This is a genomic window from Zooshikella ganghwensis, assembly GCF_018263875.1.
Classification (GTDB): domain Bacteria; phylum Pseudomonadota; class Gammaproteobacteria; order Pseudomonadales; family Zooshikellaceae; genus Zooshikella; species Zooshikella ganghwensis.
Map to the genome: position 1 here is coordinate 1 of NZ_JAEVHG010000006.1, position 115,343 is coordinate 115,343.

94 protein-coding genes (1 of these 94 running past the window's edge) are annotated in these 115,343 nt (G+C 39.6%); 49 read left to right on the plus strand and 45 right to left on the minus strand.

Annotated features, from left to right (window positions below):
• From KHS79_RS10500 to KHS79_RS10515, 4 genes are all read right to left on the minus strand, one after another.
• Positions 1-597: GNAT family N-acetyltransferase (locus KHS79_RS10500; protein WP_212718736.1), on the minus strand; the 597-nt coding region annotated here is incomplete at its 3' end.
• A 109-nt stretch (positions 598-706) separates the two neighbouring features.
• Positions 707-1,291, minus strand: a complete 585-nt coding sequence (locus KHS79_RS10505) for a hypothetical protein (protein ID WP_212718737.1) — start codon at positions 1,289-1,291, stop codon at positions 707-709.
• Between the two features lie 293 nt (positions 1,292-1,584).
• Positions 1,585-2,418 (minus strand): PEP-CTERM sorting domain-containing protein, encoded by an 834-nt coding sequence (locus KHS79_RS10510; RefSeq protein WP_212718740.1) that lies wholly within the window; start codon positions 2,416-2,418, stop codon positions 1,585-1,587.
• A gap of 702 nt (positions 2,419-3,120) precedes the next feature.
• Positions 3,121-3,348: a hypothetical protein gene (locus KHS79_RS10515; RefSeq protein WP_212718742.1), complete on the minus strand. Its 228-nt coding sequence runs from the start codon at positions 3,346-3,348 to the stop codon at positions 3,121-3,123.
• 355 nt (positions 3,349-3,703) lie between these two features.
• Here KHS79_RS10515 and KHS79_RS10520 point away from each other — a divergent pair, with 355 nt between their 5' ends.
• Positions 3,704-4,306, plus strand: a complete 603-nt coding sequence (locus KHS79_RS10520; RefSeq protein WP_212718745.1) for a DUF4291 domain-containing protein — start codon at positions 3,704-3,706, stop codon at positions 4,304-4,306.
• 89 nt (positions 4,307-4,395) lie between these two features.
• On the opposite strand, the gene KHS79_RS10525 is transcribed toward KHS79_RS10520, so the two are convergent.
• Positions 4,396-4,956 carry a TetR/AcrR family transcriptional regulator gene (locus tag KHS79_RS10525; protein ID WP_233468373.1) on the minus strand — a complete coding sequence of 187 codons (561 nt, stop codon included), beginning with the start codon at positions 4,954-4,956 and terminating at the stop codon, positions 4,396-4,398.
• A gap of 182 nt (positions 4,957-5,138) precedes the next feature.
• Between KHS79_RS10525 and KHS79_RS10530 the strand changes: the two genes are divergently transcribed.
• From KHS79_RS10530 to vioE, 6 genes are all read left to right on the plus strand, one after another.
• Positions 5,139-5,780, plus strand: a complete 642-nt coding sequence (locus KHS79_RS10530) for a glutathione S-transferase family protein (RefSeq protein ID WP_094786066.1) — start codon at positions 5,139-5,141, stop codon at positions 5,778-5,780.
• A 565-nt stretch (positions 5,781-6,345) separates the two neighbouring features.
• Positions 6,346-7,629, plus strand: a complete 1,284-nt coding sequence (locus tag KHS79_RS10535; RefSeq protein ID WP_212718747.1) for a flavin monoamine oxidase family protein — start codon at positions 6,346-6,348, stop codon at positions 7,627-7,629.
• A gap of 47 nt (positions 7,630-7,676) precedes the next feature.
• Positions 7,677-10,709: an iminophenyl-pyruvate dimer synthase VioB gene (gene vioB / locus KHS79_RS10540; RefSeq protein ID WP_212718750.1), complete on the plus strand. Its 3,033-nt coding sequence runs from the start codon at positions 7,677-7,679 to the stop codon at positions 10,707-10,709.
• Position 10,710: 1 nt separating this feature from the next.
• Positions 10,711-12,000: an FAD-dependent oxidoreductase gene (locus KHS79_RS10545; protein ID WP_212718751.1), complete on the plus strand. Its 1,290-nt coding sequence runs from the start codon at positions 10,711-10,713 to the stop codon at positions 11,998-12,000.
• Positions 12,000-13,121 (plus strand): NAD(P)-binding protein, encoded by a 1,122-nt coding sequence (locus KHS79_RS10550; protein WP_212718752.1) that lies wholly within the window; start codon positions 12,000-12,002, stop codon positions 13,119-13,121. Before KHS79_RS10545 ends, KHS79_RS10550 begins: the two co-directional genes overlap by 1 nt.
• Before the next feature lie 14 nt (positions 13,122-13,135).
• Complete coding sequence (gene vioE / locus KHS79_RS10555) at positions 13,136-13,762, plus strand: violacein biosynthesis enzyme VioE (protein ID WP_212718753.1); 627 nt, start codon at positions 13,136-13,138, stop codon at positions 13,760-13,762.
• Positions 13,763-13,977: 215 nt separating this feature from the next.
• Here vioE and KHS79_RS10560 read toward each other — a convergent pair whose 3' ends face one another.
• From KHS79_RS10560 to KHS79_RS10570, 3 genes are read right to left on the minus strand one after another with little or no spacing between them, the layout of a single operon-like run.
• Entirely contained in the window at positions 13,978-14,799 is an 822-nt protein-coding gene (locus KHS79_RS10560; RefSeq protein WP_212718754.1) for a DUF2861 family protein, read from the minus strand.
• Complete coding sequence (locus KHS79_RS10565; protein ID WP_212718755.1) at positions 14,790-15,434, minus strand: response regulator transcription factor; 645 nt, start codon at positions 15,432-15,434, stop codon at positions 14,790-14,792. Before KHS79_RS10565 ends, KHS79_RS10560 begins: the two co-directional genes overlap by 10 nt.
• Positions 15,409-16,887 carry an ATP-binding protein gene (locus KHS79_RS10570; RefSeq protein ID WP_212718757.1) on the minus strand — a complete coding sequence of 493 codons (1,479 nt, stop codon included), beginning with the start codon at positions 16,885-16,887 and terminating at the stop codon, positions 15,409-15,411. The genes KHS79_RS10565 and KHS79_RS10570 overlap by 26 nt, the downstream gene beginning before the upstream one ends.
• Before the next feature lie 104 nt (positions 16,888-16,991).
• Between KHS79_RS10570 and KHS79_RS10575 the strand changes: the two genes are divergently transcribed.
• The 10 genes from KHS79_RS10575 to upp all read left to right on the plus strand — a co-directional run bounded on the left by KHS79_RS10575 (position 16,992) and on the right by upp (position 30,078).
• Positions 16,992-19,229 (plus strand): glycoside hydrolase, encoded by a 2,238-nt coding sequence (locus tag KHS79_RS10575; RefSeq protein WP_212718758.1) that lies wholly within the window; start codon positions 16,992-16,994, stop codon positions 19,227-19,229.
• A gap of 364 nt (positions 19,230-19,593) precedes the next feature.
• Positions 19,594-20,076, plus strand: a complete 483-nt coding sequence (locus KHS79_RS10580; RefSeq protein ID WP_212718759.1) for a LabA-like NYN domain-containing protein — start codon at positions 19,594-19,596, stop codon at positions 20,074-20,076.
• Between the two features lie 1,209 nt (positions 20,077-21,285).
• The gene (locus KHS79_RS10585; protein ID WP_212718760.1) at positions 21,286-25,281 is read left to right on the plus strand and encodes an amino acid adenylation domain-containing protein; all 3,996 of its coding nucleotides are present in this window, start codon (positions 21,286-21,288) and stop codon (positions 25,279-25,281) included.
• Positions 25,282-25,299: 18 nt separating this feature from the next.
• The gene (locus tag KHS79_RS10590; protein ID WP_027708906.1) at positions 25,300-25,524 is read left to right on the plus strand and encodes a tautomerase family protein; all 225 of its coding nucleotides are present in this window, start codon (positions 25,300-25,302) and stop codon (positions 25,522-25,524) included.
• Positions 25,525-25,545: 21 nt separating this feature from the next.
• Positions 25,546-26,499, plus strand: coding sequence for a pseudouridine-5'-phosphate glycosidase (locus KHS79_RS10595; protein WP_212718761.1), 954 nt, complete (start codon positions 25,546-25,548; stop codon positions 26,497-26,499).
• A gap of 59 nt (positions 26,500-26,558) precedes the next feature.
• Positions 26,559-27,257, plus strand: a complete 699-nt coding sequence (locus tag KHS79_RS10600) for an HAD family hydrolase (protein WP_212718763.1) — start codon at positions 26,559-26,561, stop codon at positions 27,255-27,257.
• Positions 27,254-27,724 carry a DMT family transporter gene (locus tag KHS79_RS10605; RefSeq protein ID WP_094786051.1) on the plus strand — a complete coding sequence of 157 codons (471 nt, stop codon included), beginning with the start codon at positions 27,254-27,256 and terminating at the stop codon, positions 27,722-27,724. The genes KHS79_RS10600 and KHS79_RS10605 overlap by 4 nt, the downstream gene beginning before the upstream one ends.
• Before the next feature lie 6 nt (positions 27,725-27,730).
• Positions 27,731-28,183 carry a DMT family transporter gene (locus KHS79_RS10610; RefSeq protein WP_094786050.1) on the plus strand — a complete coding sequence of 151 codons (453 nt, stop codon included), beginning with the start codon at positions 27,731-27,733 and terminating at the stop codon, positions 28,181-28,183.
• Positions 28,176-29,378 (plus strand): questin oxidase family protein, encoded by a 1,203-nt coding sequence (locus KHS79_RS10615; protein ID WP_212718764.1) that lies wholly within the window; start codon positions 28,176-28,178, stop codon positions 29,376-29,378. The genes KHS79_RS10610 and KHS79_RS10615 overlap by 8 nt, the downstream gene beginning before the upstream one ends.
• 19 nt (positions 29,379-29,397) lie before the next feature.
• The gene (gene upp, locus KHS79_RS10620; RefSeq protein WP_212718765.1) at positions 29,398-30,078 is read left to right on the plus strand and encodes a uracil phosphoribosyltransferase; all 681 of its coding nucleotides are present in this window, start codon (positions 29,398-29,400) and stop codon (positions 30,076-30,078) included.
• Positions 30,079-30,145: 67 nt separating this feature from the next.
• Here upp and KHS79_RS10625 read toward each other — a convergent pair whose 3' ends face one another.
• Positions 30,146-30,538 carry a hypothetical protein gene (locus KHS79_RS10625; protein ID WP_212718768.1) on the minus strand — a complete coding sequence of 131 codons (393 nt, stop codon included), beginning with the start codon at positions 30,536-30,538 and terminating at the stop codon, positions 30,146-30,148.
• 364 nt (positions 30,539-30,902) lie between these two features.
• On the opposite strand from KHS79_RS10625, the gene KHS79_RS10630 reads away from it, so the two are divergent.
• Complete coding sequence (locus KHS79_RS10630) at positions 30,903-31,421, plus strand: P-loop NTPase family protein (protein WP_212718772.1); 519 nt, start codon at positions 30,903-30,905, stop codon at positions 31,419-31,421.
• Positions 31,422-31,560: 139 nt separating this feature from the next.
• Here KHS79_RS10630 and KHS79_RS10635 read toward each other — a convergent pair whose 3' ends face one another.
• Positions 31,561-33,888, minus strand: coding sequence for a methyl-accepting chemotaxis protein (locus KHS79_RS10635; RefSeq protein ID WP_212718774.1), 2,328 nt, complete (start codon positions 33,886-33,888; stop codon positions 31,561-31,563).
• A gap of 443 nt (positions 33,889-34,331) precedes the next feature.
• Here KHS79_RS10635 and ovoA point away from each other — a divergent pair, with 443 nt between their 5' ends.
• The 3 genes from ovoA to KHS79_RS10650 are packed head-to-tail and all read left to right on the plus strand — an operon-like array spanning position 34,332 to position 38,338.
• The gene (ovoA, locus tag KHS79_RS10640) at positions 34,332-36,485 is read left to right on the plus strand and encodes a 5-histidylcysteine sulfoxide synthase (RefSeq protein ID WP_212718775.1); all 2,154 of its coding nucleotides are present in this window, start codon (positions 34,332-34,334) and stop codon (positions 36,483-36,485) included.
• Positions 36,467-37,216, plus strand: a complete 750-nt coding sequence (locus KHS79_RS10645; RefSeq protein WP_212718778.1) for a substrate-binding periplasmic protein — start codon at positions 36,467-36,469, stop codon at positions 37,214-37,216. The genes ovoA and KHS79_RS10645 overlap by 19 nt, the downstream gene beginning before the upstream one ends.
• A 48-nt stretch (positions 37,217-37,264) precedes the next feature.
• Positions 37,265-38,338: an aromatic ring-hydroxylating oxygenase subunit alpha gene (locus tag KHS79_RS10650; RefSeq protein ID WP_212718782.1), complete on the plus strand. Its 1,074-nt coding sequence runs from the start codon at positions 37,265-37,267 to the stop codon at positions 38,336-38,338.
• 11 nt (positions 38,339-38,349) lie between these two features.
• Here the strand turns inward: KHS79_RS10650 and KHS79_RS10655 are convergent, their stop codons facing one another.
• Positions 38,350-39,300, minus strand: coding sequence for an ABC transporter substrate-binding protein (locus tag KHS79_RS10655; RefSeq protein ID WP_212718786.1), 951 nt, complete (start codon positions 39,298-39,300; stop codon positions 38,350-38,352).
• Positions 39,290-40,243 carry an ABC transporter substrate-binding protein gene (locus KHS79_RS10660; RefSeq protein WP_212718788.1) on the minus strand — a complete coding sequence of 318 codons (954 nt, stop codon included), beginning with the start codon at positions 40,241-40,243 and terminating at the stop codon, positions 39,290-39,292. The genes KHS79_RS10655 and KHS79_RS10660 overlap by 11 nt, the downstream gene beginning before the upstream one ends.
• A 369-nt stretch (positions 40,244-40,612) precedes the next feature.
• Here KHS79_RS10660 and KHS79_RS10665 point away from each other — a divergent pair, with 369 nt between their 5' ends.
• Positions 40,613-41,470 (plus strand): ABC transporter substrate-binding protein, encoded by an 858-nt coding sequence (locus KHS79_RS10665; RefSeq protein WP_212718789.1) that lies wholly within the window; start codon positions 40,613-40,615, stop codon positions 41,468-41,470.
• Here KHS79_RS10665 and KHS79_RS10670 read toward each other — a convergent pair.
• Positions 41,467-42,285 (minus strand): substrate-binding periplasmic protein, encoded by an 819-nt coding sequence (locus tag KHS79_RS10670; RefSeq protein WP_212718790.1) that lies wholly within the window; start codon positions 42,283-42,285, stop codon positions 41,467-41,469. The genes KHS79_RS10665 and KHS79_RS10670 overlap by 4 nt on opposite strands.
• 248 nt (positions 42,286-42,533) lie before the next feature.
• On the opposite strand from KHS79_RS10670, the gene KHS79_RS10675 reads away from it, so the two are divergent.
• From KHS79_RS10675 to pbpC, 4 genes are all read left to right on the plus strand, one after another.
• Positions 42,534-42,992 carry an Hsp20 family protein gene (locus tag KHS79_RS10675; RefSeq protein WP_212718791.1) on the plus strand — a complete coding sequence of 153 codons (459 nt, stop codon included), beginning with the start codon at positions 42,534-42,536 and terminating at the stop codon, positions 42,990-42,992.
• Between the two features lie 283 nt (positions 42,993-43,275).
• Complete coding sequence (gene ppa, locus KHS79_RS10680; RefSeq protein WP_027709997.1) at positions 43,276-43,806, plus strand: inorganic diphosphatase; 531 nt, start codon at positions 43,276-43,278, stop codon at positions 43,804-43,806.
• A 286-nt stretch (positions 43,807-44,092) separates the two neighbouring features.
• A complete protein-coding gene (locus KHS79_RS10685; protein ID WP_212718793.1) occupies positions 44,093-48,997 on the plus strand; it encodes an alpha-2-macroglobulin family protein in 4,905 nt (1,634 codons plus the stop codon).
• Positions 48,998-49,099: 102 nt separating this feature from the next.
• A complete protein-coding gene (gene pbpC, locus KHS79_RS10690; RefSeq protein ID WP_212718796.1) occupies positions 49,100-51,565 on the plus strand; it encodes a penicillin-binding protein 1C in 2,466 nt (821 codons plus the stop codon).
• Between the two features lie 100 nt (positions 51,566-51,665).
• Here pbpC and KHS79_RS10695 read toward each other — a convergent pair whose 3' ends face one another.
• The 3 genes from KHS79_RS10695 to KHS79_RS10705 all read right to left on the minus strand — a co-directional run bounded on the left by KHS79_RS10695 (position 51,666) and on the right by KHS79_RS10705 (position 53,705).
• Entirely contained in the window at positions 51,666-52,394 is a 729-nt protein-coding gene (locus KHS79_RS10695) for a substrate-binding periplasmic protein (protein ID WP_212718799.1), read from the minus strand.
• A gap of 89 nt (positions 52,395-52,483) precedes the next feature.
• Entirely contained in the window at positions 52,484-53,182 is a 699-nt protein-coding gene (locus KHS79_RS10700; protein WP_212718801.1) for a substrate-binding periplasmic protein, read from the minus strand.
• Positions 53,183-53,504: 322 nt separating this feature from the next.
• Positions 53,505-53,705 carry a hypothetical protein gene (locus tag KHS79_RS10705; protein ID WP_212718803.1) on the minus strand — a complete coding sequence of 67 codons (201 nt, stop codon included), beginning with the start codon at positions 53,703-53,705 and terminating at the stop codon, positions 53,505-53,507.
• A 105-nt stretch (positions 53,706-53,810) separates the two neighbouring features.
• Between KHS79_RS10705 and KHS79_RS10710 the strand changes: the two genes are divergently transcribed.
• Positions 53,811-54,722 (plus strand): LysR family transcriptional regulator, encoded by a 912-nt coding sequence (locus tag KHS79_RS10710; protein WP_212718805.1) that lies wholly within the window; start codon positions 53,811-53,813, stop codon positions 54,720-54,722.
• Between the two features lie 263 nt (positions 54,723-54,985).
• Here KHS79_RS10710 and KHS79_RS10715 read toward each other — a convergent pair whose 3' ends face one another.
• The gene (locus tag KHS79_RS10715; protein ID WP_212718807.1) at positions 54,986-55,354 is read right to left on the minus strand and encodes a translation initiation factor; all 369 of its coding nucleotides are present in this window, start codon (positions 55,352-55,354) and stop codon (positions 54,986-54,988) included.
• Positions 55,355-55,397: 43 nt separating this feature from the next.
• Between KHS79_RS10715 and KHS79_RS10720 the strand changes: the two genes are divergently transcribed.
• Positions 55,398-56,945 (plus strand): FMN-binding glutamate synthase family protein, encoded by a 1,548-nt coding sequence (locus KHS79_RS10720; RefSeq protein WP_212718809.1) that lies wholly within the window; start codon positions 55,398-55,400, stop codon positions 56,943-56,945.
• 81 nt (positions 56,946-57,026) lie between these two features.
• Here the strand turns inward: KHS79_RS10720 and KHS79_RS10725 are convergent, their stop codons facing one another.
• Positions 57,027-58,028, minus strand: coding sequence for an amidase domain-containing protein (locus KHS79_RS10725; RefSeq protein WP_212718811.1), 1,002 nt, complete (start codon positions 58,026-58,028; stop codon positions 57,027-57,029).
• 585 nt (positions 58,029-58,613) lie between these two features.
• Between KHS79_RS10725 and KHS79_RS10730 the strand changes: the two genes are divergently transcribed.
• Together KHS79_RS10730 and KHS79_RS10735 are read left to right on the plus strand one after the other, a co-directional pair.
• Positions 58,614-59,228 carry an SGNH/GDSL hydrolase family protein gene (locus tag KHS79_RS10730; RefSeq protein ID WP_212718813.1) on the plus strand — a complete coding sequence of 205 codons (615 nt, stop codon included), beginning with the start codon at positions 58,614-58,616 and terminating at the stop codon, positions 59,226-59,228.
• A gap of 30 nt (positions 59,229-59,258) precedes the next feature.
• Positions 59,259-60,014: an alpha/beta hydrolase gene (locus KHS79_RS10735; RefSeq protein WP_212718815.1), complete on the plus strand. Its 756-nt coding sequence runs from the start codon at positions 59,259-59,261 to the stop codon at positions 60,012-60,014.
• An 88-nt stretch (positions 60,015-60,102) separates the two neighbouring features.
• Here the strand turns inward: KHS79_RS10735 and KHS79_RS10740 are convergent, their stop codons facing one another.
• Positions 60,103-60,981 (minus strand): type 2 periplasmic-binding domain-containing protein, encoded by an 879-nt coding sequence (locus KHS79_RS10740; protein ID WP_212718817.1) that lies wholly within the window; start codon positions 60,979-60,981, stop codon positions 60,103-60,105.
• 1,123 nt (positions 60,982-62,104) lie between these two features.
• Between KHS79_RS10740 and KHS79_RS10745 the strand changes: the two genes are divergently transcribed.
• From KHS79_RS10745 to KHS79_RS10755, 3 genes are all read left to right on the plus strand, one after another.
• Entirely contained in the window at positions 62,105-62,950 is an 846-nt protein-coding gene (locus tag KHS79_RS10745) for a hypothetical protein (RefSeq protein WP_212718819.1), read from the plus strand.
• Positions 62,951-62,961: 11 nt separating this feature from the next.
• Positions 62,962-64,719: an asparagine synthetase B family protein gene (locus KHS79_RS10750; protein WP_212718821.1), complete on the plus strand. Its 1,758-nt coding sequence runs from the start codon at positions 62,962-62,964 to the stop codon at positions 64,717-64,719.
• 62 nt (positions 64,720-64,781) lie between these two features.
• Positions 64,782-65,486 (plus strand): cupin domain-containing protein, encoded by a 705-nt coding sequence (locus KHS79_RS10755; protein ID WP_212718823.1) that lies wholly within the window; start codon positions 64,782-64,784, stop codon positions 65,484-65,486.
• A 666-nt stretch (positions 65,487-66,152) separates the two neighbouring features.
• Here the strand turns inward: KHS79_RS10755 and KHS79_RS10760 are convergent.
• From KHS79_RS10760 to KHS79_RS10770, 3 genes are all read right to left on the minus strand, one after another.
• Positions 66,153-66,740, minus strand: a complete 588-nt coding sequence (locus KHS79_RS10760; RefSeq protein WP_212718825.1) for a PhnA domain-containing protein — start codon at positions 66,738-66,740, stop codon at positions 66,153-66,155.
• Positions 66,741-68,043: 1,303 nt separating this feature from the next.
• Complete coding sequence (locus tag KHS79_RS10765; protein WP_212718827.1) at positions 68,044-69,348, minus strand: aerolysin family beta-barrel pore-forming toxin; 1,305 nt, start codon at positions 69,346-69,348, stop codon at positions 68,044-68,046.
• 201 nt (positions 69,349-69,549) lie between these two features.
• A complete protein-coding gene (locus tag KHS79_RS10770; protein ID WP_212718829.1) occupies positions 69,550-70,428 on the minus strand; it encodes a LysR family transcriptional regulator in 879 nt (292 codons plus the stop codon).
• Between the two features lie 723 nt (positions 70,429-71,151).
• Here KHS79_RS10770 and KHS79_RS10775 point away from each other — a divergent pair.
• The 3 genes from KHS79_RS10775 to KHS79_RS10785 all read left to right on the plus strand — a co-directional run bounded on the left by KHS79_RS10775 (position 71,152) and on the right by KHS79_RS10785 (position 75,040).
• The gene (locus tag KHS79_RS10775) at positions 71,152-71,886 is read left to right on the plus strand and encodes a substrate-binding periplasmic protein (RefSeq protein ID WP_094786029.1); all 735 of its coding nucleotides are present in this window, start codon (positions 71,152-71,154) and stop codon (positions 71,884-71,886) included.
• A 561-nt stretch (positions 71,887-72,447) separates the two neighbouring features.
• A complete protein-coding gene (locus tag KHS79_RS10780; RefSeq protein ID WP_094786028.1) occupies positions 72,448-74,052 on the plus strand; it encodes a hypothetical protein in 1,605 nt (534 codons plus the stop codon).
• 16 nt (positions 74,053-74,068) lie between these two features.
• Positions 74,069-75,040, plus strand: coding sequence for a hypothetical protein (locus KHS79_RS10785; protein ID WP_094786027.1), 972 nt, complete (start codon positions 74,069-74,071; stop codon positions 75,038-75,040).
• A 249-nt stretch (positions 75,041-75,289) separates the two neighbouring features.
• Here KHS79_RS10785 and KHS79_RS10790 read toward each other — a convergent pair whose 3' ends face one another.
• From KHS79_RS10790 to KHS79_RS10805, 4 genes are all read right to left on the minus strand, one after another.
• Positions 75,290-75,721 carry a carbon storage regulator gene (locus tag KHS79_RS10790; protein ID WP_094786026.1) on the minus strand — a complete coding sequence of 144 codons (432 nt, stop codon included), beginning with the start codon at positions 75,719-75,721 and terminating at the stop codon, positions 75,290-75,292.
• Between the two features lie 858 nt (positions 75,722-76,579).
• Complete coding sequence (locus tag KHS79_RS10795; RefSeq protein WP_094786025.1) at positions 76,580-77,314, minus strand: hypothetical protein; 735 nt, start codon at positions 77,312-77,314, stop codon at positions 76,580-76,582.
• A 332-nt stretch (positions 77,315-77,646) separates the two neighbouring features.
• Positions 77,647-78,696, minus strand: a complete 1,050-nt coding sequence (locus KHS79_RS10800; protein ID WP_212718831.1) for a DUF2333 family protein — start codon at positions 78,694-78,696, stop codon at positions 77,647-77,649.
• A 55-nt stretch (positions 78,697-78,751) separates the two neighbouring features.
• Positions 78,752-79,471 (minus strand): hypothetical protein, encoded by a 720-nt coding sequence (locus KHS79_RS10805; protein ID WP_212718833.1) that lies wholly within the window; start codon positions 79,469-79,471, stop codon positions 78,752-78,754.
• Between the two features lie 201 nt (positions 79,472-79,672).
• Here KHS79_RS10805 and KHS79_RS10810 point away from each other — a divergent pair, with 201 nt between their 5' ends.
• The 7 genes from KHS79_RS10810 to KHS79_RS10840 all read left to right on the plus strand — a co-directional run bounded on the left by KHS79_RS10810 (position 79,673) and on the right by KHS79_RS10840 (position 89,118).
• Positions 79,673-81,346: a diguanylate cyclase gene (locus tag KHS79_RS10810; protein WP_051310806.1), complete on the plus strand. Its 1,674-nt coding sequence runs from the start codon at positions 79,673-79,675 to the stop codon at positions 81,344-81,346.
• A 209-nt stretch (positions 81,347-81,555) separates the two neighbouring features.
• Positions 81,556-83,466 carry a protein-disulfide reductase DsbD gene (gene dsbD / locus KHS79_RS10815; protein ID WP_212718835.1) on the plus strand — a complete coding sequence of 637 codons (1,911 nt, stop codon included), beginning with the start codon at positions 81,556-81,558 and terminating at the stop codon, positions 83,464-83,466.
• Between the two features lie 398 nt (positions 83,467-83,864).
• Positions 83,865-84,317, plus strand: coding sequence for a type II 3-dehydroquinate dehydratase (aroQ, locus tag KHS79_RS10820; protein ID WP_027706922.1), 453 nt, complete (start codon positions 83,865-83,867; stop codon positions 84,315-84,317).
• 27 nt (positions 84,318-84,344) lie between these two features.
• A complete protein-coding gene (gene accB / locus KHS79_RS10825) occupies positions 84,345-84,824 on the plus strand; it encodes an acetyl-CoA carboxylase biotin carboxyl carrier protein (RefSeq protein WP_027706921.1) in 480 nt (159 codons plus the stop codon).
• 44 nt (positions 84,825-84,868) lie between these two features.
• A complete protein-coding gene (accC, locus tag KHS79_RS10830; RefSeq protein WP_212718837.1) occupies positions 84,869-86,209 on the plus strand; it encodes an acetyl-CoA carboxylase biotin carboxylase subunit in 1,341 nt (446 codons plus the stop codon).
• 142 nt (positions 86,210-86,351) lie between these two features.
• A complete protein-coding gene (prmA, locus tag KHS79_RS10835) occupies positions 86,352-87,242 on the plus strand; it encodes a 50S ribosomal protein L11 methyltransferase (protein ID WP_212718839.1) in 891 nt (296 codons plus the stop codon).
• Positions 87,243-87,399: 157 nt separating this feature from the next.
• Positions 87,400-89,118, plus strand: coding sequence for a DUF3426 domain-containing protein (locus tag KHS79_RS10840; RefSeq protein WP_212718840.1), 1,719 nt, complete (start codon positions 87,400-87,402; stop codon positions 89,116-89,118).
• A gap of 14 nt (positions 89,119-89,132) precedes the next feature.
• Here KHS79_RS10840 and KHS79_RS10845 read toward each other — a convergent pair whose 3' ends face one another.
• On the minus strand, positions 89,133-89,333 hold the full coding sequence (locus tag KHS79_RS10845) for a hypothetical protein (protein ID WP_157365369.1): 201 nt from the start codon (positions 89,331-89,333) through the stop codon (positions 89,133-89,135).
• 33 nt (positions 89,334-89,366) lie between these two features.
• On the opposite strand from KHS79_RS10845, the gene dusB reads away from it, so the two are divergent.
• From dusB to KHS79_RS10870, 5 genes are all read left to right on the plus strand, one after another.
• On the plus strand, positions 89,367-90,356 hold the full coding sequence (gene dusB / locus KHS79_RS10850; protein ID WP_230413336.1) for a tRNA dihydrouridine synthase DusB: 990 nt from the start codon (positions 89,367-89,369) through the stop codon (positions 90,354-90,356).
• On the plus strand, positions 90,353-90,673 hold the full coding sequence (gene fis / locus KHS79_RS10855; RefSeq protein ID WP_027706916.1) for a DNA-binding transcriptional regulator Fis: 321 nt from the start codon (positions 90,353-90,355) through the stop codon (positions 90,671-90,673). Before dusB ends, fis begins: the two co-directional genes overlap by 4 nt.
• Positions 90,674-90,872: 199 nt before the next feature.
• Complete coding sequence (gene purH / locus KHS79_RS10860) at positions 90,873-92,480, plus strand: bifunctional phosphoribosylaminoimidazolecarboxamide formyltransferase/IMP cyclohydrolase (RefSeq protein WP_212718841.1); 1,608 nt, start codon at positions 90,873-90,875, stop codon at positions 92,478-92,480.
• A 47-nt stretch (positions 92,481-92,527) separates the two neighbouring features.
• A complete protein-coding gene (gene purD / locus KHS79_RS10865; protein ID WP_212718842.1) occupies positions 92,528-93,835 on the plus strand; it encodes a phosphoribosylamine--glycine ligase in 1,308 nt (435 codons plus the stop codon).
• A 314-nt stretch (positions 93,836-94,149) separates the two neighbouring features.
• The gene (locus tag KHS79_RS10870; RefSeq protein ID WP_212718843.1) at positions 94,150-96,969 is read left to right on the plus strand and encodes a hybrid sensor histidine kinase/response regulator; all 2,820 of its coding nucleotides are present in this window, start codon (positions 94,150-94,152) and stop codon (positions 96,967-96,969) included.
• A gap of 25 nt (positions 96,970-96,994) precedes the next feature.
• Here KHS79_RS10870 and KHS79_RS10875 read toward each other — a convergent pair whose 3' ends face one another.
• From KHS79_RS10875 to rpsF, 6 genes are all read right to left on the minus strand, one after another.
• A complete protein-coding gene (locus KHS79_RS10875; protein ID WP_212718844.1) occupies positions 96,995-97,798 on the minus strand; it encodes a hypothetical protein in 804 nt (267 codons plus the stop codon).
• A 175-nt stretch (positions 97,799-97,973) separates the two neighbouring features.
• A complete protein-coding gene (dnaB, locus tag KHS79_RS10880) occupies positions 97,974-99,371 on the minus strand; it encodes a replicative DNA helicase (protein WP_038289842.1) in 1,398 nt (465 codons plus the stop codon).
• Between the two features lie 164 nt (positions 99,372-99,535).
• Positions 99,536-99,982, minus strand: a complete 447-nt coding sequence (gene rplI, locus KHS79_RS10885; protein WP_027706911.1) for a 50S ribosomal protein L9 — start codon at positions 99,980-99,982, stop codon at positions 99,536-99,538.
• A 49-nt stretch (positions 99,983-100,031) separates the two neighbouring features.
• Entirely contained in the window at positions 100,032-100,907 is an 876-nt protein-coding gene (locus tag KHS79_RS10890; protein WP_212718845.1) for a DUF2232 domain-containing protein, read from the minus strand.
• A gap of 30 nt (positions 100,908-100,937) precedes the next feature.
• A complete protein-coding gene (rpsR, locus tag KHS79_RS10895; RefSeq protein ID WP_027706909.1) occupies positions 100,938-101,162 on the minus strand; it encodes a 30S ribosomal protein S18 in 225 nt (74 codons plus the stop codon).
• A 26-nt stretch (positions 101,163-101,188) separates the two neighbouring features.
• Positions 101,189-101,599, minus strand: coding sequence for a 30S ribosomal protein S6 (gene rpsF / locus KHS79_RS10900; protein ID WP_027706908.1), 411 nt, complete (start codon positions 101,597-101,599; stop codon positions 101,189-101,191).
• A 478-nt stretch (positions 101,600-102,077) separates the two neighbouring features.
• On the opposite strand from rpsF, the gene KHS79_RS10905 reads away from it, so the two are divergent.
• Entirely contained in the window at positions 102,078-102,491 is a 414-nt protein-coding gene (locus KHS79_RS10905) for a hypothetical protein (RefSeq protein ID WP_212718846.1), read from the plus strand.
• Between the two features lie 26 nt (positions 102,492-102,517).
• Here KHS79_RS10905 and KHS79_RS10910 read toward each other — a convergent pair whose 3' ends face one another.
• The 12 genes from KHS79_RS10910 to mutL all read right to left on the minus strand — a co-directional run.
• Positions 102,518-103,480 (minus strand): D-2-hydroxyacid dehydrogenase, encoded by a 963-nt coding sequence (locus KHS79_RS10910; RefSeq protein ID WP_212718847.1) that lies wholly within the window; start codon positions 103,478-103,480, stop codon positions 102,518-102,520.
• Between the two features lies 1 nt (position 103,481).
• Complete coding sequence (rlmB, locus tag KHS79_RS10915; protein ID WP_212718848.1) at positions 103,482-104,228, minus strand: 23S rRNA (guanosine(2251)-2'-O)-methyltransferase RlmB; 747 nt, start codon at positions 104,226-104,228, stop codon at positions 103,482-103,484.
• Between the two features lie 10 nt (positions 104,229-104,238).
• On the minus strand, positions 104,239-106,752 hold the full coding sequence (rnr, locus tag KHS79_RS10920; RefSeq protein WP_212718849.1) for a ribonuclease R: 2,514 nt from the start codon (positions 106,750-106,752) through the stop codon (positions 104,239-104,241).
• 348 nt (positions 106,753-107,100) lie between these two features.
• Entirely contained in the window at positions 107,101-108,393 is a 1,293-nt protein-coding gene (locus tag KHS79_RS10925) for an adenylosuccinate synthase (RefSeq protein ID WP_027706903.1), read from the minus strand.
• Positions 108,394-108,448: 55 nt separating this feature from the next.
• Positions 108,449-109,624: an ATP phosphoribosyltransferase regulatory subunit gene (locus tag KHS79_RS10930; protein ID WP_212718850.1), complete on the minus strand. Its 1,176-nt coding sequence runs from the start codon at positions 109,622-109,624 to the stop codon at positions 108,449-108,451.
• A 30-nt stretch (positions 109,625-109,654) separates the two neighbouring features.
• Entirely contained in the window at positions 109,655-109,846 is a 192-nt protein-coding gene (locus KHS79_RS10935; RefSeq protein WP_027706901.1) for a DUF2065 domain-containing protein, read from the minus strand.
• A gap of 132 nt (positions 109,847-109,978) precedes the next feature.
• Positions 109,979-110,878, minus strand: coding sequence for a protease modulator HflC (gene hflC, locus KHS79_RS10940; RefSeq protein ID WP_212718851.1), 900 nt, complete (start codon positions 110,876-110,878; stop codon positions 109,979-109,981).
• A complete protein-coding gene (gene hflK, locus KHS79_RS10945; protein WP_212718852.1) occupies positions 110,875-112,050 on the minus strand; it encodes an FtsH protease activity modulator HflK in 1,176 nt (391 codons plus the stop codon). The genes hflC and hflK overlap by 4 nt, the downstream gene beginning before the upstream one ends.
• Positions 112,051-112,206: 156 nt before the next feature.
• The gene (gene hflX / locus KHS79_RS10950; protein WP_212718854.1) at positions 112,207-113,484 is read right to left on the minus strand and encodes a ribosome rescue GTPase HflX; all 1,278 of its coding nucleotides are present in this window, start codon (positions 113,482-113,484) and stop codon (positions 112,207-112,209) included.
• A gap of 21 nt (positions 113,485-113,505) precedes the next feature.
• Entirely contained in the window at positions 113,506-113,754 is a 249-nt protein-coding gene (gene hfq, locus KHS79_RS10955; RefSeq protein WP_027706897.1) for an RNA chaperone Hfq, read from the minus strand.
• A gap of 214 nt (positions 113,755-113,968) precedes the next feature.
• Positions 113,969-114,916 (minus strand): tRNA (adenosine(37)-N6)-dimethylallyltransferase MiaA, encoded by a 948-nt coding sequence (gene miaA, locus KHS79_RS10960; protein ID WP_212718856.1) that lies wholly within the window; start codon positions 114,914-114,916, stop codon positions 113,969-113,971.
• On the minus strand, positions 114,916-115,343 hold the 3' portion of the coding sequence (gene mutL, locus KHS79_RS10965; protein WP_212718857.1) for a DNA mismatch repair endonuclease MutL. The gene runs 1,528 nt beyond the window's last position; only the last 428 of its 1,956 coding nucleotides appear in the window; its start codon lies beyond the right edge, outside the window; the stop codon is at positions 114,916-114,918. Before mutL ends, miaA begins: the two co-directional genes overlap by 1 nt.

Consider the following 115,343-nt stretch of genomic DNA (forward strand, 5'->3'; position numbering starts at 1 on the left):
AGATAATATTCCATTATATTGAAATGTTTTATAATCCAATACGGCGTCACACACACAATGACAGGTGCTCACCAGCAAACGCTGAAGCAGCGTATTTTCAAAACCTAGAAACTGTCTAGAAAAGTCAGGCCGTACCACTATTACATCTAGTCTCACAGAATCATATCCATTTTTACCTGCATGAGAAACAATACTATCCAGAAGCATAGACCCAATACCTTTTCCTCTAAACTTACTGTCTACCACAATACCATCCATGATAAGTTCTTGTGCTTTTGGTTTTCGCTCAAATAAACTGAGTACAGTTGCAGCCCAAATACCGCTTGCAACACCAAGCTCATCGATTAAAACACTTAAACTCATCCCACCTGTAAACGAACCATAGTGTGCCTGAAAACCAGCCAATCCTACAATTTCGTGGTCAACAAACGCTACATAGGAAAAATCGGGAATAAAGCTTTTTGACAAAATACGAACACGGACTTCTTTATTTGCAATGGCGCCAGAAAATTTAAAGCCAAACGCCTCATCATAAAGCGTTGCAATTCTTGTTGATTGACCAATATCCCAACCTCGCTTGATGACAATATCAGTCACGTTCTTCTCCAATTATTAAAAAATACTTCAAGTAAATCACTATTTCATGAAGAAAAGATTGAGCTATGAGGAACACAGAACATATAGGAAAGGAATATTAAACCACTAATCAAGGTTTACCAATTAACTGTATGTCTGATACAGTAACTTCTTCAATTTCACTACAGTTTTCCAACATTTCTTTTATTCTTTTAAGTATTGATATCGCATTTGGATCTTCAGCATCAATTTTTACAGAACCTAATATCTTGCGTTCCTTTGGCCAACAAGCAAAGCCTCCCATCGTATCTTCTGCCGTGCCTTCACTGATAATATAAAGGCCCAGCGACTCCAAATCTACATTATGATGAGCAATAATCTCAAACCTCATTTCAAAGACTGGTTCTTGAGCAAAATTTAATACAGCCTGTTTTTTTAGAAAGGCATTACTCAACTTCTTGTAACGCCTAAATCGACTCACACAATAGGGCTCAATATAAATAGAGTCGCTACTAATTTTGGGGTACATATCAAGGTGTAAACAGCCTATCTCATCAAACTCCTCTATCTGGAACGTATGCCCAACCGCGTTGGAAAATGCTTCAAGTGACTCTTCAGGCATCCCACGAATTGAAAGAGGCGCAGCAATCACTCTAACCCAGTCCCCAACTTGCAAATCTCGCCCTTCTGAATCAATTGGTGCATGAGCTTGCATATAAAAAAATGCCCTATCTATGTAAGAATTAATTTCTACTACGTTATCAGACTATTTATTCACACTCTAGTTTCGTTATATTAAATACAGTGAATATTCATGGGCACAAAACTGATCGTCTGGTAAAGAACATGGCCACTCGAACTTTTTGTAAGAGAAAAGAAACACTGCACGAAGAACCGTAGTGTATAAGGAATAAGTGAGGGCTAAGCAACTACTGTAGGCTTAGCGATAGCAACCCTAGATATTTAATATATACTGGCTGGGGCAAGAATACAGCGCTGACACAGCTATCACGAAAAAAGTGCATTTTCAGTGACGCCCTTTAGTTTTTTACGTACACTAACCAAACACAATCCTACCAAACAAAATAATGCTAAAGATGAAGGCTCAGGAACCACTGCTGCTAATGCTGTTAAAGGACCGCCTGCATAGGGTACAACATTAAATACAGCTCCTGTATTTGGATCCAAAGTATATAGAAAGTTTGTAGAAAGTTCTGATACATACAAAAATGTGCCATCATAAGCCATACCTGATATATCAACATTATTTGGCAGTGGAAGTGTATTTAATACAGCACCCGTTACAGGGTTAAACTCATTTATAAAGTTACCACCCACTATGGTATTTCGTCCTTGGGCAAAATGTCTGCCGAAGTCATCCCCTCCCAGACCACCAGGAAAGTTTGGCCCAATTACCGGTATAAACCCTAAATTCACTGCCCCACCCAAACCTGTTTGTTGAGCAATAGGTCCGCCATTATTGACTGAAAATAACGAATTACTGGGTGTATCAAAACTTAACCCTCCACGATCCGCTACACCAGGAAGAGCATAGCTCATTATTAACCCTGCATTACTCGGATTAAGCATATGTACACCAGGTAAAGCATTACCATCAGTATAAAGTAATGTACCATTTGCCATTCCCGTTAAACCTTGTACGGGATCAAGAACATTGGCACCTGCAGGTAATAAGCCTACATTACTAATAAGACCTGTCATGGTATCAATCAGTACTAGATTTGGGTTATTTTGTTGAACACCATAGATTAAGCCCGCTTGGCTTTGCGACGTGATTATTGCACATAAAGTTAAAAGCATTACTCTAAATATTTTATTCATTATTAATCTCCAGCGTATTTAAGTTGTAATCCAGTTGAAACAAAAAACCATAATCCCTGAACTAATAAACACACTGAAGAACGCAAAAAAAAAGCCAAATCATTAGAAGCCTGAAATGAAGACTCTTTTTTCAACAAATCTACATAATAGAGTAAGGTTAAAACTCTTGATGGAAAATATTTTGACGTTTGTTACAAATTTAAAAATCTTTTACGCATTAGATAAGAAGCATCACATGTGGTTGTTATCTTTACAAAATCTATTTTTTAAATATGCAGCCATTGTACTTCAATGTATGATTTACTCACCACAAATTATTTCTAAATTCAATTATTGCTACTCTTAACCATCAAAGATGATGTGCATACAGTTTATCCATAACTCCTTATAGGTTCGTTGAGATTCATTACTCATAGCTTCTCCTGGAAATCAAAGCAATCGCATATAATTTTCCTTTAAAGCACCTGTACCCAAAGGCTACATAATATCCTTCGAACACGCCGTGAATCCATCCATGGCGGCTTGATTGCCGCTTCCTTGTGGCAAACAGTTCAGCGGCCATTATTCAGCCATTGTAGTACCCTTAATATATTGAGCTATTACTGCGACTGACTAAAGCGAGATTGGAGTATAATCTCTGATCATCACAGACTCTTTTAATATACCATTGCCCTGGCCTAGAAATCCTTCGGTATAGGTATATTATTCCAACAGGGTCAATGCCTGATAGCAAAGTTTACATACCTGTTTTGCTTCAACAATCTCAGTCCCTATACCACCCGGATCATCAGTTTTTTTTATTTTATTGGCTTGCCGATGCTTATTCGCTGAGACTCTGGAAGGATAAAGCTTTTCTCGGGTTTTTGAAGTTAATCGAAAGGACTTTTCTTTGAAAGGAGATTGTGCATTACAATGTTGACATATAAACATTAGAAACGGCCAGATAAGATAACCTTCAGGGGCCGATGTCCAGAAGCACTGTTTAATGGATTTGAGCGTAGACTCTATTGTAGTTTTTTTAAAATGTCAATACCATACCCAATACGAATGGTTTTTAGGTGCGGCCATCGAGTGACGAAATCCCATGAGCCTATATTAATAGGTGATTGGGGTGAGGAATGAAGATAACAAAACCTAGAATTCATTCGTGAAGGGTATAATGTTACAACTAACTAATAGTAGGCCCCCATTATTTATAATAGCTAAAATTATTTTTAACGAGTATTTTTGACTACTTTAAAGTAAGATCTATAAATAATATTAGTAACGAGACCTCGGAGAGGAAGTGACAGAAGTTCCAACTAAACAAATTCGCGCATTGTATGATGATAAAACAATTCGAGTGTATCAAGCTTATAACCATGCTATTGCTAATACTGCACTTGAGCATGGTACATTCGTATCGCCTCCTTTTAAGCTAGAACGAATGACGTGGATAAAACTTTCATTCCTATGGATGATGTATCGATCAGGATGGGGTAAAAAAGATAGTGGTCAAAATCGGATTCTCGCCATTGATATTTCACGAGAAGGCTTTGAATGGGCACTTACTCATAGCTTGTTAAGCGATCAAACCATAAATCATAAAGACAGAAGTGAATGGTTACACCTTAAAGAAGTAACCCCTGTTCGAATCCAGTGGGACCCGGAACGAGACCTGCACCTACAACCCCTCGAATATAGAGCCATTCAAATTGGCCTAAGCAAAAAAGCAGTTCAATTATATGTAAATGAATGGATTCAATCCATAACAGATGTCACTGATCTTGCCTCAGAAATACATCAATTAGTAAATAAAAATCACCTTCTAGAAGCCCAGCAAAAACTCCCTACAGAGCACAGCTATCCAGTTTCTAAAACCCTAGAACAACACTTACATATAAGTTAACCCTCTTTCAGACAATGGTAAGGCAGATATATTGCTCATTACAGTGTATAGGCCCTACCAGTAAAGCATACCTACAAAGAAAAGGTTACCTATAGATCAATTGCTTGCTGACAAGCCACTAATAACTGTTCTGCCAGACTATCATCGTTGAGTGCTCGAGCAATCGCCATTCCACCAATCATTAAAACAGCTGATTGTAGCGCTTGCTGATTGGAAATATTTTCTTGGGTCGACTCACTCAACCTAGTAACAAAGCCTTTAAATACTTTAGTATATACATCTCTGACAGTATCATTTTGCTGACTTACATCAGACACTAAAAATGCCAGAGGGCATGCCATTTCTTCTCCTTTTCTATGGGCTACACTTAAATAATTTTCTACTCTTTCACAAATAGGTGGTGCCTTCTCCTGGGCATGAATACTTTTTAAGGCTCCATCCCGAATTGCTTCAGCATAAAGCTCAGATTTAGACTTAAAGTGAGCATAGAATGCACCTCGGGTTAATCCTGCATTTTGCATCACTTCATCAATGCTGACATTATCAAATCCGCGACGCATAAATAGTCGAGCCGCACTTTCTAAAATTTGATTTCTAACCTGCCCTTTATGCTCTTTACTCCAGCCCACTAGCTTCAACCTCTTAGTCATGACCTTTCGTGAATGCAACAGTAAATATGGAGTGTCAAAAACTACTATGTACTCCAAACTTCAGTATTGATTACATCCACAAAACGCAAATTAACAAAATATGTTCTTGATCATATTTTGATTCGCATAGATTATCTAGTCAATAACCTATTACTTAAAACACAACTAAAGGCACCGCTTCAATGAATAATGAATCACTGCATATTTATGGCCCAATCCTTAGTCCATTTGTTAAAACGGTTATATTATTGTGTGAAGAAAAAAGTTTAAACTACACTGTAGGACTTACTATTAATGGGGAGGATGTAGATTTTAAAAGTGAACAACACTTAAAATTACACCCAGCAGGTAAAGTCCCCATTTTATTTCATAATGACTTTGTGCTGTGTGAAACCGTAGCAATCTGTCGATATCTTGACCAAGCATATCCTCAACCTTCAATGCAGCCAGAAGATATTTATGAGCGTGCATTACATGATCAATGGTGTAGCATATTAGCAGGGGAGTTTAACTTACCTATCATTAAAAATTATTTATTGGAGTTCGCATTCCCTAAAGGCGAAAATGGCCAGGTAAAAATGGATAAAATCAAAGAAGCAGAACCTTTATTATTAAATGTATTATCTAAGCTGAACAAAGAGCTCCAAACAGGTAAAACACTTGGGCAGAACCGCTTGACAATAGCTGACACGCTTATCATTCCAATTCTGGCCTATATTCATGGAATCCCACATGGATCAGAACAGTTAAAGCGGTTTGAGTATTTACAAGACTACATCGCAAAAATGCTTAATAGGCCCTCATGTATGAAGCTACTAAAATAGCCTATATCTTGACTGCCTCTTTTATAAATGAGGCAGTTTTTTGATTATTTTCAACTCCAAGCCCTTGTACAAAAAACCATCACTCCCGAACTATTTACCGTAAAACTGTTTAGGGCCATGCTATATCGATTGATGTAATTAAATTTTACCAAGCTATATCTTCATTAATTTTCAATAAATTAACATATTATTTATTAACAATTAAGAACCACCGACACCACCTAAATTACTCCTACCTAAATTAGCTTAACTCAAATAATCTAAGGCCATTTTGATTCATACTGGTTACTCAGTGCAATTAGTTGAAAACAAAAGTGGTTTATTCTAATAATCTTGTTTTCGTCAAAAATTTTCATATTTTATGGGCTACCTGTTAGCATATTTTATCATTATAAAAGTGACTAATAAATCAATAAAACCGTCTATTCTGCACAATCCAAACTTTCTAAAAGCGTAAACTAACAACAACTATTAATTACAGGCCATCAATCAAAAGCTAGTTATTTCAAAGACTATAATCCATTCATTTCTCTTAAAGTATACTATTTATATAGTGGAGTAAAAGATGAAACACCTGGATGTTATAATTATTGGTGCAGGTATCAGTGGACTATCCTGTGCGGCCTCTCTTATAAAAAACCCTTTATGTAATAATTTAAAAATTGGTATCTTTGAAAAACAGAATAGGCTTGGAGGAAGAGCACATACCATAAAGTACAATAACACTAACTTTGAACTGGGTGCAGGTAGATACTCCCCTGAACTTCATCCAAATGTTCATCAACTAACCATAGATTTTCATAAAGAAGTTGAAGAGTTTCCTTTTATTGATCTAAAGCATAAAGGTAAACATATTACTTTTGTTAAGAATACATTAGAACGGCTTCGACGAATTAAACCACCAAATACTGAGACCTCATTTTATAATTTTTTATGCTTAAATGTTGGCATCAAAAAAGCAAACTTAATCATTGGGGTCCTTGGTTATGACTCGCTTTACCTACCTTATATATCTGTCTCCACAGGCTATGATATTATAGAAAAGCATCCTGAAACCCAAAGCTTAGTTGGTCACGATAAGCGTCAGTGGTTCAATCTCAAAGAAGGATTTAGCTCTGTTATAAATTCACTTAAAGACCTTATTGAACAACGTAATGTTTCAATTTATCAAGAACATCTACTGCATAATATTGTATACAACCCTGATAGCTCAACACTTTCATTCCAAACACCTAACAATCAAATAATTCACTATAATTGTAAATATGCTATTCTTGCTATACCTCCATCATTTTTAGATAAAATCGACCCACAATTCCCTAAAGCTTGGAGTCAGTTCAACTATGAATCTATTCCACTTTTTAAAAGTGTTCTTTATTATAAGCAGCCTTGGTGGAAAAAATACAAGCTAGAAGATAGCATTTACATCTTAAACAACCCTATTCGTAGATTATACTTTAAATCAGATAAATACTTATTTTTTTATAACGACGGCAAGCAAGCCGACTACTGGAATAAAATAGTTTCAACCAAGCCTGATGAATATATTGACCAAATTCACTATTTAATAAGTAAAGAATTAAATATTAACGAGGCTATACCTGAACCAATTGTACATATTGAGAAGTATTGGTCAAAAGGTGTGGAGTTTTCAACAAACTATTCAGATGATCACCCTTTAGTTTTAGAAAACACACAACAAAATATAATAGCTTGCTCTGATGCTTACACTAGTCACTGTGGATGGATGGAAGGTGGTATAATCAGCGGTAAGAAAGCGGCAAGTGTATTACTAGAAAAAATAAATAAGGCACATACTAAACAATCAAATTTAGCTTTAGCCTTATAACTAACAATGTAAGCAAAATCAAAAAACGTAGCAAAGATCGGTAAGAAATGAGTAATTTATATTTCCCAAGGATTCATTTCAGAGGATTTGCCCGTGTCAATGTTCCGACTGGCAATAGAAACATTGTGAATACAATTGACAATACCACAAATAGCGTTTACATGGATGACAAACCCTTTGATATCAACCAAAACCCAAAAATATTTCATGACTATCTTCAACAAATTCCACCTAAATTTAATGCTGATGGCAAAGCTGACCCAGACGGTGATTTTAACCTTGCTGCAGGTTATAACTTTTATGGAAACAACCACTTTTCATGGGAAAATACTAAAATAGTATCTTTTCAGTGCCAGCCTGGCATTCATTCTCGAAGCGATCCAATAATTGGAAGTAAAATTGAACTCTGGGGACACTATAACGAATATTTACGCACTACATTTAATCGTGCCAGGTGGGTTGACATTGATCCAACCATGCCAGATACAGCCCAAATATTCGCTGGACAACTCACAATTAAAGAAAAAAACTCGTCTCCAAGCACACATCACTTTTTTTCTGCTGACATCAACTGTGTACATTCAGTAAGATGGTTTGGTGAAAATCATATTATAAACCAGTCTCAACACTTTTTATCTGGAGAATTTTCTCAAACACGATTATTTCAGTTCTCAATACCAAAAAACGATAAGCACTTTTTACTATCTGATAATACTATTAATTCACCATGTTTAACATTTCTTAGTAATGCTCTCAAAAGAAAAGAAATTAAAGGGCTCATAGTTCAATATGTCGTTTTTAACATGTCATCCCCTAAGCATCCAAATACTCATGTCTTTTATGATTTAATAGGAACGATTTCTTTATGGGATGACAATCAAATGAGTACTACACCATGTGGGCGTATTTTGTATCCCCAGAAAAATTCTAGGTTTGGTCCAATCTCAGTGCAGGCAAATCAAAAGTGGGTTTCATGCTATATGCCAACAGCATTGCCTTTTTCAACTAGAGAACCTAATCCCATTTCTGATAATCATCCAACACATAGACTTGGCCAGCTTCAAGCTCAAGGTGATTTGGAACTCCGAACAAATAAAGGAACTTTAGTTGCTGTAATACCTGAAGAATCCTATAAAAATTTTTGGGATAATCAGGGCTTCATTGATGTACCATTACTGAATAAAATTGATGGTGTACTGTCATTATCAAGTCAAAGCAATATATGGAATGAATCAACTTGGGAAGTTCATACAGATACGAGCAACTTTTCTTTAGAGGCTCCTGATATAAAGCATGATCGGCAGTTTTCTCAAACGATTGATATTTTCAGTTATTTTCAAGGTCAACGAAAGTCAAATCAGCATATTCCAATTTATATTTCAGACAATTCTGTAGTCGCCACTAGGCCAAAAGAAAGTTTATCTACAGACGTTAGTGGCAAAGCTAAATTAACTGTTTACAGCAAAAAACCAGGTACAGCTATTCTTTATCTAGGTAATGCTAACAATAAAATCATAGTAAAAGTGCTAGCTGATGACTGGCACCTTGAAGAGATACCTATCGAAAAAGTTGATTATCATACGCTATATAAGAATGTAATGGCATATTATGAGCTTGTTTACCCTTTTATGTCTGATAAAGTTTTTAGTATGGCTGACCAGTGTAAATGTGAAACATACGCACGCTTGATGTGGCAAATGTGTGACCCTAAAAATAAAAATAAAAGTTACTACATGCCTAGTACACGCGAGATGAGTCAACCACAATCAATACTATTTTTAAAATACCTAAAAAATATCGAACAAAAACTATCGAGTAGTAACAGTGATAATTGTGAAAAAATATTAGACTATTCACAACAACGTATAACCAGTAAAGAAGCGCTTATTTACCATTTAAAGAGAGCTATTGACTTAGAACTTTCAATAATGCAGCAATATTTGTATGCTGCATACTCATTACCGAATTATGCTGCAGGTAAAATTAAAGTCCAACAAAATATCTGGACCTCAGAACAACTAAAAATGGTCAATGGTAGTAGTGATCGACGACTAAACTCTGGCTGGCGTGGAACAATTTTAGAAATAGCACATGAGGAAATGATTCATTATCTTGTTGCCAATAATTTACTAATGTCTTTGGGAGAACCATTTTACACTGGAGAGGTTTTAATTGGCCAAAGAGCAATGAGCATATTGAATATTGATACTGAGTTTTCTTTTGAACCCTTTTCTGAGCATGTTTTATCTCGATTTGTTAGATTCGAGTGGCCTAACTATGTACCTAGTATAGGTCGTTCAATAGCGAACTTTTATCAATCAATTCGCCAGGCATTTATTGATATACCAAATTTGTATCCCAATAACTCTACGACTTCTGGCGGAGAACATCACTTGTTTCTTAATGAGTTGACCAACAGAAAATTTCCTGCTTATCAACTTGAAGTTAATAATACGGAAAGTGCATTGTTTGCAATTGATTTTATTTCTCAACAAGGTGAAGGCGTCTCCCCAGACTCAGCATATTTTGAACATTCACATTTTGCGCGTTTACGTAATATTTCTACAACATTGAGTTCATTTAAACTCCCATTTGAGCCAGCGAATCCCTGTTTAAGAAATCCAGTTCTAGAACCACAAGAAGGATGTAATACCGTCACCTCTCCACAAGCTAGAATTTTGATGAAACTTTACAATCAGTGCTATGAGTTTATGTTTGCTCTGATGACCCAGCATTTTAGTTTAACAAATAAAGGGAGCTTACGACGCTCAAGATTAATGAACGCAGCAATAGATATTATGGCAGGTCTTTTACGGCCTTTATCAATTAGATTAATGAACGAACCCTCAGGAGTTCTAGGCCGCACCGCTGGCCCCCCCATACCCAATTGCAAAAATTACCAACCAGAGACTAACTACAGTATTGGATGTAAAAGGTTGGCAATTCACTGCCAATCAATCGCTCATTACTGTCGCGAAATGTTAACAGATCATCAAAGTCAAACTTATATAGAACTACTTGAGTTTTATTATCAACATTTACAAGATCTATCAACAGGCAAATTATCCAGGGAGGCTTAAAGTGGAAAAAATAATTATTGTTGGAGGAGGGCTCTCTGGAAGCTTAGCCGCCATTTACCTTTCTCGGTTAGGTCATGAAGTGCACGTTATAGAAAAACGTGCTGATCCACTACAAAATATATCTGATTATATAGATAAGGAGAGTTCAAGAGCTATTGGTGTAAGTATGACAATTAGAGGGATTAATGCTGTTTTGGGTGCTGAAATTCCCTATTCGGAACTTTTAGCTTGTGGCTTACCAATCTATAATATGTCTTTTTTTATTAAGGGAAAATTTAAGGCAAGAAAGCTTCAACCTATCAACAACTTATCGCCGCTCTCACTTAACAGAGCTGCATTTCAAAAGCTATTAAATACATATGCTGAAATAAATAACGTACGCTTCCACTATAATCAACGATGTATCGATATTAATATTGATCATGGTGTAATAACTACTAAAAGTAACAATGATACTTTTCAAACACATAAGGCTGATGTAATTATAGGAGCTGATGGTGCACGTTCAAAAGTAAGAGAGGTTATGCAAAATACTATTCGTCGTTTTGAGTTTCATCAAACATTCTTTAAGCATGGCTATAAAACTCTGGTCATACCTGATGCTACTGAATTCAATCTAAAACGAGACACGCTATATTTTTTTGGAATGGATTCAAAAGGCTTATTTGCTGGACGAGCTGCTACGATTCCTGATGGTAGTGCCAGTATTGCACTTTGCCTTCCGTATAAGGGTAAGCTAAGCTTGCAAATGAATGATAAAGCTATAATCTCACAGTTTTTCTGTCGTTATCTTCCCAAGCTATCAAATCAGTTGAAAAAAGATTTAATCAGTCAGTTTATTGACAAGCCTAGCAATGATTTAATAAATGTTACCTCGAATACTTTTCATTATAAAAATAAAGCCTTACTCATTGGTGACTCAGCTCATGCTACAGCTCCTTTTTTAGGTCAAGGAATGAACATGGCACTTGAAGATGTTCAAGTATTAGCAAATTTACTTCAACAACATCATAATGATTTCGAATCAACACTAGCTAAGTTTTCATTAGTTCGTAAAAAAGAAGCAGATGCTATGCAGCATATGGCTATTGTAAACTATGAAGTTCTTAGTAAATCTAATCCCTTATTCTTTATGAGAGTAAAGTATAATCGTTTAATGCACAACAAGCTGCCAACAATATATCCACCCGATTTAGCTGATAAGCTTTATTTCTCATCAATGGCATATAGTAAACTTCGTACACTCCAACAAAAACAAAATGTTTGGTACAAACTAGGGAGAGTAAGTTAATGAAGATTTTAGTTGTAGGTGCTGGCCCTGCAGGTTTAATGTTTTCTTATCAACTAAAAAAACAAAAACCCGACTATGATATAGATATAATTGAAAAGAATAAACCAAACGATATTTTTGGTTGGGGTGTTGTTCTGCCTGGACACGCGCCAGCTCATCCAGCAAATGCACTTTCATATCTTACTAATTACGATAGTCTAGATGCTCAGCACATCGACACTTTCAGATTAATAAAACAATCAGATAGCAAGCTTCTCAATACAGGAGTTACTTTATGTGGTGTTTCGCGCAAAGCTTTAATAGAGTCACTTAAGCTACACTGTATCAACCAAGGTATCACTATTCAACATTACCAGCATCCTTTAAATGAGCATGATTTAAATAAATCTTCATATGATTTAATTGTATTATCTACTGGGATAAATCATTCATCGACATACTTTAGAGAATCACTAAAACCTGAAATAAGTTATGGAAAAAATAAATATATGTGGTTCGGAACAAGCAAGATTTTTGATTCACTGAATCTTATTTTCAAACAATACCCAAAAGGTACTTTTATAGCACATGCTTATAAATATTCACAAAAAATGAGTACTTTTATTGTTGAGTGTAGCGAGGAAACATTTATCAAAGCTGGTTTAGACAAAATCCCAACTAAAAAAACAAGTGAATTTATAGAAAAAGTATTTAGGAATGAATTACAAGATCATAGTTTATATATCCCTAAGGGATTAAAATGGCGAAATTTTATGACATTAGGCCACAACAAGTCTTATAATCAAAGCTTCGTATTGATTGGTGATGCTCTTCAATCTGGACACTTTTCTATTGGTCATGGCACAACAATGGCAATCACCAGTGCTCATATACTGGTAAATTCTATTGTTACTAATAACACTATTCCCACAGCTCTAGACTCATATAACAAAAAAATAATTCCATTAGTTCACCTTTTTCGTGATCATGCAAATGCCAGTCGACTTTGGTTTGAAAATGCCAATGAAGCGTTGCAACTCGATATTAATAAGCTTGTAGATAGTTTTGATTCACGCCGTTCTGCGCTACCTCACCTACCAGCAACGCTTGGTCAAGCATTACAAGAAGCTCTTTTATATTAAGGATAATGTTTTAAATGAAACTAAACAAAATTCCCTCCCCACCATTATTACCTGATCAATGGAGTAGTAGCTATATATCTTATTGGACTCCTATGTTTGAAGATGACCAAATTACATCAGGGTATTGCTGGTTTAATTATATTGATAATAAATGCCGTATAGATGGCTTGTTTAACCCTTGGTCAGAAAAAGAAACTGGGCACCGACTTTGGATGTCTGAACTAGTAAATGCAAGTGATGGTGTTACTCATAAGAAAAAAATTGCTTATACTAAAACAAAACAGCATATAGAAAAAAAAAAAAAAAAAAAAATAAAACTAATCTATAATGCAATACCTTCACCACATGAAATTAACGATTCTCATGAGCTACTATTAGCAAAAGATGTATTAATTAAACACAAAGCCACATATGCAGGTAAACATAAAATTTTAAATATTCAAGCAGATTCTTGGGAATTTTATATACCCAATAAAGGCCCAGCGACTTATTTTTTTAAAGCAGGTACTAACTGCTTAATACGAATGGTAACAGGTGATCCGAAACTACATGCTTCTGTTCGAGATTTTCCGACATTCAATACTGAGAAAATAAGCGAATGTATTTTTGATCTGTCTCCCTATCATGACGCCATGAGCTAACTACACAACAGTAAATTATGAGTACAGCTAAAGACTGTACTCCAATCTAGATTCATGCATATACTCAAAATACAATACAGTACTATAGTCAATAGTATAAATAACTCGCAAAAAATCTTCTTAACATACAAAAATAATTAATATATTATCAAGGCATCAGCGTATAGCATCCTCAATTAGCCTATTGAGATAATGATTAATATTTAAATGCAGTTTCACTTTAGTCGCTTAAGTATGCGATGTTGAAATTCTAAATGAATGTCACCCTGAAAACGATGATTAATAAGGGATACTGAATACCAATAGGGTCCTGACTGAAGATTTGGAAGGGAGTAGTTTTCTTGCACTTTGGCACGATGATGCCATACAAGCTCATAGCTTGTGGGTTTCATTACCATAGCTTTGATTTCTTGCTGTGGACAGACTGACAGTGCTTTAGTTCCTCCCCCTTCGACCATCCTCCAATCATTTCCCCGCCAAGCAATCCATTGAATATTATGTAGTGGCGCTAATAAAATAGTCCCTTTCCATTGTTTTTGAGCAGTAATAACTGTTATTTGATATACCCCACCAATTATTGATTTTACTTGCTCCTCCGACTCACCATAAAAGCTTCGCTTCTGCTGAGTTACTTGATTAATTAGCTTTAAGTCAATTCCAGTGCCCTTTATCTCTATCTGTTGTATGTATTGCTTAGTATACCCTTCTATTTCCCAACGATAATAACGTCGCAAAGGTTCATCCCGCTGAATAACACGAATATCCAGAGACTCAAGCCATGTAGGTAGTTTAGGAGGCAAATCTCGCCCACATTGCTGTTGATACATTACCGGTAGTAAATCAAACCAGTTTGTATATGCTTTTACTGTCTTATCATTCCAAATATCATGCATGGATTGCCAAAACAATAACATATTACCCTGCAAAATTCTTTCATGGGCCTTTGTGAAAGGTGTTTGTTGACTGAACCAGTTTGCAAATACAACTTGAGTAAAAAATAAACATACTAACCCCGATAATTTAAATCTTAGGCACATAACCGATAGCCCACTCCTCTAACAGACTCAATAGTTATCCCTGGAATTTTCTTCCGTAACTGCAGTATGTGTGTATCTACAGTACGTGTCGTAGGATAATATTGATAACCCCACACTTCATTAAGTAACTCATCTCTCGTATAAACTCGTCCAGGTGCTCTCACCAATAATGCTAATAAATCGAATTCAGTTTTAGTCAATATTAATGGCATTTCATCCCAGAGTGCTTTACGTTGAGCAGGGAAAAGCTTAAGTGACCGGTAACTCCATTCTAGCTGACTCAATGATCGTAAATTTGCTCTAATGCGCGCTAATAGTTCATTGTAAGAAAATGGTTTAGTGATATAGTCCTTTGCTCCAGCATCTAAGCCTGCAACACGCTCATTAACATCGACTTTTGCAGTTAAAATCAATACAGGTACTGCTTTAACTGCTAACCATTCGGGTAGCTTGTCAATGGTATCAACTCCAAAAAATTGTCGATCAAGGATAACTAAATCGGCATTTTTCCATAATTTATTTACCTTCTCCAAATAGTTGCAGGATTCACAGGAGTACCCTTGTGACTGTAAAAAGTTCATTAAATCATTTGCCAATTCAAGATCATCTTCAACTATGAGTAGAGTTGGACGCATTAATTGGTACCTCCAAAACAAATGTTGTTGGTGGCCCCTGTAAAAATAAACGACCACCAGTTTTCTTCATAACTTGACTGACTAAATGTAGCCCTAGCCCTACCCCATGCTGACTATTAAAAGGTTTAATTAACTGAGACAGTTTTCCTGGGTCCAAGTTGCCTTGATCTTGCACCCGAATAATTAAATGCTTTTCTGTACAATATGATTTAACTAAAACCTTACCTTTACCATAATTAAGTGCATTTAGTACCAAGTTTTTCAGGCATAACGTAAACCAGTAAATATTAATAAATACTGACTTATCATCGTCTAGCTCTAATTTAATATCATACTCACTTAAAGTACCTTCTATAAGTTCATGCCATGACTCACAATATTGCCTCTGCAAATTAGCACCATAATCTAATTGCAAATATTGTTTACTTGCTTCCGCTAAATGACGCAAGTGTAAAGCATCTTTACAAAGTCGGGAAAACCCCTGATGTAAACTCTCTGGCAACTCGTCAAATTGCGCTCTAAATATTTCCACTGTACCCGCTAATCGAGTAATCGGGGTACGTAATTCATGGGCAAGCATCTGCACAATAAACTGCTGTTCTTTAAAATACTTATGTCGAGTAATGACCAATAGAAAAATATATCCAATAGAGAATATACTAAAAATTCCTAAGGCAGTATATATCCACACTTCACTTATTGGTTTCTCTACCCAGCATATGTTTCCTTCTATAAAGCTACACTTTTTCTCTTGGTTGATTGAGTGTAATTCTAAATTAAAAGAGTCTACTAATGGTTGCCATTGCTGCCTATGATAAAGACGATACTCGTTGGGAAATTTTACCCATAAGAACTGCTTGCCTAATATCCACTGCGCTGAACGTATTAATGCCAGAAGCTGGTCGTCATCAAGGTCTTTTGTATAATAGTCATTATCCAACTCACGAATATGCATATATGGCTTTAATGTATTAAACTGCTCAGGGTGATCTGTTGCATACCTGTACGCAAAACTTCCTCCTCCAGGGTGAATGAGGATTCCAGAAACAAACCAGCTTAATGATAGCTCTTGCTGCATACACACAGCAGTGATAAATGACTCTGTTTTAGCCAGTGGATTTTCTTTCAATAGATTGGGTGGTTGAGCACAGCGTTGGTAGTAACGGTACAAAGCTTGTAACTCTTCCAGTCCATACAGGTGAGTTTGAGGGTGCATTTTTTTAGGGTTAAGCTGCACATGCTCAAATTGCTGCAAAGCATCAATGGCAACCTGATGCGATGGTACGTAAGAGTCCAGTGCCCCATACAGCTGCTGGGTTGTGCCATTGAATGCAATTGCCGGCAAGCTTGATAACCCGCCAACAACAATCGCCAAAACAGCTAAATATGAAGAAAACAGCAGCTGACGAAAACTTTTTTTGAGTCGAGTCTTCTCAAAGAACCTACTTAACAACTTAGTTACCAAAATTTTTTTAAAAAAATTAACACAATCTTGACAATCCTCAACAGCAGATTTGCTTCAATCCTCCAACAACGTGTTTTACTGGAGGTAGTAGTATGCGTAAACATCTACAAATTGTATTTAATGTAATATGGGTATCAGCATGTAGCAATACCTATGCGATAACCTTACAAAACCCGCAATGGAAAATCGATATTGAACCATCCACGTTTGCCATAACATCAACGTACAACTTGAAACCCGTTGTACTATCACATGGCGGAACCCTCAATGATAATAAAACAGTTTCCCCCCAACGGGTCTCTATCAAACACCACACTACTAATCAGCTAGAGTGGCAGTGGCCAAAACACAAACTAACGTTTAAGGCAAAACTGAATGGCACTGACCTTCACCTTACCATACAAAGTGCTCATCCACAGTCATTCACTTGGCTACAACAACCCCAAACAAAAGTAAACTCACTGATTCTACCTATTGGAGAAGGAAGCTTCATTCCCCTTAATAATAAGATATGGCAAAAATATCTGACTGAAGAACTGCATACCATTAATACTACCCAAGACCTAAAGCTTCCACTATGGAGTCAACAGTACAATCAATTTCAGTTAAACTGGGTGCTTAATAATCCTTTTAATAATAAGCTAGCATTTATCCCGTCTGAAAAGAGTCTTACATTAAAGGCAACACATAAATTCTCTGCCTTAAGTTTACATGAGCCTGTTAATGTCACAATCAACTTAGATACACAAAAAAATATAATATCTGGTGCTAAATTGTACCGTGCCTATCTAAAGAAAAATAAGCAATTTATAAACTTATCTCATCGTCTAAAAAATGTTAAAGATGGAGAAAAAATAATTGGTGCCAGCCATTTTTATGTTTGGGGTATGACCTTATTCTCCTATCATGATATTAAGAACTGGCCAGGATTAATTTCATGGTTAAATAGTAAGTCAGGTCAAGCTTTTATTAGTCAACTAAAATCTAAAGAACAAAAGTCAACCCTAGGGAATGCAAAGCAAAATCTACCGTTATGGGAAAAAAAGTGGGTAATTCATGCATTAAACAATGCTTTTATAGAGTCTATTCCTCAGTCTGATAATACAGTTCAATCACAAATCAAGCATGCCAATGCGACGATCGCTTTGGTAAAAGCCAAAATAGGACCATTTTTGAAGAACAAAGAGGATTGGGGAGATGGTCTTTCGACAAGATTACTCAACCGTCTTCAAAAGTCTGGCCTAAAACGAGCCTGGCTTGGTCTTGATGATTGGCGAGTTGGGTTTTACCACCCAGAAGCTGTACAAAAAGCAAAAGAACTTGGTTATCTGGTTGGAGCTTATGACTCCTACAATACGGCACTTCCTGCGAGTGAGTCTGATGGTAGCTGGATGTCATCTGAAATGGGAGACGAACTTTTCAACAAGTGCGGTATCATGCTTGCTGATGGAAAGTGGAAAACCGGCTTTAAACAAAGAGGTCGCTATACCAACCCTGCGTGCTTAACGGATTATTATCAAAAACGTGTCGGCCAAGTCTTAGAATACGCTCAATATAATAGTTATTTTCTTGACGTAGATGCAACCGGAATGGTTTTTGAAGACTATCACCCTGAACATACTATGACAGAAAGGCTTATGGCTTTATCCAGGGAAGCCCGTTTACGGTGGTTTAGTAACCATTTCAGATTACCGCTTGGCTCTGAGGATGGTAATGCCGTTACACAACGAGGTATTATCTTTGCCCATGGTTTGCAAACACCGGTTTTTGGCTGGGGAAACCAGTCAATGTTTAAAAATAAGAAATCCAGCTACTACTTAGGAAACTGGTGGCCCGATAACCAACCCAGCCTCTTCTTTAAACAAGTTGACATTCTACCAAAGTATAAAACTACTATTTTTGACCCAAGGTTTAAAGTCCCTCTGTATCAAACAGTTTTTCACGATGCAGTCATCACCACACATCACTGGTATTATGATAACTTTAAGTTCCCTTCCTTACGTCCTCAGCGTGAACTATTTTCACTGTTATACGCTGTTCCGCCTCTTTATCACATAAATTATGACGTACTTAATAAACGACTACCCATCATCAAACAGTTCGATCGCGCATTTTCACCCCTACATCAAGGGTTGGCTACCCAAGCTGTTAAAAAGTTTTCATTCTTGAATGAAGAGCGAACTGTTCACTATATTCAGTACGCTAACAATAGTGAAGTATGGGTGAACTTCTCTAATAAACCTTGGACACATAAGAAAATAAGCATTCCCGCACAGTCAATGCTAGCAACCTTAGCTAATGGTCAACTTATTAAGTACCAAGCTCAGTAATCACATACCCCTGTAACAAATAGCTTACAAAGTGGAAAGACTGTACTAATACACAATACATGAACTCATTTGCTCTTCCTACAGTAGAAGGCCATTCTTGGCCTCTACTGCTCAGGGCCTTTGCATCAGCCTAAACACCAATCCTCCAAAGAAAGACGTATGATATGCTACAAAAGTGCTATATAGGCTTTGAACAAAGGTACTTTAAAGATAAGTTATATGTAGCTGCCCTGCAGTAGTGAATACCCCCTTCACCGAACTCACCACTCTCCATTGTTATTTTTCCGATAATATCTAAAATATACATATTTAGTTATTATATGAATCCGCTATTTATAACCAACTACGGGAAAAATCTAGAGCAGTGGAAAAGGTATCTATTTTTGTAGATGTGCAAAATATCTACTATACAACGAAACAAGCCTATAATAGAAACTTCGACTATAACCAGTTTTGGGCCTTTGTCTCAGCTCACAGAAAAGTGATCAAAGCGATTGCATATGCCATTGATCGAGGCGATGAAAAACAAAAACAGTTTCAGAACATTCTTAAAGCAATTGGGTTTGAAGTTAAATTGAAACCTTTTATTCAAAGAAGTGATGGGTCTGCCAAGGGAGATTGGGATGTAGGCATCACCCTAGACGTTATAGACTATGCTCCAAAGTCAGATGTTGTCGTACTTGTTACAGGCGATGGTGATTTTGACTTGCTTGTAAGCAAAGTTAAAAACGACTTCAATACCTCAGTAGAAGTTTTCGGTGTTCCACAACTTACAGCACGCACATTAATGAATGTCGCTTCAAAATTTATAGCCATTGATGACAGTCTCTTGCTAACACAAAAATAATGAGACTAACTACAACCCTCCTTGCGCTAGAAACTTTTAACACTTAATTAACTAGATTTCTTTTCTTAATTTCATTGTTTCTTATTGATAAGTTAATCTTTAACAACCTTAACTAACTCATTAAAACCAAAATGTAAATTAGACTTTAGTCTATTTGTTATTAAAAATTCAATCGAGCATTTCTTATAATTGTAGAGCAAACCATATAAAGCTAGTTAACAACTTAAAGTTAACTCTGCTTTATACGAAAATATTCGCAAAGCATATAAAGCTTTTAAATTATAAGTACTGATAAAACAAATTAGTGATGTTTTACCGCTTGAATATAAATCAGTTGTTGTGATATTATTTTTAAAATTTACGCACAAGGGCTTTATTCATGTAAGCTATTCTCGCTATCAACATAATCCTTACCCTATAAGTATAAGATTGATTAGCCATTAGTAATGGATGTATACACAGCGAAGGATTTTAGTGAGTCTAGTCTGCTAAGAATAGCAATAGGAACCATACGGTTTTAAAAGCGTTAGCTGAGTCTTCAAGTGATGAAAGTACTGGAACTTAATAAAAGTAAGTGTCTGCGTGATACGTTTCTAGTTATTGTTACGCCAAAGCATTAACAACAACTAATATTAAGATTCCTGATAGAAATTGAACAACTTGAAACATATAAAATCAATTTTTCGTATTTTCTATAAACAGGAAGTGTCTAAGTAGTATGACGTTTAGAAAAATACAACATCAATCACAGCCCAGATGTATAGCTCTTATAATGCAATACATTTATCACCACGGCGTCAAGCATATTACCTTACCACTAATAAATTATTGTTTTGATTAGCTGCTACCTTAGAAAAGTTAATTTATTTAGATTATACCAAAAACGAAGTTTTTTTAGCAACGCCAGCCGCCCCATAAGGGGTAAGCGCAATAGGTAGCATGATTAGAAATGCTTCGTAAAAGGTATTTTATTAATTATATTTAGTTATTTGAAGTATCGCAAAAATATACAAATGTAAATACTACCATACATAGTTCAGATCACTTTATTATCTAGATAGCATTAATATCACAGTATTAATAAGGATAGCTTGCAGCTTTCTATAACGATACGAAAGGATTCGTTAATATGATATTGATAGAAAAACAATTACTTAACAAGCGTGTACTTAACAATCATTATTCAATCTTATTAAAATCTACACTAAAATGAATTTAAAAAAAGAAAATAGCTTTAAGGACATAAACCCTTCATCCCTTATCTCTACTAAAAATTCAGATACTAAATCATCGAGTTTCATAGAGATTGAACAAATAAATAGTAAATGCTTACCTGATCTCCTTATGGAGCAAGTATTAGCATACCCAGATAGAACAGCTGTCGTATGTGATAATACAAATCTAAGTTATCGATCACTGGCTGAGAAAAGCTCAAATTTAGCTGTTTATTTACAACATATTGGGGTAATGGTGGATGAATGTATTGGTCTTTTTGTCGACCCTTCATTCGATCTAATGATTGGAGCATGGGGCATCCTCTTTTCTGGCAGCGCTTATTTGCCACTATCACCTGAGTATCCTGAAGATCGCCTTCGTTATATGATTGCAGATGCAGATTTGAAAGTTATTTTCACCCAAGAAAAGCTTAGAAAAAAACTGTCAAAAATTGCACCACAAAATACGAAAATTATCACCCTGGAAGATGCTATAGCCTTTACTGATGCATACCGAATTACAAATATATACAATCGATGTGTCTACCTACGCCCAAATAATTTAGCATACATTATTTATACTTCAGGCAGTACTGGTAAGCCCAAAGGAGTAATGATTGAACATCACAGCATTGTAAATCAAATGCTTTGGTTACGTCATGCTTATGCTATAAATCAAAATAGCATTATTCTTCAAAAAACGCCCATGAGTTTTGATGCAGCGCAGTGGGAAATTTTGTCTCCTTGCTGTGGTAGCCAAGTCATAATGGGAAGCGCTGGTGTATATCGTGATCCTGAGAGATTGATCAGGATGATTATCCAATATAACGTAACCACTCTGCAATGTGTACCTACACTCCTTCAAGCATTGTTAAATAGTGACGATTGCCAAGAATGCCATTCACTCAAACAAATTTTCAGTGGTGGAGAAGCACTTTCAAAAAAATTAGCCCTAGAGTGTAGTCAAGTACTTTCCCACTGTACATTAGTAAACTTATATGGTCCTACTGAATGTACGATTAACGCCTCAGCTTATAAAGTTACTGCTGAGACATTAAGCACCACTAAAAGCACGAATGATTTCAACGCAATTCCTATTGGTAATCCCGTTGATAACACAGAATTTTATATTTTAGATAATCAAATGATACCCGTATCTACTGGAGAAATTGGTGAGCTTTTTATTAGTGGTAACCAACTTGCACGTGGTTACCTCCATCGTCCAGAATTAACCTCTGAAAAGTTTATCGACAACCCCTTTTGTATACATACCAAATTATATCGAACTGGTGATTTGGCTTATTGGAATGCTGATGGCTCAGTTCAGTTTGCTGGCCGTGTAGACAACCAAGTCAAGTTACGTGGCTATCGCGTTGAGCTTGACGAAATTAAACTTGCCATTGAAGCCCATGCTTGGGTACAAAATGCAGCAGTATTCATAAGAAACGATGCTCGCACAGGATTTCAAAACCTTATTGCGTGTATCGAGCTGAATGCACGTGAAGCGGCATTAATGGATCAAGGCATTAACAGCGCGCATCACCTATCTAAAAAAAATAAATTACAAGTTAAAGCTCAATTGTCAAACCCTGGGTGCAAAAGTCAACATGAGTTGGCTGATAAAGATATTGTAGAGTTATCTAACAAACGAGCAACACAGGCACAACGTCATTTAGCTTTTTCAAGAAAGACCTATCGTTTTTTTGAGGGGGGATCTGTAAGTAAAGATGATATACTGAAATTACTCAGTTGTTCTACAAGTACAAAAGCAGTAAGTGAGCGCAGCATCAGCTCTCTTAGTTTTCATGAGTTGAGCGAAATATTAAGAAATTTTGGTCAGTATCATAGCCATGAACGACTATTACCAAAATACGCTTATGCATCACCAGGAGCATTATATGCGACACAATTGTATCTAGAAATACATGGTATTGGATCATTAACATCAGGCTATTATTATTACCACCCTGTATATCATCAGTTAATTCTTATCAAAGCAATTGATGGAGCAGCTAATGCTTGTATCAAAGTACATTTCATAGGAAAAAAAAGTGCTATTGAGCCTGTTTATAAAAATAATATATTAGAAGTACTAGAAATGGAAACGGGCCATATGCTTGGCTTATTCGACGCTGTGCTTTCTCATTATCAATTAAAAGTTGATAATGGCGTTTATACTCCTACAGTCAAAGATCATCTGGAGTGTGCCATTGAAGACTACTATCTGGGTTCTTTTGAAATTTATTCTAATTTAAGCACATGTTTAAAAGATAACCTGGATATTTTTGTTCAAACCCATGAAGATAAAGTTTCAGGTCTTCCTGCAGGCCTTTATCAATACAAAGACAATAATTTAGCGCCAGCTTATTTAGAAAAAATTGCTAATGATGTAATTCAGAAAAAACATGTTATAGCTATCAATCAACAAGTTTATGAGCGCTCTAGTTTTGGTATTTCCCTTGTTTGTAGAAAAAATTCTGACTGGAGTAGTTATATCCAGTTAGGTCGTAAATTACAACAAATTCAAATGAACGACTTATACTTAGGTTTTATGTCATCAGGTTACAGCTCTAAAACAGGAAATGACTTACCTGCTGCCAAACGCATCACATCAATTCTTAACAGTATTGGGGAGGAATCAGGACCTTCATACTTCTTTTTAGGTGGTCGTATTAGTTTGGAACAACATAAAAGCGAGGGCATGAAAGAGGATGCTATTCATACAATGGGACCAGCAGAAATTCTTAAAGATGATCTGGCTAAACACCTTCCTGATTATATGGTGCCAAATAGAATTATCATCATGGATGCTCTACCACAAACTGTTAATGGAAAAATTGATTATAAGTCACTTGAAACATCAAAGCAGCTTCATATCGAGTCAGTTGAACGTCCTATAATTCCACCCAAAACAATGATCGAACAAGCTATTGCTTTAATTTGGAAAAAAGCATTACGCTGGGAATCTGTTTCTATAGAAGATGATTTTTTTGAGTCTGGAGGAAACTCCTTAATTGGTGTACAAATAATTAACAAGATTAATAAAACACTTAACTGTACTTTGCCCTTACAAGTTCTATTTGAAGCTCCCACTATAGAAAAACTAGCAAGACATATACAATGCGAAAATATGCAACCAATTTCTCGTATTGCTTGCTTATCAAATAAAGGGAACAAAAATCCAGTTTTTTGTTGGCCTGGTTTAGGCGGATATCCTATGAGTTTAAGAGCACTAGCCAATCACGTGAAAATTGGACGGCCTTTTTACGGTGTGCAAGCTTATGGTATCAATGCTGGAGAAACTCCCTTCACAACCATCAAAGAAATGGCAGAAGAAGATATAAAATCAATTAAGCGAATACAGCCATCTGGTCCTTATACTCTTTGGGGTTATTCATTTGGTGCTCGAGTCGCTTTTGAAGCCGCCTACCAGTTAGAAAAATGTGGGGAGTGTGTAGAAAACATTTTTCTAATAGCCCCTGGTTCTCCTAAGATCCAATCACACTCACACAATATGGATGATATTAGTTTACAGTTCGATCAATGTGAACAAGTAATAACTCGTGACCATTCAATATACAATAATAAGAAATTTTTAACTATTTTATTCTCAGTCTTTTCCCAGACGATTACAGGAGCAACACTGGAAGACTGTTTAAAAGTGGTGAATAATGAAGAACTTTTTATTTCGTTTATAAGTTCAAAATACAAGCATCTCGAACCAGATCTCATTAAAAGAATAACTCAAATTGTACGCCTTACTTATGATTTCAAATATACTTTTCATGAGTTAAATGAGCGCAAGATTAAAGCACCATTAACTATTTTTAAAGCAAAAGGAGATGACTATTCCTTTATTGAAAATAGTAGTGGTTACTCATCAAATCCTCCAGTCATTGCCAATTTAAATGCAGATCATTACGCCATTTTAAAAGAGCCTGAGCTTCAAACATTACTAACCGCAATTGAACGAAGATTAGCCAACCATTAAAAAAAATAGGTGAACATTATGCCACATGTGAATATTAAGTACTTTCCAGTAACGCTTAGCCAAGCCCAAAAAGATGAACTTGTTACAGAAATCACAAGAACACTACAAAAAACATTCGATTGTGATGAGGGCGTTATTTCAATTGCACTTGAACCTACTTCACAAGATGTTTGGAATGAACAGGTGTATATCCCCGAAATTGAACAAAAGAAGAATTTGCTTTGCAAAAAACCTAGCTATTAATTGTTCAAATTAGGAATGACTGTGATTAAAAATTATAAAGGCATCACTTTGGTTTATTGTGATGAAGTAGCTGATGCGCTTGATACTCAAAAACCAGTTGTAGCATTAGAATCAAATGTAATAACTCATGGATTAGCTTATCCAGATAATATAACCACAGCCAAAAAAGTTGAAGCAGCTGTAAGAGCCGGAGGATCAATACCTGCAACGATTGGTATTGAAGATGGCCGCATCTTGATTGGGATGACCGATACTAATATGGAGCGTTTTGCTGCAACCGGAAAAATCCCCAAAGTCAGTAGTAGAGACCTTCCAGTTATTTTGGCTCAAAAAGGAATGGGGGCTACTACAGTTGCATCTTCATTAGTTGCTGCTGAAATTGCTGGAATACCTTTTTTTGCTTCAGCTGGGATAGGAGGTGTACATCGTGGTGCTGAAAAAACAATGGATATTTCTTCCGATTTAATACAGTTCACCCGTTCTAAAGTTGCTGTGGTTTGTGCTGGAGCCAAAAATATTTTAGATCTTAACTTAACAATGGAATTTTTAGAAACTCATTGTGTACCCATAATATCTTATCAATTTGATGATTTCCCTGCATTCTATTGTCGAACCAGTGGAATTAGAAGTCCTCATCGACTAGATGAAGAGGTAGATATTGCTCAGGCCATTGAGTTGCATTGGGCTTTAGGTAATCACAGCTCAATACTCATAACCAGTCCAACCAAAAAAGAAAATGCCATTGATAGCCAGGAAGTTAATGGCGCTATTGATCAAGCCATCTTTAACGCAGAAAAAGACGGTATTAGTGGTAATTCAATAACAAAATATATTATGCATGCAGTAGATAGGGTTACCGCAGGAAAGTCTGCAAGAGCTAACATGGCCGTACTTATTAATACAGCAGAAGTTGCTGGTCGACTTGCTGCTGCTCATGCTCAGTTTCGTCGAGAAGAAGTGCCACCAACAATATGATATATCCTTCACAATGGGTTTAACACATATAAACAGTGATAATATTAAGATAAAATACTATGAACAAAAATTCAGTTATCTTTGATTTAGATGGAACTCTAATTGACACTCCCCGTGCCATTATTGAAACTTTTACTCAAACATTTTTAACTATGGGCCTAGCTGCTCAAAAAGCTGAGGATATCAGAGCAACAATCGGCTTACCTTTAGAGAAAGCTTTTAGTCGCTTACTAAATTTGCCTGCGGACAATGAGCTTGTTATACAGTGCATAAATCAGTATCAACTACTTTTTAAAGAAATTATTTTACCCAAAGCCAAAACGCTTATATTTCCTGGTGTTGAAGATGGACTAGCTACACTGAGTAAGCAAGAGCTCCCTCTTGCTATTGCCACAAGTAAATTTTATGCAAGCGCTGATGCATTATTGAAAGCAGCAGGGTTACGTGATTACTTTTCTGTATTGGTTGGAGCTGATCAAGTGAATAACCCCAAACCAGATCCAGAAGCAGGATATTTAACATTGAGAAAGCTAAACAATGCATCAGTAGAAAATGCCATTATGATAGGCGACACAACTCACGATCTAAAAATGGCTAATGCTGCAGGTATGCGATCTATTGCTGTTACCTATGGCATTCATAGCTTACCAGTACTTAGATCAGCTAATCCAACATGGACTGCTGACACATTTACAGATGTAGTCAATATCATTGCTGAGGCTTTTCAACTAAAAAAAATCGAGGCTGTAATACTGTGATTGATCGTTTAAAAGATTGGTTGTTGGCCATTGCCGGAGGCGTGCTACTTGCACTCATGATTGAGTATAACAGCCTCTTAGCGAAACATACGACACCTTATATTGCATCATGGGTAGCCCATGGGATGGGAGCCATTGTCGCACTTGCGCTTGTTTTTTTGACCATGATGGCATTACGCTCCAGACAAAAAGAAAACAAAAGCCCCCCTCCTTCGAAGTTACCCGTTTGGTTTTACTTAGGAGGCATTCCAGGTGCCTTTACAGTTGTTTTAGCGGCTATTGCAATTAATGGTAGTCTTTCATTATCTGAAGCCATTGCCCTAATGCTTGTAGGTCAAGTTATCTTTGGTATGCTTTCAGACCATTTTGGCCTTTTCCTCGTGTTAAAACGCCGTATTATTTTAAAGGATTTCCTTGTAGTGACATGTGTCCTTACTGGCAGCGCAATGATTATTTTCGGGAGGTAAAAGAGATTGATTCTTTTTATATTTTTAGCCCTATTAAATGGGATGCTAATTGGCTCTAGCCGAGCAATTAATGGTCAACTAAGTGCCAAAATTGGTCCATTTAAAGCCTCTCTCTGGAATCATATTATTGGCTTTATATTTCTGACATTAATTTTGATCGTTATGGGGCAGTGGCAAGTAGATAACCCTGCAGATATTCCCTTTTCAGCCTATCTGGGAGGGTTCTTTGGCGCACTGTTTGTGGCTGTCAGCAGCTACGTTTTTCCCAGATTAGGGGCAATGAATGCAGCCATTCTGGTTATCAGTGGTCAAATGATTTCTGCTGTTTTCATCGACTGGCAAAATACAGACTCAGTACCTAGCTTATTACGTTGTTTGGGTGTCATTGTTGTGTTATTAGGAATTTATTTGTCCAGACTACCGAACACATCAAAAAATAAGGAAGTAATCAATGACTGACGATAAGTCAATTATCAACGAACTTTTAAATGATAAACAATACCATATTGAGTTTAATGGCCATCTCACTAATCATGTAAAACATGCTGTTGTAGCACTGGCAGGTATGAATATTCCTGCTCAGAAAATAAAAGATTATTACGAAAATTATGCCAAATTGACAACCTATGGCTTTGGCCTTGAGCCCGCCAGAGCTTCAAAATACGTGATATCAGAAGAGAACTGGAAGGATTTCTTAGGACAACGCACCAGCTTTTCTGCTTACTGTGATTTTTTTGATTTACAGGTAAAAAAGCTAGGCTTAGATATTGTACTTGAAAAGTATATGCCTACACTGCTATCTGGGTGGGCAGGAGCATTCACTCACGCAACAATTCACTTAGGATGGGCTCTCGATATAAAAAGCCACTGGATGGCAGTTGAAGGGTTAGCCTATATGGCATACGCCTATGTCTCTTGTAACCCTCAACGAGCCGCCATTACTCGAGAGCAATATACAAACGAAGCACCATTTGACTCTTTACAAAGAATTACAGCCTACTGGAATAATCACTCTACAGAACTGTCTGATTGGGTTGAAACCCTTGTTTCAAACACTGAGTCAGATAAAGCTGAAGGTATTCATCCAGAGCTTATTAGGTCTGGTTTACAATATCGAATTGCAAAACTGCTTAAAGTGGGCCACCCATTAATCTATGAGCTTCCTGCCTGGCTGAAAAGCAATGATACTTCATCTGTATGGGATCAACTGTATTATACGGTTTCACTTTTATACTTAGCAAAGCCTGGTGATTTTGTATTATTACATCTTATCACCTCACTCCATGCAATGGAAAAAATTGCACAGCATTTACCTACAGAACAAACTAAGGATGTTATTAAGTGCTATTGGGTTGGCTTACTATGCATTCTATTTTCCCGTGCAGACTTTCCTAAACACGCAAAACTTGAATCCCTGCATAATACATTTAACAAGGCTAAAGATGATATTGATAATGAAGCATGGAAACATGTCTGGGAACAAACGATAGCTCGCTCCGTAGAAGAGGAAGAGGAACATAACCCTAAACTTGTCTATGTTCTGCAACTAATGTGGGAAAGAAGTAAAGGACTATCTATTTACCGAGCAGCTGCAGGTCAGTTTACAACAACACCTGAGCTCCCTCCATCTTTTGAAACGCCTCCTACAGAATAAAAGTCGTCAGGAATTTATAATGTCAAACTCTACAACATATGACATAGATAAATATTTAAAACAAAATGTGCATGTACTGCCTCAGAACAATCAATTGCGTGCATTACATACAATAATTAGAAATCGTCAAGTTTCACGAGAAGACTTCGTGTTTTACTCAAGCAGAATTATTCGCTTGTTGATTGAGGCTGGACTCAATTTGTTACCTTTTGAGCCACTTGAAGTGGAAACACCTGTTGGCAATACTTATAATGGTTTGCAGTTTGCGTCAAAGTTATGTGGTGTTCCCATTATAAGAGCCGGTGAAAGTATGGAGCCTGAATTACGTGCTGTTTGCCCTGCTATTCGTATTGGCAAAATACTCATCCAACGAGATAAAGTAACTAAACTACCACATTATTATTACTCAAACTTGCCTGAAGATATTCATGAACGTCATATTCTCATGCTTGAGCCAATGCTTGCTACAGGTGGAAGCGCAAAAGCAGCTATTCAACTCCTATTAGATAAAGGCGTACAAGAAGATAAAATTATTTTTGTAAACTTTATTACTGTTCCAGAAGGTATTCATGCTGTCTGCAGTAAATATCCAAAAATTAAAATTGTCACTTCATCTATAGAAGAAGAATTAAATGAAAATGCCTTTATGATACCTGGTATTGGTGACTTTGGAGATCGTTACTTTGGAACCGTAAACTAAGCTTTTGAATAGAAATAATATATTTATAAAACCCCAGGCCTTATATTTTTAAGGCCTGGGATGTAGCTTATTGCTGCGCTTCAATTCGTACAGAATATACCATCGGCTTTTGACCCGGCCTATGAAAAATAGCTGTTGTTGGGCAACGACCTAATTCTGTATCTCCAAAATACCACTCTACATAAAGATCTATACCTGCACGCCCTATAGTAACAGCTCTATAACCGGGACTAGAGCATCCTATTGATAAATTTTGACCAAAATTTACTATACAGTTGTCCCACACATATCCTTTCTGGTTGCTAGAAGTATAATTACAGGTACTCAATGTACTACAAAACAACTTCCAGTTTCCCTGACAGGTTTTATCAACAGCATTATCATCAGCAGTGCTTGATGCGTTTGCAGTTACAACAGTCAGTAGATTTACAGATAAAGTTAATAGTATTCTTTTTAACATTTTCAATCCTTGATTTTATTTATGCTTTTGTTATCACTTTTGCAAAAAGCCTGGCCAACTAAACTAGTTCAAAGAAAAATCAATCTTGCATTAAATTAATCACTTTATCAAATACAAACAAAAAGCGTAATCACAACAAAAGCTGTGACAAAAAACCAACTTTTCTACATTACTATCTGGTACTCATTTAAATATCAAAATATGTAAAACCTCTGCACAACAAAGCTATATTCCATCACATATTTGTCTTATCTATTGACAGAATATTTATAAAATCTTGCATCTATTTTCATTATTGATACATACTGGTACCAAATAATACCAATTAAGTAGGTTATATATACCCTTCAAGGAGCAACAAGCTATGAAAAAAGTTGTCATTATTGGAAATGGAGGATCAGGAAAGTCTACTTTAGCTGTTTTACTAAGCTCCAAATTGGACCTGCCCGTATTTCATTTGGATCAACTTATCTGGAATTCAAATTGGCAAGCTGTATCTGAAATTGAGTTCATCCAAAGACACGACTTACTCATATCAAGTAGCCAGTGGATTATTGAAGGGATTGGCTATGACTGCACCATAGAGTCACGCTTTATTGCAGCAGATACCATTATTTTTCTCGATTTTTCACTATCTTTCTTATTCTACAGAGTATTTAAGAGGCAAGTTCAATCGTTGTATAAAGAGCCTGCTGGCTGGGCACCCAACAACAAACTTTTCTCCAAAACAGCCTTTATCCTAAGAATAGTTACCGATATTCATCGCAATACACGTAAGGATATACTTGCACTCATAAGTAAACACGTGCATAACACAGAAATACTACATATTAAAAATCTTCGTATGCTAAGAAACCTTCATACAAAGTTAGGTCTTAACTAACTGATGCCTCCGCGGTCATATTCTCATATATTAATACTTAGGGTCTTAAAGAGGCTCATGTTGCCCCTTCTCGAATCAATGTTATACACATAGATAAGGCTTACTCTGAAGGAGATTGAGATCTGCGTACACGAAATAGCTATACTTTAAATTCTTTTACCAGCATTTCTAATTTATCGGCTAAACTTTCAACATTTTTCCCTGTTTCCAGATTTTTATTTGCTTCAGCAGCAGTGTTTTTCGAAATATCACTTACCTTAACGATACTGCTATTTATACTATCTGATGCTATTTGCTGTTGTTCCGCTGCTGCTGCAATATGCGTATTCATTTCATTTATTTCTGAAACTGCCTCACTAATTTGTGATAGTGCATCATTTAAACGAATAACTTGATCTTTATTTCCTCCTGCTCTTTCAGCAGAACGTTTCATTAATGAAACAGCTTCCTGCGATCCAGACTGTAAACTTTGAATCATTTGCTGGATTTCAAGCGTTGCATCCTGTGTGCGTTGAGCGAGTGTTCTTACCTCATCAGCAACCACTGCAAAGCCTCTTCCTTGCTCACCAGCCCGAGCAGCTTCAATTGCAGCGTTTAGGGCCAGAAGATTGGTTTGCTCAGCAATACTACGAATAACGTCTAATACTGCACCAACCTTTTCACTATCAGTAGCTACCTTATTCATGGTAGATTCAGTTTCCGCAACTTCTGCAACAAGTGTTTCGGATGATTGAGATGTTGCATGGGCAACCTCAATACCGTCACTACAAAGCAAATTAGCGCGCTCTGTAGATTCAGCAGCAGAACTTGCATTTTGAGCCACTGACTGAGCCGTTGCATTCATTTCTGTAGATGCTGTTGCAACCTGTTGAGATTCTGTTTGTTGTAACATTACACCTTCTGCTGTACTCGCACTTAGCTGTGCCATCTGTTTTGCTGAAGCTTTTAACTCTACAACAGTTTCTATTATATGCCTCACTGTGTGGTTGAATTTCCCTAACATGCCATTAACAGCATTGGCTATTCTTCCTACCTCATCCTTTACCTCAAGCTCTATGCTTTTACTAAGGTCGGAATTCTGTTGAATAGTCAATATTGATTCTTCAAGCTTTGTAATTGGTTTCGTAAAAAACTTCGATACAAACAGGCTGAATAAATAAGCTAATACGGCAAATACCAGCATACTGGCAATACTGACCTGCAAGATAAATGAACGCAACTCGTCGGCTGGTGCAAAGGCTTCTGACTCATCAATTTCACTCATAATGGCCCAGTTTAACCCTTCTATTTTGAGTGGAGCATACGCAGAGAGGACATTTACATTCCGATAGTCTGGAAAAATCTGAAATGCTGTTTCACCTGCTATAGCTGCATGCGTCCCCTTTGTTTTCACCGGCTGTAAACCAATTGTTGTCTTCTTCGATAAAATAGTATTAATAATCGACTCTTTTATACCAACTGATAACAACGCTGCCTCATAGCCTGATTGATCTTCTAATAAAAACCGGCTTAAACTACGCATAGTATAATCAGGTCCTACAAGGTAAGTCTCACCTGATTTACCCAACCCAGCTTCTACCCATTTTTGGTTATATGTCATAATTGTATTAATTCGATCAATTGGCATCTGAAATATCAAAACCCCTATACGCTGGCTTCCATCAAATATAGGTGTAGCGATAAACGATGCAGGATCTTCATAAGAAGGTGTATAACTCGAAAAATCAGTTAAATATACTGTTTTCTGCGATGCATTAACGACTTGTTTAAAAGCCTCTCCAATCCCTGAGTTTGCATAAGGTCCTGTTTTTATTGATGTTGAGTAATCCAACTCTTTGAATACTGAATAAACAATATCCCCAGTATCATAATCAACTAAAAATATGTCATAGTATTCAAAGCGCTGTAAGAAGTCTCTTATGTGAGGATGAAATTTTTCGTGAACTTTTGCATAGGTTGTATTATTCTCCAAAGTAACTAGTTTATCTTTTTCACCTAAAGGATTTGAATTTGATTGAATAAATGCATGCTGAAGCGCAATTGAATCTTCATCTAACCCGCTCAATAATTGGTTGGCATTTGCTTTTTTTCCATTATTTCTATTGCCGTATTCGTTATTATAATCTCTCGTATAATACTGGCTTAAGGAATCTTTTAGCGTACTTACATCTGTGATACCCGCTTCACTTCTGTAAGCCTTAAATGCACTATTAAAATCATTCATTGCATTAATGATCATACGATCATTTGAAAAGCTTAAAACTTGGTTACGTATGGTATTAAAGTAATCTTCAATTTGCTGCTTTTTAATTGTTCTAATTGATATCAATTGTTCTCGTGCTTGAGCTTCCATCGTCTTTCGTGCAGTTTTGTAACTTTCTGAACCAAGCACTAAAGCAAGTACTATGAGCGGAATAAGTGCTACACTAAGCAATATAAACGTTAGTTTAGTACGAATACTTTTCATTATTGGTCATCAACTCCAGTTAAAACTACTTTTATAGTCTTAGTATTCTTTATAAATTAACTATATGGGCACTACTTACAACCATATACTTCTCACGAATCACTTATATTTATATACACACTATCTATAGCGCTTACCCTAATAGGCCAGCTAGTACTTTTAAAATAACTGTAGCTGTCATTGCAAATTTTAAATATGATAACTACATTATATGCGCATTACTGATCTTTTCTATCATTATTACTACCAATGAAATATTTCTCCTAGCTTGCACTGCATTCCATATATCATTCCCTAATTGTCACTTTGTTTCTTATCTAAATTTAGTTTTTCTGTTCAGCAACACTTACAGATAGACTCCAACTTAGAAGAATTATTTTTAGATATAAAGCATTCGAATATACTTATAGCCAATTCTAAACCATATTCTAAGGGACTAGACTATGCTCTCAACACTCACACAAGAAAATAATACATTAAAGGATGACTTTCTTGTAACAAAAACAATCATATTGAGTGGCACAGACTATTCAGAAAAACGAAAAGAAATTCTTGATTATTTCCACAACAGCTTCTCACTTTATGAAAGTATTTTTGAATGTTTAAATAACGAGAATGCATTTTACACCAGACCCAATCCGTTACGTCATCCGTTAATATTCTACTTTGGTCATACGGCTGTATTTTTCATCAACAAGCTCAATGTTGCAGGGTTAATTTCAACTCGCATTGATCCCAAGTTAGAATCGATGTTGGCTATTGGTGTTGATGAAATGTCTTGGGATGACCTTCACGATGAACATTATGACTGGCCAACAACAGATGAAGTTCGTGATTACCGGAAAAAGACACGCAAACTAGTCGACCAGTTTATTCGTACAACTGATTTTACTTTACCAATAGATTGGCAAAGCCCAATGTGGATTATCTTAATGGGTATCGAACATGAACGTATCCATTTAGAAACAACATCCGTACTTATTAGAGAGTTACCTATCCAGTGTATTACACCTCACCCTATATGGAGTAATATCTGCCTCACCAGTAATTCTCCTCCTAGCAACGAGTTATTACCCGTGATTGGTGGGCCAATCACTTTAGGTAAATCAAAAGACAATCCACTTTATGGATGGGATAACGAGTATGGAGCATTTCATACTTACGTCGATAATTTTAAGGCCAGTAAATATCTTGTTTCAAACAAAGAATTTTTGGATTTTGTAACTGTAAATGGATACAACCGGAAAGAGTATTGGGATAAAGAAGGTTGGCAGTGGGTTCAGTCTCGAGAGCACAAAATCCCCAGATACTGGCTAAAAGTGGGCGATAAGTTTAAGTACCGAACAATGTTGGAAGTGATCGACATGCCTTGGGATTGGCCAGTTGACGTGAATCACTATGAAGCAAAAGCATTCTGTAACTGGAAATCATCTGTTTTAGAAAAAAATATACGCTTACCTACAGAGGCTGAATGGTATACCCTACGAAAACAAGTAGATACAGATCAACCTTACTGGAATCAAGCACCTGGCAACATTAATTTAGAATATGAAATGTCAGCTTGTCCAGTAAATCGCCATGCTTTCGCTAATGGTTTCTATGACATAATTGGTAATGTCTGGCAGTGGACTGAAACCCCCATTGATTGTTATGAGGGTTTCAGTGTTCATCCTGCTTATGATGACTTTTCAACCCCAACCTTTGATGGGAAGCATTTTCTCTTTAAAGGCGGTTGCTGGATATCAACTAGCAATTATGCAATCAAAGACTCACGCTATGCTTTTCGACGTCATTTTTTCCAGCATGCAGGCTTTCGATATGTAGAAGCTCCCCCCCTGCCTGAGCCCTGTTTAAATATTTACGAAACTGATGCGATGGTATCTCAATATATTGAATTTCATTATGGTGAAACCTATTTCAATGAGCCGAACTTCCCTATGACCTGTGCCCAATACTGTTGTAAGCTTGTGGAAGGTCTACCTAAACGTAGAGCTTTAGACATTGGCTGTGCTGCAGGTCGAGCTAGTTTTGAATTAGCCAAAGTTTTTGAGCATGTAGATGCTGTTGATTTTTCTGCGCGAATTATACAAACCCCCACCAATTTACAAAAACAAGGCTTTCAACGATACACTATTCAAGAAGAAGGAGAACTTGTTACCTACAAAGAAGTACGCTTCGATAATTTTGGCTATGACGAAGTAAAAAATAGAGTTACCTTTTTACAGGGAGATGCTTGTAATCTTGCAGCTAAATTTACTGACTACGATCTCATTTTGGCTGGAAACTTACTCGATAGGTTATATGAACCTGCAAAATTCTTAAGATTGATTAAAGATCGAGTTCGCCCGGGGGGCCTGTTAGTGATTACATCACCTTATACATGGCTTTCTGAATTCACGAAACGAGAATTTTGGTTAGGTGGTTTCAAAGCGAATACTGGAGAATCTTATACCACACTTGACGGCTTACACGATCATTTAGAACCTGAGTTTACTCTACTGCAACAACCTATCGATATTCCATTTGTAATTCGAGAAACTAAGCGTAAGTATCAGCATACGTTAGCTGAGCTGACTGTATGGCAGAAAAAGGATTAAGCACCATGCACTCAATAAATTCATCATTGAACTTAATAACACCTAATGTGCTTACAGTAGGAACAATTGAACAAATTAAACCAATGGCATACCAGGATTATGAAGGAAACTGGAAAGGCTTTGAGGTAGATATTCTTAAGTTCATCGCCGAACATATGAGGCTTGCAATACAGTTCATTACTTTTCCTTTTGACCATATTTGGTTAAGACCCAAACAGGGAGATTGTGATATAGCATCAGCTGTTCTTACAATACTTCCTGAACGTGCTGCAGAGGGAGCAGCCTTTTCACACCCAATTTTTGAGTTTGGTCAGTCCTTACTTGTTCGTACAAGTGATCCACACTGTTTTCATACTTTACAAGATTTGAAAAATAAAAAAGTTGGTGCTGTTAAAAATACAATGGGGGAAGCTTACTTACAAGAGTATGCCCCAGAAAATTTACACGTCATTCTTTATCAGCGTACCGACGATGTTTTAAATGCTCTCCGTAATCATGAAATTGATGCTTTTGCTCGTGGAGAGCCTTGCAATGGATATATCGCCCGCAAGTATGCAGAGTTTGAGATAATTGATATACAGCCATGTCACGAAAAAGTAGGTTTTGCTGTTTCACGAGAAAATAATGCCTTACTTAACATTGTCAATACTGAAATTAATCAATTAAAAAATAAAGGAGTATTACGCAAATTAAGAAATTTTTGGAGCGCTTACAACATTCATTTACTTTAGTAAAAAATCATGGAAATCCGAGTCTAAGTACAAATTAAGGAGGTATATATGCTCGTTGCATCTCAGTCAGCACTTAGGCATTTTTTCTATCCTGTCTGCCCTGTTAACAAGCTAACAGATGGTCCAGTCGAGTTTACGCTATTAAATCAATCTATCGTGCTTTGGTTAGACCAAAATAATCAACCTGCTGCTGCAGAAAATCGTTGCTGTCATCGCTGGGCCAAGTTAACTAAAGGCAAGGTTATTAATGGAGCAATACACTGTCCGTATCATGGATGGGCTTTTGATAATACAGGAAATTGTATTAAGATACCTCAACATCCCGAAAGACCTATCCCATCAAACTACTGTATAAAATCATATAAATGTCAATCACGATATGACTACGTTTGGGTAGCACTTGAAGAACCCATTATGCCTATACCAGAAATACCAGAATTCGAGTCAGATGAGTATAGGATTATCCATTTAGATAATCGTACTTGGCATTGTAGCTCACTCGTCGCATTAGAAAATATTTTTGATAATGCACACCACCATTTTATACACCAATATCTAGGCGATAAAGTTAACCCTGTACCTATTCCACCAACAAAAATAGAAAATACATGCTATGGTATGTTCTTCAAGTCAGACATATATAATTATAGTAACGATTTGCAGTATAAGGCTTGGAATATTAAAAATGAAGAAATGCTTCTTAAACGAGAATTTCATTGGTACATGCCTTTTCTGGTAAAAATTACGCTTAGCTTACCCAACAACCTAAAAAATATAACTCTGATATCATTTACACCTATGACAAACTCTAGCTTGCAGTGGATTAATTTAGTTATACGTAATGATACCGAAGAAGATGTTAAAACTTCAGATGTTATTCAACTTGGCATGACAATTAGCTATGAAGATCAGAGTATTTTAGAGAATGTACTACCTGATGTTCCATTAAATTTACTTGAGCAACGTCATATGGAGTCAGACCGACCTTCCATATTGATAAGAAAGCGCTTTGGTGATTTACTCTCTGAGTTTGGAGATACTGAACAAAGAACAGACTGTATACCAAATAAACTTGATGAGCAAATATCCAATCATACAAGACATAAGCTAAAGGTCTATTAATATATGCTAATTTAATCTTTACAAGAAAATCTCAACCACTCTCGCCAAACTGGTTCATTTTCCTTAAGCCAACGTTCTGCGGCCTGTTGGTGAGATAATTTTTCAACATCAACCCAGTATGATAATGTTGAAAACTGCGAGCCATTCAACTCAATACGCTCAATTAATTGAACAGCACAGGGATAGTCTTGCTTGAGTCCAATCCAAGCAATTTTTTTTAGCCAACCCTGTTTTGGGTTTCCGCAATCATATGTTGAATATGGATTTACTCCCCAGCTTGGGTCTATTTCGCATTTTGCATCATACTCAGGGAATTCAATAAATTTCCCTTTATATTTTAACTCTACCCAGTTTGGCGTCCAGTTAAATAATACTATAGGTTTTTCACTTTGATATGCATTCTCTAACTCAACCCATAATTCATCTCCATGGCTGACTCTAACGAGATTAAAGTTTAAACCCAAAGCTATGATTCTATCTGAATCTGGTTTTTCCCAAGGTCCCCCTAAATAAAGCCCTCTTTGCTCATCATTACCTTTGGCAAATACATGAGCACATTTTTTTAAAGCCTGCCAATTGGGAAGACCAGGACAATACTTTTCTACATATTCAGGATACCACCAGTCTTCACGCGTTGTAGCTGGATGATTACCCAAGTCAAGAATACTATGGCTTTCCATCAAATATAAATATTCTTCCTCCATGGTCCCTTGCCATACTTCCATTTGCACATGCACAGTTCCACTGCCAATTTTATACCATTGAGCACTTGTTGGCATATTAATATACTCAATTTGATACCCTCGATTTTCGAGTAGTTCTCCAGTAATTATGGATAATACAATTTGTGTCGTCCAATCATTGGTTATTATTTTTATTGGGTATCTACTTGCATATAAAGGCGTTATACCATTTACTAGAAGAATATATAATAATGTAAAACTAATAATTTTATTTTTCATTTTGGCATACTCCCCCCATCCATCTTTTCCATACTTGCTGATTTTCATCTAGCCATTTATCGGCAGCAGCCTCATAAGACATGCCTTCAATATCAACCCAATAGCTAAATGACGCTATCTCAGCGTTACCAAATGAAATATTGTTAATAATATGTAGAGCGCAAGGATACGCATCTAAACCCTTCCATACAATTTTTTTTAACCAGCCATTTTTTGGATTACCACAGTCATACGTAAAGTACATATTAACCCCCCAAAGCGGATCATTCTCACAGTCTGGGTGGTATTCAGGAAACTCTATAAACTTACCTTCATAGATCACTTCTACCCAGTTTGGGGTCCAGTTAAACAATAAAATAGGACTTTTCTCTTCATAAGCTTGCTTAAGCTTCACACTTAACTCATCACCATGCTTTGCTCTGATAATATCAAAGTTCAATTCTAAAGCCCTTATTCTTGCTGCATCAGGTTTTTCCCAAGGTCCTCCAAGATAAATACCACGTAAACTATCCGTATTTTTTGCAAAAATATGACTACATTTTTTAAGCGCTCTCCAATCAGGAAGCCCTGGGCACAATGCCTCAACATAATCAGGATACCACCAGTCCTCTCGCGTTTTTGCCTTGTGATTACCTGCATCAATTATCTTATTATGTTGTAATAAATGAAGATAATGCTTCTCCATCGTTCCTTGCCATACTTCCATCTGGACATGTGCAAGTCCTCGACTTATCTTATACCATTGCGCAACTGTGGGTAGCCTTATGAACTCAACTTTATACCCGGATAATGAAAGCAACTTACCTGCAATGAATGACTGTACTAGTTGACTTGTCCAGTCATTGAGTATTACCTTAACAGGTCCTATTTTATTTTTATCCTCCCCTGCCAATAGGCTAGAGGTGATAATGATTAAACAGTACAATGACTTTTTAATACTCATCGATAATACTTTTGTTAATTTTTAAAAAACTGCCCGATACCTACTTTGTTATAATTCAAGGTATAATCAATATCTATTCTCATACTTTGTGAACAAGCACTCTTATAATTGAGTACTAATTTAGTTAATCATCAACTTTATCTGAGCCTTTATTTGGTTACTTTACGGCAACCCATATACCTTCCTATATTAGTAGCATGTAAGTTTATCTTTAGTTATGGATATTTACTTTTAAATAAAATACTAACTTTATATTTTTATCTTGCAGCTATGACCACTCTTAAATCTAGTTTAGCTTGTGTTACTTCCATTTTTCTCTCTTTTATAGTAGTGAACTCTGCTTACGCAAAAAAAATACCAGTATCGATTATGTTGAATGAATGGAGTAGTCAACTTATCATTTCTAACATTTACTCTAAACTCCTTAATAAAAAATCTATATCTTATACATTTATCGAAGTACCTTCAGATATGCAGTGGTATCACTTGGCTAGAGGAAATACGCACGTTCAAGTAGAAGTCTGGCAAGGCAGCATGGAACATGGTTTTAATAAACTTCTTGAGCAAAATATGATAATTGATGCCGGTAACCATGACGCTATCACTAGAGAAGGCTGGTGGTACCCATCCTATGTAAAGTCTTTTTGCCCTGGTTTACCCGACTGGCAAGCCTTAAGAAGATGTTCAACTATTTTTTCAGTTGATAACTTTTCTGAAAAGGGAACTTTTATTCGTGGCCCCTGGGGAAATGATGCCTCAAGAATAAGGGCTCTTAAACTTAACTTTAATATCTTAAAGGTATATCACAGTGATGAGTTATGGCGTATACTTAAGCGCTTTTATGCGCAAAAGCGACCAATTATTTTTTTTAATTGGACCCCAAACTGGGTAACGAAGTACTACGATGGAGAATTCGTCACATTTCCTGAATATTCGCCAGAATGCAAAATAAACCCTAAGTGGGGTATAAATCCCTACCATACTCATGACTGTGATAACCCTACACAAGCATGGCTAAAAAAAGCTGCCTGGGTTGGCCTGCCAAAAATAAATGAATGTGCCTTCAGAGTACTTCAGCAGCTAAACTTTAACAATACAATGATTGAAGAGTTAACGGAGTGGTCAGACAACAAGAAGTTAACCTATAAACAAGCCGCCCAACAGTGGATTGATAAATACGAAACCACCTGGAAAAAGTGGCTTTTAACGGCCTGCCCTCAGGCTTAATTATTTTCCATTTTTTGTGCATCCCATTTGTCGATGTAAGCTTGGTAGCGGCCCTCTTTTTTCATTTCTAGAAGTATCCTATCAAATTGATCACGAACCTTTGTTAACTTTCTCGCCTTGGAAAATACCATAAAGCTAGGAGTTACTTGTACATCAGGTTGTATGCGTTCAATAGAATCCAAAGTAAATTCCACAGAAATTTTTCTGTGCTGGTAAGGAATACTAAATAAATCCCCCACTAAAACGTCAATGCCACCACGCTCTAGTAAAAGTATTAAATCACGAGGTTTAGTTTTACTGGTTAATCTGGTTAACACACCTTCAGCAACAAGACCATCAAATACTGGGCCATAACTAAAATCCTGCCGAACCCCTAATCGATAATTTGCGAGTGAAGATAAGTCTCCACTATAGTTTATCTTTTGACCCTGCTTAATAAATAATGCCACCACTTCCTGCATAAGCACTTCTTGTGAGTAGTCTAAATAAGCTGTACGTTCTTCTTTATATAGCACCTGAAAAGCACCATCTAAAGATCCATTCTTTAATGACTTTAAAATACGTGACCAAGGCATTATCCTGATAGTAACGGGCTGCTGCATAGTAATAAAAACATGGTTTACCAGGCTAATCGTTATTCCATTAACATTCCCTTCCGTACTCATATAGTGATATGGAGGATACTCTAAGGTACCTATCGTTAGTGGTCTGCCTTTTTCTCCAGCACTAGCCTGCATAAACACACTGGTGTTGAGTAGCACACTTAGGGTAATCAACCTGAAAAATCTTACCCACCATAATTCCAGGATATTCATAGTCGCTAGTAACAACCTATCTAAAATAAATACTCATTTTTTTCGTTGTGCACTTGAAACAGAATAAGCCCACCCCATATTAAGATTAGCGTAATTGCTCTTAGAGAATTATGTGAGCTTCCAGTGGCGACAAAATTCAGCCAGGGAAGCTTTTCAGGCTTGATCACACGATAAGCCAAACGCCCTATATGGAGTCTTGCTCCAAAGTTTAGGGTATATCATATTGCTTAAATAAAAGGATATGTTCCGTGCGTAAATTTGACTTTTCACCTTTATATCGTTCAGCAATTGGTTTTGACCATATTTTTAACTTATTAGACTCAGCGACTCGTGTTGAGCAAGGACAACCAAGCTATCCCCCGTATAATATTGAGCTGCTTGATGAAGATCATTACCGCATCACCATGGCGGTAGCAGGTTTTACCTTACAAGAACTGTCTATTGTGAGTGAGCAAAACACACTACTTATTACAGGTAAAAAAGCCGAAGAAAAAGAGCAACGCCATTTTCTTCATCAAGGTATTGCAGCACGTAGTTTTGAGCGACGTTTCCAGCTTGCAGACCATATTCAGGTGGTCAACGCGTCATTAGAAAACGGCCTATTACATGTCGAGCTGGTCCGCGAGATTCCTGAAGCCATGAAGCCAAAGCAAATTCCTATTGGTGCAAACAATATGGATAGCAACCTCATTGAGCAAAATAACTAATTAATCAGCTTATCGCAGGAGGCTTTATAAACCTCCTGCAAACAGTCGTATCCTCTTACATAATGCCACTCAAACACACTGTATATCCTTCCATACTTCCACTGGTGCTCTTTTCAAAGTCCAATTCCACGTATCTCTGATCCAAAGATTGGCACTTACGAACTTGACCCTCTATAATCTGCGCCCAGGTTTTACCGCAATTTGCGGCTTAAGTCTCAGCACAATAGCATGAGTACTCACCGCCTTACGATTGTTAATTACTGTCTCATTTAGGAAACAACATATGAGTTACGATACTATTCCTCCTGGCAAAGACACTCCAAATGACATTAACGTTGCCATAGAGATCCCCGCTAACAGCAGCGCGCCAGTGAAGTATGAAATCGACAAAGACAGTAACCAGGTGTTTGTCGACCGTTTTATGGCCACCCCTATGTTTTATCCTGCCAACTACGGTTACATTCCACAAACCTTGGCTGATGATGGTGATCCGTTGGATGTATTAGTCGTCACTCCTTACCCTGTGGCTATTGGCTCTGTTATCCGTTGCCGTCCTGTAGGCGTGCTCAACATGAAAGACGAAAGTGGTGAAGATGCTAAGCTGATTGCCGTGCCTCACGACAAACTGACCACTCTCTATCAACATGTTAAAGAATACACCGACCTCCCTGCATTGCTGATAAAGCAAATCGAGCACTTCTTTGAAAATTATAAAGACTTGGAAGAAGGCAAGTGGGTTAAAATTGATAACTGGGAAGGTAGCGAAGCAGCGAAAAAAGCTATTGTTGAGTCAATTGCAGCTTACCAAAAATAATCATACACGCCCTCCCCCACGAAGGGTAAAGGCTTAGTCGTTTTTACCTTATTGTGAATAGTTTATGTATACCCTTTTAAAGGGTATACATAAAAATAACAAATCACTTATTAAAAATAATATATACTCCCGCACTATACTCGATCTGCCAGATACCAGATATAACAAGTACTCTTTCTGGTACTGACTAGCCATTGATTTAGAAAGCTGTTTTTTTTTAGAAAGCTAAAGCGTTTCTAGGCGCATACAATTTATCCCACCCAATGACAAACACTAGGGAAGAACTATGGCTTGGTTACGACCTGTCTTATTGGTTTGCTGCTGCCTTACTCTTATTTCCTGCTCTGATGATGAGCCATCCAAACCCTCTGCAGAAAAGCCTGCAGCTACAGCACAAGCAACAAAAGACAAAACCACTCCCCAGCAACCACAAGAAGCTATTCCTTTATATTTTCAAGTACTCAACGTTAGTAGTATTGCCCATAAAGAAGGGCTTGCTGCTAAAGTGGTGCTTAGTCAGCCACTAGACCCTAAGACTAATAACAGCCCACACCTGACAGTTGAAGACAGTAAAGGCCATGAAGTTAAAGGTGAGTGGATTCTTGATACAAATCCAAACACACTATTATTTGTCGGCCTTCAGCCTGAACAAAAGTACTCTGTTTTCGTCGGGAAAACACTCATCTCAGTGACAGGAAAAACCCTGGACCAAACCACCCGTCATGAAATTACTGCTCCAGCAATGGTGCCCGTGGTTGGTTTTGCCAGTAGTGGTTCACTGCTACCAGCCCCAGTCAAAAAAGGTCTACCGGTCATGTCAGTCAATATTCCAGAGGTGGATATTGATTTCTTCCGGGTAAAACCAGATCACTTATCTGAATTTTTTAAGCAGTATCAACAGCGTGCCAGCATCGAGATTTACTATCTTGAAAAGCTAAAGCCATTTCTTGAATTAGCCCATAGCGGCCGCTTTGATTTAAAGACCAAAGCTAATACCCGTGCAGTTAGCCATATTCCTGTACAAAGCCTGTCACCGTTAACACAACCAGGTATCTACTTAGCCGTCATGCGTGCTAAAGGAGACTACCAATATCAATACCCTGCTACCTATTTCACGATCAGTGACTTAGGCGTTCATGCCCGCAGTTACAGTGACCGACTGGATGTCTGGGTCAACAGTCTGCAAACCGGCCAATCCAAGGCCAGTGCAAATGTTTACCTGCTCGATAAACAAGGTGTTCGCATCAGTGATCTCCAAAATACAGATAATAAAGGTCATGTCAGCTTTGCTAAGCCGATAAAAAACGCTTATTTATTAGTTGCTGAACATGAGCAGCATACTTCAGTTGTCCCCTTATTCACCCCCGCGCTAGACTTGGCCAACTTTAAACTAGGCAAGCGCCAGCAACAGCCACATGAAGTCTTTATCTATACACCTCGTGATTTATATCGACCTGGCGAGAAAATTGACTTCAGCGCCTTACTACGTGGCACCGATGGACAAACCGTTAAAGGTTTTCCGTTACAAGCAGATATTATTCGCCCTGATGGCAAAGTCTTAAATAGCTTTACCTGGCGTACTGAACAGCAAAATTATTTTCAACATGCTTATACTATCCCTGCCAATGCCCCAACAGGTCGCTGGCAATTAAAGGTCACTACCCCTAGCAACGTTGTATTCCAATACGACTTTTTGGTAGAAGACTTTTTACCCGAACGTATGAAGCTCGACCTAGGCGCTCCCAGCCAGCAGCTAACACCACTTACCGCCAACGATGCACTTTCTGTCCCAGTAGAAGGTGATTATCTTTATGGTGCGCCAGCCGCAGGTAATGAAGTACAACCCAAAGTATGGGTACGCAGTACAAGCCATCCACTCAGTCAATGGCCTGACTACCATTTTGGAATTACTGGCTATGATGCCTTTAACCAGCGCCAGGAGCTTAGCTCATTAAAACTCGATGCGGATGGCAAAGGCCGTATTGATATCAAAAATGAGTGGCAAGAAACCCAGTCTCCATTAGCAATTACCGTATCGGCCAGCTTATTGGAAAGTGGTGGTCGACCTGTTACCCGCAACCGCACTTACCATGTCTTTCCTCACCCGACACTGGTAGGTATTCGTCCTTTATTTAAAGACGATAACAGTGATAGTGACAGCCTGGTCAGCTTTGAGGTCGTTAAAACCAGCCAGGAAGGTGAGCTACAAACATCACCCAGCGTGCAAGCCAAACTTATTCGAGAGGAGCGTCATTATAACTGGCACTATTCTGAATCATCCGGCTGGGACAGCTCTTATACTGTCACTGAATATGCTACCTATGAACAGCCTTTAGCATTATCTGCAGATGGTCCAACCAAGCTGCAGGTGCCCGTAAAATACGGTCATTATCGTTTAGAGGTAACCGATCCTAGTAGCCAGCAAGTTTCCAGCTATCGCTTCTATGCTGGCTGGCAACAAGCACCTGACAGTGACAGCCGCCCCGATCAAATCCAGTTAACATTGGATAAAAAAGCTTACCTGGCTGGGGACAATATCCAGGTCACAGTAAATGCCCCCTTTGTCGGTCAAGGTTATCTGTTGGTTGAAGGTAATCAGCCGCTTTGGTGGGATAGCATTGAGGTGCCTGCTGAAGGTAAAACCTTTACTATTCCCGTCAGCGACGACTGGGATCAGCATAACCTCTATGTCAGTGCAGTTGTTATTCAGTCTGGCAAAGAACATCAACTTATCCGTCGTGCAGTCGGTGTACAGCACTTACCACTTGATCGTAGCCAACGCGAGCTGTCGATTACCATTGACGCACCGGATAAAATTATTCCCAACAGCCAGCTCACCGCAAAATTGAAACTCACAGGCATTAACAGTGACCAGCCTACTCAGGTGACTGTTGCTGCTGTTGACGTAGGTGTTTTAAACATCACTCGTTATGAAACACCCAACCCGAATCAGTGGTTCTTTGGGCAACGGCGTTACGAAGTGAGTCAGTACGACCTCTACCAGAAGATTATTCAACCTGAAAGTGGCAGTATTGCTGAGTTAATGTTCGGGGGGGATGCAGACCTGACTCGCGGAGGACAACAACCTGCCAGTGATGTGCAAATTGTTTCCCTGTTTTCTGGCCCAGTAACAGTGAATGATCAGGGTGAAGCAGAAGTAAACTTTGCTATTCCCGAATTTAATGGCCAAGTCAGACTGATGGCCATTGCCTTTAACGATCATCAGTATGGTCATAATGAACAAGCCGTTACAGTCGCTGCACCTGTCGTCACACAGCTAGCCATGCCCCGCTTCCTGGCAAACAATGATGAATCGACTTTAGCGTTGGATATCCACAACCTCAGTGAGCAAAACCAAGCACTGAGTCTTGAGTTCATTACGAGCAATGGTTTATCCATACTGAAGGATACGCTTCCTGAAAAACTTTCCCTTGAAAAGGGAGAAAAACAAACCTTACGTATCCCAGTAAAAGCAGGCACCTTATTTGGTACTGCCAATATTCAGCTGAACGTCGCCAATATCAAAGTCCCCCATCTGGATGAGCCGATTACTCTGGAGCGCAACTGGCAGCTGGGTATTCGTCCAGCTTACCCTGCCCACCTGCAACGTATTCAACAACAGGTTTTACCTGACAAACCCTTAACCTTTGAGGGAGCTGAGATTAAAGCACTGTATCCCACAACAGTGTTGGCACAGCTGTCTATGAGCAGTTACCCTGCTATCAACGTCGCTGCACATTTCTCTGCGTTGAAAGCTTATCCTTATGGTTGTCTGGAGCAAACTACCAGTGGTGTATACCCTCAGTTGCAAGCCAATGATAAAGTACTCCAGCAGCTGGGTATTGAAGGCTCCCCGCAACAGAAGCGTAAAGCCGCCATTCAAAAAGCCATTGCCCGGGTATTAGGTATGCAGCGCGGCGATGGCAGTTTTGGGTTATGGTCAAATACCAGCCCTGAGGAGCCATGGTTAACGGCTTATGTCACTGACTTCTTATTGCAAGCACAGCTGGCAGGTTATGCTGTACCCAAGCAAGCATTAGATAATGCCCTTGAGCGGTTGAAACATTATGTGCAAACCCAAAATCTACCCCAGGATAACTACCCTGCCTCAACCTTTGCGACCCGAGCCTACAGCGCCTGGGTGCTGGCTCAGCTTAGACAAGCACCCTTAGGCACACTCCGCACGTACTCAAGCCGTTATCAGGAGACAACCAACGCCGGATTAGCTTGGGTTCAACTCGGGCTGGCACTGGATAAAATGGGTGATAGTAACCAGGCGCAAAAAGTCATTACCAAAGGTGTTCAGCAATTACGCATTAATGAAAACTACTACCACAGTTATGGCAGCCGTACCCGTGACTTAAGCCTGGCCATCCACTGGTTAGAATCGACCAAACAGTATTCTTCCCTGGTGAGGGAGTTAGCTATGCTCTTGCATGAAAGCCTGAAGAACAAACAGTACTTCAGTACACAGGAGCGCAACGCTTTATTTTTAGCGGGCGTCAGCTTGCGTAACCACGGTGAAACTTGGTCTGGCGAACTGACCCTAGGGCAAGAGGCCACCCCTTTGAAAAACCTGGTCAACCTGCAGCAGGCTTATGGTTATGAACAGCTCAAAGAGGGCTTAACCATCACCACTCAAGATAAGCGTGGTCTTTTCGCAACCCTTGATGTCACTGGCTACCCTTCACTACCACCAAAGCCTGTAAGCAACCAGTTGTCTATTCAACGGTCGTTCTATAGCTTTGATGGCAAGCCATTAAAACTATCCTCACTACAAACAGGGGATCTGGTGATTGTTCGCCTCCAGCTAAAAACAGAAAAGCCACTACGTAATGTACTGGTGGTCAACCTGTTACCTGCGGGTCTTGAGTTAGAAAATCAAAACCTGGCAACCAGTGCGAGTGCAGAACAATTAATGATTAATGGCACGCCTATAAGTCGCTTACAACGCAACACTGAGTTAAGCCATCAAGAGTACCGTGGAGACCGCTATGTTGCCGCACTGGATATGCCTTACAGCAATAGCCAGTACGAGCTGTTTTTCCTGGCCAGAGCAGTAACCCCAGGTACTTACCAGGTACCTCCTGCCTTTGTTGAAGCGATGTATCAGCCTCAATACTTTAGCATTGGTGAGACCATTGATGAGCTTAGGGTGAAATCCCATGTCAGTGCAGATGATCCTCAATAAACATGGGGTGATACTTGTTTTTTCAGCACTGGCTTTTACAGTGCCAGTTGTTATAGCACCTACTCTATTAGTACCTGTTATAACGCGAGACAGCTTTTAACCATGCAAAAGCTGTTAAAGAAGCACCTGCTACGCTACAAGCTCTTGCTATACTGCACCGTAGCAGGCTTTATCATCATTCCCCTAGGGTTTTGGGCCGCTGACAAACAGTGGCCTTTGCCCTTACCCAGTGCATCCCTATTTGCCAGCACCGTCGTCGCTAATGATGGCTCACCCTTGCGCAGTTTTGCTGATCAAAATGGCGTATGGCGCTACCCAGTGCAGCTGGACCAAGTTTCCCCCTTGTACATTGATGCCTTACTCAGCTATGAAGATCGCTGGTTTTATCAACACCCTGGTATCAATCCTATTGCTTTGCTTCGTGCGACCTGGCAGAACATTCGTTATGGTCACATTGTCTCAGGTGGCTCAACCATCACCATGCAGGTAGCACGTCTACTGGACCCACATTCACGGACCCTATCAGGCAAGCTCAGGCAGATGTTTCGTGCCTTACAGCTCGAATGGCACTTCTCTAAGCATGAAATTCTAACGTTGTATATTAATCTTGCTCCGTTTGGTGGACCGATTGAAGGTGTTCAAGCCGCAAGTTTTACCTACCTAGGGAAATCAGCACGCTTTTTAAGTCATAGTGAAGCCGCACTACTCGCAGTGCTCCCACAATCCCCCAGCCGCTTACGTCCAGATCGTCATCCCGAGCGGGCAGCTAAAGCCCGGAATAAGGTACTGCAGCGACTAGCCTCCTTTGATATTTGGCCAGCAGAAACGATTCAGGCAGCCTTAGAGGAAAATGTAATCGCACTGCGGTTAACAGCACCACAATATGCCCCCCTCTTAGCACGACGGCTGCACCAACAAAGCCAGAAAAATCTGAGCATTTCAAAACCAAACAACGTAAACCTAGCGCCTAAATCAACTCACTTGCCCTCAAATCACTTACCACCCTCCAATCAAACCTTATCAGCCCAGTTGGATACTCTGCTTGAGCCTATTCATAGTACCGTTGACCCGCAAACCCAGTTGCAGGTATCAACGCTGATCAGCCATTACCAACATCGTCTGCAAGAGGGTGCATCGGTTGCGGCACTTGTCGTGCGCAATAAAGACTTAGCCGTTATGGCTTACCAAGGCACAGTAGACTTTGGTAATCGACAACGTTTTGGTCATGTTGATATGGTAACTGCGGTCCGCTCACCAGGCTCAACGCTGAAACCTTTTCTTTATGGCATGGCGTTGGAGCAAGGGCTGATTCACTCTGCATCACTGCTCAGCGATGCACCACTGCATGACGGTGACTATCAACCCAGCAATTTTAGTGGTGGCTTCTACGGCCCTGTTTCGGCCACTGAAGCTTTGCAACGATCACTGAATGTGCCTGCCGTTCAACTACTTAAAGCCGTTGAACCTAAACCATTTGCTGATCGGTTACGCAATGCGGGCATGTTGTTACAACTCCCACATGGTGACAAAGCTAACCTCTCCATGATTTTAGGTGGCCTAGGCACAAGGCTTGAAGACTTAGTAAGTGCTTACACCAGTCTTGCTCGAAATGGCCTGGCAGGAGAGTTACGATTTACCCCTGATGCTCCGCTCAAAGAGCGTTATTTACTTTCACCGCAAGCTGCGTGGATTGTTCGACAAATATTAACCCGAAGTGATAACCAAGCCCTTGCTGCACACACCCAGTCAATGCCCCTAGCCTGGAAAACCGGCACCAGCTATGGCTTTCGGGATGCTTGGGCGGTAGGCGTGATGCCAGACTACACCATCGGAGTATGGGTTGGCCGCCCAGATGGCACTCCATCTCCTGGAGAGTATGGACTTGTGACAGCCTGGCCGTTACTACGGGCCATCAGCAGTGCCTTACCAAAACAGTCAGGGTTTGCCAGCCCACCGCCTGGAGTATCACAACAAATCATTTGTTGGCCATTAGGTACAGCAAGCTCAAGACAGGAAAATCAACACGGCAACTGTCACCAACAACATACTGCCTGGACCATTCAGCAACACACTCCTCCCACATTATTTCCAACCCGGCAAGGCCAACAACTGGTCAATCCTGCTCCTATCCATATCAACAAGAAAGGACAACGCACCAGTTTAGCCTGCAATAGCGAGACAACAGCAACACGTCACGTAGCACTTTGGCCTCAAGTTTTAGAACCTTGGCTACCCAAACGTTGGCAGCGCCAAACATTACTGCCACCTTTTGCAACAGAGTGCTTGCCTAATCAGCCATTAGGTCATCAAACACTAAGAATTAGCTCGTTAAAAGATCAAATGCTGATTAAGCCGCAGACAAAAAACAAAGGTCGCTATATTGTCAATTTACAAACCCAGGGTGGTTATGGTCATTTGATTTGGTATCTCAATGGACGCAATATCGGTACCAGTCATGCAGGCCAAAGTCTGGTCTACACCCTCCCCCGACCAGGTGAATATCAACTTGCTGTCACTGATACCCTAGGTCATGTGGATAAAGTGACGATAACCGTTTTGGCACATTGAGCTTAGCGCTTTTAAAGTACTATCCACACAAAGATTAACAGCCCATTTCTTGCTGTTAAAACATTATTAACTATAGTGCAAAAATGTATAAATACTCCTTTTACTCGGCCCCTTTTTCCCCAACCTTCAATAATTCATTTATTGCATGTTTTTTTATAGCCGACAATTCTCCTGTTTTACTCATTTCATCGAGCTGACGGGTTAATTTGGTAATGATATTTTTATGCTTTTTATTTAAGTAATGATACAACGGTATTTTTTGTAAAGACGGCTCCAGTACAGAAATTCCTGATAGTTTTTCTTTTTTGATAGTGAGTATACCTTCTAACCGGGTTGCTACTGCTAGCTCAACACGATTTGCACTTAGCATTTTAAATTGTTGCGAAATTGAGCTTAAAGCAATTACATTCATGCCTTTAGTTCCATCTTCTGCTACTTTAAGCCCTCTTTGAATTGCAATACTATAAGGTGCTAAGCTATGCCATCCCTGCACAGAAATGTTAATTTCTCGAGTAAATACCACCCAATCGGCTATAACTAGCACTATCGGAATTCTAGTTAAATTAGGATATTTATTTTCAAGACCTGCTTTTCTAATTATGTCTCCATCAATCCGGCCATGATCAACTTCATTTAAGGCTCGCTCGGCAGGAGCTAATTTAATTTCAACTTCAATTCCAATATCTTTATATGCTTTTACAAGAATTGGCTCAGATATTTTTGTCAAATACATATCCTCAACACCTGTAATTAATAGCTTAACCTGGCTAACAGCAAATTCACATATCAGTAACCCTCCTATCCCTATCAGAACTATGAAAGTGTTCATAAAACCTCATCATCTACATTGCCAGGTTTGTCAGCTCTCTTTAATTAATAGCAGTTGGGAAAGCATGCACCAATGATATAAAATATTTTCTATTGAGTAACCGCCTCAGGCTGGGTCATTAAAATATTTAACACCTTATACTTATCAAATATCTTGTTGTATGTACCATCTTTAATAATCATCCCTAAAGTAAAGTTAAATGCCTCCATGAGTTTTGCACCTTCAATGGTTATTTGGAAACGATAAGCATCAAACCTTGACACAATTGGTTTTCCATATTGAAAGCCTTCACGATTATAGTTATCTAAAGTAATCCAATTTATATATGCATCAGCACGCTTTTTTAGCAGCATATTAAACGCTTGATCTGGAGCATTCACTTCTATTAGCTTAATACTTGGATGTAAAAGCGCACTGATTTTCATAATGCCTCTTACGAATACAACTTTCTTATTATAGAGTTCATCAACTGAGTTTATTTTATTCCTTTCTTTTAAATTAAAAACAACTTGAGAAGCCATATCAACAGGCATCCCCGTCATTCCATTTTGAGAATCATCCAGTATTAATTCAGGAAAGAGAGCATCAACTTCACCAGCGTTGAATAGTTTATTGGCTCGAGCCCACGGAACCATTCTTAGTTGAAATTTATAGCCATCTTTTTCTAGCCGTGAAATTATTTCTTGAGTGAGAAGAGAACCTGGCCCTTTTTTCAATGAGTCAGTATAACCAGGTACCGGGCCAAGTATGACTTGATATTCTTTGTTTTTAAACTGATGACGATCCACACCCGCGTGGGCATACTGAAGTACCAAAAGTAAAGCAATTATTGAATAGACGGTTGTCCACATAGTGTGTGTAGCACTTACTCTTAATAACTCAATATACCCATGTCATTTGTGAACGCTATACATTCGTGCATTTATGCTTTTAACACTCATGACCTATGCGCTTATGCAGTATAGTGCAATAAACCACTTTTTGGTGAAGTGATCCTCTAGGTACTAATGAGTGAAAAAGTAATGTTAAATAAAGATCAGTATAAATAAGTGATTACTTTTTATATATAAAAGTAATCATAACAACTAGCATTAAAACATATTAATACTTTCAATCCACAGCCTCAGCCTCTTGACAGCTGTCTGAATTAATTAGACAACCAGAATTTTCCCTCTCTGAAATCTCAGACTGAGTTGTTTCCTGTTGTTCTACTACCACACTATCATCAGTATCACGAAATGGATCATGTGGTTCTGCTAACGATACTGGTGAAACAAGTGTACAAATGATTAGTAACGTATTCAGTTTCATAATAGGTGTGCTCCTCACTTACTCATATGTTAGCCACAGGATAGGGCACTGAAACCAGCAGATAAATAATAGAAGCCCAAACATATTGTATGTATAATTCAGACAATGAACTATGAATCACTGAAATACCTCAAACAACTAGCCATGTTTGCAGTTGTTGCAAAAGAGGCCTCTTTTACCAAAGCTGCTGAGCAATTGAACTTGGGCAAAGCTCATGTTAGTGACCAAATACAACGTTTAGAAAAAAAGTTAAATGTTCAACTGCTCAACAGAAGTACGCGTTCAGTAACACTAACAAATGCAGGAAAGATTCTGCTCTCGCACTGCCAACAACTTCATGAGCTTGGAACTGAAATATTTCAGCTTGCAGAAAGCGCAAAACACATACCTAAAGGTCGCCTGAGAGTAACTGCAAAAGACGACATGTGTTTAAAGCTGTTACCCGAAATTATTCATAAATTTGAATCAACTTACGCTGAAGTAAGTGTTGATTTAATCTCTAGCGATACATTAATTGATCTTGAGAAAAATAATATTGATGTTGCCATTAGAATTGGCACAACAACTGACTGGCCTTGTTACGGCAGTTATATTACTGAGGCCGAAGCCGTTATTGTCGCAAGCAGAGACTACCTTTCAAGCATTGGTAACCCGTCAAATCTGGAGGCACTCGCCCAGATGAACTGGATTACCATAAGCTCAATGAAGAATTTCAAGTGGATCTTAACCGGCCCAGATTTAACTGAGCACGAAATCTTTATTAATGAAAAGTCATCCACTAATTCATCTGCCGTCGCTTATCAAATGATGAAAAATAACCTTGGTATTACAGCTACTGCCGAAATCATTGCCCGGCCCGATCTTGATAGCGGCAGTGTTATTCAGTTAATGCCAAACTATCATCTCCCTAAAATACACGTTTATGCGCTACATAACGAGCGCTACCCAGCAGCAAAAATTAAAGTGTTTATTGACTTTATTCGTGACCACTTAAAACCATTATTTTTCACAAAATAAGTAAATGATGGCTTAATTCTCCCCTCAGGCAATCGCATATAAATTTGCCCTTCTAAAACCAAGTTTGAAAGGCTTTTGGTCAAAAATTTGTGTTAAACCTATCGAACATACCATAGGGCTTAGTTGACGCTTCCTTGCGATAAACAGATCATAAAGGGCTACCTAACCTTTGCCTTATCAGACTACACATTAAAATATTACTGTTGTTTATTTAAAAGAAATAAAGGGTTGCAAAAAGTAGGTTGCTTCTCTTTGCAATTGTCCTACCCTCCTGCCTGTTTCGCTTGATAGCCATCTTTAGTTAAACATTGCAGTAGCTTTTCAACCTGATCCCCCTGAATTTCAATCACCCCTTGCTTCACAGCCCCCCCGGTTCCACAATACTGCTTTAACTGTTTGGCATAGGCTTTTAAGTCATTGCCTGTCTGTGGCAGACCTGTGACAGTAGTTACGGTTTTACCACCACGACCTTTGACTTCCCTTCGTACACGGACTACACCATCCGTGTATGTTGATACAGGCTCATCGTTATTTTTCTCAGGATCAATTCGTCCACCATCTGTGGTATAAACCAATCGACTGCTTTCAGATCGACTATCAGAGTCATTACTGGTATTTCGACGTTTTGACATACGACTAATAACCTCTTACTTAATACAATTAAGGATAATCACAATGGAGCTGGATCTTGCTATTCGTTTTTTAGTCATTGCGGCTGATAGTTTCATTGGGTTAGTGCTCATCGCCCTCGTACTGTTTGTGATCTACCTTATTGGCCTTTATTGTATTGATGTTACACAAACAAAGCACGCTATTCGCCGTAACTATCCCATTATTGGTCGATTTCGCTACGCATTTGAACATTTAGGCGAATTTTTCCGACAGTACTTCTTTGCTATGGACCGTGAAGAGCTGCCCTTTAATCGAGCACAACGAAGCTGGGTCTATCGCACCGCAAAAAATGTCGACTCCACCGTAGCTTTTGGTTCTACCCGTCCTTTAAATGTACCTGGCACTGTTATGTTTATGAACTGCATATTCCCCACATTAACAGAGGATGCCGTAGAACCTAGGCGTATCACAATTGGCCCTTATTGCCATGAACCTTACTCAACTACTTCATTATTTAATATATCAGGAATGAGCTATGGCGCTTTATCCGCTCCAGCTGTACAAGCATTATCACAAGGAGCAGCAATGGCTGGTGTGTGGATGAATACCGGAGAGGGTGGCTTATCTGAGCATCATTTACAAGGAGGTTGTGACCTGGTCTTTCAAATAGGTACAGCTAAATACGGTGTTCGAGACAAAGACGGCTTATTAGACGATGTCAAACTAAAAACAATTGCTAACTATCCACAGGTAAAGATGTTTGAAATCAAACTTAGCCAGGGAGCAAAACCTGGCAAAGGAGGTATTCTACCAGCAGAAAAAGTGACTTCTGAAATTTCAAAAGTTCGTGGCATTCCCGAAGGTCAAGCTTCTATTAGTCCAAATGGTCACCCTGAGATTAGATCCGTCCATGATCTGCTTGATATGATAAACCGTGTTCGTCGTATAACGGGTAAACCCGTAGGCTTTAAAATAGTAGTTGGCGGCAGTGAGTGGTTGGACGATCTCTTCCATGCAATACAACGGCGAGGGGAAGAATTTGCCCCAGACTTCATCACCATTGATGGTGCTGAAGGAGGAACAGGGGCAGCGCCAATGAGCTTAATGGATTATGTAGGTTTACCACTTGCTGAAAGCCTACCGTTAGTGGTTGACAAGCTATGTGAATATGGCCTACGCGAACGCGTCAAAGTCATTGCCTCTGGTAAATTAATTAATGCAGCAGATGTTGCCTGGGCGATCTGTCTTGGTGCTGACTTTGTAACATCAGCCCGAGGATTTATGTTTGCGCTAGGTTGTATCCAAGCCTTACGTTGTAACAAAAATACGTGTCCGACAGGCATTACAACTCATAACCCTAAACTACAAAAAGGCTTAGTGGTTTCAGAAAAAGCTGAACGTGTTAAAAATTATGCACATAATATGATGCACTATGTTGGCATTATTGCCCATTCCTGCGGTTTAAAAGAACCTAGAGAACTTACACGTCATCATGCTCGGATCGTCATTCAATCCGGCCAATCTATTTTATTGAGCGAATTATATCCTGAGGTTGCCTATAGGACACATAACACTAGTGCGGTAACTCCCACGAATCGAGGCAAAAGCTAATTAAAGTATTTTTTTTTAAACGTTATATTGAGGCTTAGCTCAAAGCCTCAATATAAAATAGCTAGGGCCTGTTAACAGGTCCTAGGGAAATCTAACTAATATATAACGTTGATCTTCACCTGCTTCTATTTCACTTAATGGTTTATCTTTACGATTAAATGCATGGTATGTGAGGTATAAATCTTTACTATCTTCCTTAGTTACCAACATATTATGGTAGATAATCCAACCACTTCCTTGCTTTTTCTGGAGCTGGATAATATCCCCCGGAGACAATAGACTCTTTGTTAATTTCCTATCAGTCGTCCACCCTAAAACTGTTGCAAAATTATTTTCATCAGCAAAATAAGCCCGAAACGTATCCACTACACTCCAACTGGTAGACCATTCCCAATGACGGTTACTACCCTGGCACCACCAAGGCGGGGTATTTGCATTGGCATAAAACTCAGTACGTGTAGCTTCATCTCTACAGCCATCGCCACTACCAACTAAACTGAACCCTCCTGCAACCATTGCTTGACTGATAAAGTTTGTACAATCATTTTCACCAAAGTCTGGATAGTTAGGGTTTCTTTTATCCCACCATGCATAAGCATAGTTAATAGCAGCACTACGATCATAGTTAACTAAAACAGTCTTACCTTGATTAAAACTATCTAATATTAAACCTGATTGATCCGGCTTTACTTCTGGGATTGAATTATTAACGGGATAGTCCTGAAATACAGGATTTAACTCTTCACTAGCGAACTTTATAACTGCATTTAACTCAACTTGTGATTTAACATAAACAGAATTAAGGCCTGTAAGTTCAGGATACTCACCAAGGAGTATACCACGCATAAAAGTCATATAACGTTTATTATCAGTCTGTTTATTAAAGGAAACCCCTTTCGACAACATAAATGATTCAACGATATCACGACCAAGCAAGTTATGATCTACAGGCTGAGAGCTATCACTAATAGCCAGCGTTGAAAAAGGAAATATCATACAAGCTAAAAAAAACTGTATTTTAAAGAAAAAAGACTGCAGGAAATGTTTTATATTATGCAGTGACTGAGTATACTCAAATGGCATATTTTGTCCTCCCTGTATATATACTCATAATGAATCATTTGTAGGTGTCAAAATAAAGTGGTATATACTCACAGCGAAGGATTATTTAGGCGAGGCCACCGAGCGATGTAGCCCCAGGAGTTTAGATAAAATAAATGACTGGAGTGGCAGTTAAATGCTCCTCGGCAATAGCTCCTGCATTGCTCTACTATATGACATCCATGTCATTATGCATAAACTGCATTCCCATCATCCTTTGTGGCCAAGAGCGATGGTAACAAAGCCTAAAAATTATTCGCGAAGAGTATACCTATAATCAAGTGTATATCTATAGTTTAAGCCAGCTTTAACCTATTCAAATTTTGTTTTTTACAATTATTAGACAACTTAGTTATTAGCAAGGTTAAAGACACTATAAGCGTATTATCTATGTAGTTTCCTCAAACCTAGCAATCTGCTATTTCTGGAGACGGCTTCTCATAGTGTATATATTTTAGGTAATCTGTAAATTAGACTACAGTAATATGATGGGATGATATATTATATCGCCAACTACAACTATATTTAGCAGCAAAACGGTGTGCTATTATTGGGAGTAGTTACACCTTGCTAACAGCATTAAAAATCTCAGGTAGGGAGCGTAAATTGAGAGTTTTTTTAATTGGTGATTCGATACGCCTCAATAGTGAAAAGTACGTAATTAAGAATCTAAGTAAAGATTCATATCTTTATTCTCCTTCAGAGAATTGTGAATCATCAATTAAAGTCAAGGAAAATCTAGACTCTTGGTTGTCCAGAGAAAATTTCGATTTAATACACCTTAACTGCGGTTTACATGATGTTCGATATAACCCTGGACAGAAAGGTCCCGTTTGTTCAAAAAAACGATATTGTGAAAACCTAGAGTCAATATTTGGTAGATTAGCACAGCGAGGATCATCTGTAATTTGGGCAACATCTACACCCATAGACGAAATTGTTCATAATGCGGTTAAGGATTCTCGTCGCTTTCTTAAAGATATCATTGAGTATAATATGGCATCGATTGAGCTTGCAAAAAAATACAATTTTAGGGTCAATGACCTTTATAACAAGACTTCAACGCAGGTTTTATCAGATATATTGCTTCCTGATGGCATTCATTTTAATGAAGTGAGTAATGCAAAAATTGGAACGTGGATTTCTAACGCCATTAACGAGACGTTAAGCCTTCTGAGATGAATTGGGAAATTAAGGAATAGCATGCGATACATGATTAGCTTTTTACTGTTATGTTTGACTTGTTCAAGCTTTTCAAAAACATTAGATATTTATGATGCTGACAGGGATAGATATATCCCCATTTCAGTGGATTTTCCTAGTAAAAATATAGATTGTTCCACCTCCCAAAAATGTAATGTTGCTTTTATTAGCGCAGGAAACAAAGTTCCATATCAAAAGTATCAATTCATTACTCAATTATTGAATTCAATGAGTTATATGACTGTTGCTGTTGATCATGAGTTACCAAATGATCCGCCATTATCAATAATAGGTGATTTATTTAAGACTAGAATTGAAAACTGGCAACGGGGTGCAACAACATTAGACTTTTTGCAGCGCAAGCTACCAACTCGTTTTCCTGAATATAATTTTCACAATATAGTACTTGTGGGTCATTCAAATGGAGGAGATATATCAGCATGGTTAGCTAATAAAGGCAAGCCATATATAAGCAAGATTGTAACTCTAGATAATCGTAGAGTTACTTTACCCAAGACTGCACAGATTCAAGTCCTTTCAATAAGAGCCACTGAGTATCCAACAGCTGAGAGTGTTTTATTAACAGAAGAAGAGCAAGATATATATCATAGCTGTATAATCGAAATAGAGAATTCAAAACATATGGATTTGTCGGATTATGGCGCAATTTCAGTTAAGCAAAGAGTTGAGTCTTTGATTAAAGGTTTTTTATCTGGCCAAGACTGCAACACTTTAAAATCAAGAAATATAGCTACGCTTGAATAAGAATACAATTATAAGTGCCTGAAATAAAATTTTTCATCGGCATTATTAATGCTGAAGTCATTTACTGTAGGACTCTCATCATAACTCATTAGTTATTAGATACAACACCATACTTTTCTTGAATACAGCGAAAATAACCATGTTCTAAAAGTTTCTGTGCACTTTTTTTCAACCTATAAAAAATGTCATCAGCTATTGCTGTACTAACAGCTATATAGATTCCATCTTGTTTTGGATCATTCCCATATGAAAACTGTAAAGGACTCGCTTCCACTTCATACATACCCATATTAGCTAGGATATAATCACCAACCACATTATTGGCAGCAACAACTTCGACCCGACCTTCAGCTAAAGCATTAAAAAGCTGATGATAGCTGTTAGCAAAAAGCGCAGGAATAATTGATTTTGACTTATAGATTGCTTCATTTAAAACAGCGTTATGGAAATATTCTTCTCGAACAACACCCAGTTTTAGAAACTTTAACTGTCGAAATTTTGTTAGTCCTTCTGCCACATTATTTTTTGCATATACTTTTGTCAATCCCCCCATATCATAAAGTATATAGCGATATTTTGGTCGACCATTTATTTCTTTATAAAAAAATCCAGCAGTAGCGTCAATCTCATTATTTTTCAGTAACGACTTTGTACGTGCATAAGGATGGAAAACTAAATAACTATCCATACCTGCATGAGAAACAACCGCTATTAAGAAATCAGGATCTATACCAAATCCTATATGCTCAGAATAGCTACAAATACCATTTTTCCGTGAAGAAATATTGTACCCTTCTTCAATCGCATAAGGAGGGAAGTCATTAAAACCAATGATTAAGCTACTTCTTTCTTTTGAAAGTGACAAATTTTGCTGAGATACAGCTTGTACCGCCCCCCATAAAGTAGTTATACCTAATATCAAAGAAAAACAGCTCCTAACAGTTGAAAACCATATATGTTTTTTCATTTAAACTCTCATACTGTTTACCCTACTTTACACTTCTCATCAGGAGAACAAGTACCCTATAAAAGTTTAGCAATAAACTGATTAATATGGAGTTCATACAATCTATTTAAAAACAGCTATAGAATAATTATGCTATAAACAAAGTTTTTCAGCAGGGCTAACTCATTCAACTAAGACTAGCACTAGCAGGCACACTTGTTTCAAATGCACTAACTGCCCCATTAGTAGATAGCGTGTATAATATTGATTCACGAAGAGTATAATATGATAAAACAGTGAAGGTTTATTGAACAAATAGATCAATACTATCAGAAAGCGTTAATCTCAAATGAACAAGTATACATACACTACTAAATGGGTAGTTCATTATTTTTAAGTGTTTATCTATAAATATTTTTTTTGCTAAGCTTTACCATTGTAATTTAACAACCTTAATTCGCAGTAATAACTCATTTATTACCAGCCTTATCAGCTCTTAACATTACAATACCGTCTATAATATAGATTGCCATAATAATTATAGGAATGAAGAGTCACTTTAAAAGCTTACCAATACATGACTCATCGAAAAAAAATAATACCATGGTATTATTTTAAGTTGTGCTTGCTATCCTAGCTTTACACTTCATATTTATCATTCATGTATGTAGATTTTGAAACAAAAGAGTACCCTGTCATCCCTATGGTGTGGCTCCTGCCAAAGATGACAGCTATAGTATAAAGCTCAATGCAAAGGTGCATTGGGGTAGTTTAACCCGGCCAATCGACAAGTTCTAAAGGGACTTGTCAGTGTAAGGGCTAGAGAGTCAGCACAAGATGACCTAATAGTAATCTACTCTAAGTAACTTTAAGTATAACTAAAGCTAGACTAGATTTTCAAAAGCGAAATTAGACTTTACTATGATTATTAAAAATCATTTGCTAATGCAAAAAATTATTTTCAAAAGATATTGCTATAGGAAAAGAAATATAACAGAAATAGTTTTGCAAAGAAGATCAGCAAGGATGCGCTACAATGATCTGTCCATCATGTGAATGTTTTTTGAAAGGTTATAATACTCAGTGTTCTTGTGGGTACAAGTTTATATTTCATGCCAAAACCGAACCTTTCAATGATAACAAAATGAAAAAATTAGAGCTTAAAGCTAGTGCGCTCAATACACGCTATTTTACTAAGAACATGCTCTATAGTGTCTTTTTGAAAGCTACGTCTAGGTCATTCTATGTACCTTTATTTATTGCCATTATAATCTGTAGCTTGATTTCTATAATTTTAGTCGGCACACTCTCTTTAATTGGTTTTATTATCGCGTTAATTATATTTGCAATTGTAATTAAGCTAGTGTTCAATGCTAACAAGCCAATGAGTATAGAGGACTTTTCCAGTTACTATAAACGCTGGGTAGATGCTGGTAGAAATAATAATTATTTAATTAACAAGCCTAAACTTAAAAATCCTCCTGCAAAGTATCAAGAGAATGATATATTTAACTATGGTGCTGAACGAATAATTGTCGTTGACGATCCTTTATTTGTAGATTGTTTAATATTAAATGACGAACATATGCGGTCAAAAGCGCTCATCGTATCAAAAGATGGCTATCCACTCTACCTAAAAAGTCAGTTTAAAATACTGCTCGAACAAGCAGATAATATACCAGTCCTTTTATTACATGCGACCAAACTAAATAAAGTTAAGATGGTTCTGGCTATTGAAAAAAGTTTCAATGTTAAGCTAAACACCAAGCAAGTATACGACATCGGTTATTATGAAGAGCAAATAAAACAAGCAAAACCACTCCACAAACGCATGAGAATCACTAAGTGTGCGGTAGATATGCTACCCTACCCCTTATCAACACAGTTGATGAGCAAAGACAAATCACAATTACAAGATTTATTGGTACTGGGCGCTGCAACCGCTGCTTCTACCTACGTATCTTTTGCTTTAGCAGATGACTTTGGGTAAACAATAATAATATGACAGGACTCGTCGGCTATTTTGGTTACCAACCGTGTGAAATCATTCAACAAATGGTAAGTCAACTAGAACACCGTTTTGCTAATAGTCCACAACAAGTATCAATCGGCGAATTAACTGCGACTATAGCAACAGCACCTGAACAGGCTAACTATAACTACCATGCCGGTGTATGGCGAAAGGATCATGTAACGCTAATGATCAATGGTTTTTTTACGGGTGAATCATACAGTACCAAACCACAAGAAATCATAGTTAATTATAGTCAAAGCGGGATCAATGAACTTTGTAGGCTTGAAGGTGCATTCATTATTGTTTTGTATGATAAAGAATCCAACACTGGTTATTTAATACGAGATGGCTCTGGACAAAAAACACTTTATTTTAGCCAGCTTGAACAAAACCTATTCTTTGCCGTTGAACCTAAAGCAATCCATCAGTTACCTCTATTTACTCGAGAGATTAATAATGCGGCTCTTGCACAATATTTAAGTTTTAGCTTTGTACCAGGCTATAATACTATGCTTAATGGGTTATATGAACTACCTGCTGGTCACTATCTTATCTGGAAGGATAATAAATATACGTTAAAGCGCTACTTTTTTTTCGAGCAGGAGTCAGTTAAAACTTTTTATCAGACTCAGGATAGGAACAAGTCAGCACGACATTTCAAACAATTGCTATCAGCCGCTATCATTGACAGGTTGCCAACAACTAATGAATTAGGTGTTTTTTTATCTGGTGGCTTAGACTCCAGCGTTGTTACTGCTGAATTAGCACAACTAAAAACGAAAAAAATAAATACTTTTTCAATCCATTTTGGCAAAAAGTATCCCAATGAACTTGATTATGCACTTTCGGTTGCAAAAAAACATAATACCCAGCATCATGAAGTATATATAAAACCTAAAAATTTTTTACAACGATTAAGTGATATAATCTGGTTGTTAGACGACCCCATCGGAGATCCAATAACTGTACCAAATTTTGAGCTAGCTCAGTATGCAAGTAACTATAGTCAGTGGATTTTTAATGGCGAAGGAGGCGATCCATGTTTTGGCGGTCCCAAAAATTATGGCATGTTACTAAGCCATTGGTATGGTACTGACTTTGCAGGTACAACCAAACAAACACGAGAAATAAATTATCTAAAATCTTTTCAGCGTGCATATGATGAACTGGATAAGCTTTTAACTCCAGATGTAAAAAAATATTACTCTCATGATACTGATTTAATAGGTGTTCTATCACCATTTTTTACAACCCAAATACCTGATACTTTACTTAACAAACTAATGGCAATGAATATTCGTCTCAAGGGTGCTCACTTAATTTTACCTAAAGTAGAAAGAATGCTACAAGCTCATAAGCTAAATGCCCTTTCTCCCCTTTTTGATGAACGCATAGTGCGCTTTAGCTTCAAACTGCCTGGCACTCACAAAATCAATTTTGGTGATGAAAAGCTAGTTATTAAACATGCCTATCAGGCTCTGCTACCCGCTTCTATTATTAAAAGGCCTAAAAGTGGAATGCGAGTACCTGTCCAGTTTTGGTGCCAAGGTGAAATGAAACGCTTTATAAAGCATATCTTCTCCAAAAAAGAAGTCTCGCAAGTGGGTATCTTCGATTATGAAAGACTTAAACAGCTAATAGACTACAATACAGGTGAACATAATGGTCGATTTGGCATTAAACTTTGGATGCTATTAACTTTTGAGATATGGCGGCGGCTAGTCATAGAAAAGCAAGCTATTTAAAATAAATTTTTTTTATTAAGTGTACTCGTCAAATAAACCTTATAAAATCAAGGATAGAAAAATTGCATATTGAAGATGTAATAATTTGGTACAATTATTTTGGGTTATTATTTGAAGATAATCTAAGCAATTATCCAACGCGATTATTTGGCTATAAAACGGGTGAACTTAGCGAGCCAGCCATAATGCAAATTGATAACGTTGGAGCTTGTTTTGGATATGTATACTCAGGCCAACTGTCTGTACAAGATAGCCTAGTCAATTGGAATGTACAAAAAGAACAATGGTTTCATGTACCTACTGGCTGTAATTTAAAAATATATCCCTTAACTACCGTTGTTATCTGCCAGCGCCTTTATTATCAGGGTATGCACTTAATGGGAGGCCCTATAGAAAAAACAGGACGACTCCGTTATATCGATGGTTGTACTGACTCATTACTTTGTTGTCCACCATTAAAAGGAGACCCTTGTTTAAACCTTCTACATTTTCCTTCTCACACGAAACAAACGCCGCATACTCACCCAAGCATACGGGCAGGAATTATTGCAAGGGGAAATGGTTTATGCTGTACCAAGGGAGATACCATTGAGCTTGAGGAAGGCATGGTATTCATGATTGCTGCAAACTCAGTGCATCACTTTCAGACTCACGAGCACAGTATGGACGTCATTGCCTATCACCCTGATAGTGATTGGGGTCCAACCCATGAGGAGCATCCCATGATTAATAGAACTTGGGTCAGCGGTCACAAGATATTGAGTTAACCTGAAAAAAAATCTATCTCCATCTGCAGGGGAAACCAAAAGACGGAGATAGGCCACAATTACGAGCAAGGAAATTGAGAACACTCAATAAATCGATACCAACGTACTATTAATAACTTTACCAATTACTTTGCACACTAGTATGCTCTATGTATTAGGACCCAGTGTCAGTAAAGAAGCACTTGTAATACTTAAAGACAACAACGTTGACTTACAAAGTAGTTATACGTTTAACATCACTTATGTCTGTCTTAGTAATCACTATAAGTAAATATACACCGTATTTAAAGTATTGTTTTGTCGCAAGTTGTCGCTACTTTTTTCATAATATAATTAAGCAGTTTTGTATCAGATATACTTCATTTGTTATAATTTCATCATTCTAATAAATATTTTTATATCCAATGACAACCACTTCAACTTTTTAATTACAAACAAACATAATAAACATCCATACATTATTAAAATCTCTGTTAGAGATAATACAATTAAAGTAACAGATGTTAATATTTTTTGTCGCGACAGTTATTGTGGAGCGAATGATATGATTGGTATCAACAGTTTTTTAATCAATATAGGAAGACCACGACTCGGACTGATCGAAAACTTTAATTTCTAAATAACATCAAAAGCCATCTCATTTTTGAGATGGCTCTCACTATAGTTTTATTTTGGATTGGATTTTTTTACAAACTTTGTAAGAATCACAATTTGTTGTCCATTCACACGACCCTCAATATGTTCGGGGTTATCAGCGACCAACGATATTCCTCGTACAACCGTTCCACGCTTTGCAGTAAAGCTTGCACCTTTAACATTTAAGTCCTTGACTAAGGTTACGTTATCTCCAGCTTCTAGTACTGCCCCATTACTATCTATATGTTTCACTCCATCATCAGAGGGTGTCCCCTCACTTGTTTGTTTTGCCCATTCGAGGGTTTCATCATCCAGATACAACATATCTAATAAGTCTTGTGGCCAACCTTCACTCCTCAAACGAGTCAACATTCGCCATGCCACTACCTGAACTGCTGGTACTTGGCTCCACATACTTTCATTAAGGCAGTGCCAATGATGAACATTTACTGTTTCAGGGTTTTCCAACTGCATCCTACATGTATTGCAGGCTAGTATGGTGTCCTCAGGGCTACATGTGGAGTTAGGCGGAACCTCGTAAATAGCTAGATCTTCAGATATACCACAAAGTTCACATTTAGATTCACTACGTGCATATAATGCTTGTTCTGTATTCATGGATAGCTCAATCTTCATACAATATATAACACTAGTATAACGCGAATGACTTTTGTATGGGATCATAATATCACTATAAGCACTTAACTATTTTTCAAGTGAGCACTCTTTTTGAACAGCCTCGAGTAAAATTTAATACTACGTCATCAAATTGTAATGCAAATTGCATCGTTGAAAATGAAATGTATTTTAAAAAAACCAACAAAAAAGCATTATTATGAGACTAATTTTCCACCAAAAGACCTTTAGTAAAGAATATTTTCAAAACTAATACAGATATTATTCAGTATAAAATATTGAAACATGCACGTAAGGATTTTTTATTAGCATGCGCATTCCATGCGCACAAAAATATTAACTATAATATACTTTAATTAATATTATGGATATTAAACGGGATATCTAAATAGCTTGTCAGCAATTTTATTTCTACCATAACTTAAAAAAAAATATTCATATAAACGATCGTACCTGCATTTTCTTACTAGAAAGGTCATTGGCAGAGAGAACTTTACTGCTTACAGGTACATTCGCACTTTGAAATCAGCTTACTTCGATGCCCCTTTAAAAACATCCGAGAAATGAATATCAAAGACAACAGTGGTATACATATAATGAATGAATATGTCGAGAACAAATAAATATCAAGGGCTATCAACGCAATAAGACAATAAAAAGCAAGCATGACTAGAATGCCCTCAAAGAAACGGGTCTCCATTATTTACCTTTAGTATATGATGCTAAATTTTGCGCATTTTACACACAGCATCACAACTATCAAGTGACATTCGTCACTTTATTTGTTTTTGTAAGATTTCAGTTAGACCAAAACAAAACCAGCGTACAGGCAAATTTAAATTATTAGCATCTTCAAAGTTATTATACCTAAAATGAAGGACTTTTAGGGGCGGCCGTCAAGCGAGAAGCCCCAGGATCTTATATTAATAAGTGACTGGGGTGAAGTACGAGGACAACAAACCATAAAAATGATTCGTTAAAGGTATATTAATGAAAAGCATTCTCAGGAGATATTATTAAATGATTAAACAGAATTATTTATTTACTCCCCATTAAAAACTAAACCGAAAGGATAATAAGCCTAGCTATCAATTGATGCAACCTAAGCGCTTGCAAATTAAGCGTTTAGGTTGGATTGGCAGATAAAAAACTGCATAAATACTTCATTCGCAACATCCCTGTTGCTAAAGAGTTCTCCCAGGAGCACGCTATGCATGCTTTGTAACTACATTAGGTTAAGTGCTTTGAACAGTATGCATAGCAATAGGCATAAATAGATCTACAATTACATCGATTGAGAAGGACTCAGCGTCAAACTCACATTCCCTACAGTATCACTATTGTCATGTGTTTGAACTTCAACAATTTCTAATGTCAATTTACTATTACTTGACAAACTACGTTTAGCACGACGTGAAGTGGAACTACCATTTTGACGTTCAAATTCTGCAATTTCTTCTGCTGTTAGTGGTTCGTCTGGACCAGCATCAATATTATATTGGCTGCCATCCACTGTCATGAATTTACCGCTTAATGTGGAGCCATAACGCTTTTTCGTTACTTGACCTAAGACCCAGCTTACAGAGTTTTTACCATATTTATTCATCATCCAAGGCCAGTCCCATGGACCATATCCTTTAATATCATGGTGCAGGTACTGATCAAGAATATCCTCAGGACCGCTCAGATTTCGTCTATTACCAAATGTGTAGTCAAATTGTGGACGGTTATCTGGATGGTTTGCCTTAGCATTTCCACTCCAGCGCAAAAAATTTGAAAACTGGATATTATAATTCATATACATTTTTGATGTATAAGGAATATCAGCTTTTTGTTCGAATAATGTTAGATATATTGTTCGCTTTGACTTTGGTGGAAGTGAAGCCCTGTATTGAGCGACTTGTGTGGTTGTTTGTTCTTTCCCATTTGTTTCATTCCAACCTTGAGTAGCACTAAATTCAGCATTGATTTTTACATTTGCACCTAATATAGGTAGCCCTGCTTTAAACTCTTTTTCAATACCGATTTTTTCTGTAAAAGAATAATTATCTTGTTTTGACCAACTCGTTTTCTGATCATATTTCAGATCTGCAACAGCGGTATCTGTAGTACTTCCAAAGTTTCTAATAACAGCCACATAAGTTCTTAAAGGTTGCCGATCGTATACTTGAGGTGCTCCCAGCACCAGTGTACTTGGCAAAGTAATGAACTTAATATCTGAAATATTCATTTTCAATCGGCGGTCAGCCCAATACCCACTGGCATAGGGATCATTTCTATTATAACGCGCATTGATCGAGTAACTGTTTGAACTATTATATTCTACTTCCATGTCTTCACCGACATACTGTGATGCAGTCCCCCCACACCAACCATAACCTAAATAATCGGCTAAGTAGGCTAATGGCTTATGGAATTCAGAATCATTTAAAATAGACCATTTCAAGCTTTCACTATCTTGCATAGCATAAAGTTTATCTTGATAAGAAGGAATATCATCTTTTACTGTTCCATATACAGCAGAAGATGCTATTGCCGCACTTACTAAAAACACTAATGGAACAGAGTTAGTTTTATATGGAGTCTGCATTATTACGTCCTTATCTTTACTCAATGGTTAATTATTGATTATTGGACGACTTCATTATGCTTTTTATTGTTTTTAAATTTAAATATAGCTTAAGGAAAACCTGTTTTTCCACTTTAGAAACGATCACATTATTTAAATTTCATTTATTTATTTTCACAAAACATTACTATTCATATTCATAATGAGTAACTTTTAGAGGAGCTACGAAGTTACAAGTTCTGAATGATTATCAACAATAAAATTAATGAGCTTCTTTGCTTGAGGTGAAACAAATTCTCTATTTGGATAGATGATATTTAACGCTTTCGAGGTCAACTTTAAATTAGGTAGTAACTGTACTAACTCTCTTCTCAGTAAAGCTTCTTTTGCTTGATAATAAGGTATTATCGTCATTGCTTTCTTTGTATGAACTGCCTTCAAAACATTGTGTGAACTGCTGATTTGCATAGCCACCTGACTCTCGTTTAGTTTCATGTCTAGGAAACGCTCCAAACAGTTTCGTCGGCAGTTATTATGCAGTATTACAGGTATCTTTTTTATATACTCTTTATCAGTCAAGCGATTGATATCGACACAGTCAATAGGTGCAACTAAAACAACAGATAAATTTCCTAAACACCTTGCTACTACATCTTGTTCTGGTATATCACCTATTCTCAGAACAACATCATAGCCATTTTTGAAAATAGATTCTTTCTGGTCGCTCATATGAATATCCAGCATAATGTCTGGATACATTGTGCAAAACGTCAAAAGGAGAGGAAAAAGAACTATATCACCGTATATTCTTGGAATACATAAACGTACCATACCTTTGGACTGGTTCTCAGCAGCAACATTAAGCAACTTCTGATAGCTATTCAAAAGCTCTGATGCTTGCCTATAAACCTCAGCACCACGATTAGATAACGAAACACTGTTCCCTTTTCTTACCAATAACTGACAACCAAGCATAGATTCTAAATTATGAACCCATTTACTCACTGTGCCATTCGCGACCTCTAACTCATCTGCTGCTAAAGAAAAACTACTAGCTTCTACAACATGAATAAAGGCTTGCAACTGCTTTAGTGTATCCATATTAAGGATGCCCGATATAAAGTGGGCCTGTGATTAGTCATATAATGACGAATCTATACCTTTTACGAGTCATTTTTAGGGTCGTATTGGGTACATGATATAGTTGTTAAGCAATCATTAAAACCAAACTCTTTAGTGTCCACAATACACTTTAAAATATTTTTTTCAAGTTAGCTGTTTATTACCGTAATTTACTAACTTTTCTGTATAAAATTTGTTAACAATTAGTCATAGACTTATATATTTAACGACACTAGCTTTTAATATTTATCTATATACCCTTCACGAATGATTTCTAGGTTTTGTTATCTTCACTCCAATCACCTATTAATATAGGCTCATGGGGCTTCGTCACTCGATGGCCGCACCTAAAAACCATTCGTATTGGGTATACATACATAAAATAATGAATTGTATATATAACTAAATTAGCAATTCCACACAGCATCACTCAAAATACAACCATGCAATAAAAGAGAATCTTTTTCCTTTTGATAGTCCCACAGTGTACATAACATTTTTGCTAACTAATTCAGTTATGAAACACTGACCTTAAGAAACACCAACCTTAAGAAACAAAGTTACTTTACAAAAAATAAAAATCTAAAAAAACGAAGCACCCACTTTATGCGACCTACACTAATATATACTGTCAATAACAACATAATTTAATTCTTATGTGGATTATGCGATGACACTTTATAATTGTAATAATACTGTCTTATGAAGCCCTTTATTTTTTGTGCTCTTCTACTCATAAATTTTGCATACGCAAATAGCAATCCCGTAAATATTGGTTATGTACTTCATGGACCACCTTTTCATATTGCAGAAAAAGGAAAACTGATAGGAGGAATTGTTTATGACGTTTCCATGGGCATTGCAAAAAAAGCAGGTTTAATAGCCATGCTTACTGAGCTGCCGACCAAACGTACAGACGAAATGTTAATTAAAGGAAGCATTCAAATGCTGTGCTTTCATAACCCTAAATGGTCCTATACCCCGGAGAAACTTATCTGGGGACCAGAAATATTAAAACGTAAAGAGTTTTTTATTATTTCAAATCAGACATCTGACTTGAAAAGTCATGATGAACTTAAGAATAAGCTTATAGGTACTCACTTGGGATACCATTATAGTCAATTGCTCACAAAGCTCTTCAAAGAAGGCATTGCCAGTAGAGTTAATAAGTTAAAAACGACAAGCTTATACAAATTACTTCAGATGCAGCGAGTATATGCCATTGTTGACAATGAATACTCTTTTTATTACCGCACTCAAACTGGCGATGCCAAAGGCTTGAAACTCTCATCACTTGTCGATAAAGAATATTCTTTACACTGTGCACTCAGCAAGCATAACATTTCACTGACAAACCTATTACTCGAAGCAACCCATGCCATGATAGAAGATGGCGCTTTTGTTGGATTAACACACAAATATACCCAAAAAGAATAAAAATATTATAATTATAACGGATAGCTATTATACTTTTCCAGTGAATCCAATTCATGCAAGCAAATATAGACTAAAGAAAATCCAAATAATCCATTTATAAGTAGTGGCCATTACTGCACTATTCGTGTTTAGCTAGATTCTATACCCAATACGAATGGTTTTTAGGTGCATCCATCGAGTGACGAAGTCCCATGAGCCTATATTAATAGGTAATTGGGATGAGGAGTGAAGATAACAAAACCTAGAAATCATTCGTATTGGGTATATAGTCAAAATGAAGGTTTTTTAGTGGTATTAGGGCCTGTTAAGCGCACAGCTTAAGCAGTTCTAGGTGGGCAGAGTTTCACATTTATATACATCAAGTTTCATACTAGCTTGTAGAACAGTTAAAATAATGACATTCCATATGACTTCTATCATGTTTAAGGCGCTTTCTTAGCTAAAATGCTATCGTTATTTCGTACACAACAAGTTGATTCTCATGACTGTTCATCACATGTCGAAATATCTTCATTTCCTGACTCTTACTCAAGTCTAAGGTGTGATAAAGGTCACTCTTATATGACATTTTTTATAAAGTCACTCATCATCAGTCTTATTGCATTAAATGTTAGCTCAGCACAAGCAAACCAAAATCAATTAATCGCTCACTCAAAAAAAATGCAACTTCGAATTTATGCTCTTGCAAAAGAAAATGCAGTATGGTGTGGTGAGCAAGTGAATATACTGCTACAAGCTGAGTCCCCTCATAGCTTTTCAGATACCACAAAAGTTCAGCAGCTATCACAGCGCTTAGGTATCCTGTTAAATACTAAAAAAGAAGAAAATGATCCTACTTTCTGTCCGGCAGTGAATATTGTCGTAATTACCGCCAAAAACCAAAAAGGCGAGACAGCTTTTATTGGGCAAGCCTCTCGAAATAATAATTGGCAACTTGAGAAAAATATACAACCGACTCAACAAGACCCATTATCACTGGAAGTGGCAGACGAAATCTCAAGCCAGGAGACTAATCAAAATGGTAACTCGTGGAACCCGCCAAAGCACCAAGCAGAGTTATCCTACTATGGTGTAAAAGACTACGAAATAACTACCAAAGATCAACGTTGTAAAATTCGCCTACCGCAATTATCACTAGGGAAAGATCCAAGGTTACTTTATATTGAGTACACTGGTTTAAACTGTGACAGCAGACGCTTTGTTTATGGACTAGGAAAAGTAACAGCTCATCAAACTGACGGCTATATATTAAAACAGCTAAATGGTAAATTTGCGCATGGATTTCCAATTGACCCTCAGCTAAATCTTGCCCACTCTATATTCTTACACCGCTTTCAGCTTCAACAGCAGCAATTTCTCTCCTTTTACTTAGGTCATGATGCCAAGCTAGATGTTCATTTTATTGGTTTACTCACCATGAATAATGGCGTATGGCACTTTAATAAACGCCAAGTTATTGCTATAACAAGCTCATCAACTCAAAAAAACTCTATTCAACACCAAGAACTCTTTAGTGCAACCGAAAGCTTATTACGCAAAATAACAAGTAATGTCACCCCATTTGACCTATTAGTTGTAAATAAACTTACTTTTCCACTTGAAAATAATGAACATATTTTATTTCAAGTAACCGCCACACGTGATAACGGTAAGTGGCTTGAAAAAAACTACTCAGAGGGGCTGGCTTCATCTGAAAGTACTGAGCGACCAGTTCAACCAAAACCTCCTGAAGGAGCAGTTTCTGCGTTAATTCGTCAAGATACCCAAATGTTGCGTAATGCTGACTTTGCTACTAGGCTCACTTATCTGTTCCCTAAAGCTGAACGGCTAGGCAATCCCCTAACAGCTGCAGCAACCTCCTTATTAGAGAAAAAACCTATTCCTGTCTTTAATTTAATTCATATTGACAGCATTGACTCTAAAAAAGCAACCACTAACTGGCCCTATTTAATGCACATCACTAATCACCCGAAACTAACTAAACCTGGCTGGTATTTAGTTTGGGCACAAGTTACTGGCAATACAAAACTAAAAGCCAATAATAAATTTATAATACCGCAATTAGAGATCAAAAGAGTAGAAAAATGTAAGCAAAAAAAATGTGCTGAATTTAACGACATAACTCAGCTTGTTTTAAAGCGCTATAACATTGAAACTTGGCAGTAAAGCTTAAGGAGCTGTAATGAATCGCTTGGTAAAATTTACAGTTGTTACTGTTACAGTATTAAGCTTTATTTTAGGTGGCTGGTTCTATCTTCAAGTCAGTGCTGAAAAACGCTTAATGGCTCAGCTTGAAAAGCTTCAACTGCTTGATGACTTTAAATATGATCACGTTTTTTATAACCCACTCACGCAAACAATGACTCTTTTTAGCCCAACAATTTCTTATGAGGTTAAGGGCAAACCTCTTACTATTCGTGTTGATTCAGTTTCTACAACCCTCGCAACGATCCAAGAACCTGAGGACTGGTATGTAGGAACACTCGTAATTGAAGGCTACAATGTTGATTTGATTAATCATTTGAACCTCTTATTCCCAACAGATCATCCTGCCCGTGACACCATAACAACACTTATTGCAATTGGCTACCAACACCACCCAGCATCCTTAGCAGTCGACTGGGAATATACACCCGAACTTGATAGTGTCGACATTCATTCCCAGCTCAAAATAGATTCTGTTGGTTTATTAGTCTCAGATATAACTTTAGATAGGCTTCGGCTTGCTCGAAAAGAACTTCAACAAATTGGAATATCAATATTATCTGGAAACTCCAAACTATCTTATGATTTAAGTAATCAGCAACTAGGCAGTTTAAGAGTTCAACAGCTTGATTTACAGTTTGAGGACAGTGGTTTGCTATCACGTATTAAGGAGTGGCATAAGCTAACCTTACCTTTAAGTCCTGATACTGAACCTACATCGCTGATCAACCAAGTTCAAAATAACTATTGGTTACAAGACTTACAAAATCAAGGGCTTTCGAAAGCAGTTGCACAAGAATGGATAGATTCATTTAGTAATTTTGTTGAAACAACAGGTATCTTAAAGATAAAGACACAAATTGAAAGGCCGGTAAGCTTAAGGACGCTGAGTAAGCAGCATTCATGGCAAAATATTACCACAATGCTTAATCTTTCGATTGAGTCATAAAAAGCAATATAGTCTATTAAATTGCTTTAAATTAAAGCTGGAATCTAATTATTCGCAACGGTTAAACCGTGTAGTTTATATGGGGCAGAATAATAGTTTAATCAGTTTAATGCATTCAAACTGGTTAAACCTAGCATATAAAGAATTTATATCTCTAAAGCCCCATTAAGCATTTAGCTAACTTACGTCATGTTAGCCTTATAAATAGTTTGTCAAAAACAACCCACAGGTGCCAAAAGCAATGCCAATTTATAATGCATTGCTATCACTTTCTGAGGCACTTAACATTCGCTTTTTCTTTACTATTATTTTTGGTTGAGAGATATTTCTTTCAACATTGTCATGACTGTAATCAGATTTATCATAATAGTTATTATAATTTGACTGCTGATGCAACATATAAGGATGGCGCACTGTTTGCTTTATGGGAGCAGAACTGTTACGAGGTGAATCTGTTTGTTTATGTTTGTAAGACTTAACTCGACGGAAATAATCTTTAATATCCTTTTCGATTTCTTCTTTTCCCTCATAAATTTCCAATCGCTTTACAGGGACTTCATCTGGAGCAAAAATTTTTGTTTTTACATGAACCTTATTTTTATAGTATTCGGGTTCAAACTCAATCCTTATATCATCGCCAATACAAATGGCATGGCCTTTTTTAATTGTCAACTTTAACATGAAATGACTCTCATACTGCCTGCGAATAGTCCATTAAAATGATGTACTAACCAAGTTAGTTATTGGTTATAAAGTAAATTCTCTATCCCCTAGTAGATATACAAAATATCTACTTCTGCATAGACTCAGCTTATCATTTGTGAGTTAATGCAATGTCTTCTTGACAACTCTCTCTTAATTTTTCAACCATAGATTATTCGTTAATGCCCAAACCATGGCTAAGCATTAGCTGAGTAAAGCACTACTCTTATGGTGTTTACCATTCAGCCCCTGCGTATTATGGAAGTTAGGCTTTAACCCCCTCTTCAATCTATCCTTTATCAGCTAGCACTTTTTAAACTGCGTCAGAGTAACGCTAAAGTGAACTAAATAAGCTGCAAGACTACCTTAAAACGGACTATCTGAGAGGCAACACTTCACAGTTTGGCTATTTGTTATAAGGAAATATGAACTCAATTAGCATTGTTTTGAATAAAGCAGTGTTCACAAATATAAACACAAAAAAATAGTTTGAAACTCATCACAAAACGACATCCATAGAGAAAGTTCATATGCGTAAATGAGGATAGATCCATCATTTTCAGCCCCTCACTCAGGATCTGGTAATGTGACCAATTGCTTTTTTAGTAGAGCAATGCAGGAGCTATTGCCGAGGAGTATTTAACTGCCACCACAGTCACTTATTTGTATAAGCTCTGGTGGCTTCAGCACTTGACGGCCCAGCTAGCACTTTTAAACAACTATGGTTACTATCGCTAGCTCCAACAGACGAGACCAGATCAGACTAGCCCCGCTAAAAATCATTCGCGAAGAGTATATAAAAGCTGTTACCAAGAAAACCTATTGGAAAATGTTAACCTATTGACTCTTACTCTCTTCCTTATCTTTATCAATGCTTTTTTCAATTGTCGCTAAAATATGCTGAAGACGCTTCACATCACCACCTATTAATGCAATAACTAACTTTTCTTTTGGCCGATCTGCTCGTGTCACATACACATTAATTTCATTCAGTTGACTATCCATATCATATCGCCGTTGATAAGCATTGATATCTTCCTTTCTATAGATCACAGCATCCTTTAACCCCAAAGATTTTGTAAAAAATGCCAAACGGTATAAAAGCTTCTCATATTTATCACTTGGCTCTTTCTCAGGTTCTGTTTCTGTAAAAGCAATCTCATACTGCTTAATAGGATGATACTTGGGATCCTGCTTAATCTTTTCATCAGGTATCAATGAATGCTTAGTGCTATACGCACCGGCCTCCTCCTTAATCAGCAATAAAGTATAGTCTGAATACTTCACCTCAAGTTGCTGCCTCGATTTGTCATAGTCGCGCTTGATATAACCTTTGGGAATATCTAGAGAAAAAAGCTCCATATCAACTTTTTCTAAACCTTCATTTTTTTCTCCTGACCTTTTCCCACGCTCAGGCCAGTCCTGTGTTTTAACCTGCACATTACACCATTTATTTCCAGTGCAGGATTTCATGACCGGTGGAGGCTCTATTTCTTCAGCCATTGCATTAATAGCAGGAACATTTATAAACAAACTTACTGCAAGCAGTGTATATGTTGGGTATTTTACCATGAACTTTAAAGCCTGGATAAAGTGGGTAAATAGAGGGTAGTTACACAGTAACAGTCTATTGTAAAAGGCTGTTCCAATTACGGAGTTAGAATTTCTACCCAATGATGATTTAATATACTAAGGCCTATTTGTATTACGTGTTTTACAGAGACAACACAATAAAATACAAGTTTCAATATTTGCTAATAAGCACTATTTCAAAACAAATACTGATAAAAATTATTTTATTGTAAAAGGCAAATGTAGTGTATTAAACGCAGAGAGAAATGAGGATGCGGTTAGATGTACTTCTACATCTAACCTGGTGACAAAAATATTCAAAAGTGGAATTATTAGCCCTTTTGAAGCAGACTACGCAACTGGATCAGAGCAGCATTTGCACGAGAAATATAGGACGCCATCACCAACGAGTGGTTTGCTAAAAAGCCAAACCCACTACCATTAAGAATCACTGGACTCCAAATAACTTCTTGAGTCGCTTCCAGCTCACGAATAATCTGTCTTAGGCTAATGACAGCTTTTTTCTTTTCTAAAATATCTGCAAAGTCTGTTTCAATCGCACGCAAAAAGTGTATTAAAGCCCATGCCGTCCCTCTGGCTTCAAAAAAGACATTATCAATCTCAAGCCATGGTGTTTTAACTTCTAATAACTCTTTCTTATAAGTTGATTGCTTTGCCCCAGGTTCACCTTCTAAGTCAGTGTTAAGCCGGTCTTTGCCAACACTTGCACTTAACCGTTGGGATAAACTACCTAAACGAGTTTCAACATCAGCCAACCAATCTCGCAAGTTATCTGCACGAGCGTAAAATTGAGCATTTTGATCCTTTGGATCAGCTAACCGCTGAAGGTACTTATCAAGCTTTTTAAGACCTTTTTTATACTCCTTTTCAGAAGAAGGTAGCATAAAACTTCGGTGATCAAATGAAAATTGTGGCTCAGCAATCGCCAAGTCCTTGTCTTCAACCGATTGTGACTGTGACCGACTGAAAGATTTCCGCATTGCCCTGGATAGGTCACGAACTTGTACTAAAACCCCAAACTCCCAGCTTGGCATATTGTCCATCAAAACACTGGGTGGCATTACATCGTTTGACAAAAAGCCACCTGATTTATTTAAAAGCGTTTCTGTCACATGTTTAAGAGTGTAAGTTGTTACATAGCCGGTAACCACCTGATTACCTTCTTGTTTTGCATAGTCTTTTGCCACTGTATCAACATCAAATAAATCTGGCTCAGCGTTCCAGATAAAACCTAAAATAACAATGGGCAAGACTAGCACGACACCAACAATTCCGATGGCTTTTCCTAAACGTCCTTTTCCGATAATCCTGAACTTTTCACCCAACGTGAAAAGCACATCCTTTATGCTGTCAAGTACCATAATTTCTCTCTAATTTAGTAATCAATTTTCAGAGTTATACTGTGCACAACTTGCTTTACGAGTTTTTACTGGAAGACAGTTTAATTTGAACTTTAGGCTGCTTACCCGCCTGCTGTTGTACAGTAAATCGCTGTTCATTAGCATTAACATCTAACTGCTTCAATATCCACTGACTATCTGCATCCGTAGGGCTTACCAAAAGTATCTCTTGTGCACCGTCTGCAAGGTATTTTCTAATAGACGCTAAGTGATGCACAATAATTGGTGAGCGAGCTTGCAGCAGATCTACATCCAGATAAAACTGCAACTTTCCTTTTGACTGCAGAGACATAACTTCATTTGCAAGTGTTTGTAATAGTTTATGATCCTTATCGACTGACTGTGCTCTTAACAATAAAATTTGTGCTTTTGCGAGTTTTTTTTGCTCAACTGCATAACGGATCATATTTTTGTAACGCTTAACGATACGCTCAATTCCAAGTTGTGCTTCAATATTATCAGGCTGTTGCTCTAAAACCTCTTGGTAATAATTTAAGGCATTGTCAGTTTTTGGGGTTGTCAGTCGCCGTTCTTTAAAAGCATCTTCTGCCTCTAGCAATAACCAGGCAATACGTGACTGCATACGTTTATGCTTCGTATCATTCTGAACCATTTCCTGAGTAGATTGGGGATCGTTAGCGGGAAGTGTCTGATGCTTACAACCTGCTATACCCACAGTAAGAAACAATCCCAATAAAATAGGGATCAAACAACGTTGTTTATGAATATTCTCCATTAACACGCCTTTTATCATAACAGTGGCTTTCGGGCAGTATTTGAGGTTAGAGTAACATAATGCATGTGCGACCAGTTGAGTCAATCCATCTTATAACCTATAACTATCAAGACAAAGCAGTAAAAACTTCACTAGTTTGTTGAGCTAGACGCGCACATGGTGATCAAATAATGTCATTTAATATGGGCTGTCCGTTGTATCATGACCGAGCAAGTTTCTAAAGAATCAATACAAAAGTCTACCGCTCGGCTAAAGGATCATTTTGCTCAACGCGTTACCAATAGAGCGCGCCAGGTTATTGAATGTTGGCACCGAATAAATACCGACCACTGGACAAAGCAGTGGTTAGAGGAGTTTAATCGAGCGAATGAAAAGCTTTTGAAGTACGCCAAACGATTTGATCAGGAAAAACATGCTCAAATCGCAGAACAGATCGCGGATATTCTACAAAATTTTGACAGTAACAGTATCCCTAATAGTGATACAATTCGTAAACTCAATAACCTGATTTCCACACTCAGCTACACAGCCCTTCGTAAAGGCGACTCAAACGCCAAACCAACATCAATTCCATCAACAAAACCTGTCTATATTGGCCTAAACCATCCCAGCCTTGCTGGAAAATTACTGAAACAAATGGATTACTTTGGGATTCGAGCCAAAGCATTTTTTGCCCCCAGAGACTTTTTGAATGCATATCATGCTCGCCACCCTGCCGTTATTGTCATGGATGTTGATTTTGGCCGACAACGTCATGCCGGTATTGATTTGATTAAGAAGATTCAGGCAGAGCGCGACAGCCCTTTCCCTGTTTTGTTTTATAGTCACGATATTGATGATATTCGAACGCGGTTAGAAGCAACTCGGGCTTTTGGTTGTGAGTTTTATACCCGAGGGCTTGAAATTGGTCATATCATTGATCGTATTGAACAACTAACACGTGTTGTTGTTCAGGACCCTTACCGCGTATTGATCGTTGACGATTCAAAAGCTCAAGCTTATTTCACACAAAATACACTGAACAAAGCCGGCATTATCACAGAAGTCATCACGAAGCCTTTGGAAGTCCTCGATGCACTAGAAAAATTCGATGCAGACTTGATGATTCTTGATATGTATATGCCTGAATGTAATGGGATGGAGTTAGCTAAAGTCATTCGCCAGCAGGAAAAGTACGTCAGCATCCCCATTATCTATCTCTCCGCTGAAGCTGATGTAGACAAACAATTAATTGCCATGAGTGAGGGGGGGGATGACTTTTTGACCAAACCGATTAAACCGCACCACTTAATATCTACGGTTAGAAACCGCGGCGAGCGGGCCAGAGCACTGCTATCAAGAATGATACGGGATAGTTTGACTGGACTTTACAACCACACTTATACACTGCAACAGCTGCAAAATGAAATCCTGCGCTCTGAGGAAAACCAAACACCACTCGCCTTTGCCATGATTGATATAGACCACTTTAAGAGTGTGAATGACACTTATGGCCACCCAATGGGTGACAGGGTGATCAAAAGCCTCGCCTTATTTCTTAAACAGCGCCTGCGGAAAACAGATACAGTGGGGCGTTATGGTGGTGAGGAGTTCGCCGTCATCCTCCCCAACACACAGCAAGAAAATGCCATTGCACTGCTTAATGATATTCGCTCACACTTTGCTCAGCTGCGTCAACCTGCTCACCCAGAAGACCTCCAGGTTACATTTAGCTGTGGAATAGCGATGCTCACTGAAGACAACAATGAAATGTTATCCTCTCAAGCAGACCAGGCACTTTATGACGCGAAGCATGCTGGCCGTAACTGTGTCCGGATTTATACTCCTCCGAAAGAGAAGGGATCACCTAAAAAACCCGCTGCTTCAGCTTCCTAATCATCCCACTCACACACTACACATTCCCCTTGCAAGTTTTTTATATTTTAATCGGTCATTTAATAAGCTGAGCAGCCACTCGTTTACTTCCTGCTAATACTGTAAAGCTTTTACCCACGCGTTTATGCTAATCTATGCGACATCAGGAACTCAGCTAAAGGTCTAAAGTCAAACCCTCAAACATTTATGGTGACGGAACCCTATAATCAATGAAAAAAAGCCCTTCCCTCCTACAGCTTGCTTCATTATTACTTCTATTAGGATTATTGAGTCCACTCACATATAGTGAAGGCTTATTTGACCGCTCACCTTTTAACAATAATGCCCTCAGTTCTATCGAAGACAGTGAGTTTCTTCCTGTTGAAGAAGCCTTTCAGGTGCAAGGCTATATTGAAGACGGTACGGCTTACTTAACCTTTAAAGTCACACCAGAACATTATCTTTATAAAGGCAGGTTCCGCTTTAGGATTGAAGATGCAGGAATTACCAGTAGCAACCCGGTTATTCCTTCTGGAAAGATCAAGTTTGACCCATTCCAGCAAAAAGATGTAGAGGTGTTTGAGCACGATGTTACAGTCAAGCTTCCCTTAAATCAGCAAACTGATCTGCTTTCTCTGGCAGCAACATTCCAAGGCTGTGCTGAAAAGGGACTGTGTTATCCCCCACACACCATTAACTTAGCATTAACACCCCAGCGCCCAGCAGGAAGTACACCAACAACAACATCCTCGCAACCTTTAAATACAGCTACAACATCAACCCAGGCTGTTTCTAGCAAAACGGTTATTCCTGCAACTACTTCACCTATCAGCAGTAACACAACACTTGAAGCAACCTATACTGAACTCCTTAGCTCAGGTAACTGGCTATGGATCATTCTCATGTTTGTCATTGCAGGCTTAGGCCTGAGCTTCACCCCCTGCGTATTTCCCATGATGCCTATCCTTTCAAGTATTATTGTCGGCGAGCATCAACGTGGCCAGTTATCTCAACGCCAGTCTATTACCCTAAGCTTATGCTTTGTTCTTGGTATGGCCATTACTTACACCATTGTTGGTTCTCTAATGGGCTTGCTAGGTGCAGATTACAATCTTCAAGCCCAATTCCAGTCTCCCTGGTTACTCATTCCTTTTGCGATCCTTTTTGTTCTCTTAGCGTTTGCAATGTTTGGCTTTTATGAACTTCAGCTGCCCCAGTTTTTAAGAGATAGAATTGACCGCGTTATGAGTAAGCAGCAAGGAGGGAGCTATCTTAGTGCGGGTGTTATGGGCATCTTCTCTAGCTTATTGGTATCACCTTGTGTATCTGCCCCCTTAATTGGAATTTTGTTATTCATTTCACAAACAGGCGATGCCACATTAGGTGCTGTCAGCTTATTTAGCTTAAGCATTGGTATGGGAATTCCTTTACTTCTCATTGGAGCAGGAGGAGCCAAGTTACTTCCCAAGGCCGGTAACTGGATGAATGCAGTTAAATCCGTTTTTGGCGTCCTGTTGCTGGGAGTCGCCATATGGTTACTGGAAAGGTTAATACCAGGTCCACTCACGCTGATGCTATGGGCAGCATTACTCATCTGTAGTGCAATTTACCTCGGCGCGCTTAACTTTACACCTAAAACCCAGTGGCGTGCTTTTTTTCAAGGGCTAGGTATTATTTTGCTTATTTATGGCTCCACACTGATTATTGGTGCAGCCCAAGGAAACCATGATCCACTAAGGCCCCTAGCCACTGCCTCTGGCCCTATTAGATCTCAACGCGCTGATTTCACAACAGTAACAACTACCCAACAACTAACGAGTGTTATTGCCCAGGCCAGCGTGCAAAAAAAACCTGTTTTAGTTGATATTTACGCTGACTGGTGTATTTCCTGTAAAGTCATTGAGCGAGACGTCCTTACGAAACCAGAGGTTAATACACTATTAAGTCAGTTTATGCTGGTCAAAGCCGATATTACTGATAATACGCCTGACCATAGCTCACTATTAAAAGAATATGGTCTGTTTGGCCCTCCTGCCCTGCTTTTTTTTGATCAACAAGGCAATGAACTCTCCTCTCTACGCTTACAAGGCGATATTACTGCCCAATCTTTAAAAGATCGTCTAACTTCAGTGCTTAATTGACGACAATTAGGGCCAAATTCAGTAGAAAGTAAACAACGGTAGCTAACGTGTTGTTATTTATTAACCATCTTACGGGAAAATATATAAACTGGCTTTTATCATGGCGGTAACGTGCAGTAACAGACGATAACTGGACAGTTCTTTTTCTTTCAGGCAGAATCTGCGCCTTATCATTATCGTCAGCAAGTTCATTGTAAGTCTGAACAGTTAAGGTTACACAACAGCTGTCAACAACCATGTAATGACACGTTCTTGTGTAAATCTTTAACCAAGAATGCTGGCTAACTAAACAGGCCAGTTTTTAAGGGCTTACAGACCCACACAAAGGTAACACACTCTAAACCCCTCAGTTTACTTCTTCTGGGGATAACCAAGATAATTTGGGGGCTCTCTTTAATATGGCAACCATTCTTGTTCTCCATGGACCTAACCTAAATTTACTGGGCAAAAGAGAACCCACAATTTATGGGTCAACGACACTTGACGATATAAACCAGACACTGACAACACAGGCTCTGGAACATGGCCACCACTTGCAAGCAATGCAGAGTAATGCTGAGTATGAATTAATTGACCGTATTCATGATGCGGCTAATGAGGGCATTCATTTCATCATTATCAATCCTGCGGCATTTACGCATACGAGTGTCGCATTACGCGATGCATTATTAGGGGTCAATATTCCATTTATTGAAGTTCATCTATCCAATATTCACCAGAGAGAAACTTTTCGACATCAGTCTTATTTTTCTGATGTTGCTCAAGGGGTGATATGTGGATTAGGTGCACAAGGTTACGAACTGGCTTTGCTTGCAGCAATCCGCCATATAGAAAACCTTGCACTTGACTAAATTGCTAGCTTGAAGAGAGCACGAACTATGGATATTAGAAAAGTCAAAAAACTCATTGAGTTACTGGAAGAATCCGGTATCGACGAACTGGAAATAAAAGAAGGTGAAGAGTCCGTGCGGATCAGCCGTCACTCTAATCCAGCACCTGTAGCTCCTGCTTATGCTGCTGCCCACTTACAGCCAACAATGCCAATGGCAACTGCCTCTGCTACCGCTGTTCCCGCCGCAGAAGCTAAGCCAGCAGAAGACAAGCCTGAAAAGCCAGCACTTAATGGCCATACGGTTCACTCACCCATGGTTGGTACTTTTTATCGCGCTCCTTCTCCCAGCTCTCCTGCTTTTATAGAAGTTGGACAACATGTCAAAGTGGGTGATGTGTTGTGTATTGTTGAAGCAATGAAAATGATGAATCAAATAGAGGCAGACAAAACCGGCACCGTAGAAGCCATTTTGGTTGAAAATGGTCAGCCTGTTGAGTTTGACCAGCCTCTGGTGACAATCGTCTAAGCATTTAATGCTTTCAACACAACTAACAACGCAGGATCAACATCATGTTGGAAAAAGTGCTAATTGCCAACCGTGGTGAAATTGCACTACGGATTCTGCGCGCCTGTAAAGAACTCGGCATAAAAACCGTCGCAGTTCACTCCAAGGCCGACGAATCCTTAATGCATGTTCGGTTAGCTGATGAGACAGTATGTATCGGTCCGAATAACCCAATTGATAGCTACTTGAACATTCCCGCTATTATCAGTGCCGCAGAAGTGACTGATGCTGTTGCCATTCACCCTGGTTATGGCTTCTTAGCGGAAAATGCAGATTTTGCAGAACAAGTTGAAAAGAGTGGCTTTAAGTTCATTGGTCCATCTGCTGATGTCATTCGCCTGATGGGGGATAAAGTATCCGCTATCAAAGCCATGCAAAAGGCAGGGGTACCTACTGTTCCTGGATCTAATGGTCCACTTACTGAAGATAAAGAGCGCACAGTACGCATCGCCCGCGAAATTGGCTACCCAGTTATCGTCAAAGCATCAGGTGGTGGTGGCGGTCGTGGAATGCGCGTTGTTCACAGTGAAGCTCACCTATTAAATGCTGTCAGTGTGACACAGTCCGAAGCCCTCGCTGCTTTTGGCAATGACATGGTTTACTTAGAGAAATACTTAGAAAGACCTCGCCATGTTGAAATCCAAATCTTAGCAGACGGCCAGGGGAACGCCATACATCTTGGCGACAGAGACTGCTCTCTACAAAGACGACACCAAAAAGTCATTGAAGAAGCGCCTGCGCCAGGTATCCCTGATGACTTACGCAATGATATTGCTATGCGCTGCGTAAAAGCTTGTGTTGATATTCGCTACCGAGGAGCAGGCACCTTTGAATTTTTGTATCAGGATGGTCAGTTCTATTTTATTGAAATGAACACTCGGGTTCAGGTTGAGCATCCAGTATCAGAAATTGTGACTGGTGTTGATATTGTTAAAGAGCAGCTCAAAATCGCTAGTGGCGAGCCTTTATCACTACGCCAGGAAGACATCACAATAAGTGGCCATGCTATTGAGTGTCGTATTAACGCAGAAGATCCAAAAACATTTATGCCTTCTCCTGGACCTGTTAAGCACTACCATGCACCAGGTGGCTATGGCATTCGAGTTGATTCACACCTTTACACAGGTTATACGGTCCCCCCCTATTATGACTCACTCATTGCTAAGCTAATTGCTTATGGTGGCGACCGCGAAGAAGCCATCAGAAGAATGCGAAATGCGTTGGATGAACTCGTTGTTCACGGTATACGGACCAACACACCTTTGCATATGGAGCTAATGCGAGATAGCAATTTCGCAGCGGGTGGCGTCAATATCCACTATCTAGAGCAGAAACTTTCTCGTTAAATGAAAAGATCTCCCCTCTCTTAGTAGAGGCTAGATACTTAAGACTGGAATAGCAGGCTATCAGCCTGTTGTTCCTGCCTCTTTACTTACCATAAAATTATCCTTACCCTGCCCGGCAAAATCACAAACTAAGGTTGCTCGTATGTCTTGGGTCCAAATAAAGCTAGAAGTTAACCCCAAAATGGTTGACGAACTTGAAGACCAGTTACTGGCGCTTGGGGCTTGCTCAGTAACTTATGAAGACGCCCAAGACAAACCTGTTTACGAGCCAGAACTTGGTACAACACCATTATGGGAGAAAACCATTCTTATTGGCCTTTTTACAGCAAACACGCCAATGGAGCTTGTAACAGCGAGCTTGGAAAATTACTTTTCTCCTGAGTCACTTCCCACCTACCGTGTAGAAATTGTCGAAGATAAAGACTGGGAAAGAGAGTGGATGGGACAATACCACCCAATGCAATTTGGTGAGCGCTTATGGATTTGTCCCAGCTGGTTAGAGCCTCCTCAACCAAACGCAGTTAACCTTCGACTTGATCCAGGTTTAGCATTTGGCACAGGGACCCACCCAACAACAGCAATGTGTCTAACCTGGCTAGATGCCCAAAATCTTAATAAGCTCGACGTTATTGACTATGGTTGTGGTTCTGGAATTCTTGCCATCGCCTCGCTCTTGCTTGGAGCAAAACAAGCAATTGCCATCGATAACGACCCACAAGCCTTACAGGCTACGGCAGATAACGCTCAGCGTAATCACATAAACCCTGAGCAGTTACATGTTTATCTTCCTGAGGACTTTTCTAATACGACAACCGACGTATTAGTGGCTAATATTTTAGCAAAACCATTAATTGATTTGGCACCAAAACTTGCACCACTTGTCAAAACCGATGGTTTAATTGCGTTATCTGGTATTTTAATGGAACAAGCGGATCAAGTTATTGCAGCCTATGCACCTTGGTTTTCGCTGGATTACTTCAAAACCCAGGATGGTTGGGTTTGTCTGGCTGGACGAAAAATAGCCACACATTAATAGGTATAACACTGTCAGGCTTATAGATAAGCAGGTTCCACAGAGCTTTGAAAAAAGTCTAAGGTAAACAATACCGTGGCTGATTTATATTTTTTTAGTACTTTTAGCAAGACGTTTTTTTAACTTTGATGATCTGTGGTTAGGGCTACATGCATCTATGGTGAGTACTTGGGTAACCCGCTGTCCCCAATGCGGAACCTCTTTCCGCCTTACAAAAAGTCAATTGAATGCTGCCAATGGCTCAGTACGCTGTGGCTCATGCATGCATGTATTTTTAGCTACTAATTACCTAATTCCAGATAATCAGACGACACTTGCAGGGTATTCAGAAAAATCATCATCGCCTAATACGCGCTTTGATCAGGGTTTACAACGCTCTTTTGACGTTGAAGATGATTTATTAGAGTTTGCAGAACCTTCAACAACACAAGCTGAAGAGGCTACGCGTCCTGACGCATCCCCTGCATCATCACCAACCTTAGGAGAAGACTCATTCCAAGAGGTAGATGAATCCTGGGCGCTCGCTTTATTAGCTGAGCTAGAGCAAGAAGAAGAACTGGAAGAAGCTCGAGTTAAAAAATCTCAAGAGAAGAATAATATACGCCCGAATTATTCACCTAGCCCCCAAATAAAACCTATTGAGACTGAAGAAAAAGCATCTTCTCCAGCCCCGTTTATTGCAACAACAAAAGTTCAGCCAACGTCTCAACCTGCCATTAAAACCGAAGAACCACCTGTCAAACAGGAAAAAAACGATAGTAAAAATAAAGAGACAGCAGCTGATCACCAGCGACAAACCATTAAGCCCCTACCTGTACAGGCATCATCAATACAGCCTATCGAAGCACAACAACAGGTAGAAGATCAGCCTATCAGCACAAGAGTCGGTGACAGCTCAAGTGCAGTAGCTTCAGAAAGGGCAGCAGATAGCGAACAAATAAATCAGCACTCAGCACCTCCCAAACCAATACCCTCTAGCGCGCTCAAAGCAACTGAAGTAAACAGCCAAGTACAAGCAAAATCAAACTTATCTGAAGGCCAAACAGCAGATGGCACCTCTCCTGCGGCAACTTTAAAGTGGGTAAGTACCTTCAGTAAAAAAACTTCAGCCCAGACAGAAAGCAAGCATGACAATGTAGAACAAACACTCGATGAGCCAATTACATCAACACCTACAACAGAGCCAAAGGAAAAAGCTGCTCGTCCTGCGCCCCCCCCTGCTAAGCAAACCAAGCCTGTTAAGCGCACCAAGACATTGTTGCCAGATGAAGAAGATGAGCCTGTTATAGAGGATATCGAACAGCCCGCAGCAACAGAGACAGATGCTGAAAATTCTTTTTTGCTTAATGAGCTAGCATCAGACCCCTTGGAACTTGTTCTTCCCGAAAAACGAAACTGGTGGAAAATAACAGCCTGGATGGTTGCAAACATTATTCTAGTCGCTGGACTTATAATCCAGTATGGCTGGTTTAAATTTGATACGCTGGCACAAGATGAACGCTACCGTCCTTACTACACCAAAGCCTGCCAGTATGTTGGATGTAAGCTGCCCACTCGAATTGATATCAACAAAATTAAAGGCAATGAGCTTTTAGTTAGAAGTCACCCACGTTACCCAAACGCACTTTTAATTGATGCGATTATTTTTAACCAAGCGAACTTTGCTCAACCCTTTCCAACAATTAAACTCACTTTTTCTGATATCAATGATAACGTGATTGCATCACGTGGATTTAAACCCTCAGACTATCTTGCAGGTGAGTTAGCAGGCTCAAAAGAAATGCCTGCACGAGTGCCCATTCATTTATCTTTTGAAATTGTTGACCCAGGTCCAAACGCAGTTAATTATCATATGACGTTCTTAAAGCACAAATAACCCTCAATCAGTTGCTATTTCTTCATGCCACTAAGTTGAAGCTGTTGCATAAGTGCTCTCAATTTAACCAGTTTTTTAGTGAATTTTGCTTTATAAGAAAAACACAACAGAGTATGATAGCGACCCCCCACGTTATCGGTGGTATCCTGAACAGCGACTGTAGTTGTCGAAACTTTAGCCAAATCTAGTTTCTCGACCATGTGAAGTGTATTCACCAGTTTCACCCATTGATGAGATTGGTAAGGCCCGTGTTTCAAATAGGCTCTTATAAAATAACCGTACCCGTTATTCTTGCTCCTATGGCAGGGGTGACTGATCGACCCTTTCGCCAATTATGTAAGCGGTTAGGGGCAGGGCTTGTCGTCTCTGAAATGGTGACAGCTAATACCAAGCTATGGAACAGTCGTAAATCCAAGCTAAGGCTGGATCATGAAGGAGAAGCTGAACCCCGTGCAGTTCAAATTGCCGGAGGCGATCCTGACATGATGGCTACTGCAGCCCGTCTTAATCAGGAAAATGGTGCTCAGATCATTGATATCAACATGGGGTGTCCAGCCAAAAAAGTCTGTAACAAAGCAGCCGGATCAGCATTACTGAAAGATGAAGTATTAGTTCGCGATATACTTACTGCTGTCGTCAAGTCAGTGGATGTGCCTGTTACATTAAAAATTCGTACTGGATGGAGCCCAGAGCACCGCAATGGGGTAACTATTGCCAAAATCGCTGAGGATTGTGGTGTCCAAGCTTTGGCCGTTCATGGCCGAACAAGAGCTTGTGGCTACAAAGGTGAAGCAGAATACGATACCATCGCGACCATCAAACAGTCTGTAAGTATTCCTGTGTTTGCCAACGGTGATATTTGCTCACCGGAAAAAGCAAAAGCCGTACTAGAGTATACCGAAGCTGATGCAGTAATGATTGGTCGTGCAGCTCAAGGACGACCCTGGATTTTCCAAGAAATATCACATTACCTGCAAACAGGCTCACTCTTAGCACCGCCGAGTCTACATGATGTTGCAGCAATACTGCTTAATCATCTGAACCACCTATATACGTTCTATGGCGACTATATGGGCATACGTATTGCACGTAAGCATGTAGGTTGGTATCTGAGGGCGCATGCAAGTGGCAATAAGTTCCGCCAGCATTTTAACCAGCTGGAAACCACAGCCGCTCAGCGCGCAAGCGTTCAGGAGTACTTTGAACGTTTACTTAATGGAGAGGACATTGCGGCATGACTGCATCTGAAATTATAATGAAAGAACATACTTCCGCGACTGATAACTCGCTTCTGCGCCAGCATTTAACCAGTCCGGTTGAGCAACAGTCGCAGACACTGCGGGATAGCGTAGAAAAGTCTCTGGCGAATTATTTTGCCCACTTGGATGGCCAGGAAGTAACTGATGTATACCAGATGGTGCTTTCTGAAGTTGAAGCCCCCTTGCTGGAAGTGGTCATGGCCCACGTTAATGGCAACCAAACCAAAGCATCTGCTATTTTGGGCCTGAATCGAGGGACACTTCGTAAAAAGTTAAAACAGTATGGATTACTGTGATAGCAACAAACGACAAAAGGCGGATAACAATCCGCCTTTTTTGTTTCTGCCAGTAAAATAAAAAAAGCAGCCAGTATTATGCACCCTCATTTAACAGCTCAGGTTTCTTCATCGTCCATCAGCGTTTAATAAATAACCTAAGCTTGCAGAATGAATTTATTTGTGGTCATTGATTGAAAACCAATTTAGGGCGCTTGCTATGGCAAATAACCTCCAATCCAAACCAGTTCAGTGTGCACTGATTAGTGTATCGGATAAAACAGGTATCGTAGAGTTTGCTCAACAACTTCAACAACGTGGTGTTCATATCCTATCAACAGGAGGCACTTTTCGTTTGTTGCAAGATCAGGGAATCCAAGTTCAAGAAGTTGCCGACTACACTGGATTTCCAGAAATAATGAGTGGCCGGGTAAAAACATTACACCCCAAAATACATGGTGGCATACTTGCTCGCCGAGGTATTGATGATGAAACCATGCGCCAACATGCCATCACAGCGATAGACTTAGTGGTTGTCAACTTATACCCCTTTCAGAAAACGATTGCCCAGCCAGATTGTGACTATCAAACTGCCATTGAAAACATTGATATTGGTGGTCCCACTATGGTGCGAGCGGCCGCTAAAAACCACCAGGATGTGACTGTCGTTGTCAAGCCAGAAGCCTACTCATCTGTTATTGATGCTATGGATAATATGCAAGGTATCCCATTCTCAATGCGCCAAAAACTGGCATTACAGGCATTTCAACATACCTCCGCCTATGACCAAGCTATCGCAAACTATCTAAGTGATGTCATCTCTACTGCAGATAATACTCAACAGATCAGTGACAAATTTCCCGACACATTATGTATGACTTTTTCAAAAAGTTTCGATTTGCGTTACGGTGAAAATCCTCATCAAAAAGCAGCATTCTACAAAGAACTGAGTAACAGTAGAGCAACACCTGAACCATCCCTAGCAACAGCCTCCCAACTTCAAGGTAAGGCCCTTTCCTATAATAATATTGCAGATGCGGATGCTGCCCTCGCATGTGTAAAAAACTTTCAAGAACCCGCATGCGTCATTGTTAAACACGCCAACCCTTGCGGTGTGGCTATTGCTGACACTCTGTTAGAAGCATATCAACGAGCTTATACTACTGACCCAACCTCTGCATTTGGCGGCATTATCGCGTTCAATCAGGAAGTAAACAGTGACGTTATTGATGCTATTCTGGCTCAACAGTTTGTCGAAGTTATTATTGCGCCTTCATTTACCCAGGCAGCAACAGAAGCTTTAAGTAATAAGCCCAATATTCGTGCCCTAAATTGTGGTATGTGGTCGTCGGCACCTTCACCCTACTTGCACTACCAACGCGTTGAAGGCGGACTTCTGGTTCAAGATGCAGATCTTAGTGTAATAGCCCAACCCAATATTTCTTGCGTAACAGATCGCCAGCCATCGCCCCAAGAAATGCAAGATCTGCTTTTTGCCTGGCAAGTAGTGAAATATGTTAAATCTAATGCCATCGTTTACGCTCGGAAGCAGCAAACCATAGGCATTGGCGCAGGACAGATGAGCCGCGTCTATAGTGCTAAAATTGCAGGCATCAAAGCAGCCGATGAAAATCTTGTGGTCAAAGGTTCTGTTATGGCATCAGATGCCTTCTTTCCTTTCAGGGACGGTATTGATGCTGCCGCTGCTGCAAGCATAACAGCTGTTATTCAGCCTGGCGGCTCCATGCGTGACGCGGAAGTGATCGCTGCAGCCAATGAGGCAGGTATTGCAATGGTATTTACGGGTATCAGACATTTCCGTCACTAACACATACCAAAATTGAGTAGCCAATAAACCTTAAAAGGGCCGGTTTAATGAAAGTTTTGATTGTTGGAAACGGTGGTCGTGAACACGCCTTAGCCTGGAAAGTGGCACAGTCCAGTGAAGTCAGCCAGATCTTTGTAGCACCTGGTAATGCTGGGACTCACCTAGAGTCCAAAACCAAAAATATTCCCCTGGATCCACTTGATATTAATGGGCTAGTATCATTTGCCGAAACTGAGGCCATTGACCTCACCATAATAGGGCCTGAAGCACCTTTAGTGGCAGGTATTGTTGATGCCTTCCAGGCTGCAAGTTTAAAGTGTTTTGGCCCTGTCCAAGCGGCAGCTCAGCTCGAAGGCTCAAAAACATTTGCGAAAGACTTTTTAGCTCGCCATAAAATTCCCACGGCCCATTACCAGAGTTTTTCAGACATTCCTCCAGCTATCAGCTACATAAAACAGCACGGTGCTCCCATTGTGGTAAAAGCAGATGGGCTTGCAGCTGGTAAGGGTGTTGTGTTAGCCGAAACGGAAGCTGAAGCGATTGCTGCCGTTGAAGATATGCTGGCAGGAAATGTATTTGGTGATGCAGGCCATCGCGTTGTGATTGAAGAGTTTTTAACAGGAGAAGAGGCTAGCTTCATTGTCATGGTCGATGGAGAGCATATTTTGCCTATGGCGACTTCTCAGGATCATAAAGCCCGTGACAATGGCGATAAAGGCCCTAATACTGGTGGCATGGGAGCCTACTCACCAGCCCCCGTGGTCACGCCTTCTATATACCAGCGTATTATGGATGAAGTCATGCTACCCACCGTAGCAGGTATGAAAGCAGAAGGGATACCGTATACAGGTTTCTTGTATGCCGGTGTGATGATAACTCCTGATGGCACTCCCAAGGTACTTGAGTTTAACTGTCGCTTTGGAGACCCAGAGACTCAGCCTATTATGATGCGCTTACAGTCAGATCTAGCACAATTATGCTTAGAAGCACTTGAAGGAAAACTTAATAGTTGCAGTATTGAGTGGGACCCACGAGCAGCTGTTGGTATTGTGCTTAGCGCTGGTGGCTACCCACTGGAGTACCGCAAAGGTGATCATATTTCTGGCTTAGACACACCAGCACTGCAGGCAGACTCTGATATTAAAGTGTTTCATGCGGGTACCAGAGCTGAAAATCAATCTGTCCTAACCAATGGTGGACGTGTACTATGCGTTACAGCCTTAGGTGAAACAGTTACGGTTGCTCAGTCAAAAGCTTATTCTGCGACCAGCCATATTCACTGGCCTGATGTTTATTATCGAACCGATATAGGGCACCGGGCGATATCAAGAGAAAAAGCCGCTGAACACAAGTAATTATCAGCACGCTGTCCAAGAAAGTAGTGTTTTAAAAAAAGTACTATAATTACCTGCTTAACATAAACCAGCACCCTGCTTACTTTTAACGCAGAGTGCTGGTACTGACGAATATAATAGTTTGACTTAACACAATAAGAATAAAGCAATTCACTGTTAACAAATGCAGACATTACACTACAGCTTAGGTAGTCAAGTTACGCTAGGATACATACAATCTATCAGCAAGAAAGGTGCGCTGATCAAAGTCCCCATTATTAACAGTGCATAACAATTGGTTATAATGATGTCTTCACGTTGAAGGGATATCTCCTGTGCAAAGGTCAGTAGTCAGTGCACCAATTCAATGGCATGTTCTCTGCCTCATTACACTTGTTTTCTGGTTGATTAGTACCAGTGCACACGCATCAGTAAACCTTTCTACAGACAGTTTTCGCATTAATTTAGCCAAGCATGCTGAAGTCTTTGAAGACAAAACCCGTACGCTAACAATTAACGAAGTGCTCTCTGATAGCTACGAACTGCGTTTTTCCCCCATTCGCAGCGATGCATTTCAACTGGGTGAGTCCCCTTCCTCTTACTGGTTAAAAATTCAAATTGACCAAGTAACAAAAACTAGACAACAAGTCTATCTTCAACTCTTTGGCAACATCAGTCAGATTGATTTTTTTACAGTATACAAAGGGCAAATTTCATCTGTTTACACTGGCTCAGAGCGTCCTGTTAATAGTCGCCCAGTGGCTCATGATAGCTTTTTATTCCCTGTACAGTTGAATGAAAACGCTCCACAGCAGTTTTTTCTAAAGCTCAGTTCCAAGCAAGCCATGAACTTCTCGTTGTATCTGGTTTCTGCTGATCAAGTTATTGAGTCTGTTACCCTTACACAATGGATAAATGGTGCCTTATTTGGGCTGTTTTTAGGTATCGCTCTCTATAACCTCGTAGCCTTTTTCCACTGGCGCGAACGTAACTATCTTTATTTAGTCATTCTGCTTTTTTGCTCTCTGGCTTATCAGCTTATATGGCAAGGTCAATTAATTAAGCTTTTACCTGGACTGGTTGAGATCGAAGGCCAACTTGGCCAGTTTATTTTACTCACGGGCACCGCCATGATGTGCTTACTCGTTAAGCGCTACTTTGCCGTAGAAAATTACTCCCACCTCTTGCATCGTTTTTTTGCTATCAGTGCACTTTTAGCCTCAACAGCAGCCATTCTTGCTATTGTTGTCGGCCACCAGTTTCCACCTCTCGCGACCCACGTTATTTTAGTAACCATTGGCACTGCTGTATTTAGCTGTACGCTTATTTTCTTTCGACGAGGCACACGCTATGCGCAAACCCTTCTGATTGGTCTCTGCCCCCTCATTATTGCACTTATTCTTAGCCTGTTAATTGCACTCGACTTTATCCACTTACAGCCTTACCAGGCTAACTGGTTACTCCTAACTATTGCCAGTTTAAGTTTGATCGGCATTTCTTATGCTGTTGCTCAACAGTTTCACCATCAACGAGCTTTGTTGTTAAGCCAGCAAAAAGTTGCGCCCTCTCAAGAGCAGCCTCTGCAGAAACGCGAGTTTTTAGCACACCTTAGCCACCAACTGCGCAGCCCTATGAATGGTATTTTAGGTATGAGTGAGCTATTGCTCGACACATCTCTTACCCCCAAACAACGTGACTATATTCAGACCATTCATCACGCTGGCAATGACTTAGTCAATTTACTGAATCAAATTCAAGATATCAGCAAGCTAGAATCAAACCAGTTAGAGCTGGAAGAGGTTCAATTTGATATCAATGTGCTCGTTGAAACTTGTCTTGAGATGTACAAGCTAGCAGCTGAGCAAAGGCAAATAGAATTAATCAGCTATCTCCATCCGGAAGTTCCCCGCATAGTTACAGGGGACCCAGCACGGCTCCAACAGATTCTTCTGTCATTGTTAAGCTATGCCTTTAAACGAACAGATACTGGAGAGGTACTACTTAGCGCAACCATTGAAAAATCAGAAAGTGGCTACCGTCAGTTGCGCTTTATTGTCAAAGACTCAAGTGCTGGGATAGAAGAAGAAGAATGCCAGCTACTTTTAAATGCAGATATTCAGAATATTGTGCTTAATGCTCAACGTAACTCATCAATTGACTTAGGGTTAGTGCTTTCCAGGCATTTACTCACATTGATGGGTGGCCAGTTTGGCATTGAGAGTGAAATAGGAGAAGGGAGTATCTTCTGGTTTACTTTACCGCTCAAGCAACCTGAGACTATTCCTCAAGATGAAGAAGAAAGCTTTGATTTTCATGGCATTCGCGTACTCGTCGTTGATGACAATGAAACCTGCCGTAAAGTGCTGACTCAACAATGCCTGGCACTAGGTATGGATGTAACAGGTGCCCAGAATGGAAAAGAGGCACTTGCAACGCTCAGGACTAAGGCTCACCTAAACCAGCATTTTGATCTTGTTATTTTGGACCAAAACATGCCTGTGATGAATGGCATGCAGCTATCTGCAAAGATTAAAGAAGATAGCGCCATCAGTGATGATGTTTTAATTATTATGCTTACTGGCGTGAGCTTTGCGCCAAATAGTGTCGATGCACGTAATGCCGGCATTAAACGTATTTTGACTAAACCCGTTGCACATTACACCTTAAAAACCACCCTGAAAGAGGAGCTTACTCGTTTTCAAAGTAAGCAGGCCGAGCCTTCTCCTGTTACTTTGCAATCGATGGCTTCTCTGCAACCTACAGTTGCAAAAGGCAGCATTTTGGTTGCAGAAGACAATCCTACAAGCGCCAAAGTAATTCGAGGAATGCTGGCTAAACTAGGGTTTGAACCAGATATTGTTTATAACGGCAGTGATGCTGTTGAAGCAGCAAAGGGACATGACTATCAATTAATTCTGATGGATTGTGAAATGCCAATTATGGATGGCTTTGAAGCAACAGAGCGTATACGGGAATGGGAGCAGAAGCACGATCGCAGCATAGTCCCTGTTATTGCCGTCACTGCACACAACCTTTCAGACCAAAAACAAAGCTTACAGCAGGCAGGTATGAATGGTCAGCTAATGAAGCCCATTGAGCTGCAAGATTTGAAAGATATTATCCAAACATGGCTTCATACAGCAGCTGAACACTAGCCTGATTGACGGTTAACATTAAACGCTATACCGAAAAAGACTCAATAGAAACCCGCTCATCCTGAGTAAGTGCCACTTGACGATAGGTTTGTATAGCACCTTCAGCATTAACATTGGCAGGTTCATCACTCTCAAGCTCAGTTGTATTTACAGTAACAACTTGTTCTGGCTGACTATTCTGATTATTTGGCAAAACATTGGTCTGTACAGGACCTGCCTCTACTTCAGAAGTACTTTCTACAGGTGGATTGGTATTAACCTCATTTCTGGTGGTGGGTTGTTGCTGAATATTGTTGTTCAACGCATCAGCTTGAGGCTGAGAGGCCTCACTATCTCTAATCGCTGCAGCTGGTTCATCAGTTGCGGGCGCACTCACAACGACAGGCTGGTTATCTAACTCAGTAGCCAGGTCAACCTGTTGATTTTCATTTAACTGGTTGACATTACGAACTAAAGGTATCCGGGTTCCAGTCAGGTCCGCAGAAACATCGGTAGTTTCTAGCCCCACAGAAGTAGGGTTTATTTCACGAGCCAAATTGTCACTAGGTGCTACATCATTACGAGCATTATCAGTTTGTACTGCTGGTCTGACTGCAACCCGAGATTCAGTTTGCAATGATGAAGGGGTGAAGGAAGTGTTAACTGACGCTGCAGGATCGGCCGCTGAAAAACGCCCTGCTGCCACATCTCTTGCTTGTTGACTGATATTGACATCAATATCCTCTGAAGACGGGCTTTGCACCCGAACCGCAGGCGACCTCTGCACTGCTACTTCTGCCTGCAAAGTGGCATTGATGACGTTGTTTGGAGTCACGGCTACGACGTCCATAAGACATCACACCTTCATGCACCGGCTACTGATACTACAAATATAGTTGAAGAGTTGAACAACTTTAGTGTTAAAGCGGACTAATATTAGACCTTTTTTTTATAAATTAAATCGGGGTTCTGACAACATCGTATAAAACAAAAAGGAACTTAATACAGCACCACTCTTTACGACTCTATTCCATTGTATAGCCCTGGTATGCTTCAGGGGCCAGGTTTTCAAAACGAGTATATTTACCCAGAAAGGCCAGCTTAATCGAGCCTATTGGTCCATTACGTTGCTTACCAATAATGACCTCTGCAACCCCTTTAAACTCAGTATCTGGGTTGTAAACTTCATCGCGATAAATAAACATAATAACGTCCGCATCCTGCTCTATCGCTCCTGATTCCCGTAAGTCAGAGTTCACAGGGCGTTTATTAGGCCGTTGTTCAAGGCTTCGGTTTAGCTGTGATAACGCCACAACAGGCACATTAAACTCTTTAGCTAAGGCTTTTAGCGATCGTGAAATTTCAGAGATTTCATTGGTCCGGCTTTCACCACCACCAGGAATTTGCATCAACTGCAAATAGTCAATCATGATCAAGCCAAGCTCACCATGCTCCCTGGCAATTCGTCGAGTTCGTGAGCGCATCTCCGTAGGGCTAAGTCCTGCAGTATCATCAACAAACAGCTTTTTATCACTGATCATATTCACAGCTGCCGTTAACTTGGGCCAGTCGTCTTCATCCAGCTTCCCTGTTCTCACTTTAGACTGATCAATACGCCCCAACGAAGACAACATCCGCATCATGATTTGCTCCCCAGGCATTTCCAAACTGAATACCAGAATAGCCTTATCTGTATTCAACATGGCATTTTCAACCAGGTTCATAGCAAAAGTCGTTTTTCCCATCGATGGACGACCTGCCACAATAACCATATCGGATGGCTGTAGACCAGAGGTCATCTCATCCAAATCCTTAAAGCCGGTCGTTGTCCCTGTAATGGTATCGCCCGCATTAAATAACTCATCAATACGGTCAATCGCTTTGTTTAACAGCTCCTTCATCCCTACAGGACCACCTGTCTTGGGCCGGGATTCCGCTATCTGAAAAACTTCACGCTCAGCTGCATCCAGAATCTCTGAGCAACTGCGACCTTCAGGGTTAAATGCACTGTCTACAATTCGGTTACTGACAGAAATTAGCTTTCGTAAAATAGACCTTTCATAAACGATTTCAGCATACTCACGAACATTGGCGACACTGGGCGTGTTTTTGGCAAGTTCAGCTAAATAAGCTATGCCTCCAGCATCTTCCAATTCTGCCCAAGTATCTAGTTTTTCAGCGATAGTCAAAGGATCAAAAGGTTTTGTCGCTGAGGCAAGCTGCTCAATAGCGGTATAAATCAGACGGTGTGCAGGGTTATAAAAGTCATCGGCTACGACTTTGTCAGCGACTGTATCCCAGGTCGCATTATCCAGTAATAATGCACCTAATACAGACTGCTCGGCCTCCAATGAATGAGGCGGCGCTTTTACCGAGTCCATAATATCCTGCTCTGACATTACTATCGGCGCTTCACTCTGCATAGGGCTCTCGTTGTATTACCAGAATAATTGACAAAGAAACTATACACCTTGCGAAGGGTATACCCACTTTAACTAAGGTATAGTCTACCTAAAAAACAGGTAGATAAAACAAGCCCGCGAGCATAAAAATGGTCGCGGGCTTGTTCAAACCAGTCACAACAGGCTTATTCAGCTTCGACGTAGACCTTCAATGTGGTCACTACATCAGTGTGTAGCTGAAGGCTGATGTCGTAATCACCTACCTGACGAATTGGGCCTGATGGCAAGCGAATTTCGCTCTTAGCAATATCAACCCCAGCCGCACTCAGTGCATCAGCCAAGTCACGTGTACCGATAGAGCCAAACAACTTACCTTCATCACCTGCTTTAGCAGTCAATGTAAGCTCGATATCAGCAATCGCAGCTGCACGCTCTTCAGCTACTTTCAGTTTGTCTTGAGCTGCTTTTTCCAGCTCAGCGCGGCGCGCTTCAAACTCAGCCAAATTATCTTTTGTAGCAGGAACAGCTTTATTAAATGGGATCAGGAAGTTACGTCCATAACCCGACTTTACTGCTACCTTGTCACCCAGATTACCTAGGTTAGCAATTTTTTCTAAAAGAATAACATCCATCGCTTAATTACCTTTAACTGTCTTGCCCATTAACACATTTTGGATATCACTAAACAGGGGGCTTTTGTTGAAGCCTACCTCGAAAGTTCAGCAGGCTATCCAAAAAGGCCATGATGACTAATAAAGGGTACATAAAGTGCATAAATAATAGCTGTATTAAATAGAATAAGATAAGCCACTGCTTACTCATTTGCTTTTTTGCAACAATTCCATGCACCAACGCAACTCCTGCAATAAACAATGGAAATGAGGTTATGAGCATAAATCTCAGCAAGTCCGTATTTATTTCTGGTCCAACATAAGAAAGAACCAGCAGGCAACCACTTAGCCAAGCAGGAAGTTTTAAAGAGTGAAACTCTTTGCTAAAGCCTCCTGGGACATAAAGTACTGACTGCCACCACCTTGCTAAAATTAATGCTGTCACACAGAGAAAAGTAACAATAAATGCCCATGCACCAACAATTAGGTGAGGAAGTGCACGCTCAAATTTCTCTAGTGAACCAAACTGCTCTTTCACTGCCTGCTCAATTACAGGAGAAGAGGTAACCAAAGCCTTGAACTGCTGCTCTACTACATTTAGCTGCTCAGATAGAAGCCATAATGAGCATAGAACAACTGCTGCTCCAACTAACACACTAACTGAAAGCGTTTTAACCCATGAAACAGAGTTTCTAAGCACCAACGCTAACACAAGTGTTCCTACTAGAAGGCCCAATAAAAAATGGTATCCCTGAGTAGCAAAGTACAGAGCCAGTAACAGGGGCCAGATAATCACCCAAGTTGCTTTGGTAAGTCCTTGGCGTAATACCACCAAGCTCAAAGCTGCCGCGCTTAGCCAGGACGTTAGCGGAGCGATAGCAGTCAATGTAGCAAAAAGTGCTGCCTGCTTGGGCCCTCGCATAATGAATTCAGCTAAAGCACGCATTATGTTCCCTTTATCAAGCGCTCTATCACATTAGTGACGATCAGTGTATGGCAACAGAGCAATGTAACGAGCACGCTTAACAGCTGTTGCTAACTGACGTTGATATTTAGCTTTTGTTCCGGTAATACGGCTAGGAACGATTTTGCCGGTTTCAGAAACATAAGCCTTCAGCGTATTGATATCTTTGTAATCAATCTCTTTTACGCCTTCAGCAGTAAAGCGGCAGAATTTTCTACGACGAAAAAAACGTGCCATTGACTTTCTCCTTCAATGAATAGTGATTATTCTTCAACTGTGCTTTCGTCAGCGGCTTCGATACTGTCAACATCAGAAGCATCTTTTTTCGCTGAGTCTTCACGACGCTCGTTACGACCTTCTTCTGCTTTCATGATTGAAGGCTCTGTAACAGCTTCGTTAAGACGAACCACCATGTTACGAATCACAGCATCATTGAAACGGAATGAGTTAGTCAGCTCATCTAAGATCTCATTACTGCACTCAACGTTCATTAACACATAGTGTGCTTTATGAACTTTCTGGATAGGGTATGCCAGTTGACGACGACCCCAGTCTTCTAAGCGATGGACTGTACCATTGCCTTCAGTAACCAAGCTGGTGTAACGCTCAATCATCGCACCAACCTGTTCACTTTGGTCAGGGTGAACGAGAAATACGATTTCGTAATGACGCATAAACTCTCCTTTCGGTTTAGTAGCCTTCCACCACCTTAAAAGGTGCTGGTAAAGCAAGGAGTCAAGAAAAATGACCTTTACAAGGAACCGGGCATTCTAGTTAAGTCTATGACAACTTGCAACAACTGCTGATCACTGACAGTTATCCTGACTGTCAAACACTTAGGCATACTACATGCGGCTCAAATACAGCTGACTCAAAATGACCGCCTCACAGATTCCAATACTATAATCCCAGAGGCCAATACGATTCGCCCAGCGAAACTCTAGAAGTGGGTAATAAAGGAGATGCACTGAAAGGAAAATACCATTTGAAGGCACATGTTGTTAACACTTAATTATCATGCTTAACATTAAGTGTAACACGATATTTAACCGAACCAATTAACAACATATTATTGAACTAACTCTTTAACCAAGGGTATAACGTTTACATACTGCAACTATTATCTACGGCTGAAAGCACCTTTTATCCTCTATGATGAAAAACCTAATAACTAGTCGTCACAGTTACAGCAAAGCTGCAGCACATCTCGCTGCTCTCCTTTGTTGCCTTTTTAACCTTACAGCTGCTGCCAATGATATGCTTGAGTTAGATGACTTTGAGCTACAAGCACTTACTCAAGAAAAAACACCAGACGATCAACTTCCCCTGAAAGCTTTTTCACAAAAAATAAATAGCAAAAAACCACCCAAACCTGATGGCCCAGGATGCAGATTATTTGCCAAAAGAGAGCGCAATGCGATTTTAATTGAAGAGCGTAAAAACAATGCCGAGCGTTATACAAACTATATAGACTACATCAGTATTCCATTACTTTGCATACAAAACGAATATGAGGGAAAGGGGGAAAAGCTGATAACACCTCCAGAGTTACCGCCCAGCTACTAGCCACCGAGCTTATTCAGCACTATTGCTCAGCACACAAGACCCGTTGGTTTATTAGCAAGAAAATTAAGCAAATGGCTTCTAGCTTGAGTCACTAATCGTTGCCGGGCTTGTTGGCTCCCCCAGGCGCAATGGGGCGTTATTAAAAGGTTAGGTAACTCTGCAGCAATTAATGGATGATCTACTGGAGGCGGCTCAACTGCAAGCACATCTAGTCCAGCCCCTGCCAATCGATTATTGATTAATGCTTGCAATAAAGCAGCTTCGTCAATTAAATCACCGCGAGCAGTGTTAATTAAAAAGGTATGAGGTTGTAACCAGCTCAAGGATTCATCATTAATTAAATGCCTTGTTTGCGTTACCAAAGGACAGTGTAGTGACACAATATCTGCGAGCGCAAATGCTTCCGCTAGCGGTAATCGATTTTTATTATTGTATTGTGGCGAGCCTGGTACTTTGGCAAGTAAAACCTCCATACCAAAAGCCTCAGCAATTTTAGCCACCTGCTTACCTAACTCACCATAACCGACAATAACCAACTTTTTCCCTGCTAGCTCAGTAATTGGGTAATCCAGCAAGCAAAAGAATGGACTGGCAGACCAGCGTCCTTGCTGAACAGCCTGTTGATAACGATACTGCTGTGTTACCAGAGAGAGAATCAAACCCCAGGTATGCTGTGCCACACTGTGCGTGCCATAGCGTGTTATATGAGTAATCGTAATGCCATATTTTGCTGCCGCAATTAAATCAACATTGTTAGTACCTGTTGCCAATATCCCGATATAGCGTAGCTGCGGATTTTGTTGCATATGGGCTTCAGTAATAACAACTTTATTGGTGAATACCACATTGCACGACTCAATTCGTGTTGCAACTTGATTACTACTTGTCGTACCAAATACTTGAAAAGGCATAATTTGCTGAAAAGACGACAGATCAATATCACAGCCGAGGCTATCTGCATCCAAAATAACGCCTTTACTATCCACCACGTTAGTTGCCTTTTAATTTCCTTTGACGAACAGCTTCAAACAGACAAATACCAGCAGCCACAGATACATTCAAACTGGTCACCAAGCCAGCCATCGGTATTTTGGTGAGCTGGTCACATAGCTCACGTGTTAGCCTGCGCAACCCTTTACCTTCTGCACCTAACACCAATGCTGTAGGACCAGCCAAATCTGTAGTATATAGATCTTGGCTCGCTTCTCCTGCCATACCCGTAATCCAAATACCTCGATCCTGCAACATCCGCAATGTACGCGCTAAATTTGTTACTGAAAAAAACGCAACACTTTCTGCAGCACCACAGGCAACCTTTCTAACCACAGGGGTAAGACCCACGGCTTTATCTTTTGGAGCAATCACCGCATGAACACCTGCCGCATCAGCAGAACGCAAGCAGGCTCCCAGATTATGGGGATCGGTCACGCTATCCAGCACCAAAATAAAAGGAGGCTCATCAAGGTTGTCCAACAAGTGCACTAACTCTTCTTCAGTCTTACCTCGTGAGGCCCTTACTTTAACAACAACCCCTTGATGCGTTTTTGCATATTGATCTAATACTTTTCTTGAGACTACAGAGCACGTAATGTGTTGTTTATCTGCAAAAGCCCTGATTTTATTGATTTGATCGCCTTCCCGCCCCTGTTGAAGCAGAATCTCAATCACATCATCCGGCCTTTGATTTAGCTGTGCGAGTACCGCATGAATGCCATAAACTACGTCAGTATTACTCATTTAAAATGTGTCACTTTGCTTTTTTTACACGACGCTTACGCGGAGTTCTTGAAGTTTCAGTTTCTACGCTGGATGAATTAGCCTTAGTTTTACGCTTACCTTTATTCTTATCTTTCTTTTTATGCTTTGGTTTATTTTTCTGTTTCTTCGAAGCGCTATCACTACCCTCAAAGTGTTTTGCTAATGCATCACTCTGCTTATTTCCATGTTTTTTTCTATCAGTGCGCTTGCTATCACCCCGTTTTTTAGCACTTGGTTTACTGCTGGTTCGCCGCCCTTTTTTACTATTTAGGGGATTAGACGTTAATTCAAAGTCAATTTTCTTATCATCTAAGTTGACCTTAACGACTTGTACTTCTAGCGTGTCTCCCAGCCTAAAACGTCTTCCTGATCGCTCACCCACCAGCACTTGATGCACAACATCAAAATGATAGTAATCTTCAGGAAGCGCAGTGATATGAACCAAACCCTCAATATAAATATCATCCAGCTCCACAAACAAACCAAAGGCAGTCACTGCGCTAACAACCCCTGTAAAAGTTTGCCCAAGGTGAGCCTGCATATATTCACATTTCAGCCAATCGGTAGCATCGCGTGTTGCTTCATCAGCTCTTCGCTCTGTCATTGAGCAGTGCTCACCCAAAACCTGCATATCTCCAACCTCATAAGGATATGAGACAGAAATTGGGACAGGGTTATCCAGATTAACACGCTTCACGCTCGCTGATGCATAACTACTCTGAATCACAGCGCGTATCGCACGATGCACCAACAGGTCAGGATAGCGGCGAATTGGCGAAGTAAAGTGAGTATAAGCCGGATAAGCCAGACCAAAGTGACCCACATTGCTAGGTGAGTACACCGCTTGGCTCATTGAGCGCAGAAGCATGGTTTGAATCAAGTGAGCATCAGGTCTTCCTTCAATGAGCTCCATTACTTTTTGGAAACTGGCTGGCTTCAACTTGTCAGCCATTGGCAACGCTAGCCCAAGCTCACCTAGAAACTGCCTCAAATTCAGTAGCTTATCAGTCTTTGGCCCTTCATGAATCCGATACAGAGCAGGCAGTGTATGCTTTTCTAAAAAACGTGCCGTTGCCACATTGGCACATAACATACACTCTTCAATCACTTTATGTGCATCATTGCGGACGACAGGGACAATCCGCTCAATTTTTCTGCCCTCACCAAAAATAATTTGTGTTTCAGTTGTTTCAAAGTCTATAGCGCCACGCGTCTCCCTTGCTTCTCTCAGCGCCAAGTACATTGCATATAAGTTATGCAGGTGAGGGGCGACTTCATTCAAAGTTTTGTCAACAGAAGCACTTTGTTCTGCAGAACGATCTAGCAACTTACCAACCTGGGTATACGTTAATCGGGCATGAGAGTGAATCATCCCTTCATAAAACGTATAACCACTCAAGCGTCCTTTAGCACTGATGGTCATCTCACACACCATCGCTAGACGATCAACATGAGGGTTTAATGAACACAGTCCGTTAGACAATATTTCCGGCAACATTGGAATAACATAGCCCGGAAAGTAAACTGAGTTACCTCGGTTGAGAGCTTCTTTATCCAGTGCAGAGTCTTTTTTTACATAATGCGAAACATCTGCAATAGCAACATATAAGCGCCATCCACCACCTTTTTTAGGGGTGCAGAAAACCGCATCATCAAAGTCTTTGGCATCTTCACCATCAATTGTTACAAACGGCAGGGAGCGTAAATCTACACGATTAGCTTTATCAGCCTCTTCAACCTCCGTGGTGTAACCTGCAACATCATCAGTAACAGCCTCAGGCCATTCATGAGGTAACTCATGAACCCGAGTAGCCACATCAACCTCCATACCTGGTGCCATATGATCACCAAGCACTTCTTTAATAATGCCCTGTGGTAGCAAGCGGCGTGTGGGCTGCTGAGTAATTTCGACTATGACATACTGGCCTTGTGTTGGCTGAATGGGGCCAGGTTCAACCTGAATATCTTTATCAATACGCTTATTTTCTGGAGTGACAAATTGGGTATTGCCCTTCTGGTAAAAACGCCCCACCAACTGCTGATTTTTTCTTTCCAGAATTTCTACAAGTGCAGCTTCACGACGACCACGACGATCAACACCCGCTTCTCTGACGACCACTATGTCACCATCCATGAGCTGTCTCATTTCGGTACCAGACACATAAAGATCATCAGACCCATCATCAGGTGCGACAAAACCATAACCATCACGATGGCCAATTACCCGACCTTTGACTAGGTCCATTTTGGACAGTAAGCCATAAGCACCTTTACGCGTAGACAATAATTGCCCATCACGCTCCATAGCGCGCAAACGGCGACGCAGTGCTTCACGACCGTCATCATTATCAATTTCAAGTACACGACATAACGCTGATAATGTGGCTGGTGTGCCACGCTCTTCTAACAGCTGCATGATTAGCTGTCGACTAGGAATAGGATTATCGTATTTTTTTGCCTCTTCGGCTGCCTGAGGGTCAGCTGTTTTCCACCAATCAGACATTTTTGAATTTCTTTTCAAATTTGCTTTTCTTTTCAATGAATTTCTACTTATTTATTAGCTAATGTATGCAAAGTAAAGGTTACTAATGATGTATTTCTGAAAAAATACCACCATTTATTTATTCATGTTGTCATGCATTACACCGCTAATGGTTAACATATCTCGTCACCGTACAGTGAAGTGTGTGTCGTATAACAAGCAGAGTCAATGATTTGTAGGTAACCAAACCAAAGGTATTTAACAATACCTTTGGTTCAGGATGCTTCAGAGACAAGCTCTGAGCTATTTGGAAGGATGGTGTAACGTAAAGTTAACAGCCTAATTCAGAAAATAAAGTGATTCTGAGCTTTAGGCAAAAGGACTACGCACAATGATCGTTTCATTACGATCTGGCCCTGTTGAAATAATATCAATGGGAGCCCCTACCACTTCCTCTAAGCGCTTAATGTAATTGCGTGCATTCTGAGGTAAATCCTCTAATCGCTTAGCACCTACTGTTGACTCTTGCCAGCCTGGCATTTCTTCATAGACTGGCTCAACAGATGCGTAAACATCTGCATCAAATGGACAGCCATTTATCTGCTGCTGTTCACTTCTATAACTGGTACAAATCTTAATCGTTTCCAGACCGTCAAGCACATCAAGCTTAGTCAGACACAGCCCAGAAATACTATTAACATCAACTGCATACCGAAGTGCCACTGCATCAAACCAACCACAACGACGAGGACGCCCTGTAGTTGCACCAAACTCATTACCTTTAGTCGCTAGGTGACGACCAACTTCACAACTTAGCTCTGTTGGAAACGGTCCAGAGCCAACTCGGGTAGTATAGGCTTTAGTTATGCCTAAGACATAATCCAGATACAGCGGACCAAAGCCACTGCCTGTAGCAACACCACCTGCCGTAGTATTTGAAGACGTTACGAACGGATAGGTACCATGATCAATATCGAGCAGAGCACCCTGTGCCCCTTCAAACAAAATATTCTTACCTTGCTGGCGAAACTGATGCAGGGTTGCTGTCACATCTTCAATCATTGGCAGCATGGCATCACCCATCGCCAGGGTATCATCTAACACTTCACGAAAGTCTAGAGTGTCAGCTTTGTAATAGTGTTGCAGAACAAAGTTATGGTACTCCATTACTTCCTGCAGTTTATCCGCAAAGCGGTTATGGTTTAGCAGGTCCCCTAGACGCAATCCCCGACGAGAGACCTTATCTTCATAAGCAGGACCAATGCCACGTCCAGTTGTGCCAATTTTGTTGCTGCCTCGGGCCTGCTCACGAGCATGATCCAGTGCGGTATGAAATGGTAGAATCAGTGGGCAAGAAGGGCTTAGCCGGAGCCGATCACGGGCAGGTACTCCCTTATCTTCAAGCTCCTTCAACTCTTTCAGTAATGCTTCTGGTGATAACACCACACCATTACCGATATAGCACATCACCCCATCACGCAAAATACCTGAAGGGATTAGGTGCAATACAGTTTTCTGTCCATCAATAACCAGTGTATGACCGGCATTATGACCACCTTGATAGCGGGCAACTGCAGATACCTCTTCAGTTAAAAGGTCTACAATTTTACCTTTACCTTCATCACCCCATTGGGTGCCCAATACAACAACATTTTTACCCATAACTATTTCTCTAAAGTTTCTCTTAATAAACAAAACTTTGTGCTGCTGTACTGCCTTACAGCGGTAACACCTGCCACTGACCATCAGTATGGACCAGCTGCCGATCACAGCCTAGTGATGCCGGACTTGTCTGCGCACCAGGAAGCGCACAAATCACACGCTCTCCTCGCTGACGAAGTTCATCGACCACAACGCGATCAACACCGACCGGAGCCCATATACTTTTCTCACCTTGAGTGACATTTGCAGTCAACAGGCTTAATAAAACTTTTAAATCTGTACTAAAACCAGTTGCAGGCCGGGAGCGCCCATAGCAAGCACCCACACCATCATAACGACCACCTTGAGCAACTGCTTGCCCCTGCCCAGCAGTATAGGCTGCAAAGAGAACCCCTGTATGGTAATCAAAGCCTCGCTGTTCACTCAGGTCAAAGTATAATGTCACTTTGGGGTTAACCTGCTGAATGCCTGAAGCAATTTCTTCAAGCTGGGTCAGTGCATTTAATACCTGCTCTCCAGCAGGTGCGAGGCTTGCTTTAGCTTGCTGGAGCACCTCAATACCACCGCAGAGTGTTGGCAACATTTGTAGCATAGATGCTAGCGTTAAATCTGAAACTTTCTGCTGAATAAAATCGTGTAATTCCGGAAGTGCTTTACGTTGCATTAAAAGGTGTAATTCTTCTTGGTCAGCTTTACTCAAATCAGAATTAGCTAAAACACCTTTCCAAATGCCAGCATGTCCTATTCCAACACAAACGTCGTCTAAGCCAACCAGCGCTAATGTTGCAAGCATTAAATTAATTACTTCAAGGTCACTGGCTATACCAGCATGACCATACAACTCGGCACCTACTTGAATAGGACTTCGCGAAGCCGCCAGTGAACAGGGCCGGGTATGAAAAACGCTACCACAATAACAAAGCCGTACTGGTCCCTCTTTACCCAGTTTATGGGCATCAATTCGCGCTACAGAAGGAGTCGTATCAGCGCGTAGAGCCATCATTCGACCTGTTAGCTGATCTGTTACTTTAAACATTTGTAACTCAAGATCACGATTACTTTCTGTCAGTAACGAATCTAAGTATTCAATATGAGGGGGAATAACCAGGTCATATCCCCAACTATGGTATAAGTCCAACAGAAGACGACGGAGTTCTTCAACCCGCATAGCATCAGGAGGTAGCACCTCATCAATACCATCCGGCAGTAACCAACGATCAGCAACAGTCATGGTCTTACCCGCTCAGCTCATTGATTAAATCTAATTGATTAAATAAAGCAACGCTGTGCCCGTTAACATGCTTACCAAGCCAATAATACGCAATGTCTTATCATCAATCTGGGCTAACATAGCCACCAATTCACGCCACCGATGAGGATATAAAAAGGGAATAATGCCCTCAATGACTAGCATTAAACAAAATGCTACAAGTAACTCACGCCAAAAATCCATCGATGATGCATCCAAGCCAGCTGATAAACAAAAGTCTCCAAGTGTCAGGCAACAAAAAACCGGGTAGTGAACCCGGTTTGAACAATCATAACATGATTTTTATGGAGTACAGTAATTGTTTAGTGGTTTCCGTTAGTCACTACTGCCAACAGGTGTTGCAGGCTGCCTATCAGAGTTTTTCAAATATTTGAAAAAGTCACTGTCAGGCTCCAGTATCATCATACCATTACTGTCTTTAAAGCTAGCCTTGTAAGCCTGTAAGCTTCGGTAAAAAGCATAAAACTCTGGGTCTTGGTTATACGCGCTAGCATAAATAGCAGCGGCTTTTGCATCACCTTCACCTCGAGTTTTCTCAGCTTCTCTGTAAGCCTCGGCTAACAAAACACGACGCTCACGATCAGCTGTTGCTCGTGTAATTTCAGCCTGCTCATTACCTTGCGAGCGTAACTCCTGAGCTTCTTTTTCCCGCTCTGTTGCCATCCGTTCAAAAACGGAGTCACTTACCTGTGGAGGAAGATCAATTCGTTTAACACGCAGATCATTAACACGAATACCGTAGTTTTCCTCAGTAAACGTGTTAAGCACTTTGGTCAGCTCTTCCATTAGCTCATCACGCTTACCCGATACCACCTCTTGCAGAGAAAGCCTTCCTACACGGTTCCGCAATCCAGATTCAACTCGCTGAGACAGCAATCGGTTTGCCTGTAATACGCTACCTGCTGTAGAACGGTAAAACTTACCCACATCTTTAATACGCCACTTGACGTAAGAATCGACAATAAGTGCCTTCTTTTCTTGTGTCAGAAAACGCTCTGGTGGTGCATCCAATGTCAGCAAGCGAGCATCAAACTTGATAACTTTATCAATTAAAGGTGCTTTAATATGCAAACCGGGTTGTACATCCGGCGCTACCAGCTGACCAAAGCGTAATACCACAGCCCGCTCAATTTGCGTCACAATGTAAAAGCTGTCCCAACCCGCCAGAACAACCACAAAGGTAAGAATCAATCCTAGTAATGATTTAGGTGTCATCGTACAGTCCTCCCAGTTCTAGTACTTGTGGGAGTTCGCTTACGGAGTTCATCTGCAACCCGATTGGCTATGCTATTCATTTCTTGCTGCGTTAAGCCTGTTGAAGAGCTTGATGTATTAACACTTGAACTACTGCCTCCAGTAAGTTTTTCTAAAGGCAAATACATCACATTATTTCCACCTTTTACATCGACTAAGACTTTATTGGTCGTTGCCAACACATCTTGCACCGCATCCAGGTATAAACGCTCACGCGTTACTTCAGGTGCTTTTTGGTATTCGGTATAAAGCTTGGAGAAACGATCAGCCTCACCTTCAGCCTTAGCAATGACTTCCTCCCGATAACCACTGGCTTCTTCGATTAAACGCTGAGCCTCACCTCGAGCTTCAGGGATGATAGCATTGCTATACGCTTGCGCTTTGTTTTGCACTCGTTCTTTATCTTCTCGAGCACGAATCACATCATCAAATGAAGCTTGAACTTCTCTAGGAGGTTGCGTTGCTTCAACGTTAACCCGTCCAACACTTATGCCGGTCTTATACAGATTAATATACGCTTGCAAGCGTTCTTTCACTTCATCAGCTAAAGCCTCACGTCCTTCAGTAAGCACCGAGTGCATTTCCGAGCCACCCACCACATGACGGAGGGCACTTTGCGTAGCTTGCTCAAGGCTGCTTATTGGCTCTTCAACTTGCAGCACGAAGTCTTTAAGGTTGCCAATGTTGTACTGAACAGACATCGCTACTTCAACGATATTTTCGTCTTCTGTCAGCATTTGCTGGCGTAGGTTATAGGTACGAAACTCAGTTACCCGCTCCTGAAACTTTTTCTCAAAGGGAGGAAAGTACATATGTAAGCCTGGACCTACAGTGTCATGATATTTCCCCAGACGCAGCACGACGGCTTGTTCTTTTTCATCAACGGTATACACCGCATTCCAAACATAAAGAACAACTGCAATGATAACGACAAGAGAAAACATGCCACCAGAGCCAGAACCACGTCTTCCAGACGCAGAACCACCACCCTTTCCACCAAATAGTCCATTTAACTTTTGTTGGAATTTGCGAAGCACCTCATCAAGATCAGGAGGTCCCTGATTATTCCCCTTATTACCACCCCCCCAAGGGTCTTGATGCTTGTCATTTCCACCCGGTTCATTCCAGGCCATAGACTTCTCCGTTACACCCGTGATGATTAGATAATCAGTAAAAACGCTGTGTAACAAACAAATGTTATTACACAACTCGCTTTAATAATGATTTGTTTTGAAATTGTAGGAACCTTAGCGCAGAGGTGCAACTTTACTTTACAAGGTTATTCATCTCTACAACGTCTGCAACTCACCCTCTCGCTTGGCCAAGCGCTGCAAATCATGTTGCTGCATACGCACACGTATCAGCCAACCACCATGATCTTCACTACGCTCATCCAGTACCGCTCCTAAGCGAAATAGCTCCGCCCTTAATCGCCCTTGTGAGGGCTTCAGCTGTAAGGTAGCTTCTACGACACATTCACCCAGCAGCTCAGCAATAGCCTGCTTGATAAGTGCCATACCTTCACCACTGAGTGCAGAAACCCATACTCGCCAAGGTTTGCCTTCCTCATCGTAATCAATTTGCGGAGCACGATCAGCAAGCAAGTCAATTTTGTTATACACCAGCAATGAAGGCACTTTTTCAGCCCCTATTTCCAGTAAAACATCATTAACTTGTTCAATATTGCTATCACGTTCACTGTCATAACAATCAATTACATGAATTAGCAAGTCAGCCGCAACAGTCTCTTCTAATGTTGCCCGGAATGCCTGTACTAGTTTGTGAGGCAAGTGTCTTATAAATCCAACGGTGTCTGCAACAATTACCGAACCAATATCCTGTACATCAATACGCCGTAGCGTTGGATCCAACGTAGCAAATAACTGATCAGCTGCATACACTTCTGCTGTCGTAAGTGTATTAAACAGTGTTGATTTCCCCGCATTGGTATAACCTACCAACGACACAAGTGGTACATCAGCACGTTTTCTCGACCGACGACTCTGATCTCGCTGCTTACGAACTTTATCTAGCCGCTTTTGTATTGATTTGATCCGTTCACGCAATAAACGTCGGTCTGTTTCCAGCTGAGTTTCCCCTGGACCGCGAAGACCAATACCCCCTTTTTGGCGCTCCAAGTGCGTCCAGCCTCGAACCAGACGAGTACTTAAGTGCTGTAACTGGGCTAGCTCTACTTGTAACTTACCTTCATGGGTACGCGCACGCTGAGCAAAAATATCCAGTATTAATCCCGTTCGGTCTACCACACGGCATTCAAGCTCTCTCTCGAGGTTTCGTTCCTGAGTTGGAGACAGACTATGGTTAAAAATAACAATTTCAGCTTTCAGTTGTTTGACAGCTTGGCGAACTTCTTCAACTTTGCCTTTACCAATAAAGAACTTGGGATGGGGGTGCGGGCTTGTAGAGGTGATAAAGGCGACGGGGTTAGCCCCCGCAGAACCAACCAGTTCTTCAAACTCGCGGGGATCTTCCCGTTCTTTATCGTCAATCAGTTCAGGATGAACTAATATGGCATGTTCGCCACCTTGATGGCGTTCAAAAAACAATGCGAATCTCCTGCTAATTAACTAGCTTGTAGCTTCACCCTGCTCAGTATTCTGCATAGGCAGCCGTACAGGACGACTTGGTACTACCGTTGAAATCGCGTGTTTATATACCATTTGACTAACTGTATTTTTTAGCAGGATAACAAATTGGTCGAAGGACTCAACTTGACCCTGTAGCTTGATACCGTTGACTAAATAGATAGAAACCGGGATACGCTCTTTTCTAAGCAGGTTTAAGTAAGGGTCTTGTAAAGAATGCCCTTTTGACATTGTTGTACTCCTTTATCGTTCAAAAAAATAAAAAAAAGTGCTTACTACAAAGAGTCCGCCAAGTCAGTTTGATTAGCAGTAAGATGAGGTCAACACAGTAATCAATCTACAGCGGCAAAATGGTCGTCATACTGAAAGCCAGCATGCACCATTAAAACCATAGTGTGCACAGCGAAAAACAGCCACATGATAGCTGAAATTTATGAGCCAAACCCTATATAAGTTCCTGCTCTACTATTTTCAAGGCCGTATATTCCGCATCTGTTGTCAGAGAGTCCAACCAGATCAAGTTTTCCCAACGTCTTAACCAGGTAAATTGACGTTTAGCCAGCTGTCGGGTTGCAATCACTCCCTTTTCGATCATTTCCTCGTAACTCAGTTCCCCATCAAGATAATCCCACACTTGCCGGTAACCAACAGCACGCATACTCGGTAGTTTTTTTGATAGGTCGGGGCGTTGCTTTAGTGCCTCAACCTCATCAATAAAACCTAAGTCCAGCATATGCTGAAAGCGATCAGCTATGCGCTGATGCAACACTGCTCGCTCAGTTGGTGCAATAGCCAATTTCAGTGTGCGATAAGGAAACTCATGCGTTGCTTGTTGCTCAAGGTGATACTGGGTAAGGGTCTTGCCCGTCAGCAGATACACTTCAAGCGCACGTTGCATGCGCTGAGGGTCATTTGGGTGAATGCGCTGCGCAGACTCAGGATCAAAAGTCGCTAGTCGCTGATGCAATGCTGGCCAACCAAGTTTTGCAGCATCACTTAAAATTTGCTCTCGAATAGTTTCATCCGCAGACGGCAACTCAGTCGCTATACCCTCAAACAGAACTTTGTAATATAACATAGTTCCACCCACTAAGAGTGGTATTTTTCCGTTTTTGCTTATCTCTGCCATTAGCCGCAGTGCATCCTCGGCAAAGTCTGCCGCAGAGTAAGGCTCAGCAGGATCTAAAATATCCACCAGATGGTGTGGGTATTTTGCTAATGTTACGGAATCTGGTTTTGCGGTCCCAATATCCATCCCACGATAAACCAGCGCAGAATCCACACTGATTAATTCACAAGGTAAACGCTCAGCTAAAAAAAGTGCCAAGTCAGTTTTACCTGATGCGGTGGGTCCCATCAAAAAAATGGCAAAAGGTCGCTGCTCGTTACTCATTAACGGCCCCGAAGAAATAGCTTATCGAGCTCAGTCATTGTCAGCTGGGTCCACGTTGGACGACCATGATTACATTGCCCACTTCGCTCAGTGCTTTCCATATCACGCAGCAGGGCATTCATCTCGGCAGCCGTCAGCCGCCGATTGGCCCTAACCGACCCATGACAGGCCATCGTTGCCAGTATTTCATTGATATGGGCTTCAATCCGATCACTAGCACCATATTCCATCAGATCAGTGATTACTGCTGTCACTAGTGGCTTTACATTTTGCTTACCCAAGATAGCAGGAATCTCACGAATCACGAGTGTTTCAGGCCCCATCCTGGCGACTTGAAACCCCAAAGTTTTAAAGAGCGCTTTGTGCTCTTCTGCACAGTCTGCCTCTCGCTCACTAATCGCTATAGACTCAGGTACCAGCAAAGGCT

Excerpts from the sequence above, each read along its gene's own strand:
- dsbD (WP_212718835.1), top strand. The coding sequence starts at position 81,556 with ATGAAAAAAAGCCCTTCCCTCCTACAGCTTGCTTCATTATTACTTCTA.
- KHS79_RS10615 (WP_212718764.1), top strand. The coding sequence starts at position 28,176 with ATGACTGACGATAAGTCAATTATCAACGAACTTTTAAATGATAAACAA.
- fis (WP_027706916.1), top strand. The coding sequence starts at position 90,353 with ATGACTGCATCTGAAATTATAATGAAAGAACATACTTCCGCGACTGAT.
- KHS79_RS10925 (WP_027706903.1), bottom strand. The coding sequence starts at position 108,393 with ATGGGTAAAAATGTTGTTGTATTGGGCACCCAATGGGGTGATGAAGGT.
- purD (WP_212718842.1), top strand. The coding sequence starts at position 92,528 with ATGAAAGTTTTGATTGTTGGAAACGGTGGTCGTGAACACGCCTTAGCC.
- KHS79_RS10565 (WP_212718755.1), bottom strand. The coding sequence starts at position 15,434 with ATGCGTCCAACTCTACTCATAGTTGAAGATGATCTTGAATTGGCAAAT.
- KHS79_RS10645 (WP_212718778.1), top strand. The coding sequence starts at position 36,467 with ATGGCAGAAAAAGGATTAAGCACCATGCACTCAATAAATTCATCATTG.
- prmA (WP_212718839.1), top strand. The coding sequence starts at position 86,352 with ATGTCTTGGGTCCAAATAAAGCTAGAAGTTAACCCCAAAATGGTTGAC.
- KHS79_RS10685 (WP_212718793.1), top strand. The coding sequence starts at position 44,093 with ATGGCTTGGTTACGACCTGTCTTATTGGTTTGCTGCTGCCTTACTCTT.
- KHS79_RS10560 (WP_212718754.1), bottom strand. The coding sequence starts at position 14,799 with ATGTGCCTAAGATTTAAATTATCGGGGTTAGTATGTTTATTTTTTACT.
- rnr (WP_212718849.1), bottom strand. The coding sequence starts at position 106,752 with ATGTCTGATTGGTGGAAAACAGCTGACCCTCAGGCAGCCGAAGAGGCA.
- KHS79_RS10745 (WP_212718819.1), top strand. The coding sequence starts at position 62,105 with ATGAAAAAATTAGAGCTTAAAGCTAGTGCGCTCAATACACGCTATTTT.
- KHS79_RS10750 (WP_212718821.1), top strand. The coding sequence starts at position 62,962 with ATGACAGGACTCGTCGGCTATTTTGGTTACCAACCGTGTGAAATCATT.
- dnaB (WP_038289842.1), bottom strand. The coding sequence starts at position 99,371 with ATGCAGAGTGAAGCGCCGATAGTAATGTCAGAGCAGGATATTATGGAC.
- KHS79_RS10510 (WP_212718740.1), bottom strand. The coding sequence starts at position 2,418 with ATGAATAAAATATTTAGAGTAATGCTTTTAACTTTATGTGCAATAATC.
- accB (WP_027706921.1), top strand. The coding sequence starts at position 84,345 with ATGGATATTAGAAAAGTCAAAAAACTCATTGAGTTACTGGAAGAATCC.
- KHS79_RS10515 (WP_212718742.1), bottom strand. The coding sequence starts at position 3,348 with ATGTTTATATGTCAACATTGTAATGCACAATCTCCTTTCAAAGAAAAG.
- KHS79_RS10760 (WP_212718825.1), bottom strand. The coding sequence starts at position 66,740 with ATGAATACAGAACAAGCATTATATGCACGTAGTGAATCTAAATGTGAA.
- KHS79_RS10600 (WP_212718763.1), top strand. The coding sequence starts at position 26,559 with ATGAACAAAAATTCAGTTATCTTTGATTTAGATGGAACTCTAATTGAC.
- KHS79_RS10630 (WP_212718772.1), top strand. The coding sequence starts at position 30,903 with ATGAAAAAAGTTGTCATTATTGGAAATGGAGGATCAGGAAAGTCTACT.
- KHS79_RS10585 (WP_212718760.1), top strand. The coding sequence starts at position 21,286 with ATGAATTTAAAAAAAGAAAATAGCTTTAAGGACATAAACCCTTCATCC.
- KHS79_RS10670 (WP_212718790.1), bottom strand. The coding sequence starts at position 42,285 with ATGAATATCCTGGAATTATGGTGGGTAAGATTTTTCAGGTTGATTACC.
- KHS79_RS10650 (WP_212718782.1), top strand. The coding sequence starts at position 37,265 with ATGCTCGTTGCATCTCAGTCAGCACTTAGGCATTTTTTCTATCCTGTC.
- hflK (WP_212718852.1), bottom strand. The coding sequence starts at position 112,050 with ATGGCCTGGAATGAACCGGGTGGAAATGACAAGCATCAAGACCCTTGG.
- KHS79_RS10625 (WP_212718768.1), bottom strand. The coding sequence starts at position 30,538 with ATGTTAAAAAGAATACTATTAACTTTATCTGTAAATCTACTGACTGTT.
- KHS79_RS10590 (WP_027708906.1), top strand. The coding sequence starts at position 25,300 with ATGCCACATGTGAATATTAAGTACTTTCCAGTAACGCTTAGCCAAGCC.
- KHS79_RS10705 (WP_212718803.1), bottom strand. The coding sequence starts at position 53,705 with ATGAAACTGAATACGTTACTAATCATTTGTACACTTGTTTCACCAGTA.
- KHS79_RS10790 (WP_094786026.1), bottom strand. The coding sequence starts at position 75,721 with ATGTTAAAGTTGACAATTAAAAAAGGCCATGCCATTTGTATTGGCGAT.
- KHS79_RS10770 (WP_212718829.1), bottom strand. The coding sequence starts at position 70,428 with ATGGATACACTAAAGCAGTTGCAAGCCTTTATTCATGTTGTAGAAGCT.
- KHS79_RS10660 (WP_212718788.1), bottom strand. The coding sequence starts at position 40,243 with ATGAGTATTAAAAAGTCATTGTACTGTTTAATCATTATCACCTCTAGC.
- KHS79_RS10875 (WP_212718844.1), bottom strand. The coding sequence starts at position 97,798 with ATGGACGTCGTAGCCGTGACTCCAAACAACGTCATCAATGCCACTTTG.
- vioB (WP_212718750.1), top strand. The coding sequence starts at position 7,677 with ATGAGTAATTTATATTTCCCAAGGATTCATTTCAGAGGATTTGCCCGT.
- KHS79_RS10840 (WP_212718840.1), top strand. The coding sequence starts at position 87,400 with ATGGTGAGTACTTGGGTAACCCGCTGTCCCCAATGCGGAACCTCTTTC.
- KHS79_RS10780 (WP_094786028.1), top strand. The coding sequence starts at position 72,448 with ATGACATTTTTTATAAAGTCACTCATCATCAGTCTTATTGCATTAAAT.
- KHS79_RS10525 (WP_233468373.1), bottom strand. The coding sequence starts at position 4,956 with ATGACTAAGAGGTTGAAGCTAGTGGGCTGGAGTAAAGAGCATAAAGGG.
- accC (WP_212718837.1), top strand. The coding sequence starts at position 84,869 with ATGTTGGAAAAAGTGCTAATTGCCAACCGTGGTGAAATTGCACTACGG.
- hflC (WP_212718851.1), bottom strand. The coding sequence starts at position 110,878 with ATGACACCTAAATCATTACTAGGATTGATTCTTACCTTTGTGGTTGTT.
- KHS79_RS10655 (WP_212718786.1), bottom strand. The coding sequence starts at position 39,300 with ATGAAAAATAAAATTATTAGTTTTACATTATTATATATTCTTCTAGTA.
- KHS79_RS10930 (WP_212718850.1), bottom strand. The coding sequence starts at position 109,624 with ATGACTGTTGCTGATCGTTGGTTACTGCCGGATGGTATTGATGAGGTG.
- rlmB (WP_212718848.1), bottom strand. The coding sequence starts at position 104,228 with ATGAGTAATACTGACGTAGTTTATGGCATTCATGCGGTACTCGCACAG.
- KHS79_RS10530 (WP_094786066.1), top strand. The coding sequence starts at position 5,139 with ATGAATAATGAATCACTGCATATTTATGGCCCAATCCTTAGTCCATTT.
- ovoA (WP_212718775.1), top strand. The coding sequence starts at position 34,332 with ATGCTCTCAACACTCACACAAGAAAATAATACATTAAAGGATGACTTT.
- KHS79_RS10715 (WP_212718807.1), bottom strand. The coding sequence starts at position 55,354 with ATGTCAAAACGTCGAAATACCAGTAATGACTCTGATAGTCGATCTGAA.
- KHS79_RS10890 (WP_212718845.1), bottom strand. The coding sequence starts at position 100,907 with ATGCGTGCTTTAGCTGAATTCATTATGCGAGGGCCCAAGCAGGCAGCA.
- upp (WP_212718765.1), top strand. The coding sequence starts at position 29,398 with ATGTCAAACTCTACAACATATGACATAGATAAATATTTAAAACAAAAT.
- KHS79_RS10695 (WP_212718799.1), bottom strand. The coding sequence starts at position 52,394 with ATGAACACTTTCATAGTTCTGATAGGGATAGGAGGGTTACTGATATGT.
- rpsF (WP_027706908.1), bottom strand. The coding sequence starts at position 101,599 with ATGCGTCATTACGAAATCGTATTTCTCGTTCACCCTGACCAAAGTGAA.
- KHS79_RS10505 (WP_212718737.1), bottom strand. The coding sequence starts at position 1,291 with ATGCAAGCTCATGCACCAATTGATTCAGAAGGGCGAGATTTGCAAGTT.
- KHS79_RS10935 (WP_027706901.1), bottom strand. The coding sequence starts at position 109,846 with ATGGATTTTTGGCGTGAGTTACTTGTAGCATTTTGTTTAATGCTAGTC.
- KHS79_RS10805 (WP_212718833.1), bottom strand. The coding sequence starts at position 79,471 with ATGGAGAATATTCATAAACAACGTTGTTTGATCCCTATTTTATTGGGA.
- pbpC (WP_212718796.1), top strand. The coding sequence starts at position 49,100 with ATGCAAAAGCTGTTAAAGAAGCACCTGCTACGCTACAAGCTCTTGCTA.
- KHS79_RS10535 (WP_212718747.1), top strand. The coding sequence starts at position 6,346 with ATGAAACACCTGGATGTTATAATTATTGGTGCAGGTATCAGTGGACTA.
- rplI (WP_027706911.1), bottom strand. The coding sequence starts at position 99,982 with ATGGATGTTATTCTTTTAGAAAAAATTGCTAACCTAGGTAATCTGGGT.
- KHS79_RS10905 (WP_212718846.1), top strand. The coding sequence starts at position 102,078 with ATGATGAAAAACCTAATAACTAGTCGTCACAGTTACAGCAAAGCTGCA.
- rpsR (WP_027706909.1), bottom strand. The coding sequence starts at position 101,162 with ATGGCACGTTTTTTTCGTCGTAGAAAATTCTGCCGCTTTACTGCTGAA.
- KHS79_RS10740 (WP_212718817.1), bottom strand. The coding sequence starts at position 60,981 with ATGAAAAAACATATATGGTTTTCAACTGTTAGGAGCTGTTTTTCTTTG.
- vioE (WP_212718753.1), top strand. The coding sequence starts at position 13,136 with ATGAAACTAAACAAAATTCCCTCCCCACCATTATTACCTGATCAATGG.
- KHS79_RS10575 (WP_212718758.1), top strand. The coding sequence starts at position 16,992 with ATGCGTAAACATCTACAAATTGTATTTAATGTAATATGGGTATCAGCA.
- KHS79_RS10735 (WP_212718815.1), top strand. The coding sequence starts at position 59,259 with ATGATTAGCTTTTTACTGTTATGTTTGACTTGTTCAAGCTTTTCAAAA.
- KHS79_RS10800 (WP_212718831.1), bottom strand. The coding sequence starts at position 78,696 with ATGGTACTTGACAGCATAAAGGATGTGCTTTTCACGTTGGGTGAAAAG.
- KHS79_RS10665 (WP_212718789.1), top strand. The coding sequence starts at position 40,613 with ATGTTGAATGAATGGAGTAGTCAACTTATCATTTCTAACATTTACTCT.
- KHS79_RS10765 (WP_212718827.1), bottom strand. The coding sequence starts at position 69,348 with ATGCAGACTCCATATAAAACTAACTCTGTTCCATTAGTGTTTTTAGTA.
- hfq (WP_027706897.1), bottom strand. The coding sequence starts at position 113,754 with ATGTCAAAAGGGCATTCTTTACAAGACCCTTACTTAAACCTGCTTAGA.
- KHS79_RS10810 (WP_051310806.1), top strand. The coding sequence starts at position 79,673 with ATGACCGAGCAAGTTTCTAAAGAATCAATACAAAAGTCTACCGCTCGG.
- ppa (WP_027709997.1), top strand. The coding sequence starts at position 43,276 with ATGAGTTACGATACTATTCCTCCTGGCAAAGACACTCCAAATGACATT.
- KHS79_RS10725 (WP_212718811.1), bottom strand. The coding sequence starts at position 58,028 with ATGCCATTTGAGTATACTCAGTCACTGCATAATATAAAACATTTCCTG.
- KHS79_RS10720 (WP_212718809.1), top strand. The coding sequence starts at position 55,398 with ATGGAGCTGGATCTTGCTATTCGTTTTTTAGTCATTGCGGCTGATAGT.
- KHS79_RS10550 (WP_212718752.1), top strand. The coding sequence starts at position 12,000 with ATGAAGATTTTAGTTGTAGGTGCTGGCCCTGCAGGTTTAATGTTTTCT.
- KHS79_RS10635 (WP_212718774.1), bottom strand. The coding sequence starts at position 33,888 with ATGAAAAGTATTCGTACTAAACTAACGTTTATATTGCTTAGTGTAGCA.
- aroQ (WP_027706922.1), top strand. The coding sequence starts at position 83,865 with ATGGCAACCATTCTTGTTCTCCATGGACCTAACCTAAATTTACTGGGC.
- KHS79_RS10785 (WP_094786027.1), top strand. The coding sequence starts at position 74,069 with ATGAATCGCTTGGTAAAATTTACAGTTGTTACTGTTACAGTATTAAGC.
- KHS79_RS10795 (WP_094786025.1), bottom strand. The coding sequence starts at position 77,314 with ATGGTAAAATACCCAACATATACACTGCTTGCAGTAAGTTTGTTTATA.
- purH (WP_212718841.1), top strand. The coding sequence starts at position 90,873 with ATGGCAAATAACCTCCAATCCAAACCAGTTCAGTGTGCACTGATTAGT.
- KHS79_RS10710 (WP_212718805.1), top strand. The coding sequence starts at position 53,811 with ATGAACTATGAATCACTGAAATACCTCAAACAACTAGCCATGTTTGCA.
- KHS79_RS10775 (WP_094786029.1), top strand. The coding sequence starts at position 71,152 with ATGAAGCCCTTTATTTTTTGTGCTCTTCTACTCATAAATTTTGCATAC.
- miaA (WP_212718856.1), bottom strand. The coding sequence starts at position 114,916 with ATGAGTAACGAGCAGCGACCTTTTGCCATTTTTTTGATGGGACCCACC.